This is a genomic window from Pantoea sp. X-Soil-OKNW-713 (assembly GCF_059730685.1).
Genome location: NZ_AP035995.1, coordinates 4,070,115 through 4,185,457, shown reverse-complemented (window position 1 = coordinate 4,185,457; position 115,343 = coordinate 4,070,115). Strand labels below are relative to the sequence as shown.

General features: G+C 56.0%; 102 protein-coding genes (2 of these 102 cut by a window edge). 51 read left to right on the top strand and 51 right to left on the bottom strand.

The window, feature by feature from the left end; genetic code table 11:
• Together crcB and AC6I8R_RS19555 are read left to right on the top strand one after the other, a co-directional pair.
• Window positions 1–157, top strand: the final stretch of a protein-coding gene (crcB, locus tag AC6I8R_RS19560; protein ID WP_021184944.1) for a fluoride efflux transporter CrcB. The gene continues 221 nt to the left of window position 1, outside the view; 157 of the gene's 378 nt are visible here — the last part of the coding sequence; its start codon lies off the left edge, out of view; it ends in the stop codon at window positions 155–157.
• A gap of 107 nt (window positions 158–264) precedes the next feature.
• Complete coding sequence (locus tag AC6I8R_RS19555) at window positions 265–1,080, top strand: sugar phosphate isomerase/epimerase family protein (RefSeq protein ID WP_208724366.1); 816 nt, start codon at window positions 265–267, stop codon at window positions 1,078–1,080.
• Here AC6I8R_RS19555 and AC6I8R_RS19550 read toward each other — a convergent pair.
• The 3 genes from AC6I8R_RS19550 to AC6I8R_RS19540 form a co-directional block, all read right to left on the bottom strand.
• Window positions 1,077–1,682 carry an alpha/beta hydrolase gene (locus AC6I8R_RS19550; RefSeq protein ID WP_021184942.1) on the bottom strand — a complete coding sequence of 202 codons (606 nt, stop codon included), beginning with the start codon at window positions 1,680–1,682 and terminating at the stop codon, window positions 1,077–1,079. The two genes, AC6I8R_RS19555 and AC6I8R_RS19550, sit on opposite strands and share 4 nt — an antisense overlap.
• 11 nt (window positions 1,683–1,693) lie before the next feature.
• Window positions 1,694–2,635 (bottom strand): glutathione S-transferase family protein, encoded by a 942-nt coding sequence (locus tag AC6I8R_RS19545; protein ID WP_021184941.1) that lies wholly within the window; start codon window positions 2,633–2,635, stop codon window positions 1,694–1,696.
• Between the two features lie 99 nt (window positions 2,636–2,734).
• Window positions 2,735–3,634 carry a LysR family transcriptional regulator gene (locus AC6I8R_RS19540; protein ID WP_497832710.1) on the bottom strand — a complete coding sequence of 300 codons (900 nt, stop codon included), beginning with the start codon at window positions 3,632–3,634 and terminating at the stop codon, window positions 2,735–2,737.
• Between the two features lie 188 nt (window positions 3,635–3,822).
• Between AC6I8R_RS19540 and AC6I8R_RS19535 the strand changes: the two genes are divergently transcribed.
• On the top strand, window positions 3,823–4,938 hold the full coding sequence (locus tag AC6I8R_RS19535; RefSeq protein WP_208724364.1) for a GNAT family N-acetyltransferase: 1,116 nt from the start codon (window positions 3,823–3,825) through the stop codon (window positions 4,936–4,938).
• On the opposite strand, the gene AC6I8R_RS19530 is transcribed toward AC6I8R_RS19535, so the two are convergent.
• Complete coding sequence (locus AC6I8R_RS19530; RefSeq protein ID WP_497832709.1) at window positions 4,935–6,767, bottom strand: ABC transporter ATP-binding protein; 1,833 nt, start codon at window positions 6,765–6,767, stop codon at window positions 4,935–4,937. The genes AC6I8R_RS19535 and AC6I8R_RS19530 overlap by 4 nt on opposite strands.
• Before the next feature lie 63 nt (window positions 6,768–6,830).
• On the opposite strand from AC6I8R_RS19530, the gene AC6I8R_RS19525 reads away from it, so the two are divergent.
• The 10 genes from AC6I8R_RS19525 (at window position 6,831) to AC6I8R_RS19480 (ending at window position 19,412) form a co-directional block, all read left to right on the top strand.
• The gene (locus AC6I8R_RS19525) at window positions 6,831–7,337 is read left to right on the top strand and encodes a GNAT family N-acetyltransferase (protein ID WP_021184937.1); all 507 of its coding nucleotides are present in this window, start codon (window positions 6,831–6,833) and stop codon (window positions 7,335–7,337) included.
• A gap of 544 nt (window positions 7,338–7,881) precedes the next feature.
• A complete protein-coding gene (locus AC6I8R_RS19520) occupies window positions 7,882–9,276 on the top strand; it encodes an MFS transporter (RefSeq protein WP_415173624.1) in 1,395 nt (464 codons plus the stop codon).
• The gene (locus AC6I8R_RS19515) at window positions 9,257–10,216 is read left to right on the top strand and encodes a 2-hydroxyacid dehydrogenase (protein WP_497832708.1); all 960 of its coding nucleotides are present in this window, start codon (window positions 9,257–9,259) and stop codon (window positions 10,214–10,216) included. Before AC6I8R_RS19520 ends, AC6I8R_RS19515 begins: the two co-directional genes overlap by 20 nt.
• Before the next feature lie 195 nt (window positions 10,217–10,411).
• Complete coding sequence (locus AC6I8R_RS19510; RefSeq protein WP_497829706.1) at window positions 10,412–11,578, top strand: HD-GYP domain-containing protein; 1,167 nt, start codon at window positions 10,412–10,414, stop codon at window positions 11,576–11,578.
• A gap of 108 nt (window positions 11,579–11,686) precedes the next feature.
• Window positions 11,687–11,776 (top strand): K(+)-transporting ATPase subunit F, encoded by a 90-nt coding sequence (gene kdpF, locus AC6I8R_RS19505; protein WP_071783594.1) that lies wholly within the window; start codon window positions 11,687–11,689, stop codon window positions 11,774–11,776.
• Window positions 11,776–13,455 (top strand): potassium-transporting ATPase subunit KdpA, encoded by a 1,680-nt coding sequence (kdpA, locus tag AC6I8R_RS19500; protein ID WP_497832707.1) that lies wholly within the window; start codon window positions 11,776–11,778, stop codon window positions 13,453–13,455. The genes kdpF and kdpA overlap by 1 nt, the downstream gene beginning before the upstream one ends.
• Window positions 13,456–13,462: 7 nt before the next feature.
• Complete coding sequence (gene kdpB / locus AC6I8R_RS19495) at window positions 13,463–15,511, top strand: potassium-transporting ATPase subunit KdpB (protein ID WP_021184931.1); 2,049 nt, start codon at window positions 13,463–13,465, stop codon at window positions 15,509–15,511.
• Window positions 15,512–15,522: 11 nt separating this feature from the next.
• Entirely contained in the window at window positions 15,523–16,095 is a 573-nt protein-coding gene (kdpC, locus tag AC6I8R_RS19490; RefSeq protein WP_497832706.1) for a potassium-transporting ATPase subunit KdpC, read from the top strand.
• A gap of 89 nt (window positions 16,096–16,184) precedes the next feature.
• Window positions 16,185–18,860 (top strand): two-component system sensor histidine kinase KdpD, encoded by a 2,676-nt coding sequence (gene kdpD, locus AC6I8R_RS19485; RefSeq protein WP_021184929.1) that lies wholly within the window; start codon window positions 16,185–16,187, stop codon window positions 18,858–18,860.
• 54 nt (window positions 18,861–18,914) lie between these two features.
• Window positions 18,915–19,412, top strand: coding sequence for a TIGR00645 family protein (locus tag AC6I8R_RS19480; protein ID WP_013510903.1), 498 nt, complete (start codon window positions 18,915–18,917; stop codon window positions 19,410–19,412).
• 72 nt (window positions 19,413–19,484) lie between these two features.
• Here AC6I8R_RS19480 and AC6I8R_RS19475 read toward each other — a convergent pair whose 3' ends face one another.
• Complete coding sequence (locus AC6I8R_RS19475; protein ID WP_021184928.1) at window positions 19,485–20,426, bottom strand: LysR family transcriptional regulator; 942 nt, start codon at window positions 20,424–20,426, stop codon at window positions 19,485–19,487.
• 93 nt (window positions 20,427–20,519) lie between these two features.
• Here AC6I8R_RS19475 and AC6I8R_RS19470 point away from each other — a divergent pair, with 93 nt between their 5' ends.
• The 3 genes from AC6I8R_RS19470 to AC6I8R_RS19460 all read left to right on the top strand — a co-directional run bounded on the left by AC6I8R_RS19470 (window position 20,520) and on the right by AC6I8R_RS19460 (window position 23,217).
• A complete protein-coding gene (locus AC6I8R_RS19470) occupies window positions 20,520–21,728 on the top strand; it encodes an MFS transporter (protein WP_021184927.1) in 1,209 nt (402 codons plus the stop codon).
• Window positions 21,729–21,820: 92 nt separating this feature from the next.
• Window positions 21,821–22,147 (top strand): hypothetical protein, encoded by a 327-nt coding sequence (locus AC6I8R_RS19465; protein WP_021184926.1) that lies wholly within the window; start codon window positions 21,821–21,823, stop codon window positions 22,145–22,147.
• A 173-nt stretch (window positions 22,148–22,320) separates the two neighbouring features.
• Window positions 22,321–23,217, top strand: a complete 897-nt coding sequence (locus tag AC6I8R_RS19460; RefSeq protein WP_497832777.1) for an alpha/beta hydrolase — start codon at window positions 22,321–22,323, stop codon at window positions 23,215–23,217.
• Window positions 23,218–23,225: 8 nt separating this feature from the next.
• On the opposite strand, the gene AC6I8R_RS19455 is transcribed toward AC6I8R_RS19460, so the two are convergent.
• The gene (locus tag AC6I8R_RS19455; protein ID WP_208724354.1) at window positions 23,226–24,140 is read right to left on the bottom strand and encodes a bestrophin family protein; all 915 of its coding nucleotides are present in this window, start codon (window positions 24,138–24,140) and stop codon (window positions 23,226–23,228) included.
• 238 nt (window positions 24,141–24,378) lie between these two features.
• Between AC6I8R_RS19455 and AC6I8R_RS19450 the strand changes: the two genes are divergently transcribed.
• From AC6I8R_RS19450 to AC6I8R_RS19440, 3 genes are all read left to right on the top strand, one after another.
• Window positions 24,379–25,020: a hydrolase gene (locus AC6I8R_RS19450; protein WP_415173628.1), complete on the top strand. Its 642-nt coding sequence runs from the start codon at window positions 24,379–24,381 to the stop codon at window positions 25,018–25,020.
• Between the two features lie 162 nt (window positions 25,021–25,182).
• The gene (locus tag AC6I8R_RS19445) at window positions 25,183–26,319 is read left to right on the top strand and encodes an epoxide hydrolase family protein (RefSeq protein WP_415173629.1); all 1,137 of its coding nucleotides are present in this window, start codon (window positions 25,183–25,185) and stop codon (window positions 26,317–26,319) included.
• Window positions 26,320–26,463: 144 nt separating this feature from the next.
• On the top strand, window positions 26,464–27,480 hold the full coding sequence (locus AC6I8R_RS19440) for a zinc-dependent alcohol dehydrogenase family protein (RefSeq protein WP_021184919.1): 1,017 nt from the start codon (window positions 26,464–26,466) through the stop codon (window positions 27,478–27,480).
• 172 nt (window positions 27,481–27,652) lie between these two features.
• Here AC6I8R_RS19440 and AC6I8R_RS19435 read toward each other — a convergent pair whose 3' ends face one another.
• The 3 genes from AC6I8R_RS19435 to gorA all read right to left on the bottom strand — a co-directional run bounded on the left by AC6I8R_RS19435 (window position 27,653) and on the right by gorA (window position 31,270).
• On the bottom strand, window positions 27,653–28,432 hold the full coding sequence (locus tag AC6I8R_RS19435) for an L-threonylcarbamoyladenylate synthase (RefSeq protein ID WP_497832705.1): 780 nt from the start codon (window positions 28,430–28,432) through the stop codon (window positions 27,653–27,655).
• Window positions 28,433–28,752: 320 nt separating this feature from the next.
• Window positions 28,753–29,685 carry a nucleoside recognition domain-containing protein gene (locus tag AC6I8R_RS19430; protein WP_208724350.1) on the bottom strand — a complete coding sequence of 311 codons (933 nt, stop codon included), beginning with the start codon at window positions 29,683–29,685 and terminating at the stop codon, window positions 28,753–28,755.
• 232 nt (window positions 29,686–29,917) lie between these two features.
• Window positions 29,918–31,270, bottom strand: a complete 1,353-nt coding sequence (gorA, locus tag AC6I8R_RS19425; RefSeq protein ID WP_415173631.1) for a glutathione-disulfide reductase — start codon at window positions 31,268–31,270, stop codon at window positions 29,918–29,920.
• Between the two features lie 125 nt (window positions 31,271–31,395).
• Here gorA and rnz point away from each other — a divergent pair, with 125 nt between their 5' ends.
• Window positions 31,396–32,307, top strand: a complete 912-nt coding sequence (gene rnz, locus AC6I8R_RS19420) for a ribonuclease Z (protein ID WP_497832704.1) — start codon at window positions 31,396–31,398, stop codon at window positions 32,305–32,307.
• A gap of 6 nt (window positions 32,308–32,313) precedes the next feature.
• Here rnz and AC6I8R_RS19415 read toward each other — a convergent pair whose 3' ends face one another.
• Window positions 32,314–33,156 (bottom strand): 23S rRNA (adenine(2030)-N(6))-methyltransferase RlmJ, encoded by an 843-nt coding sequence (locus tag AC6I8R_RS19415; RefSeq protein WP_021184914.1) that lies wholly within the window; start codon window positions 33,154–33,156, stop codon window positions 32,314–32,316.
• Window positions 33,157–33,342: 186 nt separating this feature from the next.
• Between AC6I8R_RS19415 and prlC the strand changes: the two genes are divergently transcribed.
• Both prlC and rsmJ read left to right on the top strand, forming a co-directional pair.
• Entirely contained in the window at window positions 33,343–35,385 is a 2,043-nt protein-coding gene (prlC, locus tag AC6I8R_RS19410) for an oligopeptidase A (protein ID WP_021184913.1), read from the top strand.
• Window positions 35,386–35,393: 8 nt separating this feature from the next.
• The gene (gene rsmJ / locus AC6I8R_RS19405; RefSeq protein WP_208724347.1) at window positions 35,394–36,143 is read left to right on the top strand and encodes a 16S rRNA (guanine(1516)-N(2))-methyltransferase RsmJ; all 750 of its coding nucleotides are present in this window, start codon (window positions 35,394–35,396) and stop codon (window positions 36,141–36,143) included.
• 52 nt (window positions 36,144–36,195) lie between these two features.
• On the opposite strand, the gene uspA is transcribed toward rsmJ, so the two are convergent.
• On the bottom strand, window positions 36,196–36,630 hold the full coding sequence (gene uspA / locus AC6I8R_RS19400) for a universal stress protein UspA (RefSeq protein ID WP_013510885.1): 435 nt from the start codon (window positions 36,628–36,630) through the stop codon (window positions 36,196–36,198).
• Between the two features lie 410 nt (window positions 36,631–37,040).
• Here uspA and uspB point away from each other — a divergent pair, with 410 nt between their 5' ends.
• Complete coding sequence (gene uspB / locus AC6I8R_RS19395) at window positions 37,041–37,376, top strand: universal stress protein UspB (protein WP_036626735.1); 336 nt, start codon at window positions 37,041–37,043, stop codon at window positions 37,374–37,376.
• 45 nt (window positions 37,377–37,421) lie between these two features.
• Here the strand turns inward: uspB and pitA are convergent, their stop codons facing one another.
• On the bottom strand, window positions 37,422–38,921 hold the full coding sequence (pitA, locus tag AC6I8R_RS19390) for an inorganic phosphate transporter PitA (RefSeq protein WP_021184910.1): 1,500 nt from the start codon (window positions 38,919–38,921) through the stop codon (window positions 37,422–37,424).
• A 241-nt stretch (window positions 38,922–39,162) separates the two neighbouring features.
• Between pitA and AC6I8R_RS19385 the strand changes: the two genes are divergently transcribed.
• Entirely contained in the window at window positions 39,163–40,353 is a 1,191-nt protein-coding gene (locus AC6I8R_RS19385; RefSeq protein WP_497832703.1) for a BaiN/RdsA family NAD(P)/FAD-dependent oxidoreductase, read from the top strand.
• Here AC6I8R_RS19385 and AC6I8R_RS19380 read toward each other — a convergent pair whose 3' ends face one another.
• The 7 genes from AC6I8R_RS19380 to AC6I8R_RS19350 all read right to left on the bottom strand — a co-directional run bounded on the left by AC6I8R_RS19380 (window position 40,354) and on the right by AC6I8R_RS19350 (window position 47,548).
• A complete protein-coding gene (locus tag AC6I8R_RS19380; protein ID WP_021184908.1) occupies window positions 40,354–41,184 on the bottom strand; it encodes a hypothetical protein in 831 nt (276 codons plus the stop codon). It lies immediately after the preceding gene.
• Between the two features lie 17 nt (window positions 41,185–41,201).
• A complete protein-coding gene (locus AC6I8R_RS19375; protein WP_021184907.1) occupies window positions 41,202–41,684 on the bottom strand; it encodes an Hcp family type VI secretion system effector in 483 nt (160 codons plus the stop codon).
• A gap of 45 nt (window positions 41,685–41,729) precedes the next feature.
• Window positions 41,730–42,212: an Hcp family type VI secretion system effector gene (locus AC6I8R_RS19370; protein WP_021184906.1), complete on the bottom strand. Its 483-nt coding sequence runs from the start codon at window positions 42,210–42,212 to the stop codon at window positions 41,730–41,732.
• Between the two features lie 398 nt (window positions 42,213–42,610).
• Entirely contained in the window at window positions 42,611–44,083 is a 1,473-nt protein-coding gene (locus AC6I8R_RS19365; protein WP_415173635.1) for a TrkH family potassium uptake protein, read from the bottom strand.
• 97 nt (window positions 44,084–44,180) lie between these two features.
• Window positions 44,181–45,077, bottom strand: coding sequence for a DMT family transporter (locus AC6I8R_RS19360; RefSeq protein WP_415173636.1), 897 nt, complete (start codon window positions 45,075–45,077; stop codon window positions 44,181–44,183).
• A gap of 90 nt (window positions 45,078–45,167) precedes the next feature.
• Window positions 45,168–46,565: an APC family permease gene (locus tag AC6I8R_RS19355; protein ID WP_036626733.1), complete on the bottom strand. Its 1,398-nt coding sequence runs from the start codon at window positions 46,563–46,565 to the stop codon at window positions 45,168–45,170.
• A gap of 149 nt (window positions 46,566–46,714) precedes the next feature.
• Entirely contained in the window at window positions 46,715–47,548 is an 834-nt protein-coding gene (locus AC6I8R_RS19350; protein ID WP_415173638.1) for a helix-turn-helix domain-containing protein, read from the bottom strand.
• A 178-nt stretch (window positions 47,549–47,726) separates the two neighbouring features.
• On the opposite strand from AC6I8R_RS19350, the gene AC6I8R_RS19345 reads away from it, so the two are divergent.
• From AC6I8R_RS19345 to AC6I8R_RS19335, 3 genes are read left to right on the top strand one after another with little or no spacing between them, the layout of a single operon-like run.
• Window positions 47,727–48,866 (top strand): ornithine cyclodeaminase family protein, encoded by a 1,140-nt coding sequence (locus AC6I8R_RS19345; protein WP_415173639.1) that lies wholly within the window; start codon window positions 47,727–47,729, stop codon window positions 48,864–48,866.
• A 14-nt stretch (window positions 48,867–48,880) separates the two neighbouring features.
• Entirely contained in the window at window positions 48,881–49,303 is a 423-nt protein-coding gene (locus AC6I8R_RS19340; protein ID WP_021184902.1) for a RidA family protein, read from the top strand.
• 20 nt (window positions 49,304–49,323) lie between these two features.
• On the top strand, window positions 49,324–50,616 hold the full coding sequence (locus AC6I8R_RS19335) for an NAD(P)/FAD-dependent oxidoreductase (RefSeq protein WP_497832702.1): 1,293 nt from the start codon (window positions 49,324–49,326) through the stop codon (window positions 50,614–50,616).
• Window positions 50,617–50,677: 61 nt separating this feature from the next.
• On the opposite strand, the gene AC6I8R_RS19330 is transcribed toward AC6I8R_RS19335, so the two are convergent.
• The gene (locus tag AC6I8R_RS19330) at window positions 50,678–50,953 is read right to left on the bottom strand and encodes a metal/formaldehyde-sensitive transcriptional repressor (RefSeq protein ID WP_208724341.1); all 276 of its coding nucleotides are present in this window, start codon (window positions 50,951–50,953) and stop codon (window positions 50,678–50,680) included.
• A gap of 94 nt (window positions 50,954–51,047) precedes the next feature.
• On the opposite strand from AC6I8R_RS19330, the gene AC6I8R_RS19325 reads away from it, so the two are divergent.
• The 3 genes from AC6I8R_RS19325 to AC6I8R_RS19315 all read left to right on the top strand — a co-directional run bounded on the left by AC6I8R_RS19325 (window position 51,048) and on the right by AC6I8R_RS19315 (window position 52,931).
• Window positions 51,048–52,124: a nickel/cobalt efflux transporter gene (locus AC6I8R_RS19325; protein WP_497832701.1), complete on the top strand. Its 1,077-nt coding sequence runs from the start codon at window positions 51,048–51,050 to the stop codon at window positions 52,122–52,124.
• Between the two features lie 60 nt (window positions 52,125–52,184).
• Window positions 52,185–52,535, top strand: a complete 351-nt coding sequence (locus tag AC6I8R_RS19320; RefSeq protein ID WP_021184898.1) for a hypothetical protein — start codon at window positions 52,185–52,187, stop codon at window positions 52,533–52,535.
• A gap of 123 nt (window positions 52,536–52,658) precedes the next feature.
• Window positions 52,659–52,931 carry a YdgH/BhsA/McbA family protein gene (locus tag AC6I8R_RS19315; protein WP_021184897.1) on the top strand — a complete coding sequence of 91 codons (273 nt, stop codon included), beginning with the start codon at window positions 52,659–52,661 and terminating at the stop codon, window positions 52,929–52,931.
• A 74-nt stretch (window positions 52,932–53,005) separates the two neighbouring features.
• On the opposite strand, the gene AC6I8R_RS19310 is transcribed toward AC6I8R_RS19315, so the two are convergent.
• Entirely contained in the window at window positions 53,006–53,500 is a 495-nt protein-coding gene (locus AC6I8R_RS19310) for a helix-turn-helix domain-containing protein (protein WP_497832700.1), read from the bottom strand.
• A gap of 328 nt (window positions 53,501–53,828) precedes the next feature.
• On the opposite strand from AC6I8R_RS19310, the gene AC6I8R_RS19305 reads away from it, so the two are divergent.
• A complete protein-coding gene (locus AC6I8R_RS19305) occupies window positions 53,829–54,836 on the top strand; it encodes an alpha/beta fold hydrolase (protein WP_208724338.1) in 1,008 nt (335 codons plus the stop codon).
• A gap of 67 nt (window positions 54,837–54,903) precedes the next feature.
• Here AC6I8R_RS19305 and AC6I8R_RS19300 read toward each other — a convergent pair whose 3' ends face one another.
• The 6 genes from AC6I8R_RS19300 to AC6I8R_RS19275 all read right to left on the bottom strand — a co-directional run bounded on the left by AC6I8R_RS19300 (window position 54,904) and on the right by AC6I8R_RS19275 (window position 62,588).
• On the bottom strand, window positions 54,904–55,887 hold the full coding sequence (locus AC6I8R_RS19300) for an IS110 family RNA-guided transposase (protein WP_497831835.1): 984 nt from the start codon (window positions 55,885–55,887) through the stop codon (window positions 54,904–54,906).
• A gap of 219 nt (window positions 55,888–56,106) precedes the next feature.
• Window positions 56,107–57,075 (bottom strand): GGDEF domain-containing protein, encoded by a 969-nt coding sequence (locus AC6I8R_RS19295; protein ID WP_415173644.1) that lies wholly within the window; start codon window positions 57,073–57,075, stop codon window positions 56,107–56,109.
• A gap of 114 nt (window positions 57,076–57,189) precedes the next feature.
• Window positions 57,190–58,167, bottom strand: a complete 978-nt coding sequence (gene hemB / locus AC6I8R_RS19290) for a porphobilinogen synthase (protein WP_299448246.1) — start codon at window positions 58,165–58,167, stop codon at window positions 57,190–57,192.
• Window positions 58,168–58,286: 119 nt separating this feature from the next.
• Entirely contained in the window at window positions 58,287–59,792 is a 1,506-nt protein-coding gene (gene proP / locus AC6I8R_RS19285; protein WP_415173645.1) for a glycine betaine/L-proline transporter ProP, read from the bottom strand.
• Window positions 59,793–60,049: 257 nt separating this feature from the next.
• Complete coding sequence (locus AC6I8R_RS19280; protein ID WP_415173646.1) at window positions 60,050–61,009, bottom strand: D-2-hydroxyacid dehydrogenase family protein; 960 nt, start codon at window positions 61,007–61,009, stop codon at window positions 60,050–60,052.
• Window positions 60,984–62,588, bottom strand: coding sequence for an EAL domain-containing protein (locus AC6I8R_RS19275; protein WP_415173647.1), 1,605 nt, complete (start codon window positions 62,586–62,588; stop codon window positions 60,984–60,986). The genes AC6I8R_RS19280 and AC6I8R_RS19275 overlap by 26 nt, the downstream gene beginning before the upstream one ends.
• Window positions 62,589–62,827: 239 nt before the next feature.
• Between AC6I8R_RS19275 and AC6I8R_RS19270 the strand changes: the two genes are divergently transcribed.
• Window positions 62,828–63,592, top strand: a complete 765-nt coding sequence (locus AC6I8R_RS19270; RefSeq protein ID WP_021184889.1) for a class II aldolase/adducin family protein — start codon at window positions 62,828–62,830, stop codon at window positions 63,590–63,592.
• Window positions 63,593–63,603: 11 nt separating this feature from the next.
• On the top strand, window positions 63,604–64,563 hold the full coding sequence (locus tag AC6I8R_RS19265; protein ID WP_497832699.1) for an ABC transporter substrate-binding protein: 960 nt from the start codon (window positions 63,604–63,606) through the stop codon (window positions 64,561–64,563).
• A gap of 63 nt (window positions 64,564–64,626) precedes the next feature.
• On the opposite strand, the gene AC6I8R_RS19260 is transcribed toward AC6I8R_RS19265, so the two are convergent.
• Genes AC6I8R_RS19260 through AC6I8R_RS19250 form a run of 3 tightly spaced genes read right to left on the bottom strand, consistent with a single transcriptional unit; the run spans window position 64,627 to window position 67,945 of the window.
• Window positions 64,627–66,279, bottom strand: a complete 1,653-nt coding sequence (locus AC6I8R_RS19260; protein ID WP_497832698.1) for an ABC transporter permease — start codon at window positions 66,277–66,279, stop codon at window positions 64,627–64,629.
• Window positions 66,280–66,282: 3 nt separating this feature from the next.
• Window positions 66,283–67,254, bottom strand: coding sequence for an ABC transporter substrate-binding protein (locus tag AC6I8R_RS19255; protein ID WP_208724331.1), 972 nt, complete (start codon window positions 67,252–67,254; stop codon window positions 66,283–66,285).
• A complete protein-coding gene (locus AC6I8R_RS19250; RefSeq protein ID WP_497832697.1) occupies window positions 67,232–67,945 on the bottom strand; it encodes an ABC transporter ATP-binding protein in 714 nt (237 codons plus the stop codon). The genes AC6I8R_RS19255 and AC6I8R_RS19250 overlap by 23 nt, the downstream gene beginning before the upstream one ends.
• 234 nt (window positions 67,946–68,179) lie before the next feature.
• Here AC6I8R_RS19250 and AC6I8R_RS19245 point away from each other — a divergent pair, with 234 nt between their 5' ends.
• Window positions 68,180–69,400, top strand: a complete 1,221-nt coding sequence (locus AC6I8R_RS19245; protein WP_497832696.1) for an MFS transporter — start codon at window positions 68,180–68,182, stop codon at window positions 69,398–69,400.
• Between the two features lie 69 nt (window positions 69,401–69,469).
• Here the strand turns inward: AC6I8R_RS19245 and AC6I8R_RS19240 are convergent, their stop codons facing one another.
• Window positions 69,470–70,285: a TIM barrel protein gene (locus AC6I8R_RS19240; protein ID WP_497832695.1), complete on the bottom strand. Its 816-nt coding sequence runs from the start codon at window positions 70,283–70,285 to the stop codon at window positions 69,470–69,472.
• 293 nt (window positions 70,286–70,578) lie between these two features.
• Here AC6I8R_RS19240 and AC6I8R_RS19235 point away from each other — a divergent pair, with 293 nt between their 5' ends.
• Complete coding sequence (locus AC6I8R_RS19235) at window positions 70,579–72,084, top strand: CoA-acylating methylmalonate-semialdehyde dehydrogenase (protein WP_021184882.1); 1,506 nt, start codon at window positions 70,579–70,581, stop codon at window positions 72,082–72,084.
• 23 nt (window positions 72,085–72,107) lie between these two features.
• Window positions 72,108–72,923 carry a 5-deoxy-glucuronate isomerase gene (gene iolB, locus AC6I8R_RS19230; protein ID WP_021184881.1) on the top strand — a complete coding sequence of 272 codons (816 nt, stop codon included), beginning with the start codon at window positions 72,108–72,110 and terminating at the stop codon, window positions 72,921–72,923.
• Window positions 72,924–72,992: 69 nt separating this feature from the next.
• On the opposite strand, the gene AC6I8R_RS19225 is transcribed toward iolB, so the two are convergent.
• From AC6I8R_RS19225 to AC6I8R_RS19205, 5 genes are read right to left on the bottom strand one after another with little or no spacing between them, the layout of a single operon-like run.
• Window positions 72,993–75,014: a CocE/NonD family hydrolase gene (locus AC6I8R_RS19225; RefSeq protein ID WP_497832694.1), complete on the bottom strand. Its 2,022-nt coding sequence runs from the start codon at window positions 75,012–75,014 to the stop codon at window positions 72,993–72,995.
• Window positions 75,011–76,633, bottom strand: a complete 1,623-nt coding sequence (locus tag AC6I8R_RS19220; protein WP_415173653.1) for an ABC transporter ATP-binding protein — start codon at window positions 76,631–76,633, stop codon at window positions 75,011–75,013. The genes AC6I8R_RS19225 and AC6I8R_RS19220 overlap by 4 nt, the downstream gene beginning before the upstream one ends.
• Window positions 76,630–77,460: an ABC transporter permease gene (locus tag AC6I8R_RS19215; RefSeq protein ID WP_021184878.1), complete on the bottom strand. Its 831-nt coding sequence runs from the start codon at window positions 77,458–77,460 to the stop codon at window positions 76,630–76,632. Before AC6I8R_RS19215 ends, AC6I8R_RS19220 begins: the two co-directional genes overlap by 4 nt.
• Window positions 77,461–77,463: 3 nt before the next feature.
• Complete coding sequence (locus AC6I8R_RS19210) at window positions 77,464–78,411, bottom strand: ABC transporter permease (protein WP_021184877.1); 948 nt, start codon at window positions 78,409–78,411, stop codon at window positions 77,464–77,466.
• A complete protein-coding gene (locus AC6I8R_RS19205) occupies window positions 78,411–80,000 on the bottom strand; it encodes an ABC transporter substrate-binding protein (RefSeq protein ID WP_021184876.1) in 1,590 nt (529 codons plus the stop codon). The genes AC6I8R_RS19210 and AC6I8R_RS19205 overlap by 1 nt, the downstream gene beginning before the upstream one ends.
• Window positions 80,001–80,194: 194 nt before the next feature.
• Between AC6I8R_RS19205 and AC6I8R_RS19200 the strand changes: the two genes are divergently transcribed.
• Window positions 80,195–80,476 carry a CBU_0592 family membrane protein gene (locus AC6I8R_RS19200; protein WP_021184874.1) on the top strand — a complete coding sequence of 94 codons (282 nt, stop codon included), beginning with the start codon at window positions 80,195–80,197 and terminating at the stop codon, window positions 80,474–80,476.
• A gap of 124 nt (window positions 80,477–80,600) precedes the next feature.
• On the opposite strand, the gene AC6I8R_RS19195 is transcribed toward AC6I8R_RS19200, so the two are convergent.
• From AC6I8R_RS19195 to AC6I8R_RS19185, 3 genes are all read right to left on the bottom strand, one after another.
• Window positions 80,601–81,515 (bottom strand): LysR substrate-binding domain-containing protein, encoded by a 915-nt coding sequence (locus tag AC6I8R_RS19195; RefSeq protein WP_021184873.1) that lies wholly within the window; start codon window positions 81,513–81,515, stop codon window positions 80,601–80,603.
• Between the two features lie 107 nt (window positions 81,516–81,622).
• Entirely contained in the window at window positions 81,623–82,465 is an 843-nt protein-coding gene (locus AC6I8R_RS19190) for a MurR/RpiR family transcriptional regulator (protein ID WP_013510847.1), read from the bottom strand.
• Between the two features lie 259 nt (window positions 82,466–82,724).
• Entirely contained in the window at window positions 82,725–84,638 is a 1,914-nt protein-coding gene (locus AC6I8R_RS19185) for a bifunctional 5-dehydro-2-deoxygluconokinase/5-dehydro-2-deoxyphosphogluconate aldolase (RefSeq protein WP_415173655.1), read from the bottom strand.
• 528 nt (window positions 84,639–85,166) lie between these two features.
• Between AC6I8R_RS19185 and iolD the strand changes: the two genes are divergently transcribed.
• Genes iolD through iolE form a run of 3 tightly spaced genes read left to right on the top strand, consistent with a single transcriptional unit; the run spans window position 85,167 to window position 89,083 of the window.
• Window positions 85,167–87,101 carry a 3D-(3,5/4)-trihydroxycyclohexane-1,2-dione acylhydrolase (decyclizing) gene (gene iolD, locus AC6I8R_RS19180; protein WP_021184871.1) on the top strand — a complete coding sequence of 645 codons (1,935 nt, stop codon included), beginning with the start codon at window positions 85,167–85,169 and terminating at the stop codon, window positions 87,099–87,101.
• Window positions 87,102–87,160: 59 nt separating this feature from the next.
• On the top strand, window positions 87,161–88,174 hold the full coding sequence (gene iolG, locus AC6I8R_RS19175; protein ID WP_021184870.1) for a bifunctional inositol 2-dehydrogenase/D-chiro-inositol 1-dehydrogenase: 1,014 nt from the start codon (window positions 87,161–87,163) through the stop codon (window positions 88,172–88,174).
• A 12-nt stretch (window positions 88,175–88,186) separates the two neighbouring features.
• Entirely contained in the window at window positions 88,187–89,083 is an 897-nt protein-coding gene (iolE, locus tag AC6I8R_RS19170; protein ID WP_415173657.1) for a myo-inosose-2 dehydratase, read from the top strand.
• A 112-nt stretch (window positions 89,084–89,195) separates the two neighbouring features.
• Here iolE and glpD read toward each other — a convergent pair whose 3' ends face one another.
• Window positions 89,196–90,704: a glycerol-3-phosphate dehydrogenase gene (glpD, locus tag AC6I8R_RS19165; protein ID WP_021184867.1), complete on the bottom strand. Its 1,509-nt coding sequence runs from the start codon at window positions 90,702–90,704 to the stop codon at window positions 89,196–89,198.
• A gap of 228 nt (window positions 90,705–90,932) precedes the next feature.
• On the opposite strand from glpD, the gene glpE reads away from it, so the two are divergent.
• The 5 genes from glpE to malQ all read left to right on the top strand — a co-directional run bounded on the left by glpE (window position 90,933) and on the right by malQ (window position 97,641).
• Window positions 90,933–91,259 (top strand): thiosulfate sulfurtransferase GlpE, encoded by a 327-nt coding sequence (gene glpE, locus AC6I8R_RS19160; protein ID WP_021184866.1) that lies wholly within the window; start codon window positions 90,933–90,935, stop codon window positions 91,257–91,259.
• Between the two features lie 33 nt (window positions 91,260–91,292).
• A complete protein-coding gene (glpG, locus tag AC6I8R_RS19155; protein ID WP_415173684.1) occupies window positions 91,293–92,120 on the top strand; it encodes a rhomboid family intramembrane serine protease GlpG in 828 nt (275 codons plus the stop codon).
• Between the two features lie 48 nt (window positions 92,121–92,168).
• A complete protein-coding gene (locus AC6I8R_RS19150) occupies window positions 92,169–92,927 on the top strand; it encodes a DeoR/GlpR family transcriptional regulator (RefSeq protein ID WP_013510838.1) in 759 nt (252 codons plus the stop codon).
• Window positions 92,928–93,075: 148 nt separating this feature from the next.
• Window positions 93,076–95,481 (top strand): maltodextrin phosphorylase, encoded by a 2,406-nt coding sequence (malP, locus tag AC6I8R_RS19145; RefSeq protein WP_497832693.1) that lies wholly within the window; start codon window positions 93,076–93,078, stop codon window positions 95,479–95,481.
• Window positions 95,482–95,580: 99 nt separating this feature from the next.
• Window positions 95,581–97,641, top strand: coding sequence for a 4-alpha-glucanotransferase (malQ, locus tag AC6I8R_RS19140; RefSeq protein ID WP_497832692.1), 2,061 nt, complete (start codon window positions 95,581–95,583; stop codon window positions 97,639–97,641).
• A gap of 37 nt (window positions 97,642–97,678) precedes the next feature.
• On the opposite strand, the gene nfuA is transcribed toward malQ, so the two are convergent.
• Both nfuA and gntX read right to left on the bottom strand, forming a co-directional pair.
• A complete protein-coding gene (gene nfuA, locus AC6I8R_RS19135; RefSeq protein ID WP_013510835.1) occupies window positions 97,679–98,254 on the bottom strand; it encodes a Fe-S biogenesis protein NfuA in 576 nt (191 codons plus the stop codon).
• Between the two features lie 58 nt (window positions 98,255–98,312).
• Window positions 98,313–98,990, bottom strand: coding sequence for a DNA utilization protein GntX (gntX, locus tag AC6I8R_RS19130; RefSeq protein WP_415173660.1), 678 nt, complete (start codon window positions 98,988–98,990; stop codon window positions 98,313–98,315).
• Window positions 98,991–99,024: 34 nt separating this feature from the next.
• On the opposite strand from gntX, the gene bioH reads away from it, so the two are divergent.
• Window positions 99,025–99,801 (top strand): pimeloyl-ACP methyl ester esterase BioH, encoded by a 777-nt coding sequence (bioH, locus tag AC6I8R_RS19125; protein WP_497832691.1) that lies wholly within the window; start codon window positions 99,025–99,027, stop codon window positions 99,799–99,801.
• Window positions 99,802–99,915: 114 nt separating this feature from the next.
• On the top strand, window positions 99,916–100,185 hold the full coding sequence (locus AC6I8R_RS19120) for a YdgH/BhsA/McbA family protein (protein WP_415173662.1): 270 nt from the start codon (window positions 99,916–99,918) through the stop codon (window positions 100,183–100,185).
• Here the strand turns inward: AC6I8R_RS19120 and AC6I8R_RS19115 are convergent, their stop codons facing one another.
• Window positions 100,186–101,874, bottom strand: a complete 1,689-nt coding sequence (locus AC6I8R_RS19115; protein WP_497832690.1) for a sugar phosphorylase — start codon at window positions 101,872–101,874, stop codon at window positions 100,186–100,188.
• 125 nt (window positions 101,875–101,999) lie between these two features.
• A complete protein-coding gene (locus tag AC6I8R_RS19110; RefSeq protein ID WP_497832776.1) occupies window positions 102,000–104,330 on the bottom strand; it encodes a Tex family protein in 2,331 nt (776 codons plus the stop codon).
• Between the two features lie 207 nt (window positions 104,331–104,537).
• Between AC6I8R_RS19110 and greB the strand changes: the two genes are divergently transcribed.
• A complete protein-coding gene (gene greB, locus AC6I8R_RS19105) occupies window positions 104,538–105,041 on the top strand; it encodes a transcription elongation factor GreB (protein ID WP_021184856.1) in 504 nt (167 codons plus the stop codon).
• Window positions 105,042–105,141: 100 nt separating this feature from the next.
• Here greB and yjbE read toward each other — a convergent pair whose 3' ends face one another.
• Window positions 105,142–105,387 carry an exopolysaccharide production protein YjbE gene (gene yjbE / locus AC6I8R_RS19100; RefSeq protein ID WP_021184855.1) on the bottom strand — a complete coding sequence of 82 codons (246 nt, stop codon included), beginning with the start codon at window positions 105,385–105,387 and terminating at the stop codon, window positions 105,142–105,144.
• 491 nt (window positions 105,388–105,878) lie between these two features.
• On the opposite strand from yjbE, the gene ompR reads away from it, so the two are divergent.
• Both ompR and envZ read left to right on the top strand, forming a co-directional pair.
• Window positions 105,879–106,598, top strand: a complete 720-nt coding sequence (gene ompR / locus AC6I8R_RS19095; protein ID WP_001157751.1) for an osmolarity response regulator transcription factor OmpR — start codon at window positions 105,879–105,881, stop codon at window positions 106,596–106,598.
• Window positions 106,595–107,953, top strand: coding sequence for a two-component system sensor histidine kinase EnvZ (envZ, locus tag AC6I8R_RS19090; RefSeq protein ID WP_036626728.1), 1,359 nt, complete (start codon window positions 106,595–106,597; stop codon window positions 107,951–107,953). Before ompR ends, envZ begins: the two co-directional genes overlap by 4 nt.
• 78 nt (window positions 107,954–108,031) lie before the next feature.
• Here the strand turns inward: envZ and pckA are convergent, their stop codons facing one another.
• The 5 genes from pckA to AC6I8R_RS19065 form a co-directional block, all read right to left on the bottom strand.
• The gene (gene pckA / locus AC6I8R_RS19085; RefSeq protein WP_497832689.1) at window positions 108,032–109,654 is read right to left on the bottom strand and encodes a phosphoenolpyruvate carboxykinase (ATP); all 1,623 of its coding nucleotides are present in this window, start codon (window positions 109,652–109,654) and stop codon (window positions 108,032–108,034) included.
• A 259-nt stretch (window positions 109,655–109,913) separates the two neighbouring features.
• On the bottom strand, window positions 109,914–110,780 hold the full coding sequence (gene hslO, locus AC6I8R_RS19080; RefSeq protein ID WP_021184852.1) for an Hsp33 family molecular chaperone HslO: 867 nt from the start codon (window positions 110,778–110,780) through the stop codon (window positions 109,914–109,916).
• 25 nt (window positions 110,781–110,805) lie between these two features.
• Window positions 110,806–111,207 (bottom strand): ribosome-associated heat shock protein Hsp15, encoded by a 402-nt coding sequence (hslR, locus tag AC6I8R_RS19075; RefSeq protein ID WP_021184851.1) that lies wholly within the window; start codon window positions 111,205–111,207, stop codon window positions 110,806–110,808.
• 13 nt (window positions 111,208–111,220) lie between these two features.
• A complete protein-coding gene (gene yrfG, locus AC6I8R_RS19070) occupies window positions 111,221–111,889 on the bottom strand; it encodes a GMP/IMP nucleotidase (RefSeq protein WP_415173665.1) in 669 nt (222 codons plus the stop codon).
• A 53-nt stretch (window positions 111,890–111,942) separates the two neighbouring features.
• Window positions 111,943–114,084, bottom strand: a complete 2,142-nt coding sequence (locus AC6I8R_RS19065; RefSeq protein WP_036626725.1) for an intracellular growth attenuator family protein — start codon at window positions 114,082–114,084, stop codon at window positions 111,943–111,945.
• Window positions 114,085–114,489: 405 nt separating this feature from the next.
• Between AC6I8R_RS19065 and nudE the strand changes: the two genes are divergently transcribed.
• Complete coding sequence (nudE, locus tag AC6I8R_RS19060; protein ID WP_021184848.1) at window positions 114,490–115,056, top strand: ADP compounds hydrolase NudE; 567 nt, start codon at window positions 114,490–114,492, stop codon at window positions 115,054–115,056.
• Window positions 115,057–115,144: 88 nt separating this feature from the next.
• Here the strand turns inward: nudE and mrcA are convergent, their stop codons facing one another.
• Window positions 115,145–115,343: the 3' end of a peptidoglycan glycosyltransferase/peptidoglycan DD-transpeptidase MrcA gene (mrcA, locus tag AC6I8R_RS19055; protein WP_208724312.1), read on the bottom strand. 2,351 nt of this gene lie beyond the right edge of the window; 199 of the gene's 2,550 nt are visible here — the last part of the coding sequence; its start codon lies off the right edge, out of view; its stop codon occupies window positions 115,145–115,147.

Here is a 115,343-nt window from a genome sequence, read left to right as displayed (position 1 = left end):
TGGCGGTTTGACCACCTTCTCCACCTTCTCGGCAGAAATTGTCGTGCTGATCCAGGCAGGCAAATATTTCTGGGCGATGTCGAGCGTGATGGTGCATGTGATCGGTTCTTTATTGATGACCTTTGCCGGTTTCGCCGTGGTCAATCTGCTGGGCTAAACGGAGCGCTTGAAATAACCTTTAAGAGGTAGATACTGGTCAGAGTTCTGTACGTGTGACGCACAGAACGTGTCACCGATTTATCCGGACGATTAAGGAGCACGTTGATGAGTAGTCACCCCAAATTCCTTAACCTGGTGTTGTTAAACGGTGAGCCCGAAGAGAAATTGCGAGCAGCGCATGCCGCGGGCTTTGATCAGGTTGAAATCTGGCGTGAAGATGTTCAGGCCAGCGCGCAGGGCACCCTGGCGCTGGCGCAATTGGCCGCTCAGCAGCAGCTTACGTTTACCAACTTGCAGGTATTACGCGATTTTACCGGTGCGCCGGATCGTGAACGTCAGCAGAAACGCGAAGAACTGCGTCAGTTTATTCAGGTCGCTCAGGCGCTGGGCTGCGACACCATTCAGGCACCGGCCACTACGCGTGAAGATTGCCTCGCGGAACGTATCGATGAGGATTTGCAGTGGATGGCGTCGGAAGCCGCGCGCTACAAAATGCGTATCATGTACGAGCCAATGGCGTGGTGCAGCGTCGATAACACCCTGCCGCTGGCGTGGGAGCGCCTGCAACGGCTGGATCAACCCAACATTGGTTTGGTGGTCGATCTGTTCCACATCTGTGCGCGGGGCGGCGATGCTTCGCAGCTGGATGGTATCCCCGCCGATCGCATCTATGAAGTGCAGCTGTGCGATATGGCGGCACTGCCGCCGCAGAACAATGACGCCATTATCGATATTGCGCGTCATCAGCGTTTATTACCGGGTGACGGCATCATCGAAGTGGAACGTTTTGTCGATAAGCTGAAAAGCGCCGGTTACAACGGCCCGGTTGGCATCGAGGTGTTTAACGATGCGTTAAAAGCGCAGCCACCGGCAGTGGCGGCGCAACAGGCGTGGACTGCGCTGAATCGCTACTGGCCTTAATCCTGCAAACATTGCGCGATAAAGGCAGCCGCCTGCATCGCGCCCTGCGAAGAAATGGTGTGGCCGGTGGCCGGTTCAAAACGTGTTTCCAGCGTCACACCCGCGGTTTTCAGGCGCAGCGCGGCGGATTCGCTCTCGGTCCAGGGGATCACGCCGTCAGCATGGCCGTGGATCAACAGCGCAGGCGTCAGCGGTTGCGGCGTCAGGGCACCGTCAAAGGCCAGACGGCCAGAGAATGCCACCACACCCGCCAGCGGATGACGACCCGACGCCAGCGCATCCAGCGCCATAATCGACCCCTGCGAAAAGCCCACCAGAATCACTTTATCCCAGGCATCGGTAAAGCCATGCTGTGCCATTAATTGCTGTAGCGTGGCATCGAACGCAGCGCGCGCTTCACGCACCCGTGCCGGACGGTTTTCCACGGTGACGCCGTTCAGGCTAAACCACTGATAACCCATGCCGTGTTCAAACGGATAAGGCGCATTCGGGGAAGCGAACGCCACATCCGGCAGCAGGCTGGCCCAATGCTGGCCGAGTACCGCCAAATCGTCACCATTGCTGCCGACGCCGTGCAGAAAAATCACTAACGCTTTTGCCATCTTACCGCTCCTTAAAAACCGTATTCCGCCATATCCGGGCCAACCGGCACGATACCATTCGGGTTCAGTGCTTTGATGGAATAGTAGCCCTGTTTGATATGGTCAATATTCACTGTCTGACGCACGCCGGACACCGACAGCATACTCTTCAGGTAGCGATCGAGCAGCGGATAGTCGCGCAGGCGGCGCAGGTTGCATTTGAACAGGCCGTGGTAAGCCGCGTCAAAGCGGATCAGCGTCACAAACAGGCGGATATCGGCTTCGGTCAGGCGCTCACCCAGCAGGAAAGTACGGCCATCGCTCAGGCGTTCCTCCAGCTCATCCAGTTGGCTGAAAACATCCTGAAACGCCTGCTGGTAGCTGATTTGCGTGGTGGCGAAACCAGTGCGATACACGCCATTATTCAGACGCGGATAGATCGATTCGTTGATCGCATCGATCTCGCTGCGCAGATCCTGCGGATACAGATCGAGGCTGTTATCGGCCAGATCGCCGAATCCGCTGTTCAGCATCCGCAGGATGTCGGCGGATTCGTTATTCACGATGGTTCCGGTTTTTTTGTCCCACAACACCGGCACGGTGGCACGACCGGTGAAATCAGACGCGGCGCGGGTATACAGCTCGTGCAGATATTCGGCGTTATTCAGCGTATCGCGATCGGCGCCGGGATAATCGCCGAAATGCCAACCCTGGTCACCCAGTTGTGGCTCCACCACCGACACGCTGATCACCTGCTCCAATCCTTTGAGGTTGCGGGCAATCAGGGTACGTGAAGCCCACGGGCAAATCAGCGCCACATAGAGGTGATAGCGATCCGGCTCGGCGGCAAACTCGCTGGAACCATCGGCGGTGATCCAATGGCGAAAACTGGATGTCTGACGGACAAAGCCGCCCTGTTTATCGGTGGCCTGAACCGGATGCCACTCTGCGCTCCACTTACCGTTTACCAACATCGCTCTGCTCCTCTGTGGTGATGTTGGTTAGCTTAACCCGCTGCCGGATGGGTGATAATCCGGGCAAAATGGCTTTCATTGCTTCCAAATTGGAAGGAATCAGCCTGGTGGATAATGACGGAAATGCTCGGCGAGAAAGTCGATCAGCAGACGGGTTTTCTGTGCCAGATGGCGGGCCGGAGGATAAAGCGCAAACAGGCCAAGCGGCGGGGTGGCAAAGGCATCCAGCAGCGAGACGATCTCACCGCGTTGCAGGGCCGGCGCGGCGATAAAACCCGGTAAGCGCGCGATGCCCAGTCCGGCCAGTGCCGCCTGTAAACAGGCTTCGGTATTGGAAAAACACAGACGACCGCGAATTGGCATATTAACGCTATCGCCGCATGGGGTGACGAACGGCCAGTGCCAGGGATCGCGGAAATTGGTGTCGCTGATACATTGGTGTGCCGCCAAATCGCGCCAGTGCTGCGGCGTGCCGTGTTGCTGGAGATACCCCGGCGAAGCCGCCACGCGCACCGGCACATCACCGAGGCGGCGGGCAATCAGGCTGCTGTCATCCAGCTTGCCAATCCGAATCGCCATATCAAACCCTTCATCGACGATATTCACCGCCCGATCGGAGAAGTTCACGTCCAGTTCGATTTGCGGATAGGTGCGGGCAAACTCCACCAGCACGCTGGCGAGCACGGCGGTGCCAAAGGTGCCGGGGGCGCTGATCTTCAGGCGTCCGGTGGGAGTCGTTGCGCTTTCACGCACCGTGGCATCGAGGGTATCGAAGGCTTCCAGCAGGCTTTTTACCCGTTTGTAATAAGCGCGCCCCACTTCAGTGGGAGAGAGGGCGCGTGTGCTGCGTTTAAACAACTGCACACCCAGCTCCTGCTCCAGTTTGGATACCAGCTTTGACGCCTGGCCGCTGCTGGTGCCAAGCCGTGCGGCGGCACCGGCAAAGCTGCCGACTTCCAGCACGGCAACAAACATACGGTCACAATCAAGACGATCCATGGCGCTTCCTGATGGTAAACAAAAGCGGAGTATATAACGTCTGATGGATCCGTAGCGGCGCGATTTATCGCGCGCTTTTTTCCGGCACAGCGCTCTGGTTTAAGTTCGCATTCGGTGCGCTGCACCTTTCCCCCGGCGGCAAAACCTGTTTGACTACAGGTTTGCTGTTATCTGGCCGGGAGCCGTGGATGTCCTTGCTTCACCTGTCATCGCTGGCGGAGATTAGCGCCGCCGCGTGGGATGCATTGTTACCTGACGATCAACCCTTTTTACGCCACGCTTTTCTGCTGACGCTGGAAGAGAGCGGCAGCGTGCGGCCGGAAAGTGGCTGGCAGCCGGATCACCTTATCTGGCGCGAACAGGGTGAAGTGCGTGCCGCGCTGCCGGGCTATCGCAAACGCAATTCGTGGGGCGAATATGTGTTCGATCACGCCTGGGCCGATGCCTGCCAGCGGGCGGGCATTCCTTATTATCCCAAATGGCTGGGGGCGATTCCGTTCAGCCCGGTGACCGGTGCGCGCCTGCTGGGCGATGCCGCCCCATTAATCGCACAGTTACCGGATTACCTGCATCAGCACGGTCTGAGCAGCGCCCATATCAACTTCACCACGCCGCACGCCAATGCCTTGCTCGAACAGGCCCCGGACTGGCTGGCACGTCTTGGCATTCAGTATCACTGGCACAATCGGGGCTACCGGGATTTCCAGGATTTTCTCGATACCCTGATGTCGCGTAAACGTAAACAGCTACGCAAAGAACGCGAGCAGGTGGCGAGTAACGGCTTTGCTTTTGACTGGTATCGTGGCGATCAACTGCGTGAAGATCAGTGGGATTTTATTTATACCTGCTACGCCAATACCTATGCGGTACGCGGTCAGCGTCCCTACCTGACGCGGGATTTTTTCAGCCTGCTGGCCGAACGGATGCCGCACAGCATCCGGGTGTGCATCGCTTCGCTGCAACGGCAGCAGGCAGCGATGGCGTTCTGCCTGGTGGATGGTGAGACGTTGTATGGCCGCTACTGGGGCTGCCTGGCGGAGTTTGACCGGCTGCACTTCGAAACCTGTTTTTACCAGGGAATGGACTACGCGATGGCCGAGGGGTTAGCGCGCTTTGATGCGGGTGCGCAGGGCGAACACAAACTGGTGCGAGGCTTCGAGCCGCAGATCACCCACTCGTGGCATTATCTCAGCCATGCGGGGTTACGGGCGGCGGTGGACGATTTTCTGCAACAGGAGCGGGCAGGGATACGCGCCTGGGAGGTTGAGGCGCGCGACGCCCTGCCGTATCGACGCGGCGATTAATCCACGCCGACAAAACCACCGGTCTGATGCTGCCACAGGCGCGCGTACAAACCGTTGTGCGCCAGCAGCTCGCGGTGATTACCCATCTCGACAATTTGCCCCTGCTCCAGCACCACCAGACGATCCATTTTGGCAATGGTGGAGAGACGATGGGCGATGGCAATCACCGTTTTGCCCTGCATCAGCGTTTCCAGGCTCTCCTGAATGGCCGCTTCGACTTCCGAATCCAGCGCCGAGGTGGCCTCATCCATGATCAGAATCGGCGCATCTTTCAGCAGCACGCGAGCGATGGCGATACGCTGGCGTTGCCCTCCCGACAGCTTCACGCCACGTTCGCCGACATGCGCATCCAGCCCGGTGCGGCCCTGCGGGTCAGACAGCAGTGGAATAAACTCGTCGGCACGCGCACGGCGAATCGCCTGCATCAGCTCCGCTTCGGTGGCATCAGGGCGACCATATAACAGGTTTTCACGAATCGAACGGTGCAGCAGTGAAGTGTCCTGGGTGATCATGCCAATCTGACCACGCAGGCTTTCCTGAGTGACGTTGGCGATGTTCTGGTCGTCAATCAGGATGCGGCCACCGTTCAGGTCATACAGCCGCAGCAGCAAATTCACCATCGTCGATTTACCGGCACCGGACGGACCGATCAGACCAATTTTCTCCCCCGGCTTGATGTTAAGGTTGAGGCGATTGATCACCTGGCGACCGCCGCCGTAATCGAAGCGCACATCCTCAAAACGGATCTGGCCGCGCGTCACCTGCATCTGCTGTGCGGCGGGCGCGTCCTGCACGCTGAGCGGCTGGGAAATGGTGTTCAACCCATCCTGCACCATGCCGATATTTTCGAAGATGCCGTTCACCACCCACATAATCCAGCCGGACATGTTTACCAGGCGAATCACCAGGCCGGTTGCCAGCGCAATCGCACCGACGCTAATCAGTGACTGGCTCCATAACCACAGCGCCAGACCGGACGTGCTGACGATCAGCATGCCGTTCAGGGTCGATAGCGTGATATCCATGCTGGTGACCATGCGGCTGGCGTGCTGGGTTTTGTCGGTTTGCTCCTGAATCGCTTCGCGCGCATAACGTTTTTCCAGATTGTTATGGGCGAACAGCTTGATGGTGGCGATATTGGTGTAGCCATCGACAATGGTGCCCATCAGCTTCGAGCGCGCCTCGGAAGACACCACCGAACGCTGTTTCACGCGCGGCACAAAGAAACGCAGCGACAGGCTATAGGCGACCAGCCAGATAATCAGCGGGATCATCAGCCGCCAGTCGGCCTCGGCAAACAGCACCAGCGAGGTGATGGCGTAGATCAAAACGTGCCAGATGGCATCCACCAGTTGCACCGCCGAATCACGCAGCGAGTTACCGGTCTGCATAATGCGTTGCGCGATACGTCCGGCAAAATCGTTCTGGAAAAAGTTCAGGCTCTGACGCAGCACGTAGTTATGATTTTGCCAGCGGATCAGGCTGGTCATGCTGGGGCTGATGCTTTGATGCACCAGCAGATCGTGCAAGGCAATCACGATGGGGCGGAAAATTAGCGCCACCGCCGCCATCCACAGCAAAATCGGCCAGTTATCAGTAAACAATGTCGCCGGAGTCGAGTGGTTAACCAGATCGATAATGCGGCTGAGGTAGCTGAACAGCGCCACTTCAATCAGCGCCTGCACCAGCCCGACAATCAGCAGGGCGAGAAAACTCGGCCAGACCTGACGCAGATAGTAGAGATAAAACGGCCAAACAGTGGAAGGGGGAGAATCCGTTGGTGCATCCTGGAAAATATTGATAAAACGTTCAAAACGGCGATACAGCATAGCGTCACTCTTTCCGTCTCATTGAATCATTCAGCTTAGTGTAATTTCCAGGAGAATAGCGATATGGATTTGATTATCCGTGGCCGTGAACCGCGTGATGCGGCGGCATACCAAAGGTTGTTTAGCCAACCGGCGGTTTATGAATGGACCACGCAGCTACCCTTTCCCAGCGTTGCTACCTGGGAGAAAAAATTTGAGAAAATGGATGCGGAAGGCTTCATTGCGTTTGTGGCGGAAATCGACGGCAACCTGGTGGGGGAGCTGACGTTGTTTGTTGAACATCGGCCCCGCACCCGCCACAGCATCAGCTTTGGTATCAGCGTTGACCCGGCATTCAGTGGGCGCGGTATCGGTGAAAAACTGATCCGTACCGGCATGGATTACGCCTTTAACTGGCTGGGCGTGCAGCGTATGGAGTTGGAGGCGTTTCACGATAATCACCGTGCGCTGCGCTTGTACCAGCGTCTCGGTTTTCAGCACGAAGGGGTGCGGCGCAAAGCCTGCCTGCGCAATGGCGAGTACCACGATATCGTGGTGATGTCGGTATTGCGGGAAGAGTGGGCGCAATGAATTGCGCCGCTACCGCTCACACCGATCCGTAGCGGCGCGATTTATCGCGCGGATTTTCCCTACAGCGCACACGAAATTGCGCAATGAATTGCGCCGCTACCGCTCACACCGGTCCGTAGCGGCGCGATTTATCGCGCGGATTTTTCCCACAGCGCGCACGAAATTGCGCAGTGAATTGCGCCGCTACCGCTCACACCGATCCGTAGCGGCGCGATTTATCGCGCGGATTTTCCCCACAGCGCGCACGAAATTGCGCCGCTACGTAATGTGTTAGCCTGCTCATAGTTGCATCACGAATGATTTTCTTCGACCTGGCGCACACTCCCGGCTTTTGCTGCCGGAAGATTTAGGGTTCTGTGCAGCACCGCACCCTCCTTTGTGGCATCCGCCAAAACGCGTGCGAAATTCCCCGTGCAATTCCCCCATCCGCACAATGACCGCGCCATGTCCGGCTCTCTATATTTTCTCAACAGGGAAATTTAAGCGGTATTCCTGAACACATCATCCGGGGCAGGAGGCTCCCCCTGATTAAGGAATTCACCCCATGTCACAACAAAAAAACGCTGGCCGTACCAGCCATGTCCGTATCTGGGTCCTGATGTTGATCCTGTTTCTTTCCGTCGTGGCCTACGCCGACCGCTCGATCCTGTCGATCTCTGGTTCAGCGATCAAAGAGGAGTTTGGGCTATCGGCGATCCAACTGGGGCTGATCCTCTCCGCCTTTAGCTGGGCCTACGTGATCGGCCAGATTCCCGGAGGATTGTTCCTCGATCGCTTCGGCACCAAAAAGGTTTATGGCGTGACGCTGGCGCTCTGGTCGCTTGCCACCATTGCGATGGGTTTTGTTGGTGAGTTTTCCAGCGGCATGACGGCGGCGCTGGCGCTGATGTTTGCGTTGCGCTTTGTCCTCGGTCTGATCGAGGCACCCAGCTTTCCGGCCAACGCTCGCGTGGTGATCATGTGGTTCCCCAGCGCGGAACGTGGGCGCGCCTCGTCGCTCTTCAGCTCGGCGCAATATTTTGCCGTGGCGATCTTCTCACCGCTCTCCGGCTGGCTGGTTTCGCGCTATGGCTGGGAGTGGCCGTTCTTTGTGCTGGGCGGCATCGGCGTGCTGGCGGTGTTTGTCTGGGCGGCGTATATGCGCAGCCCGAAACAGCACCCGCAGGTGTCAGAAAACGAACTGCGCCATATCGTGGACGGTGGCGCGCTGGTAGATATCGATGCGGCGCAAACGCTCAAAGCCCGCCCGGCACTGAGCAAAGCGATGTTCAAAAAACTGCTCAGCAACCGGATGCTGTGGTGCGCCTACATCGGTCAGTACTGCATCATCGCGCTGAGTTACTTTTTTATCACCTGGTTCCCGATCTACCTGGTGCAGGCGCGCGGCATGAACATTCTTGATGCCGGGTTTGCCACCATTGCTCCGGCGTTGTTTGGTTTTGCCGGTGGTATCAGCGGGGGCTTCATCTCGGATAAGCTGCTGGCGCGTGGCTGGAGCATCTCCTGGGCGCGTAAAACGCCCTATATCGTCGGCATGCTGATGGCGGCGACGCTGATTCTCGCGGCGGTGATCCCGAGCAACGTCGGCATCATCGCCATCATGTCCTTCGCCTTCTTTGGCAAAGGGGTCGCCGCCGGGGCGGGTACCTGGACGATAGTCAGCGATACCGCACCGAAAGAAGCGGTGGGCCTGGCCGGTTCGATCTTCAATGGCATCGGCAATATCGCGGGTTTTCTCACGCCGCTGCTGTTCGGCATCATCGTTGGCGTGACCGGTAGCTACAGCATCGGCCTGGTGTTTGTCGGCGCGCATTGCGTGGTCGCTGCCTTGCTGTTCTGGCTGGTGATGGGACCGATCGAACGTGTCGGCGAGGAGCAGGAATCTGGCGTTACATCGTATGAAAAACAGGGGAAAGAAGATGGCATCAACGCAGTTTAAGGTATTGATGAAAGGTCCGTTACTGCCGGTACGCTTGCAGGACAACCTGGATGCGCAGTTTACCACTTACCGCCTGTGGCAGCAGGATGATCAGGCCGCCTGGTTGGCACAGCACGGCGCGGAAATTGACGCGCTGGTTACCAGCGGCAACGCGTTGATGGGCGCCAGCGCCGAGTTGATGGACCAACTGCCCAACCTGAAAGTGATTTGCAGCAACGGTGTGGGCTATGACGCCATCGATATCGCAGCAGCCGAGGCGCGCGGCATTGTGGTGACCAATACCCCCGGTGTGCTCAACGCCTGCGTCGCCGACACCGGCATGGCGCTACTGCTCGATGTGGCACGCCGCATCAGCGCGGCGGATCGTTACACGCGCGCAGGACAATGGCAGAGCCAGGGGCGTTATCCGCTCACCACCAAAGTGGGGGGCAAAGTGTGCGGCATTGTCGGATTGGGGGGCATTGGCAAAGCGCTGGCGAAGCGCGCCCAGGCCTTTGATATGGATATTCATTACTACAACCCACGTTCACGCCCGGATGTCCCTTATACCCGCCATGATTCGTTGTTGTCGCTGGCACAGCGCGCCGACTTTTTGGTGCTGACGCTGCCGGGTGGCGCGGCGACCCATCATCTGGTGGATGCCGGGGTACTGCGTGCGCTCGGACCCAAAGGCTTTCTTATCAACATCGCACGGGGCAGCGTGGTGGATGAACAGGCGCTGATCGCCGCGCTGGAAGCCGGTGAAATCGCCGGGGCCGGGCTGGACGTGTTTGAACAGGAACCCGCCGTTCCCGCGGCGCTGCGCCAGCGTGAGGATGTGGTCATCACCCCGCATCTCGCCAGCAGCACCGAGGAGACGATGGCGGCGATGGCAGATTTGGTATTTGAAAACCTGCTGGCCTTTGCACAAGGCGAAGCAGTGCTGACCAGGGTGGTTTGACCGAAGTAGCGGCGCGATTTATCGCGCAACATGCACGGATTTGCGCAATAAATTGTGCCGCTACGGTATGTGCCAAAACCTCCCGGCATCACTGACTTTATCGCGCCATTCCGCAGATCGCACAAAACCGCCTGAAGATATTTTGTTCAGCTGCCGATATCTCTCTACCATCCACTGATATTAAGGAGAGATATCGTGATAAAGCTGATAACCGTTGACGAACTGCGGCCGGGGATGTTTGTCCACAAACTGGAGGTGTGGTGGATCAAAGACAAACGCATTCGCAACCAGATGCTGATCACTGATAAACGCCAGATCGCCTGGATCCGTAATGAAGGGATCCTTGAAGTCTGGATCGATCTTGATAAATCGGTGCAGGCACCACAGAAGCCACCTGAACCGAAAAAAGAAATTCCGCAAACGCCGTTTTTTCACGAAATTGACCAGGCGCAGGCGATCTTTACCCAGGGTAAACCCCAGGTGCTGGCAATGTTCAACGAAGCGCGCCTTGGGCAGGGCCTCGACCTCAACTATACCCTGAACCTGGTGGACGAAATCGCCGGATCGCTGACGCGTGAACCCACCGCGTTACTCAGCATGGCGCGCTTGAAAAACCATGACGACTACACCTATCTGCACTCGATGGCGGTATGTGGTTTGATGATTTCGCTCGGTAAAAAACTCGGGCTGGATGAACAACAGCAGCGGCGCGTAGGCATGGGCGGATTGCTGCATGATGTCGGCAAGGCGGCGGTGCCGCTGGAGATTCTCAACAAACCTGGCAGGCTCACCCCGGAAGAGATGGCGATCATGCGTCAACATCCGATTGTCGGCGCGCAGATGCTGATGGAAGCCGACGCGGATGAGGATTTACTGGATATTACGCTCCATCATCATGAAAAAATGGATGGCAGCGGCTATCCGCACGGCCTGAAAGGGGAAGAGATCAGCCTTTTTTCACGTATGGCAGCGGTGTGCGACGTGTACGATGCCGTGACCTCCGATCGCCCCTACCGTAAAGGCTGGACCCCGGCTGAAGCGATGCACAACATGCTGAGCTGGCGTGGCCACTTCGATATCAAATTGCTGCAAACCTTTGTGCGTTCCATTGGTATCTATCCGGTGGGATCGCTGGTGCGGCTGGCCTCCGGGCGGGTAGCGCTGGTGGTACAAGCCGGTGAGCAATCGCTGTTGAAGCCGAAAGTGCATGTCTTCTGGTCGCTGCATGCGCAGCGGGAAATCAAACCAGAAGAGCTTGATCTCGGCGACAGCTTTTGTACCGACAGCATCACCGGTGCCGAAGACAGCAGCATGTGGCATAACATCGATCTCAATCGTATCTGGGCGCTGGAAAGCGCCTGATTTTCGACCATTTTTATACTTTTTTTACGCCCGCCAATCGCCTTTTTACCTCTTCTTTATATCGCCGCGCGCATGCTTGCAGCACAACCAAATCCTCTGGAGGTCGCTGTGAGTGTGGGCGTGATAACCGGCATCGTGCTGGTGTTTTTATTACTGGGCTATCTGTTTTATGCCCTGCTTAACGCGGAGGCATTCTGATGGCTGCCAATGCATTTCTGCTGATCGCGGTGTTTCTGCTGGTGCTGATGGTGCTGGCGCAGCCGCTTGGACGCTTTCTGGCGCTGATGATTGCCGATAAACCGCTGCTGCCGCGCACCGAGCGCGCGCTGTGGCGGCTGGCGGGTGCTGACGGCGAGGCGATGCGCTGGCCGCATTATCTGCTGGCGATTCTGCTGTTTAACGCGCTGGGCTTTATCTTGTTGCTGGTGATGCTGATGATGCAGGGCGCATTGCCGCTCAATCCGCAGCACTTGCCGGGGCTGAGCTGGGATCTGGCGCTGAACACCGCCATCAGCTTTGTCACCAACACCAACTGGCAGGCTTACAGCGGTGAAAGCACCATGAGCTACTTCAGCCAGATGGCGGGATTAACGGTGCAAAACTTCCTGTCGGCAGCTACCGGTATCGCCGTAGCGTTTGCGTTGATTCGTGGTTTTGCCAATCGCTCGCTGGCGACCCTGGGTAACGCCTGGCGCGATCTGACCCGTATCACGGTTTATGTGCTGCTCCCCATCAGCCTGCTGATGGCGCTGTTCTTCGTCAGTCAGGGCAGCATTCAGACCTTTGAACCCTATCATGCGATCTCCACGCTGGAAGGGGCGCAGCAAACCTTGTCGCTCGGTCCGGTAGCGTCGCAGGAAGCGATCAAAATGCTCGGCACCAACGGCGGAGGGTTCTTCAATGCTAACTCGGCGCACCCGTTTGAAAACCCCAATGCGCTAACCAACTTCGTGCAGATGCTAAGTATCTTCCTGATCCCGGCGGCGCTGTGCTTCGCGTTTGGTCAGCAGGTGGGCGATCGTCGTCAGGGGCATATGTTGCTGTGGGCGATGACGTTGATGTTTGTGCTGGCGGTGGTCACGGTGATGTGGGCTGAGCTGCGCGGTAATCCGCACTTCCTGACGCTGGGAGCTGACAGTGCCATCAACATGGAAGGCAAGGAGACGCGCTTCGGTATCCTCAATTCCAGCCTGTTTGCGGTGATCACGACGGCGGCCTCCTGTGGTGCGGTGAATGCGATGCACGACTCCTTCACCGCGCTGGGCGGCATGGTGCCGATGTGGTTGATTCAACTGGGGGAAGTGGTGTTCGGCGGCGTGGGGGCCGGGTTGTACGGCATGTTGTTGTTCGTGCTGCTGGCGGTGTTTATCGCGGGCCTGATGATTGGCCGTACCCCGGAATTCCTCGGTAAAAAAATCGACGTCTGGGAGATGAAGATGACCGCGCTGGCGATTCTGGTGACGCCGACGCTGGTGTTGATCGGCACGGCGCTGGCGATGATGACCGAAGCGGGACGGGCCGGTATGGCTAACCCCGGCACCCACGGTTTCAGCGAGGTGCTGTACGCCGTCTCTTCGGCTGCCAACAACAACGGCAGCGCCTTTGCCGGTTTGAGCGCCAACACGCCATTCTGGAACCTGCTGCTGGCGGTCTGCATGTTCGTTGGTCGCTTCGGCATCATCATTCCGGTGATGGCGATTGCCGGTTCGCTGGCGGTGAAAAAAGTGCAACCGGTGGGTAACGGGACACTGCCGACGCACGGCCCGCTGTTTGTCGCCCTGCTGATTGGCACCGTGCTGCTGGTGGGTGCTCTGACTTTCATCCCCGCACTGGCGCTTGGTCCGGTGGCGGAACATCTGCAATTAATTCAGGGATAACGGAATCATGAGTCGTCAACAACTGGCCCTGTTTGATGCGCGACTGACGCGCGTCGCTATGCTGGATGCGGTGAAAAAACTCGATCCACGCGTGCAGTTTCGCAACCCGGTGATGTTTCTGGTGTGGCTCGGTAGCGTGCTGACCAGCGTACTGGCGATCGGCATGGCCGCAGGGCAATTAAACGGTAGCGCCGGTTTTACCGCCGGGGTGGCGGTCTGGCTGTGGTTTACCGTGCTGTTCGCCAACTTTGCGGAAGCGCTGGCGGAAGGGCGCAGCAAAGCCCAGGCCAACAGCCTGAAAGGGGTGAAAAAAAGCGTCGATGCGAAAAAACTGGCGGAGCCACACTACGGAGCCGCCTGGAAAGCCGCGTCGGCGGATAGCCTGCGCAAAGGCGATGTGGTGCTGGTGGAAGCGGGTGACATCATTCCGTGCGATGGCGAAGTGCTGGAAGGGGGGGCGTCGGTGGACGAAAGCGCCATTACCGGCGAATCGGCCCCGGTGATCCGTGAATCCGGCGGTGATTTTGCCTCGGTGACCGGCGGCACGCGCATACTTTCCGACTGGCTGGTGATCCAGTGCAGCGTTAATCCGGGGGAAACCTTCCTCGACCGCATGATTGCTATGGTGGAAGGTGCCAAACGCCGTAAAACCCCGAATGAAATTGCGCTGACCATTCTACTGGTGTCGCTCACCATCGTGTTCCTGCTGGCGACCGTCACGTTGTGGCCATTCTCTGCCTGGGGCGGTACGCCGGTCAGCATCACCGTGCTGGTCGCGTTGCTGGTGTGCCTGATCCCCACCACCATCGGTGGCTTATTGTCGGCAATCGGCGTGGCGGGGATGAGCCGTATGCTCGGTGCGAATGTTATCGCCACCAGTGGCCGTGCGGTGGAAGCGGCGGGTGACGTTGATGTGTTGATGCTGGACAAAACCGGCACCATCACCCTCGGCAACCGTCAGGCGACGCAGTTCCTGCCAGCGCCTGGCGTCAGCGAACAGCAACTGGCCGATGCAGCGCAACTGGCCTCGCTGGCAGATGAAACGCCGGAAGGGCGCAGCATTGTGGTACTGGCAAAGCAGAAGTTTAACCTGCGTGAGCGTGACCTCAGCAGCATGGGGGCCAGCTTTATCCCGTTCTCGGCACAAACGCGTATGAGCGGCGTGAACGTGCAGGATCGCCTGATTCGTAAAGGGGCGGTGGATGCGGTGCGCCGTCATATCGAAGCCAGCAATGGCCGCTTCCCGGCGGAGGTGAATGCCGCGGTGGAAGAGGTGGCGCGTGCCGGTGGGACACCGCTGGTGGTGGCGGAAGGCGCTCAGGTGCTGGGCGTGGTGGCGCTGAAAGATATCGTAAAAGGTGGCATCAAAGAGCGTTTTGCCGAACTGCGCAAAATGGGCATCAAGACCGTGATGATCACCGGTGATAACCCGTTAACCGCTGCCGCGATTGCGGCTGAAGCGGGCGTGGACGATTTTCTCTCGGAAGCGACCCCGGAAGCCAAGCTGGCGCTGATTCGCCAGTATCAGGCGGAAGGGCGGTTGGTGGCGATGACTGGCGATGGCACCAACGATGCCCCGGCACTGGCGCAGGCTGACGTCGCGGTGGCGATGAACTCCGGCACCCAGGCGGCAAAAGAAGCGGGCAATATGGTCGATCTCGACTCCAACCCGACCAAGTTGCTGGAGGTGGTGCACATCGGGAAACAGATGCTGATGACTCGCGGTTCACTGACCACCTTCAGTATCGCCAACGACGTGGCGAAATATTTCGCCATCATCCCGGCAGCGTTTGCCGCCACCTATCCGCAGCTCAACATGCTGAATGTGATGCAGCTGCACTCCCCCAATTCCGCCATTTTGTCGGCGGTAATTTTTAACGCGCTGGTGATTGTGTTCCTGATCCCGCTGGCCCTGAAAGGGGTGAGCTACCGCCCGCTGAGTGCCGCTGCGTTGCTGCGCCGCAACCTGTGGATTTACGGGGTGGGTGGGCTGGTGGTGCCGTTTATCGGCATCAAAGCGATTGATGTGCTGCTGACCCTGTTGGGCTTGGCGTAAGGAGAAGAGAAATGAGTCAGTTACGTCCTGCTATTGTATTGTTAGTGCTGCTGGCGGTCATCACGGGTGGCGTATATCCGCTACTCACCACCGGCCTGGCGCAATGGTGGTTCCCGACGCAGGCCAATGGTTCGCTGCTGGAGCAGAATGGCGAGGTGCGAGGTTCTGCCATGATTGGTCAGGCATTCAGCCAGCCCGGTCATTTCTGGGGCCGCCCGTCGGCCACTGGCGACAGCGGCTATAATCCGCTGGCTTCCAGTGGCAGCAATCTGGCAGGCAACAACCCGGCGCTGGATAAAGCGGTGGCGGAGCGCGTCGCGGCGCTGCGTGCCGCCAATCCACAGGCCCCGACGGCGGTGCCGGTGGATCTGGTGACCGCTTCGGCCAGCGGCCTCGACCCGGATATCTCCCCGAAAGCTGCGTTGTGGCAGGCACCGCGCATTGCAGCAGCGCGCCAGATGCCGTTGCAGGAGGTTGAAGCCTTGATTGCACGCCATACTGAACGTCCGTTGCTGCCGTTTACTGGCGAAGAGACGGTGAACGTGCTGCGGTTAAATATGGCACTGGATGCATTAAATAACTAACACCGTAGCGGCGCGATTTTGTGCACGCTGTGGGAAAAATCTGCGCGATAAATCGCGCCGCTACGGATCGGAGAGATAACGGACTGAACATGAACGACGAACTGCCGCGCCCGGACCCCGATGCGCTGCTGCTGAACCACAGCGATAGCCATCGCGGCAAACTCAAAATCTACTTTGGTGCCTGTGCTGGGGTGGGGAAAACCTATGCCATGCTCCAGGAGGCGCAACGCCTGCGTGCCCAGGGACTGGATGTGCTGGCGGGTGTGGTCGAAACCCACGGCCGTGATGAAACCGCCGCCCTGTTGCAGGGGCTGGCGGTTTTGCCACGTCGCGCCACCGGCCGTTCACGGCACGCGGAGTTCGATCTGGATGCCGCGCTGGCGCGCCATCCAGCGGTGATCCTGATGGATGAACTGGCGCACACCAACGTGCAGGGTTCACGCCATCCGAAGCGCTGGCAGGACATTGAAGAGTTGCTCGATGCCGGTATCGATGTGATCACCACCGTCAACGTGCAGCATCTGGAAAGCCTGAACGATGTGGTCGGTGGCGTTACCGGTATTCAGGTGCGCGAAACCGTGCCCGATCCCTTCTTCGACGCCGCAGATGAAGTGGTGCTGGTGGATCTGCCTCCCGATGATCTGCGTCAGCGGCTGAAGGAGGGCAAAGTCTACGTTGGCGACCGCGCCGAACGTGCTATCGAAAACTTCTTCCGTAAAGGCAATCTGTTTGCCCTGCGTGAACTGGCGCTGCGCCGTACCGCCGACCGGGTCGATGACCAGATGCGTGCCTGGCGCGATCAACAGGGACGCGACAAGGTGTGGCACACGCGTGATGCCATTCTGTTGTGCATAGGCGATGACACTGGCAGTGAAAAGCTGGTGCGTACCGCGGCACGGCTGGCGGCACGGCTTGGCAGCGAGTGGCACGCAGTGTACGTGGAAACGCCACGCCTGAATCGCCTGCCGGAAGCGCGTCGCCGCGCCATTCTGCGCACGCTGCAACTGGCGCAGGAGCTGGGGGCGGAAACCGCCACTTTGTCCGATCCCGACGAGGCGCGCGCGGTACTGCGCTACGCCCGTGAACACAACCTCGGCAAGATCGTCACCGGCCGCCAGCCACAGCGGCGTTGGCGGCGTGACAGTTTTGCCCAGCGGCTCGGTGAACTGGGGCCGGACCTCGATTTGCTGGTGGTGGCGCTGGATGAACCGGTACGCGATGCCCCTTCGCAGCTAAATGGTCAGCGCGCCAGCGCGGAAAAATGGCGTATGCAGCTACGCGGCTGCCTGATGGCGCTGGTGCTGTGCATCCTGGTTACCGCCGCAGGTCGCTGGTTGCTGGTTGAGTTTGCCCCGGCCAATGGCGTGATGATCTATCTGCTGGCGGTGGTGATTGTCGCGCTGCGCTTTGGTCGCTGGCCGTCGGTCTTCGCCACGGTGATCAACATCCTCGCCTTTGACCTGTTCTTTGTGGCACCGACCGGCACCGTGGCGGTGTCGGATCTGCAATATCTGGTGACTTTCGGGGTAATGCTGGCGGTGGGGGTGATTGTCGGTAATCTGACGGCAGGTGTACGTTACCAGGCGAGGGTGGCGCGTTATCGCGAGCAGCGGGCACGCCATCTGTATGAGATGGCGAAGTCGCTTGGCAGCGCGTTGACGCCACAGGATATCGCCAGCACCAGCCAGCGGGTGATTGAGGTGACGCTTCAGGCACGCAGTCTGCTGCTGCTGCCGGATGAGCAGGGCGAGTTGCAGGCGGTGGGGGAAAGCAGCATGGGCACGCCACCGGACCTGGGCATTGCTAAGTGGAGCTACAGCAAAGGGCAACCCGCCGGGGCCGGCACCGATACCTTACCGGCGGTGCCGTACCAGATTCTGCCGCTGAAAAGCGGCAACCACTGCCGTGGCTTGCTGGTGGTGGAGCCAGAGAATTTACGTCAGCTGATGATCCCGGAACAGCAGCGGCTGGTGGAAACCTTCACCGTATTGATCGCCAACGCACTGGAACGGATGGCGCTGTCGCAAAGCGAAGCCGCTTCGCGCCTGGCGGCGGAGCGCGAGCAACTGCGTAACGCGTTGCTGTCGGCGCTGTCGCATGACCTGCGCACGCCGCTGACGGTGTTATTCGGTCAGGCGGAAATGCTGATGCTCGACCTTGCCAGCGAACAGCCGAAATATGTCGCACAGGCAAATCAGATCCGCGAGCAGACGCTAAGTACCATCCGGCTGGTCAGCAACATGCTGGATATGGCGCGCATCCAGTCTGGCGGGTTGAATCTGCGTGAAGAGTGGGTGGCGCTGGATGAGGTGATCGGTGGGGCGCTGAGCAGCATGGGCCCCTCGCTGAAAGGCCATGATTTCACCCTCGATCTGCCTGCTGAGCTGGTGTTGATTAAAGGCGACAGCAGCATGCTGGAGCGGGTGTTTACCAATATCATCGAAAATAGCCTGAAATATGCCGGGAACGCGGCACAGCATGGCATTCGCGCCTGGCGTGAAAATACCCGGCTGGAAATCGCCATTTGGGATAGCGGTCCGGGGATTGCGCCGGATGCCCTGACACGCATCTTTGATAAGTTTGCCCGTGGCGATAAAGAATCGGCCGTGCCGGGCGTGGGTCTCGGACTGGCGATTTGCAAAACCATTGTCGAATCTCACGGTGGACGCATCTGGGCGGAGAACCGTCCCGAAGGCGGCGCTTCGTTCCGGCTCTCGCTACCGCTGCCGCCGCCTCCTGAAATTTCTGAAGACGGGCTGAAATAACTTCACATTTGTTCGGTTATAATCGCCGACTTGTCGGTTGATTAATGGGAAATTATGGAACGTTTTACCGAGAACCTGATGTATGCATCGCGCTGGTTGCTGGCACCGGTTTACATCGGACTTTCACTGGGATTGCTGGCGCTAACGATTAAGTTTTTCCAGGAGATTTTTCACCTGTTGCCTGACATCCTCAGCATCGGTGAAAACGATCTGATTCTGCTGCTGCTGTCGCTGGTGGATATGACGCTGGTTGGTGGCCTGCTGGTGATGGTGATGCTGTCCGGTTATGAGAACTTTGTTTCTAAGCTGGATATCGCCGAACACAAAGAGAAGCTGAGCTGGCTCGGCAAGATGGATTCCGGTTCGCTGAAGAATAAAGTGGCGGCGTCGATTGTGGCGATTTCCTCAATTCACCTGCTGCGGGTGTTTATGGAAGCGCGCAACGTCGCCAATGATAAACTGATGTGGTTTGTGATTATCCACCTGACGTTTGTGCTGTCGGCGTTTGTCATGGGGTATCTGGACAATATGTCCAAAGCAGAGAAAAAATAATTCCGTAGCGGCGCGATTTATCGCGCAATTTCGTGCGCGATGCGGGAAAAAGACGCGCGATAAATCGCGCCGCTACGACGGCACTCTGCCTGCGGGTTGTGTCCCCGCTAACTGCGGCATCACTTCGCGAATCATGGCAAAAAACTTCTGCAACCTTGCCGGGTAGTAACTGGCCCACGGATAGGTTAGCCATACCGGTAATGGCGGTGCCTGCCACTCTGGCACCAGTTGAATCAAATCGCCGCGCGCCAAATCCTCCTGCACTACCCATGACGACACCACGGCCGCGCCCATGCCCGCCAGTGCGGCTTTGCGTACCGCGTACAGGCTGTCGCTGGCCAGGCGTGGGCTGATCGCCAGATTCACCGGATGTCCGTCGCTCAGGCGTTGGAGCGCAATCTCGCCGTGATAAAAACTGGTGAGCGCCAGCCACGGCAGATGCGGTAACTGTTCAACCTTTTCCACCGGCGGATGCGCGGCCAGTAACGACGGGGCAGCCACGACAAAACGCGGCACCTCCGCAAGCAGAATGGCCACCACTGAAGGGTCGGTCGGCGCACCGACCTGAATGGCACAGTCGACGTTTTCGGCGACAAAATCGGGCGTGCGGTCGTTCAGCATCCACTCCACATTCAGGCGCGGATAGCGTTGCAGATAATCCACCAGCGGGGCGACCAACTGATCCTGGCCAAACGCATGTGGCGCCCGCACCCGCAACGTACCCACCGGGTCATCGCTGGCACCGGTCAGCTCATCTTCCAGCGCGTACCAGGTGGCGAGCAGTTGGCGCGCCTGTTGATAGCAGCGCTCGCCGTCATCGGTAAGTTTCAGCGCATGGGTGGTGCGCAGAATCAGCTTCAGCCCCAACCGCTGCTCCAGCGCCTGCAAACGGCGGCTGATGGTCGGCTGGGTGGTGCCGAGCTGCGCGGCAGCAGCCGACAAGGAGCCGCTCTCCACGATGCGAATAAAGGTTTGCATCAGCTCGATGCGATCAACACTGGAAAGATTGCTCATACGTACCACGTATAACGGTTTTGCTTTTCATCAGTCTACCGCGTATGGCTGTGACGCGCTTTAATAAACGCACTTTCACGGGGGAACCGAATTATGTCTGCCATGACGCAATCATCTGAACAGGTCACTGAGTCACTACCCACACCGCTGGTCTTTACGCTGGCGGCGGGTGCCGGTCTGAGTGTCGCATCGATTTACTACAGCCAGCCGATGCTGGATATCATCAGCAAACAATTTAACGCCAGCATTGGCAGCGTCGGCATGGTGCCGATGCTGACGCAGGCAGGCTATGCGCTGGGCATCCTGCTGCTGGCCCCGCTTGGCGATCGCCACGATCGTCGTACCATCATCCTGATAAAAGGTTTGCTGCTGATGGCGGCGCTGCTGCTGTGTGGTTTCTCCGGTGGCCTGAACGCGTTGCTGATCGCCAGCTTTGTTACTGGTTTAACCGCCACCGTGGCGCAGGATATTGTTCCGGCGTCGGCAGCGCTGGCCCCGGAACGTAGCCGGGGGAAAACCGTGGGTACGGTGATGACCGGGCTGTTGGTCGGCATCCTGCTCTCCAGGGTGGTGAGCGGCGTGGTGGCGGAGTACTTCGGCTGGCGCACCATGTACCTGGTGGCTGCCGCAGCGGTACTGATGATCAGCCTCGCCCTGTGGCGCGTGCTGCCACGCTTTACACCGGGCACCTCGGTGAGTTATCCGCGTCTGCTGCTGTCGCTGGCGCATCTGTGGCAGCATCACCAGACGCTGCGCCGTGCCGCACTGGCGCAAGGCTTGCTGTCCGTAGGTTTTAGCGCCTTCTGGTCAACGTTGGCGCTGATGCTGAGCGATCGCTTCCATCTGGATAGCGCAGTGGCAGGTGCCTTTGGCCTGGCGGGTGCCGCCGGTGCGCTGGCCGCACCGCTGGCGGGGAGCTTTGCCGACCGCATTGGTCCGGCCCGTGTGACCCAATATGGTGCCACGCTGGTCATGGTGTCCTTTGCGCTGATGTTCCTGTTGCCGGTGTTGCCGGTATCCGCCCAGCTTGGGTTAATCATCATCAGTACCGTCGGTTTTGACCTCGGCGTACAGGCGACGCTGGTGGCGCATCAGACGCTGGTCTACAGCCTCGCACCGGAAGCGCGTAGCCGTCTTAACGCCCTGATGTTCACCGTGGTGTTTATCGGTATGGCAACCGGTGCCGCGTTGGGTAGTCTGGCGTTGGCGCACTGGGGCTGGACCGGTGTGGTAGCGCTCTCGACCCTGGCGGCGGCGATAAGCCTGATGATTCGTCTGGCGAGCCGTCACCTGAAAAACTGATGTGTCAGGCTGCCTGATGAATTTAGTTGCATGGATGGCAACAGGTGCGCAACATGGGGCATCGCAATTTCTGGCAACTACAGGAGCCTGTTATGAAAGTTTGGTTGCTCGCCCTCATTGGGCTGTCACTGTCGACCAGTGCGCTGGCGGAAGATCCCAACGCAGACGCGGAACAAAACGTCTATGCCAGCCAGTTGTGCCATCTGGTAAGCAGCGAAAAAAGCACCGGAACGATGGACAGTTATGTGACAAAAATGAAGGCGCAAATCGCCAGCGGCCAGTCGGAATTCGATGAAGAGATGGCGCAGGAAGTGATCAGCGGTTGGTTACAGTTGGGCGAGGATGAACGCAGCCAGTTGCGTCATAACCAGCAGCAATGCGAACAGACGGTGATGACGCAATTTCAGCAGGAAGATTAAATCTTTTTATCGACCGGGGTAGCCCTAAAATTCGCGCCATTTTTGGCGCGTTTTTTATAGCTTTTTTGTACAGATTGCGTACATAATCGCCAGCGTTTGGCATTGGACTTGCATCACCATAACGAGACACAGCCTCAAGGCTGTCCCTTTCCTGACAGTGGCTTCACAGCATGATGATAACGCGTCGCCGCCTTTTGCTGGCAACCGGGGCAACAGTACTTTCGATGACCACAGGCAAACTGTTTGCCCGTGATGACATTATCCCTCTCTGGCCGGAAGATCCGCCCGGCGGCGGTGGCCCATCGGGTTTGCTGCGTGTCAGTGCCAACGGTTCCTGGTCCAACATTGTCTCCCCGGCTATCCAGCGTTTTCGCCCGGAAAATCCCAATGGCGAAGCGGTGCTGATTGCGGCGGGTGGCGGTTATAAATGGATCGGTATGGGGCGCGAGGCCTGGCCCGTAGCGCGCTGGCTCAATGCCAACGGCTACACCGCCTATGTGCTGAGTTACCGCTTACCGGGCGAGAAGTGGCAGGCGGGCCATCTGGCCCCGTTGCAGGATGCGCAGCGCGCGATTCGTCTGGTCCGTTCCTTTGAACGCAAAGTCCATGTGCTGGGTTTCTCGGCGGGCGGTCATCTGCTGGGAATGGCGGCGGCTCGCCCTGATTTCGACAGCTATCCGGCGCAGGACCCGCTTGATGAGGTGGTGCCGAAAGTGGACAGCGTCGGCCTGATCTATCCGGTGATCACCCTTGAAGCTCCGTATCAGCACACCAACACCCATTTGATGATGGTGGGGAAAAACGCCACCCCGGCGGAAGAGGCCAACTGGTCGGTACAGAACTTTGTTACCCACAACTATCCGCCCACCTTTCTGGCGCAGGCGGAAGATGACCACACCTCTAATCCGTATAACACCGAATTAATGCGTGATACCTGCCGCCGTATGCGCGTGCCAGTGGAGCTGATCGAGCTGAGCAGTGGCGGGCACGGTTTTGGCCTGGGTAAAGCGGGAACGCCAGCGGCACTGTGGGATCAGGCTTATACGCGCTGGCTGGACCATCTGATCTAAACTTTTGATTAAGTGAGGTTAAAATATTTATCCGGCTGCAACGGTTCCGGCAACGGATCACCGTTCATCGCCTTCAGGTTACGCTCAATCGCCACACAAATGGCGTCCAACGGCAGGTCATTCGGCGCGGTACCAAACGGGTCTTCCAGTTCCTCCGCCAACGATTCCAGTGACAAAAAGGTGTAGGAGATAAACACCGACACCAGTGGCGTCATGGCGTGCAGATCTGACACCAGCGCAAAAGGCAGCAGGGTGCAGAACAGATACACGGTACGGTGCAGAATCAAGCTGTAGGCAAAAGGAATCGGCGTGCTGGCGATACGATCGCATCCGCCCAGTATCGTGGAAAGATGATTCAGGTTCTCATCGATGCTTTGCCAGACAATATCCGACACATGCCCTTCATGCCGTTGTTGCGCCAGCCACTCCCCCATACACATCAAAATCTGCGTGGTCGCCAGCGGCTGATGTAGCACCGCATTGTGCCAGCGCGGCGGCAGGGTGCGCTGCAAATCCGTCAGCGGGTCCGTGCGGCGAAGTTGATGCTTCAGGCTCAGATTGAAGGCAATTTGCAGATCGGCAAATTCACGCGCCTGATCCAGGCTGAGCGTGCGAATACTTTTTACCTGGCGCAACAGGGAGCGCTGGGTAATCAGCAATGTCCCCCACAGGGTGCGGGCTTCGGTAAAGCGTGCGTAGCTGGCGTTGTTACGAAAGCCAAGGAAGATGGCGATCGACACACCAATCAGGCTAAACGGCGCGGTAGTCAGATGGATACCGAGCGTTTCATACCAGGGAAAACCGAGGATGGCGACAAGCGACATCAGCAGGTTGAGTGACAGGCGGAACAGGATGCTGGTGAGCACTGAACCATGCCAGTCAAACAGCCGCAGGAACCAATGCTGGTGGGGACGAACAATCATTTTTGCGATGGTGAATTTTTGATTTTGTGATCACAGGTTACGCCTGTCTTCACCGACTGATCAACGTTGTTTCGTAGGCTTTTGGCGAGGGAATGGTTGTTTTTTCCAGTTAAATCAATCTTCTAAAATCGTTTTGAACAACTTATAAAATTCTTTCCGTTATCTCTTCAGCACGGTTTTTTTTAAAGTTCATCTCAACGACACAACACACAAAACCTATACCGCTGAGGAATTTACCATGTCTAAACTTGACCTGCTCGACCCGCAAAACTCTACCCTGATCTTCATCGACCACCAGCCGCAGATGGCATTTGGCGTGGCCAATATCGATCGCCAGCAGCTCAAAAATAACACCGTTGCCCTGGCAAAAGCGGGCAAGATTTTCGACGTGCCGGTGATTTACACTTCGGTGGAAACCGAAAGTTTTAGCGGCTACATCTGGCCGGAACTGCTGGCGGTACACCCGGAAGCGAAGCCGATTGAGCGTACCTCAATGAACTCATGGGAAGATGCCAAATTTGTTGCCGCGGTAGAAAAAACCGGACGTAAAAAGCTGATTATCTCCGCGTTGTGGACCGAAGTGTGCCTGACCTTCCCGGCACTGATGGCGTTGAAAGCGGGTTATGAAGTCTATGTGGTGACCGACACCTCCGGCGGCACCAGCGTGGATGCCCACGAACGTTCGGTACAACGGATGGTGCAGGCCGGTGCGGTGCCGGTGACCTGGCAGCAGGTGTTGCTGGAGTACCAGCGCGACTGGTCACGCAAAGAGACCTATGACGCGGTGATGGACCTGGTGCGTGAGCACAGCGGTGCCTACGGTATGGGCGTTGATTATGCTTACACCATGGTGCATAAAGCGCCGCAACGTCAGGCATAATTATTTAGGGAACATTCTGTAGCGGCACGATTTATCGCGCCGCTACGAATTTGTGCTGGCAAACAACACACAAGAGCTTCTGAACCCGCGGATTCACAGATGCCTGAAGGCAGGAACAGGACTACAGTAAAATCTGAGCCTGCTTAACCTGAAGGAATCATTATGTCTGTGCAATCTTTTCAGATTGATATCGCGCAAGCGCAGCTGGATGACCTCGAATGGCGTCTGCGCCAGACGCGCTGGGCGGCGACCTTGCCCGGCGATGCGTGGCAGAAAGGCTCCGCCCCCGACGAGTTAAAAGCGTTGGTGGATTACTGGCTGCATCAGTATGACTGGCGTCAGCAGGAGCGCGAACTTAACCAGCTTGGGCATTATTACTGGCGGCAGGATGAGATGCAGATCCATTTTGTCCATCAACGCGGCAACGGGCCTGACCCGTTGCCGCTGTTGTTGACTCACGGTTGGCCCGATTCGTTTTTGCGCTACCAGAAAATTATCCCGCTGTTGACCGATCCGGCACGTTTTGGTGGCAAGGCGGAGGATGCGTTCGATGTTATCGTGCCATCGCTACCGGGCTTTGCCTTTTCGGCTTGTCCACCGGGCGGGGTTAACAACGCGCAAATCGCCGATCTCTGGGCGCAGTTGATGACCGAGTTGGGCTACCCGCGTTTCGCCGCCAGCGGGGGCGATATTGGTTCTGGCGTCACCCGCTACCTTGCGGTGCAGCACCCCGACAGGTTGGTGGGTATTCACCTCACCGATATCGGGTTGGTACGCCCGTTGATGCAGGCGACCGGTGCAGATCTAACCGATGAAGCGCGTGACTATCAGGCGGCAGCGATGAAATGGATTACGCAGGAAGGGGCGTATATGACGCTGCAATCCACCAAACCGCAAACCCTGGCATTCGCGCTCAATGATTCCCCGGTCGGACTGGCAAGCTGGATTCTGGAGAAATTCCACAGTTGGGGTGATTGCCAGGGCAATGTGTTTGGCCGCTTCAGCAAAGATGAGTTGCTCAATAACATCATGTTGTACTGGCTTACCGCTAGCTTCGGTACTTCAGCCAACCTCTATTACGAAAACAGCCACTCGCTTCCGCCGATGGCGAAAATCACCGTACCTACCGGGTTGACGCGTTTTCCGTATGACCTGATGCCGCCGCCGCGCCACTGGGCAGAGCAGAATCTGGCTATTCGGCACTGGCATGAACTGCCACGCGGTGGGCATTTTACCGCGATGGAGGAACCAGAGTTGTTGGCGCAGGAGATTCGGGCGTTTTATCAGCCATTGCGCTGAAAGGTATCATTTATGGCGATATCTAAAATCAAAAATCACGATTTCCGTGATGTCTTCTCCTTTGTCATGCTGAGCACCATCGGAAAAGGCAGGGATTCGCTATCGCTGCCACACTTACCTTTTTGCTGACGAGGATGACTGACAATGCAAGCGATGATCTTAAAAAGCCCCGGTGGACTGGAGAATTTGCAATTGGTGGACCTGCCGGACCCCGGCAAACCTGGGCCGGGTGAGATCCGGGTGGCAATTCATGCCACTTCACTGAATTTCCACGATTTACTGGTCGCCCAGGGGGCCATTCCGACCGCTGATGGCCGCATTATGATGGCAGACGGCGCGGGGGTGGTGGAAGAGATTGGCGCTGGCGTCAGCGAATTTAAGGTGGGCGATCATGTGGTATCCGGCTTCTTCCCGCAGTGGCAAGACGGATTATCCTCGGCTCAGGTCGGAAACTTTGCCCAAACACCGGGCGATGGTGCGCACGGTTTTGCCGCAGAAGTGGTGGTGCGTCCGGCCAGCCACTTCACCCTGGCACCAAAAGGCTGGCGACATGCGGAAGCGGCGACCATCACTACCTCCGGTCTGACGGCCTGGCGCGCCTTGGTGGGTGATGCGCAGATCAAAGCGGGTGATACCATTCTGACGCTGGGTACCGGTGGCGTGTCCATCACCGCGCTGCAAATTGCCAAAAGCATGGGCGCACGGGTGATCGTCACCTCCTCGTCCGATGAAAAGCTGGCGCGTGCGCGCGAGCTGGGCGCGGATGAGGTGATTAACTATCGCAGCACGCCGGAGTGGGGCAAAGCGGTGCAGCAATTGACGCAGGGTCAGGGTGCGGATGTGGTGATTGAGCTGGGCGGTCCCGGCACGATGGCGCAATCGATCGAAGCGGTGCGTGTCGGTGGTCATATTGCGTTGATCGGCGTGCTGACCGGGCGTGAAGGCGTGATCCCTACCTCGCTGTTAATGGCAAAGCAGGCGCGCATTCAGGGATTGATTGTCGGCCATCGCCGCCAGCAGCAGGACTTTGTGCGCGCACTGGATCAGACCGGCATTCGTCCGGTGATCAGCGACAGTTACGGCACCCTGGGAGATCTACCGGCCGCGTTTCAGCATCAACAAAACGCCGGTCACTTCGGCAAGATTACGGTGGAGTGGTAAATTTCATTGCGCGATAAATCGCGCCGCTACCGTATCTGCAAAGCTTCATAACGACGCGAATCATCGCGCTGTTATGAACAATATGTGCAAAGTTTCGTAGCGGCGCGATTCATCGCGCTGTTATGAACAATATCTGCAAGGTTTCGTAGCGGCGCGATTCATCGCGCTACAATTAATAATAATCGCCGTGACGATAATCCCACGAAGGGAAAATATCCGACAGCAGCGACATAATCTTATCAACATCAAGACCTTTGCGGATCAGCACCGGACAGGGTGTGATTTTGCGCTCGCCTTTTTGCTCCGGGATTAAACGACCTTCATTATCCACCATCGACACCATCACTCCCTGCTCATAACGCACTTTGTTGTCGTCATTGGGTTGAATGGATTTCACGTAATCGTTGGCAGCAATAATTAAATCGGCGCGGGATTCAATGCGTTCGCCAATACCTTCAACCAGACCGCGGTTACCCTGACCGGATGGGTTAGCGGAGCTGGCAAAGGAGAATTTACCGTGTTTTTCCCACAATTCTTTTGCCAGTATTTCACCCGGCTTGCCGAATTTAATCACGAAACAGCTGGTCTGGCGGCCATCCATCATTAATGCTTTGGAACCGTCAGCCGGAATACGCGACAACGCATCGTCACGCCACGGTAAGATGCAGCCCAGCAGAATGTCCTGATCCCAGTGGCGTTGATACAGTTCGTCGATTTCCGGGTTGAGCTGTGCCAGGGAACGCAGTTGCTCCAGCGAGCCGCACAGCACCACGCCTGGCTTGTTGCGATTACGGTTTTTCGCCTCGAACTTGCGATCCAGACCGGCTTTATCGGAGGTCATAATGATGTAGCCGACCTTGGTGGGGCTGACGATCATGCCGCCCTCTTTGGCCAGAATGTCGATGGCTTCGTGCTGTAACCCGCCATTCCAGGTTATTTTTTTACCGCTCATGGAAAGACCCTATCTGCATACAAAATATGACGCACAGGAATATTACCTGCGATGAATATAAGGGATTACGTTATTAACCCGATATTTCTTCAGGATATGTGCTGCCGATATTTATTAGCAGGCAAACCATTAGAGTTATAGGGTTTATTGCAGCGTTCAGCAATAATCGTCTCGGGATAATAATACTAACAATAACCGTCATGCAACTGATGAAAATAACGATAAAATAGATAGGGTTAATTTTAAATAACGCTTAAGAACTGTGGTGTTATTTAGGAAATTGAAGCGCTAAACAGGTGGTTACCTGTTTAGCGTTGCGTTTAAAAAAGGAGAGAATGCGCCGTGGCGCGCAGCGCGATACCTAACAGAATACCCGGTACGGCGAAACGGAACAGTCGTGGAAAGCGACTGGACAGCCCGAGGAAAATGCCAATGCCGGGCAGGTCGAAGGTCTGGATTAGCAAACCTGCCGACGCGTTAATATTGTGGGCGCTGTACAACCCTTTTTCCACCAGACCCGCAATGACGCCATAGTAGGCCGTGCCGCCTGCCAGGCATTTGGTGAGCGCGGGCAGAATGTAGACCTCGGAAATATTCAGCCGATCCAGCAACGGAGACAACCACCGGGTCAGCAATTCTACGCCACCGGCCTCTTTCAGAATGCCGACTACCGATAAGGAGAGGATCAACATCGGTAGCGAGCCAAGCGCCAGACGAATCGCATCGGAACCGGCATTATTGATAATGGCAATCAGGCCGGGCTTCGCTTCGTTATGACTGATCCCTTCGTCTTCATCACGCAGCGCGACGGCAGGGAGCTTACGACCAAAAAAGTGGTAAGTGGTGGAAGCCGCCACGATGCCCCCACAAATCGAGATCAGTATGGCCGCCCCCCAATGCAAACCGGCGGGAATCAAAGGATAAAAGGCATTTGCCTGGCCCATGGCAAATAACATGCTGAGCGTAGCAGCCATATGGCGATCGGAGGTGCCACGTTTTTCCATAATCGCCAGGGCGGCGAGCGGAGCGGCGAAACTGACAAAATTTAACTGGATGAGGGCAAATAACGCCAGCCCGGTAATACCCAAAGGTTTTAATAACGGCGTGGTATGACGCACAATAAAATCGAGTACGCCTTTTGCCTCCAGATATTTCATCACAAATAACATAACAACCATGATGGGAATCAGCGTATACAGCGCCACATCCACCGAGGCTTTGCCCGCCGACATAATAATACTGATGATATTCATGCCTGATTCTGTTCCTTGCTACTTAATCCCCGCTGCGCAAAATAAATATTCACGCCAGCCTCCCTCTGCCAAATAATTCACCAAAAAAACAGCCACGCGATAAATGCGTTAGCGTCTGCAAAGGGAGAAATGTTATCCCGGCGAGCGAGGATTGAGTAGTAAAGAAACAGAGTTTTTGTCTGGAAGGGAAAGGGAGGAAAGCCAGCATGCAGTAACATGCTGGCCGGGTTAGTTAGCGCATCGTCACAAACTCTTCCGCTGCGGTCGGGTGGATCGCCACGGTGTTGTCGAAGTCTTTTTTGGTGGCACCCATTTTCAGCGCCACTGCAAAGCCTTGCAGCATCTCATCCATGCCAAAACCGATACCGTGGATACCGACGATTTTCTCTTCCGGTCCTACGCAGACCAGCTTCATCCGGCATGGCTGACGGTGTTGGGTGACGGCGGTGTACATGGCGGTGAAGGCCGATTTGTACACTTTCACCTGATCATCGCCGTACTGCTCACGCGCCTGGGGTTCGGTCAGACCGACAGTGCCAATCGGCGGGTGGCTGAACACCACGGTGGGGATATTGTTGTAATCCAGATGTTCGTCCGGCTTGTTGTTGAACAGACGCTCAGACAAGCGACGGCCTGCTGCTACCGCTACCGGCGTCAGCTCCACCGCACCAGTGTTGTCGCCCACTGCGTAAATGCCCGGCACGCTGGTGTTCTGGAACTTATCCACCTTGATATAACCTTTCTCATCCAGCGCCACGCCAGTGACGGCCAGATTGAAGTTATCGTTGGCTGGCTCACGGCCAATCGCCCATACCAGGCAATCTACGGTTTGCTCCTGACCGTTTTCCAGTTGCAGCGTCAGGCTGCCGTCAGCGTTTTTGATCACCGCTTGCGGGATGGAATCGGTATGCAATGACGGGCCTTCAGCCTGCATCACTTCAACCAGCGTATCGGTGATCAGCGGATCAAAGCTGCGCAGCGGCGCGTGCTTACGCACAAACAGGTGGGTTTCCGCGCCCAGCGCGTTGACCACCCCTGCCAGCTCCACGGCGATATAACCGGCTCCGACGACCGCCACACGTTTTGGCAGCGCATCCAGCTCAAAGAAGCCGTCGGAGTCGATGCCGTATTCTGCTCCCGGCACGTTGGGATGGCCTGGACGGCCACCAGTGGCGATCAGGATATGATCAGCGGTAATGGTTTCGCCGTTCACCTCCACGGTGTGCGCATCAACAAAACGGGCGAAGCCTTTGATTACTTCCACCTTATTCTTGCCCAGCACGTTGTCGTATGAGGTGTGGATACGATCGATATAGGCGCTGCGATTTTTCACCAGGGTTGACCAGTCGAAGCGGTTAACCGTGGTGTCGAAGCCGTAATCCGGGCCATACAGGTGAATAGCTTCGGCAATCTGCGCCGCGTGCCACATCACTTTTTTTGGTACGCAACCTACGTTGACACAGGTGCCGCCCAGCTCTTTGGCTTCAATCAGGGCGCATTTCTGGCCGTACATCGCTGCACGGTTAATGGAGGCGATTCCGCCGCTGCCGCCGCCAATGGCAAGGTAGTCAAAATGTCTGGTCATCAGATGTGTCCATTTGCAGGAAGAAAAATTGGGTTAGAGTGTAACGCTGACAGGGGAAAGGGCGCAAAGATTGCACCTATGATTGTGATAGGGTTGGATCAAAACCCATTACAGGGAAGCACCGTATGCAACTGACATTTCTTGGCACCGGCGCAGGCGCGCCAAGCCTGCAACGTAACGTCACCGCCATTGCGTTGACCTTATCCAAACGGGGTGACACCTGGTTGTTCGATTGTGGTGAGGCGACGCAGCATCAATACATGCGTTCGGCGCTGAAACCGAGCAAGCTGGAAAAAATCTTTATTACCCATCTGCACGGCGACCATATTTTTGGTCTGCCCGGATTGCTCACCAGTCGCTCGATGGCGGGCTTAAAAGAACCACTGACCATCTATGGTCCGTCAGGTATCCGTCAATTCATCGAGACGGCGCTGAGCCTGAGCGGCTCCTATACCAGCTTTCCGCTGGAAATCGTGGAAATCGCCGCCGGGCTGGTGTTTGACGACGGTGATTTCCGTGTCACCGCCTGGCCGATGAACCATATTGTGGAGTGCTACGGCTACCGCATCGAACAGCATGATACCCCCGGTTTTCTTGATGCACCGCGCCTGAAAGCGGAAGGGGTGCCGCGTGGGCCGTGGTATCAGCAACTGAAGCAGGGCGAGCGTGTCCGGTTGGAGGATGGGCGCGAAATTAATGGCGCTGAATATCTGGGGCCGTCCACCAAAGGCAAGGTGGTGGCGATTTTTGGCGATACCGGGCCGACTGAGGTGGCGTTGCAACTGGCGGCTGATGCCGATGTGATGGTGCACGAAACCACGCTGGAGGCGGCGCTGGCGGAGAAGGCCAACAGTCGCGGCCATTCCACCACGGTACAAACGGCAGAAGTGGCAAAACAGGCCGGGGCTAAGCGGTTAATCGCCACCCATTTCAGCTCGCGTTATTTGTCACAGGACCGGGAGAGATTGCTGGCGGAGTGCCAGTCCATCTTTGCGGCGACGGAGCTGGCACATGATTTTGCGGTGTTCGAGATTTAGGGCGCCTTACTCCGGCACAATCCACTCAATACGGGTATGACCGGTGCCTGCTGGCACCAGTTTCTGATGCAGCCACGGCAGCAGTTCTTTCATCTGCTGCTCCAGCTTCCACGGTGGGTTAATCACAATCATCCCCGAAGCGGTCATGCCACGCTGGTCGCTGTCCGGGCGGACGGCCAGCTCAATCTGCAAAATGTTGCGAATGCCGGTGGCTTGCAGATCTTTGGTCATATGTTTGATCTGCTGACGTAGCACCACCGGATACCACAACGCGTAGATACCGGTACTGAAACGCTTATAACCTTCCTGAATGCCTTTCACCACGTCCTGATAATCGCTTTTCAGCTCATACGGCGGGTCGATCAGGATCAGGCCACGGCGCGTTGGCGGTGGCAGCTTGGCTTTCAACTGCTGATAACCATCGGCACGCTCGACACGCGCACGGCTGTCTTTGCTGAATTCATTGCGCAGCAGCGGATAATCACTGGAATGCAGCTCGGTGAGTTGCAGTTTATCGTCCTGGCGCAGCAGATGGCGGGCAATCAGCGGTGAACCCGGATAGTAGCGCAGGGTGCCGTTAGGGTTCAGGTTACGGATCGCTGAGAAGTAAGGCTTCAGCAGTTCCGGCGCATCCGGCTGCTGCCAGATACGCGCGATGCCTTCCAGATATTCACCGGTACGCTCGGCGTGCTCACCGCTCAGCTGGTAACGTCCGGCACCGGCGTGGGTATCCAGATAGAGGAAAGGCTTCTCCTTCTCCATCAGGGCGGTCAGGATCAGGCTCTCAACGGTGTGTTTGAGCACGTCGGCATGGTTGCCGGCATGAAAACTGTGGCGATAACTCAGCATAAAAAAGAGGGGTCCGCGGTTGGATCAAAGAATTCACTACATCGTATGTGGCGGGATTATAGCCGCGCTGGATAAAAATTGCTGACGTTTCGGGGCAGCATTGATTTTCCGCTAATCAGGCCGCATGTTAGTAAGATTGCGTTGCGCGACCGATCGCGCCCCATACTCCATAAAAGGACTGCGCTTATGACCAATCCGTTACTTACGCCTTTTACCCTTCCGCCTTTTTCTGCCATCAAACCTGAGCACGTTGTTCCTGCGGTAACCGCCGCACTGGACGACTGCCGTGCGGCGGTGGAGCGCGTAGTGGCACAGGGCGCGCCTTATAGCTGGGATAACCTGGTACAACCGCTGGCAGAAGTGGATGATCGCCTCGGGCGTATTTTTTCGCCGGTCAGCCATCTGAACTCGGTAAAAAACAGCCCGGAACTGCGTGAGGCTTATGAGCAGACGCTGCCGCTGCTGTCCGAATACAGCACCTGGGTTGGTCAGCATGAAGGACTGTACCAGGCGTATCGTGACCTGAAGCAGGGTGACAACTATGCGGCGCTGGATATCGCCCAGAAGAAAGCGGTGGATAACAGCCTGCGTGATTTCGAGTTATCGGGTATCGGACTCGATAAAGAAAAACAGAAACGCTATGGCGAGATTGCCGCGCGTCTGTCTGAGCTGGGTTCGACCTACAGCAACAACGTCCTCGATGCCACTCAGGGCTGGAACAAACTGATCACCGATGAAGCGGAGCTGTCCGGTATGCCGGAAAGCGCGCTGGCGGCAGCCAAAGCGATGGCGGAAGCCAAAGAGCAGGAAGGCTGGTTGCTGACGCTGGATATCCCGAGCTATCTGCCGGTGATGACCTACTGCGACAACGCGGCGTTGCGTGAAGAGATGTATCGCGCCTACTCAACCCGTGCGTCTGATCAAGGCCCGAACGCCGGTAAATGGGATAACGGCCCGGTGATGGCGGAAGAACTGGCGCTGCGCCACGAACTGGCCCAGTTGCTCGGCTTTGATTCCTTCGCGGATAAATCGCTGGCGACCAAAATGGCGGAAAGCCCGTCTCAGGTGATCGATTTCCTCACTGACCTTGCTAAACGCGCCCGCCCCCAGGGTGAGAAGGAGCTGGCCCAACTGCGCGCCTTCGCCAAAAAAGAGTTCGGCGTTGACGAGATGAATCCGTGGGATCTGACTTACTACGGTGAAAAGCAGAAGCAGCATCTCTACACCATCAGCGATGAGCAACTGCGTCCCTATTTCCCGGAAGCGCGTGCGGTGAATGGCCTGTTTGAAGTGGTGAAACGTATCTACGGCATCAGCGCGCAAGAGCGTAAAGATGTCGACGTTTACCACCCGGATGTGCGTTTCTTCGACCTGTTTGATGAAACCGGCGAACTGCGCGGTAGCTTCTACCTCGACCTCTACGCCCGTGAGCATAAACGCGGCGGAGCCTGGATGGACGACTGTGTCGGCCAGATGCGCAAAGCCGATGGCAGCCTGCAAAAGCCGGTGGCTTACCTCACCTGTAACTTCAACCGTCCGGTGCAGGGCAAGCCTGCGTTGTTCACCCATGATGAAGTGACCACGCTGTTCCACGAGTTTGGTCATGGTCTGCATCATATGCTGACACGTATCGAAACCCCTGGCGTGTCCGGTATCAGCGGTGTGCCGTGGGATGCGGTTGAACTGCCGAGCCAGTTTATGGAGAACTGGTGCTGGGAACCGGACGCGCTGGCGTTTATCTCCGGTCACTATGAAACCGGCGAACCGTTGCCGAAGGAACTGCTGGATAAAATGCTGGCAGCGAAAAACTACCAGGCGGCGCTGTTTATCCTGCGTCAGCTGGAGTTCGGCCTGTTCGATTTCCGTCTGCACACCGAGTTTAACCCGCAGCAGGGCGCGCAAATCCTCGAAACCCTGCGTGAAGTGAAGAAGCAGGTGGCGGTGGTGCCCAGCCCGGAATGGGGCCGTTTCCCGCACGCCTTCAGCCATGTGTTTGCGGGTGGCTATGCCGCAGGTTACTACAGCTACCTGTGGGCCGACGTGCTGGCTGCCGATGCCTACTCTCGCTTTGAAGAAGAGGGTATCTTTAACCGTGAAACCGGCCAGTCGTTCCTCGACAACATCCTGACGCGTGGCGGTTCTGAGGAGCCAATGGAGCTGTTTAAACGCTTCCGTGGACGTGAACCGCAGCTCGATGCGATGCTGGAACATTACGGGATTCAGGGATAAGCCTGCTTGTGAAAATCGGTTTAATTGATGAAACAGGCGCCGGAGACGGCGCCTTATTACATTTGGCCCAGCGCTGGGGACTGGAGCAGGATGAGCAGTCGCCACTGGCGCTGGTGCTGACTGCCAGCCATCTTGAGCTGCGTAAACGCGACGAGCCAAAGCTGGGCGGCATTTTTGTTGATTTCGTCTCTGGCGCGATGGCGCACCGGCGCCGTTTTGGCGGTGGGCGCGGCGAGGCGGTGGCAAAAGCGGTGGGTATCAAGGGTGATTATCTGCCAGATGTGGTCGATGCCACGGCCGGATTAGGACGCGATGCCTTTGTGCTGGCCGCGCTGGGCTGCCGGGTGCGCATGCTGGAACGTCATCCGGTGGTGGCGGCGTTGCTGGAGGATGGTTTACGCCGGGGTTATGACGATGCGGAAATCGGCGGCTGGCTGCGCGAGCGATTAACGCTGCTGCATGTTGTCAGCCAGCAGGCGCTGAGTGAAATCACGCCCGCGCCAGATGTGGTGTATCTCGACCCGATGTATCCTCACCGGCAAAAAAGCGCGATGGTGAAAAAGGAGATGCGGGTATTCCAGTCTCTGGTGGGCGCGGATGAGGATGCTGATGCGCTGCTGGAACCGGCGCGGCGTCTGGCGAAAAAACGTATTGTGGTGAAGCGCCCGGATTACGCCCCGCCGTTAGCGGGTGTGGTGACACAGTCAGCGGTGGTGACCAAAAGCCATCGTTTTGATATCTATCCGCCGCTAAGCTGATATTTGCACCTATCCGCTACAAAAAAACAGGCCGGTTTCCCGGCCTGATTTGTTATTCGTCGTCATCGCGCAACGGCACAATCAACATATCAATATGCACCGTATTAATGAGCTGGCGCGCTGAGGACATCAGCTTGCTCCAGAAGTCCTGATGGTGGCCACATACCACCAAATCCACATCATATTTTCTAATCGCATCCACCAGCACCTGACCGAGGTCACCGCTACCGCTCAGGGTTTCACTGATGGGGTATCCGGCGTTGGTCGAAAGTTCTTTCAGTGCGGTATGCGTCTCTTCAGAGATGCGTTTCTGCATATCACCCAAATTGACGTCAATCAGCCCGGTGTAGAGGTCTGAATAATTCACATCAACGTGGATTAATGAGATTTTCGCATCATAAGGACGTGCCAGTGAGACGGCTTTTTCAACCAGTAACTGGCTTTCAGGGGAAAGGTCTACTGCAATCAGGATGTGTTTATAAGCCATGATATAACTCCTTTCACAAGATTCTGGGGGCAACCCGAATTCCTGCCACGTCACGGCTGGCGAAATCCTTTGCGCATAACGGCGATAAGCGCCACCCATCGAGATTTATGCTTTGCAGGCGGTTTGTTGTTATACCTCGAGTATAGCCAGAGTTGTTAACAAATGCTGCACGGTGCTGCGCCGCTGTGAGGAAGATCAAGGGTTATCGCTTTTTTCGCTCGCGGTGAACGAAAATCATCGCTGGAAAAATTTTTACCAAATCTCCTACACTGAAAATGACGGTCATACATCTCCTGATGACTTACCGCCGGACTCGCAAAAAAACAACGCAATTCGATTCATTCAGTGGAAGGCTTTCTCGTGGAGCGTTTACAGCGTTGCGTCTCCACGTCTCCAGCCGGGAGGGGATCATGATTAGCACTATCGCGCTTTTTTGGGCTCTTTGTGTAGTTTGTCTGGTGAATATGGCGCGCTACTTCTCTTCTCTGCGCTCGTTATTGGCGGTGCTACGTGGTTGCGATCCGCTGTTATATCAATATGTGGATGGTGCCGGCTTCTTTACGTCGCACGGTCAGCCCAGCAAACAGGTGCGCCTGGTGCGCTATATCTGGGAGAAGCGCTATCGTGACCATCACGACGAAGAGTTTATTCGTCGCTGTGAACGGGTACGCGGGCAATTTATTTTGACCAGCGGGCTGTGTGGGCTGGTGGTTGTCAGCCTGATCGCGATGGCGGTCTGGCAATAAAAAAAGGGCGACATTGCTGTCGCCCTTCGGTGTCTGAAGCGGTGATTACACCAGCTTCAGCGCAATCCAATACAAGGAACCGGACAACAGAATACACACCGGCAGGGTAAACACCCACGCCATCGCGATATTCTTGATGGTACGGCTTTGCAAACCGCCACCATCAACCAACATGGTCCCGGCGACTGACGACGACAGAATGTGCGTGGTGGAAACCGGCATCCCGGTGTAGCTGGCAATGCCAATTGACACCGCTGCCGTCACCTGCGCTGACATACCCTGCGCGTAGGTCATGCCTTTCTTACCAATCTTCTCACCGATAGTGGTCGCCACACGACGCCAGCCAATCATGGTGCCGACGCCAAGCGCCAGGGCTACGGCCATGATGATCCACACCGGCGCATACTCAACGGTTCCCAACAGATCGCTTTTAAGCTTGTTCAGGAAACGCTGGTCGTCAGCGCTGGTTTCCGGCAGCTTCGCCGCTTTATCGGCGGTATCGGAGATACACAGCAGCAGACGACGCATCTGGCTGCGCTGGTCTGGTGTCAGGTCACTGTAGCTTTGCAGATTGTTCAGTAAGCCCTGAGCTCGCTGAATCGCTGGCAGCGCACGGGCGCTATCGCAGTGGAATTCATGCGGGCCATTGATGGACTCTTCTGGCGCAGGCACCGCAGGCGGCACCATCTGCACGATGTGCGTCAGGGTTTCGCTGTGCTGCTGGTAGTACTGCTCCAGATGGTTGACGGCATCACGGGTACGGGTGATGTCATAACCGGAGGCATTCATGTTGACCACGAAACCCGCAGGCGCGACACCAATCAGCACCAACATGATCAGGCCAATGCCTTTCTGACCATCGTTCGCACCGTGTGAATAGCTTACGCCAATGGCGGAAACAATCAGGGCGATACGCGTCCAGAATGGCGGCTTTTTCTTGCCGTCGATTTTCTCGCGATCGGCTGGCGTCATATGAATACGCGAGCGTTTCTTGGTGCTGCTCCAGTAGCGGCGCAGCAGGAAAATCAGGCTACCGGCAATCACCAGACCGACAATCGGCGACAGGATCAGGGAAAGGAAGATATTCAGAACTTTTGGCAGGTTGAGCGCATCAACCACCGACGTTCCGGTCATCAGAGCATTGGTCAGACCGATACCAATAATGGCACCAATCAGGGTATGGGAGCTGGACGCCGGCAGGCCAAGATACCAGGTGCCGAGGTTCCAGATAATCGCAGCCAGCAGCATGGAGAACACCATAGCCAGGCCGTGAGCTGAACCAACATTTAATAGCAGATCGGTGGGGAGCATATGAACAATGGCATAGGCCACGCTCAAACCGCCCAGCAAAACACCGAAAAAGTTGAAAACACCTGCCATCACAACCGCCAGCTGCGCCCGCATCGCACGGGTGTAGATAACTGTCGCGACCGCGTTGGCTGTGTCGTGGAAACCGTTGATTGCTTCGTAAAACAATACAAACAGCAGGGCAAGAACCAATAACAGGCCGGTACTCAGGTCAAGACCAGCAAACAGATGTAGCATAAACGTTACGCCATTTTGGAGGACATGAACGCGGCGCATTATCCGCGACAACGTGCTGTATGGGAAAGGGAAATATAGTCTTTTTTTGTCTTAATGTTGCCAGTCACACGCCTAAACAAGGGAAAAATGCCGAAATATGAGTCATTTACAATATGACATATTTACGGCATTTTTTTGACACTGGCGTCAAAGAGGACAGATCACTACAATCAGCGCCTTTCGGGTGAAGTGAGAAAAAGCAGTGGAAAAATTTGACGTTATCATTGTTGGCGCGGGTGCTGCGGGCATGTTCTGTGCTGCACAGGCCGGACAGCGTGGCCTGCGTGTGCTGCTGCTTGATAACGGCAAAAAAGCGGGCCGCAAAATTCTGATGTCGGGCGGCGGGCGCTGCAACTTCACCAATATGTACACCGAGCCTGCGGCCTACCTCTCCCATAACCCGCACTTTTGTAAATCTGCGCTGGCGCGCTATACCCAGTGGGACTTTATCGATCTGGTCAATCGTCACGGCATCGCGTATCACGAAAAAACGCTGGGCCAGTTGTTCTGCGATGATTCGGCGCAGCAAATCGTGGATATGCTGCTGGCCGAGTGTGAAGCCGGACAGGTGACGCTCCGGTTGCGCAGCGAAGTGCTGAGCGTGCAGCGTGACGACGCAGGCTACACCCTGCAACTGAACGGCATGACGGTGCAGGCAGAGAAGTTGGTGATCGCCAGCGGTGGTTTATCGATGCCGGGGCTGGGTGCTTCACCGTTCGGTTATAAAGTGGCGGAGCAGTTTGGTTTGCAGGTGTTCCCGACGCGCGCTGCGCTGGTGCCTTTTACTCTGCATAAACCGCTGCTGGAGCAATTGAACACCTTATCCGGCGTGGCTTTACCCACTACCATCACTGCGCAGGATGGCACCTTATTTAAAGAGGCTTTGCTGTTCACCCATCGCGGTTTATCTGGCCCGGCGGTGTTGCAAATCTCCAGCTACTGGCAGCCCGGCGAGTTCGTGACGGTGGATTTATCTCCGGCAACGCCGCTGGATGGGTTTATTAATATCCAGCGCGACGCCCATCCGAACCTCAGCCTGAAAAACAGCCTGGCGAAAATTTTGCCGAAGCGCCTGGTGGAAGTGTTGCAGACGCTGAACCAGATCCCTGACGTCACCCTGAAGCAGCTTAACAGCAAGCAGCAGGGCGAACTGGTGCAAACCCTGCATCAGTGGCGGGTACAGCCAAACGGCACCGAAGGCTACCGCACGGCTGAAGTGACGCTGGGCGGCGTGGATACCACCCTGTTATCGTCAAAAACCATGGAAGCACGCGATGTGCCCGGATTGTATTTTATCGGCGAAGTAGTGGATGTGACCGGCTGGCTGGGTGGCTATAACTTCCAGTGGGCGTGGAGTTCCGCCTGGGCGTGCGCGCAGGCGTTGTCATCCTGATTACGGCAACTTGAGATTGATCAGGTAATCATACTGAATACGTGAAATATCCAGCGGGGCCCCGCCTTCAAAATAGACCTTCATAAACTCGGCAGGTCGGCCAACAATATCAACGCGCTGATAGGCTGAGCTGATAAATCGGGTCAGTATCTGCTGAATTGCCGCGGCCTGATCGCCCGGAAGTGCATTTTTACCGGTGACATTTTGTTCAAAAGTCAGGGGAGGGCTGTCTTCATCAGGTTTGTACTGTACGCGTTTGACATAGACATCATTGCGGAATTCAGAAAATGCATTGTGGGTGGTATTGAACATATCGGCGAGATTTTTGATATGTGACGCCATCTGATTCACCGCCACGACTTTCTGGGTCACAAAACGTGTTCCCCACGCGGAGGCGGCGGTGACGCCGAACTGTACGGCATTCCTGCCAATGATGCTGCCCACACTGGAACCTAATCCCGCCCATAGCCCGGCACCAAGAAATATCGCGGTTCCCCCCAACGCACTTTTGGCGGCATTATCCACATGCTGGACGCGCACACCGGCGACCCGGTTATCCAGATGGTTAATCCTCCCCAGTGGCAACTGCCCTGACTCGACATCGCCGGAAGCCAGGCGGCGGTTATTCTCGTCTTTGTAATCTTTCAGGGTATAAGCAATCTGACTGGTTTCCGATTTAGCCAGTCTGAAGACTTCATCCGTGGATAACGAACGGACGAGAATCAAAGCTTCGTCCAGAATTTCAGTGGTCAGATAGTTTGCTGACACACGATTATTTAATTCGGGTTGTGATGTCAGTGCTAATATTTCATGTGATTTCGGAAATGCCATAACGCCCCCGAGCGTGGTTAGACTTCTTTGTTTTGTTTGATATCCCAACCCATCTGCACTGACGCGCCTTTATTCCCCTGCGAAGTCTGTTCCCAATATTCCATCGCCACCTTACTGGCCTGAAATGCGTATTCCATACCCAGGGTTGACCCATGCGCTACGCCGATATAATCGGTTTGTGTTACCAACACATCTTCCAGCGTAATAAGGGTATATTCGACTTCCTGACCACCGGCTTTGCAGACTGACAGTTGAACTTTGGCAATATGTTTGCCGCTGGAGCAATATTTCAGTAACGCCGGGGTACCTTTATCAACCAGCGCCTGAACAGTAAGGTCACGATAATTCACTTTACCTGCGCCACCACCACCACCCACCGCCATATTACCGGGTTGCTTTGCACCCCAGCTAAATGAATACACATCGATCCAGTTCTTGTGATTCGCATTTTGCGATTCACCATTGATGCCATCCACTTTTAAAAAAATATCTATCGCCATTGTGTTTACCATCGCCTTGTCGTGATATCAGGGTGTCATGCGTGTTTAGCTTTCTTTGTTTTGCTTAATGTCCCAGCTCACTTTGCTTTCGGCACCTTTGGTACCACTCTCGCCCTGTTCCCAATAGCTCATGGAGACTTTGGCCGCCTGGAAGGCGTAATCCACCACGATGGTGTCGCTCTGACCCACGCCGTTGAAATCGGTTTGCGTAACCAGTACATCTTCCAGGGTGATTTTCGAATACTCCACTTGGTTGCCACCGGCTTTACAAACTGACAGCTCGACTTTGTCGACATGCTTACCGCTGGAGCAGAACTTCAAAATCGCCGGGGTGGATTTATCAATCAACGCCTTGATATTCAGATCACGGTAAGCCACTTTGCCAGCACCGCCGCCGCCGCCAACTGACATATTTCCCGGCTGTGCAGCCCCCCAGGTAAAGGAGAGTACATCGGTCCATCCTTTGTGATTGCTGTCCTGCGACTCACCTGTTGTTCCGTCAACCTTCAAGTAAATATCAATAGCCATGTTTTGTTTCCTGATTGTGTTTTAAGGGAAAGATAGAAGTACTTACCCGTATGGAGATACAAAAATACTAATGAATTAGTGGCCAGTGGTGACTATCACCACCGATGCTTATAAGCACGCAAAAAAAAAGTGATACCACGCAGCACCAGAGGGTGGCTGCGTACACTCCTGAAAATCGAGAGATAAATTCAGGCGGCAACCCGTTGCCACCGCGCAAAAGGTCAGCTTTACCTTGAAGTTTCTGGCACTAAAAAATCTCAGCGCATTGACGATTTAATGCGCTGATACATTAGTAAGTTTTAACACACATTTATGTCAATAAATTAACAAGAGCGAGGCGGTTGATTGGGATGATTCTGAATCTGCGCCCCTGTGGGTGAGAAGGTGGCAGGATGAACTCACGCCCGCCAAAAAAAACGGGAACAAAGAATTAACAGCGGATAAATCTCCAGTCGCCCCATGATCATCGCCAGACACATCAGATATTTTGCAACCGGATTGAGTGTGCCAAAGGTTGAGGCGGTTTCACCAAAGCCTAAACCCATATTATTGATGCACGCCGCAACTGTGGCGTAAGCCGTCATCAGGTCATATCCCATAAGGTTTAGCGCCCAAATGAAGAGGGCAGAGAACAAGGTATAGAGAAAGAAGAAACTCCACACGGATTGTAAAACGCGATCGTTCACCACACTATTGCCAACTTTGATACTGAGCAGCGCGCGTGGATGAGCCAGTTGATGGACTTCATGGCGGCTTTGGCGAAATAACACCAGGAAGCGTAGCGCTTTAATCCCTCCGCATGTTGATCCAACACAGCCGCCAAAAAAACTGGCGGTGAGCAACAGAATGATGGTGTGGGACGGCCACTGTGCGTAGTCCCCTGTGGCCAGCCCATTGTCTGTCATCATCGAGCTGGCAAGGAAAAAGCCATGCACCATGCTTTCTGGCAAGGAGTACATCCCTGCATGCCATAACTGACCAATGGTAATCAGGATAACGATGGCCGCAATCAACAGGAAAAAGCGTAATTCTGGGTTGTGCCTGAAGGGAGCGAGGGTACGTCGGGTGAACATTACATACCACAAAGTAAAATTGAGGGCGGAGAGCAGGGAGAAAACACCGGCGACAATCTCGACTGCATCGTTATGGTAGAAACCAATGCTTTCACTTTTCGTGGAAAATCCGCCCAGTGATACCGTCGACAGACCATGGCAAAGCGCATCGAAAAAAGACATTCCAGCTAATTTATACGCCAGAGTGCAAGAAAGTCCGAGCAGCATATAAGTCAGCCACAAACTACGTGAGGTATCTGCTAATCGGGGGGTTAACCGTTCTTCTTTAAATGGCCCCGGCATTTCCGATTGGTATAACTTCATGCCACCAATACCCAGTAATGGCAATACTGCTACCGCCACGACGATAACCCCTAAACCGCCAATAAAGTTAAGCTGGGCGCGGTAATACATCATCGATGTGGGTAAGGAACTGACATCACCAATCACGGTCGCGCCCGTTGTTGTGATTCCCGATACCCCTTCGAAAAGCGCATCGGCGAAAGGAAGATGTACTGAATCGTCCAGCCAAAACGGCAATGAACTGATAAGAGAAAATAGCAGCCAAAACAGCACAATCACTACAAAACCGTCACGCGTTCTAAGCTGGATACCGGCACGTCTTGTCACCCACCAAAGCCCCCCACCCAGGGTGAAGAAGGTTAAAAAGGTGGTGAGGAAAACAAAATAAGTGCGTTCTTTTTGGAACAGCGCGACTGTCATTGGTAGCAGCATGGAAAAGCTGTAGAGCAGCACCAGAAAACTGCAAAGGTGCAGCACCACGCGGGCATGCGAAATGGAAGGTAAAAAACGTTGCAAGACAGACTCCCGATGCAGGCCTGATCAATAAAACAGATGTCATTGCAAAATGAGGTTTTATTTTGTCAGCCTGTCAGGTTTAGCGCAAAAGCTGTGATTATTCCATTGCCAGCGTTCGACGCTGTCTGTGTTCGCACCAAAGTGAATAGAGGCCACCTAAAGCCACTAATCCAGCACCAATTAAAGTCGGTTGTGTGGGTAAAGAACCGGACAAGAGAAAACCGATCAACACTGACCAGAGCAGGGTGGTGTAATCGAAGGGGGCAAGCAGTGAAGCATCGGCAAAGCGCAGGCTGAGGGTCAATAATATCTGGGTAATGCCGCCAAATAAGCCACAGCCGATCAGCAGCAGCCAGGCGTTACCTTGCGGAATTTTCCAGCCTGTCACTAGTGTCACCAGTGACGTTAAGGCGGTCATCACCGCAAACCAGAAGGCGATAGCACCGGGCTTTTCTGTTTGATTGAGCGCCCGGATTTGCACCGATGCGCCAGCCGTACAGAGCGCGGCAAGTAAGGCCAGCATAATCCCGGCCGTGGCGCCGAAACTGAAATGCGCACCGCTAAACGTCAGTTGTCCTGCCATCATCACCAGAATGCCGGAAAATCCTGCCACCACGGCGACCCAACGATGAAAACGTACGTTTTCGCGCAACACCGCGGCTGCCAGTAACACGGTAAACAGCGGCGCGGCATAATTCAGGGCAGTGGCATCCGTTAGCGAAATATACAGCAGCGAGAGATAACTCAGATACATGGCGGTAGAACCCGCCAGTCCACGCACAAAATGGCCGCGTACATTGTGGGTCTGAATGCCCTGGAGCACGCCACCTTGCAACTTAAGCCAGCATAATAGGGGAATAAGTGCGACGACCGAGCGAAAGAAAATCACTTCTCCTACCGGGATGGTGCCATCAAGACCTTTAACGCATGCCAGCATCAGGGTTGAACTGAGTGCTGCCATAATTTTCATTGAAATCCCGGTGCCCGCGCTCATAAGGTGAGAAAACCGCCCAAAAAGTAATTTCCTCACCTTACCCTATGCTGTTAAGCATCCGGCGCTGAAATTCGCCACCAGAAAGGCAGATTATTTTTTTATCACCGCCACTTTCATTCCACGCTTCAATGACATGCCGTAACCCGCCAGCGCACAGGCGGCGATAAACCACGGGATCATCTTCACCACGCTGGAATCGCTGCCGCTCAGGGATTGCAGATTGTTCACCACCAGAATGATGGTGAGGGTCATACAAATAATCGACAGCAGCGGTGCCCAGAACACCTGAAACCGGCTGTCATCCGTTACGACGCGACGGAAAAACAGCACCACCGCCGCTGACACGCCCAATTGCAGAATCAGGATACACAGGGTAGCGACCGCCGAACCGATGGCAAAGATGTGCACCATCGGGTCCAGCCCGGCGCTGCCCATCCCCGCCAGTAACAGCAACAGAATCACGCTATGCAGATGGCTGGCGTTATGTGGCGTACCGTTGGTGGGATGGGTTTTGCACAGCTCTTTCCAGATCAGACCATCACGGCTGATGCTAAACAGATAGCGGGAGATATTGTTGTGAAACGCCAGGGTGGCGGCGAACAGGCTGGTGATCAATAACACCGACATGGTATCCACCGCCCACTGGCCGACATACTGACGGGTGATGTTGAAGACAAAATTGCCGGGATCTTTGCTGGCGATGGCCACAATTTCATCGAAGCCATAGGCCTGCACCAGCGACCAACTGGTAAAGCAGAAAAAGGCGGTGATGAGCAGCAGGGCGCAAATGGTGGCGCGTGGCACGGTTTTCTGTGGATCGCGGCACTCTTCGGCATAGATCGCCGTTGATTCAAAACCGATAAAGGCGGCGATGGTAAAGATAAAGGCGATACCGAGGTTGCCTTGCATAAACACGGACGGCTCAAACGACTGGAAGGTGTAAGGACCGGCTTTTTTCACCAGCAGCATCACATCGGTCAGCAGCACGATCGCGACCTCGGCCAGCATCAGCACGCCCAGTAACTTACCGCCCACCTCAACCCGTTTGATGCCCAGCACCCAGGCAATCACCGCAAACAACATACTCAGCGCCCACCAGGGAATATGGGTGCTGAGATGTTCTTCAAGGAACAGCTGGGTAAAGAAGCCGAGCATGGCGACAATCGCGATTTGGATGGAGAAGTAGGCCATTAACGCCAGTACCGATGCCGATGCGCCCCAGTTTTCCCCCAGACCTTTGGAGATATAGGTGTAGAAGGCTCCGGCGTTATTGACGTGGCGACTCATGGCGATAAAGCCCACCGCGAACAGCATCAAAATGACGCACGACAGGATGTAAAACACCGGAATGCCACCGCCATTGCCGGAAATAATCGCCACCGGCAGGCCACCGACCACGCCAGTCAGCGGCGACGCCGCCGCCACCACAAAAAAGACCAGAGAAAACAAGCCCAACGTATTTTTGCGTAAACCGGTATCGTTGTTCATCGCCAGCGCCTCTATGGAGAGAGTGAAATTTCTCAGGCGATCTGCGTCGCCTGAAGCAGGTAACTTCGCTGCATCATTTCTCAGCGATGACGATGACGGATAGAAAAAATCGGACAGAGCAACGGTGCAGAGTTGCACCGTTTTAGTGCTCAGTGATAGCGCAGGCGATGGAACAACGCGTCGTGGGCAATCCGGCGTTGATAGTCGCAGGGCGTGGTGCTGACGAACTTCTTAAATTCACGCAGGAAGTGGGACTGGTCGCTGAACCCGAGGTTAAACGCCAGATCGCTAAAGGAAATATTACCCTGTGCATGGATGCTGGTTAGCGCCGACTGGCAGCGCAGAATGCGGCTGAAGGCTTTGGGCGACAAACCGGTATCCTGGCGGAACTGCCGCTGAATGGTGCGGCAGGTATAACCGGTCAGGGCTTCCAGTTGATCGACGCGAATATTGCCCTTTTGCTGGCGCATCGCGTGGATGATAAAGGCGGTTACCGATGAGGCTTTGCGCACCAGCCGTGGCGTGAAGTGGGCGTTAAATAACGAAATTTGCTGTGAAAAGCTGTGGCTTTGCACAATTTGTTCAAACGCCAGTCGGGCATCAGGTACCACATCAAGAAAGCTGAATTCATGGTCGGGGATCTCCTCTGCCATCACATCAAGAAAATCGGGGATAACGCCTGGCGCGAACCGCACGCCGAAATAATGATGGTTGTGCAGCATGTCGGCGCCGCGCGCTTCCAGCGTGGTGCCGCACACGCGCCCTTTCGGGTTGAGCGGATCGCAATCAAACACGATATCGACGCAGCCATCGGGAATCGCCAGCGTCATGCCTGCCGATTGCGCGACATCAAAGCTGTAAAAGTGTGAAATCGCCGGGTTTTCTGAGGCGATCACGGAGTAATGTTGCGCGGCATTCAGCACGAAAAACGGCTGTTCCGGGTGAAAGCTGCCGCCATGACGATAAAGGGAATTCTCAGACATCGCGCGCTCCGCTACAGGCTGAACAGGGATAGCGGGATCATGCAAGCGCTGTGCCACGCGGATGTCGCAAATATTCAATACAGCCCGAATCCAGTCACGTATTCCTAAAGGCATCCACCTGCACGCCAGACGCACTGCGCTGGCGGGAATACGAACGAAGACTGAAGAGGGGTTAGCCATGACAGATTCAACCCGGATTGATTTTATCTACCTGTCGGAGCAGGACATGATCCGCGCAGGCGTCACCGACATGCCCGCCTGTGTCGATACCATGGAGGAGATGTTTGGCCTGCTGTATCAAGGCGACTACCGCATGGCCGGGGCCAATAACGATTCGCACGGCGCGATGGTGACCTTCCCGGAAAACTCACCCTTTCCCACGATGCCGAAGCCCACGGCTGACCGACGTTTAATGGCGATGCCCGCCTATCTCGGCGGCAGCTTCTGTACCGCCGGGGTGAAATGGTATGGCTCGAATATCGCCAACCGCGAAAAAGGACTGCCGCGCTCGATTCTGATGTTCACCCTTAACGATGCGGATACCGGCGCACCGCTGGCACATATGTCAGCGAACCTGTTGTCGGCCTATCGTACCGGCGCAGTACCCGGCGTGGGCGCGCGCCATCTGGCACGCAAGGATTCCCGCGTAATTGGCCTGCTGGGGCCCGGCGTGATGGGTAAAACCGCCGTCGCCGCGTTTATCGCGGTGTGCCCGCTGATCGACACCATCAAAGTGAAGGGGCGTGGGCAGCGCAGCCTCGATAACTTCCTCACCTGGGTACAGGAGACGTATCCGCAAATCAAACATATTGAAATCGTCGATACCCTCGAAGCGGTGGTGCGTGACTCCGACATCGTGACTTATTGCAGCTCCGGGGAAGTGGGTGACCCGGACAGCTATCCACTGGTCAAACGCGAGTGGGTAAAGCCAGGGGCGTTTCTTGCCATGCCTGCGCTGTGCAACATCGACGCCGGGATGGAGCAACCTGACGTGCGCAAAGTGCTGGATAACACCGGCCTGTATCAGGCGTGGTTCGAGGAGGTGCCGAAACCCGCCCATAAAACCATCCCGGTTATTGGCGTGCGTTTTATGGACATGATCGCCGAGGGCAAGCTGGCGGCGGAGCAACTGGAAGATATCGGCAAAATCGTTGCCGGTGATGCACCTGGCCGCCAAAACGATGAAGAGATCATCATCATGTCCGTCGGTGGTATGCCGGTGGAAGACGTTGCCTGGGGCACGGTGGTGTATCGCAACGCGATCGCAAAAGGCATCGGCGTGAAATTAAACCTGTGGGAAACCCCGGTACTCAGCTAACCAAGGAAACCAGCATGACGCAGATTATTAAAGTAAAAACCGGTTCAAAATTTGAAGAGATGGGCAGTTATTCACGCATTGTCGCGGTGGATAACTGGATTTATGTCTCCAACACCGCAGGCCGCAACCCGGTCAGCAAGGAGATTCCGGCCGATGTCACGGAGCAAACCTTGCAGGTGTTTGCCAATATCGAAGCGGCGCTGGCGGCGATTGATGCCTCGCTCAAGGATGTGGTGTTCTCGCGGGTGTTTATTCAGGAACCGGACGATGTGCCGACGGTAATGGCCATCATCGGCGAGAAGTTTCGTGGCATCAACCCGGCCACCACCGTGACTTGCCCGCCGCTGGGTTCCACGGTTTACAAGGTGGAGCTGGAGGTTACGGCATACCGTGGGGCCGGTCAGGCCGCAGTACAGGAAATCACCGTGGCGCTGTAAGGCATCACAGGAGGCGCGTTATGTCACCGCAAATTACCCCCGTTACCACCTCTGCCGCTTTCCCCTCCGCCACCACGGTGGTGATTATTGGCGGCGGCATTGTCGGTTTAACCGCCGCGCTAACGCTGGCGGAGCGCAACATCCCGGTGGTGGTGCTGGAAAAAGGCCGCATCGCGGGCGAGCAGTCATCGCGTAATCTGGGCTGGATTCGTAAAACCAGCCGAGCTGCCGATGATATTCCACTGGCGCAGGCCGCCGATCGTCTGTGGGCGGGCATGGCGGCGCGAGTTGGCAGCGATGTGGGATATCGTCAGGCGGGCATTATGTTTATCGCCCGCAATGAAGCCCAGATGGCGCTGCATGAAAGCTGGTTTAAGGCGGTAGCGCCGCTGGCGCTGGATACGCAATTGCTGAGCAAAGCGGATATTGCACAACGGGTGCCGGGAGGGCAGGGCCATTGGGCGGGGGGGATTTTCACCGCCTCCGATGGTCGGGCAGAACCGACGCTCGCCGCCAGCGCGATTGCGAAAGCGGCTATCGCGCGCGGGGCGATCATTGTTGAGCAGTGCGCGGTGCGCACGCTGGAAACCAGCGACGGCAAGGTTAGCGGGGTGATTACCGAACGTGGCGAAATTCGCTGTGACCAGGTGCTGCTGGCGGCGGGAGCCTGGTCGCGGCGTTTCCTTGGCAACCAGGGTATTGCGCTGCCGACGCTGCCATTAATCTGTTCGGTGATGCGCACCAAACCGATGGAGGGACCAACCCATATCGCCGTGGGTGCGCCGGATTTCTCGTTCCGCAAACACCAGGATGGTGGATTTGTTATTACTCAGCGTGGCGCGTTGGATGCGCCGCTGACCCTCGACCATCTGCTGCTGGGGACGCGCTATTTACCCCAATTGCGTCATGCGCGGGACAATCTGCGTATCTCGCTTGGCCGCTATTTTGTTAAAGACCTGGCGCTGGCTCGACGCTGGCGTGGCGATCGACGTTCGCCGTTCGAACGTGTTCGTACGCTCGATCCGGCGGCTAACCCGGCGCTCAATCAGGAGGCGATGCGCAACCTGCGTGCGGCCTGGCCGGTGTTTGAGCAAGCCGAGCTGGCGCAGGCCTGGGCCGGGGTGATTGATGTGACGCCCGATTCGAACCCGGTCATCGGCCCGGTTGCCAGCCTGCCGGGCCTGACGCTGGCGACCGGGTTTTCCGGCCACGGTTTCGGTACGTCACCGGCTGCCGGGCAATTGGCGGCCGATCTGGTCTCCGGTCATACGCCGTTGATCGACCCCGCGCCGTATCGGTTTGAGCGATTTTGAGGAAAAAGGCGCGATAAATCGCGCCGCTACGTAATCCACACCTATTTATCGCGCGATGTCGTTACTTCATATAACTGCGCACCACCGCAATAATCTGTTCCATATCGGCGTTGCGCTCTTGCTCGCTGGCGTGTGGGTTCATCAGGTGCTCGCGAATATGCCCTTCCAGCAACTCACTCATTAATCCGTTAATCGCCCCCCGCACCGCTGCAACCTGCTGCAACACCTTCAGACACTCTTCCCCACCCACCAGCGCTTTTTCCAGTGATTCGGTCTGGCCTTTGATGCGGCGTACGCGCGCCAGCAATTTCTTTTGGTCTTTCAGGGTATGAGACATGGCGTGACATCCGTTGATCAATACTATAGTGGGGTATAGTATATTTGCAGTGTCAGACAATTGCATCTTCTGCACCGTGACAATGAGAGAAAATATGACTGATTTTGCCGCCCTGATCAGCCAGGGCACCTCCAGCGCCTGGCTGTTTATCCCCAGTGCAATTTTGCTGGGGGCATTACACGGCCTGGAGCCGGGACATTCAAAAACCATGATGGCGGCGTTTATCGTGGCGATTCGCGGCACGGTTAAACAGGCAGTGATGCTTGGGCTGGCAGCGACGCTGTCGCATACGCTGATAGTCTGGCTGATCGCGTTGGGTGGCATGTATGTCAGCCGCAAGCTGACAGCCGATACTGCCGAACCCTGGTTCCAACTGATCTCCGCCATTATCATTCTGGCAACCGCGCTTTGGATGATTTGGCGTACCTGGCAAAGCGAGCAGCAGCGCAAGCAACATCAGCACGAGCAGCGGGCAGATGCGCAGGTGATTGATACCGGGCACGGCCATATTGAACTGGCGCTGCATCAGGGCCACTGGCAACTGCGTACTCTGGATGGTGCGGCATGGCAGGCCAGCCAGGTTAGCATCGCGACCCGGCGCGGAATGGGGTTCTCGCAAATCTTTACCTTCGCCGCACAGGACGGTGTGCTGCAATCGACACTGGCGGTGCCACAACCGCATACCTTCAATGCGCGTCTGTCACTCGGTCATGCTGGTCATTCCCATGATTACGATGTGGCATGGCAGCAGGGGGAGGTTCAGCGCGCACCTGGCGAGCATGATGGCAGTTTTCAGGATGCGCATGAGCGTGCCCATGCCAGCGATATCAAAAAGCGTTTTGCCAGCCGTGAAGTGACCAACGGGCAGATTATCCTGTTTGGTTTAACCGGTGGCCTGATCCCCTGTCCGGCGGCCATCACGGTACTGTTGTTGTGCATTCAGGTGAAAGCCTTCAGTCTTGGCGCTGCGCTGGTGCTGTGCTTCAGCATTGGCCTGGCACTGACGCTGGTAGGGGTGGGGGCTGCTGCCGCGTTAAGCGTACAAAAAGCCACCCAGCGCTGGCAGGGGTTGGATACGCTGGCACGCCGTGCGCCCTGGTTCTCCGGCACCCTGATCGCGCTGGTGGCACTTTATATGGGTTATCACGGGCTAAGTGGCATCCTGCACTAAACCGCAACGCTGCGAATCTGTTAACATCGCGGCGTTTTTTTCCATTTGGTTATTTTCCCCATGTTAAAACTGAAATTTATCCTGCCGTTGCTGATCATCATCAGTGCTTTGGTCTGGTGGTTTACGCCGCATTACAGTGACGAGGACAAGGCGTATTACATCGCCATGTTTTGTACCTTAACCCATGATGGGCGCAGTAATTCGGTGCAGGATATGCAGCAGATTATTGAAGGCAGTAATTCAGACTATGCGCTGCAAAAAATTCACTTCCAGCGCGGTCTCGGTGAGCATCTGCAAATGGTGTGGCAAGGCTTGTCGCCTGAACTGCAACAGCAAGCCCATCAGGACCGTACCCAATGCCGCCGTTTGATGTCGGAAAAATTATTACCGGGTCAGGAATTACAGGGCTAAACAGTTTGGCGCGATAAATCGTTTAGCTACGAATAATAAGTGCTCAAAAAGATCAATGTCGGGTGGCGATTAATTGGACAATAGCCATAGAAAATTACCACGACAATTGAAGAGGACGAGCTGATGAAAAAATATATTCTGTCTGCGTTGCTGCTTGGTGCGAGCGTACCGGTTATGGCCGCCAATAATATTTCTGCGCAGGAAGCGGAACACTTTAAACTTGAGTCGCTGGGAAATATTAGCGTGTCCGATACTGGTGGTGCCATTAGTTCGCCGATGGATCTGCATCAACGTCTGTCAGAGATGGCCGATGAGAAAGGCGGGAAATATTATGTAGTCGAGGCTGCACGCCAACACGGAAATAATTTTGACGCGGTAGCCCAGGTCTACAAATAATGTGAAAAGCCCCGAAAGGGGCTTTTTTTTGGCTGAAAGACTCGATAAAAAAAGCGCGATTATCGCGCTTTGTCTCATTGCATTACACAGTCAATACGGCGCACCGGAAACTGGCTCGACCGTATCGGTGGTGGCAGAATCTCTGGCATCTTTTTGCTGTTGGCGACAGATTCCAGGCGACACAAGACGCAAGGATCTTCACATTCTGTCAGTTGCTGTTGCCGTTCGCCGCTTAATTGTTTTTTACGACATGCAAGCGGGGTACAACCCATCATTTGTTTAAATGAACGGGTAAAAGATTGCTGGCTTTCAAAATGGTATTTTACGGCCAGGCTGATAATCGTTGCTTCGCTGTTTTTCAGCTCGACAACGCTGGCGGCCAGTTTCTTTTTGCGGATAAAACGTGCCAGAGTTTCATTATGGCAACGGGCGAAAAGTTTCTGCAAATACCATTTTGAATAACCAGATTTTTGCGCAATATCATCAATGCTCAAACGCTGATCTAAGTTTTCAACAATCCATTCAGTTACGGCGAGAATGACACCTTCATTGTATTTTCTCTCTTGCATATAGCACCTCCAGGTCAGTGCGCACAGTGTAATTTAACTTATCTTTCCGTGTGCCTTGTTACGTAAAGTTTTATCAGGAAGTTGAGGTTTATTTTTCTGCTATCAGACTATTCTCGCAACTCGTGAGATTTGACCGTTATATGTTGTTTATTTGTTGAGGGAATATCCTGATTTAACCCTAATTAGTTAACGTAAATCCCATAACCTGATTTTTTGCGCCACATTGGTTGCCATACATCAGGGAAATTTACTGATGGCACAGCCCATCAATACAGCGATACGCGTAACATGCCACACTCGATCTTTTGATCTGACAGGAGATGTCCTGATGGCGTTACGTTTTCCCGTGAAGTTATTGATCTCTTCGCTGATGCTGATGAGCAGCGCATCAGCGCTTGCCGCCAACGTCTATGGAGAACAACTGGAAGGATTCCAGTACCCTTATCCGTTGCAGCACTTTAACTTCGCCTCCCAGCAGCAGACGCTCAGCATGGGGTATATGGATGTGCAGCCCGCGCAGCATGCCAATGGGCAGACGGTGGTGCTGATGCACGGCAAAAACTTCTGTGGTGCGACCTGGGAAGACACCATCAAGGCACTGAGCCAGCAGGGCTATCGCGTGGTGGCACCGGACCAGATTGGTTTCTGTAGTTCCAGCAAACCCGCGAACTATCAATACACCTTCCAGCAACTGGCGCAGAACACTCATCAGTTATTGCAGCAACTGGGCGTCGATAAGGCGGTGATTGTCGGCCACTCGACCGGCGGCATGCTGGCTACGCGCTATGCGCTGATGTATCCACAGCAGACGCAAAAACTGGTACTGGTGAACCCGATTGGTCTGGAAGACTGGAAAGCCAAAGGCGCGCCCTGGCGTTCGGTGGATCAGTGGTATCAACGCGAGTTGAAGCTCAACGCCGCCGGTATCAAAAAGTATGAGCAGCAAACCTATTACGTCGGCCAGTGGAAGCCGGAATATGACAAATGGGTGGATATGTTGGCCGGGTTAAACAGCGGTCCGGGGCATAAAAAGGTCGCCTGGAACTCAGCGCTGATCTACGACATGATTTTTACCCAGCCGGTGTACTACGAATTTAAAGATTTGAAAGTGCCGACCACCCTGATGATCGGCACCTCCGACACCACCGCCATCGGTAGCGATATCGCACCGCCCGCGGTGAAAGCGCAGTTGGGGCATTACAATGTGCTGGGTAAACAGGTGGCGAAACTGATCCCTGGCGCGCGCCTGATTGAATTCCCCGGTATGGGGCATGCGCCGCAGATGGAAGAACCACAGAAGTTTAATCAGACGTTGATTGACGACCTGGCGCGGTAAGGTCAACACCGCGCGATGAATCGCGCCGCTACCGATTTCACCTATTCCGTAGCTACCGTCTTGAACGTCAAGCGGTAGCTGCGTAATTTTCATCCCACTTCATCCGCGTTTTCAGCACCCCGAAGCACTGATGAACCAGCTTGCGCATCACCGCTCCAAGCGCAGCCTTGCTGGCTTTGCCCTTCGCGATTAGCCTCTGGTACAGCGCCTTCGCCGGGGCATTCCACCTGATCGCTACAATCGCCGCCATATACAGTTTCGCCCTTACGTCTGCCGGGCCTGTTTTTGACATCCGTGCACGCCCCCTGACTGAGCTACCGGACGTTTTTTCCACCGGTACCACACCCAGCCACGCAGCGACCTGTGAAGCACTCCGGAACGGACACGAGCGCAGCACCGACAGCATTGTCGTGCCCACCACGCTGCCTATTCCTTTTATCGATTCCAGCAGCTCACGGTCTTCCTTCAGACCCGGATGATTATCTGTGTGGTCTGAGATGAGCGCTTCAATACGCTTCAGCTCGTCCCTGTGGGCTTTCAGGGTTCTCTCCAGCGAGTCAATGATTTCAGGCGCTGTGCGGGTTGAATGGGCCTTTTCCAGTCGGTTCTCCGCCCGCTGGACATCAGCCTGAAGTGAGTCCCGCAGACGCACCAGCTCCCGAAGTTTACGGACCTCCGGGGAGGGGGGCACCCAGGCATCAGGCTGTTTCAGCTCGCCATAACGGGCCAGGATGTAAGCATCAACGGAGTCGTTTTTAGTCAGGATAGCCATTCCACGGGCGAACTCCCTGACCCGCTGAGGATTGCTGATGCAGACTGTGACGGGGGTATTTTCATGAAGACCAAAGGCGACGTTTTCGTGATAAATGCCGGTCGCTTCGAGCACCACCATCACCTGTTCAGGATGGCATTTTTGCCTGATTAACCAGTCATTTATCTCCCGGTCGGCGTCGGGATGATTTTTGAGGGTTTTGGTTTTCTTTTTCCCGTTGCCGGGCAACAGGCAGAGGTCGAGTTTGTTTTTACTGACATCAATACCGAGATAAATCATAAGACAGCTCCCTTTCACATGAACCATCACGCCATCTTGCCTTGTACATACGAAGTCAGAGCTTCTGGTTACCGTTCAGAGTAGATGCTGGCGTGAAAGGAGAAACGGAGGGCTTTAAGCTACGACACAAGATCGAGTCTTAAGCGGCGCGACAAGCTGCCTCCGTTTCGTGTAACGGGTAGCTAACCAGTTACAACTTCAAGATACAAGCGGCGCGATTTATCGCGTCTGTTTACGCAGTTTTTTCGCGGCATACATCCGTTCGTCGCTGCTTTCCAGCAGTTGCTCCAGCGACAACGGGTGGTGTGGATCAAACTCGACGATACCGGACGAAAAATGTAGCTGATAGCGCCGGTTCAGATCGCGCGTCTGTTTTTGCAGCAACCGATCAAAGCGCTCCAGCACTCCCTCGGCATCTGCTTGTTGCAGGCCGTTAAACAGCACCACAAATTCGTCACCGCCCAGACGCGCGAACAGATCCGCATGACGGAAACTCACCTTCATTGCATCGGCAAAATCCATCAACGCCCGGTCGCCTTCACGATGGCCAAGGGTGTCATTGATCTCTTTAAAGCGGTCGAGGTCGAGAAACGTCAGGCTGGCGGGCAACTGCTTCAACTGACATTCGTTCAGCGCCAGTTGCCCCAGCGTCATAAAGCCACGGCGATTGGTGATTTGTGTCAGCTCGTCGGAGGTGGCGGTCTGGAAAGCCACCAGCTCAGCTTCCGCCATCGCCGCCAGATCGCGCAGCGTGTGGCAATCATCGGCATCAAACGCACGGGCATGGTGGTCGACAATGCACAGGGTGCCGACTTTGGCACCGGCAGGGGTACGCAGCGGGCAACCCGCATAGAAGCGTACTGGGTTCTCGCCAGTGACTAAGGGATTGTCGTGGAAACGTTCGTCTTCCAGCGCATTCTCCACCACCATCACATCATCCTGTAAGATGGCATGGCCGCAAAAGGAGGTGTTGCGCGGCGCGGTTTCACCGGATTGTCCCGCGATAGATTTGAACCATTGATGGTCCTCTTCCAGCAGGCTTACCAGCGCAATCGGCACGCCAAACAGACGACGGGCGAGGCGGGTCAGACGGTCAAAACGCTCTTCTGCCGGGGTATGCAGAATGTTTAGCGCACGTAACTGAGCCAGACGATATGACTCGTCTGCGGGCAGTGCAGGTGCTTTCATCGCGTTACTCTTCTTATAGGATGCAGGTGCTACAGAACTGGTGTTGTGCCACAACAAAAGATGGCCGTAATAACTTATCAGCCGCCAAACAACGGCTGATAAGCGTAACGGTGATCAGAGCATTTTTTGCTCGGCGAGATCAAGGGCAAAATAGCTGAAAATCAAATCAGCACCGGCGCGCTTAATGGCACCGAGGCTTTCCAGTACCACATTGCGTTCATCGATGGCACCGGCTTGCGCGGCGAATTTGATCATCGCGTACTCACCGCTTACCTGATAGGCAGCCAGCGGCAGCGTGGTACGCTCGCGGATGTCACGCAGGATATCAAGGTAGGCTCCGGCCGGTTTCACCATCAGGGAATCGGCACCTTCCGCTTCATCAATCAGCGATTCGCGAATCGCTTCACGGCGGTTCATCGGATTCATCTGATAGGTTTTGCGATCGCCTTTCAGCGCCGTACCCGCCGCTTCACGGAACGGGCCGTAGAACGAAGACGCGAATTTGGTGGAGTAAGACATGATGGCGGTATCGGTAAATCCGGCGGCGTCGAGCGCCTGACGAATCGCTTTAACCTGACCATCCATCGCCGCTGACGGCGCAATAAAATCAGCACCGGCCTGCGCGGCAACCACTGCCTGCTTGCCGAGGTTAATCAGGGTAGCGTCGTTATCGACACCGTGGTCGCACAGCACGCCGCAGTGGCCGTGGCTGGTGTATTCGCAGAAACAGGTGTCAGACATGACGATCATCTCTGGCACGGTGTCTTTGCAGATGCGCGACATACGCGCCACCAGGCCGTTTTCGTTCCATGCATCGCTGCCGGTGGCATCGGTGTGGTGCGAAATACCAAAGGTCATCACCGAACGGATACCCGCTTTGGCAATACGCTCGATTTCATACGCCAGACGTTTTTCGGGAATACGCATCACGCCTGGCATGGCGGTAATGGGTTTGTAATCATCCACCCCTTCTTCAACGAAGATGGGCAGCGCCAAATCGCTGAGGTTCAGGCTGGTTTCCTGGAACATTTCACGCATCGCGGCGCTTTTACGCAGCCTTCTTGGACGCTGGATAAGAGAAAAATCAGACATGCTCATTCTTACTTACAGGTGAAAAAAGTAGCGCCAGTCTACTCCTTTTCACGGCGGTGGATGAAGGTTTGTGTGCTGCGCAGCAAATGAAAACTCCCGCCGAAGCGGGAGTGGAGGAATTACTCGTTGATATCCGGGTGCTGCTGCACCAGGTTTTTACGCTTCGCTTCCAGTTTCGCGATCTCGGCATCGATATCTTCGATTTTCTGCTCAATGTTGTCGTGATGTTCCTGGAGGATTTCACGCGCTTCTTCAATGTCAGATGCCGCAGGCGTTGCGCCAATCAACGGTTTATTCGCCGTTTCTTTCATATACAGGCCGGTGACCAAACCAATCACCGCAATCACCATCAGATAATAAGCCGGCATGTAGAGATTGTTGGTGGACTCCACCAGCCAGGCGGCGGCGGTCGGGGTCAGACCGGCAATCAGCACCGAGATGTTGAAGGCGCTGGCCAGGGCGCTGTAGCGGATATGGGTCGGGAACATTGCGGGCAGCGAGGAGGCCATCACACCGGTGAAGGCGTTCAGGATCACCGCCAGCAGCAGTAGGCCGGCAAAAATCAGCCCAATCATGCCGCTGTTGATCAGCATAAACGCCGGAATGGAGCAGATGAACAGCGCGATGCTACCAATAATGACAAACGGGCGGCGGCCAAAACGGTCACTCAGCATCCCCATCACTGGCTGCACAAACAGCATCCCGATCATAATGGCGATGATAATCAGCACGCCGTGATCTTCCGAGTAGTGCAGGTTATGCGACAGGTAGCTCGGCATATAGGTCAGCAGCATGTAATAGGTCACGTTGGTGGCAATCACCAGACCTACGCAAGCCAGCAGGCTTTTCCAGTGTTTGCTGGCGATCTCTTTAAACGAGACTTTCGGGCCGTCACGCAAACCTTCACGATCGCCCTGTTCCAGCTTGTCCACATGCTGCTGGAAGGCCGGAGTCTCTTCCAATGCATGGCGCAGATACAGCCCGATGATGCCTAATGGCAGCGCAAGGAAGAACGGCAGACGCCAGCCCCACTCCAGAAAGCGGTCTTCGCCGATAATGGTGGAGATCAGTACTACCAGACCGGCACCCAGCACGAAACCGGCGATGGAGCCGAAATCCAGCCAGCTTCCCATAAAGCCACGCTTACGGTCCGGCGAGTATTCGGCGACGAAGATCGACGCACCGGTATATTCACCGCCCACCGAGAAGCCCTGCGCCATTTTGGCGATCAGCAGTAGCACGGGCGCCCAGATGCCGATAGAAGCATACGAAGGTATCAGGCCGATACAGAAGGTACTGATCGACATAATGACTATGGTTATCGAGAGAATTTTCTGACGCCCGTATTTATCCCCCAGCATGCCGAAGAACAGGCCACCCAGCGGACGGATCAGAAAGGGGACGGAGAAGGTCGCCAGCGCGGCGATCATCTGAATTCCGGGCGTTGCATCCGGGAAAAACACCTTACCCAGCGCATACGCCACGAAGCCATACACACCAAAATCGAACCATTCCATCGCGTTACCCAGAGATGCCGCGGTGATGGCCTTACGTAAACGGCTATCGTCGATGATGGTGACATCATCCAGCCCGATCGGTTTTACACGTTTCCTACGAATTTTCATGAGGTTACCCTGTCCTGGAATCAGAAAGTCCTCAACGGCGCGGACCGGGTGACGGCAGTCAGTCCGCGGCGTTGAGAAAATTAAAGCATAGCCATAAAAAGTGCGCTTTTCCGGCTTGCTACAGCAATAATTACGCTGGCAATTATTGCGTCCCGCCACAGAGTATACCGTTTTTGTGTGATATCTGTCATGTTTCAGCCAAAAACCAGCGGGTTTTCGGCTGAAACTATGGCTATGAGTGGGCGTAAAACGCAGGTTTACAGCAGGGACCGCAGCGGTGCGCCTTTTACCCAACCATTGATATTTTCTACGGCTTCGGTGAAGTAGGTGCGGTAGTTATTATCGGCCACGTAACCCAGATGTGGCGTGGCGAGGACGTTCGGTAACTGGCGCAACGGATGGTCGGCTGGCAGCGGTTCCTGATCAAACACATCCAGCCCGGCACCCGCCAGTTGCCCGCTTTGCAAGGCGGCGATCATTGCCGCCTGATCGACCAGGCCAGCACGCGAAGTATTGATCAGCAACGCGCCCGCTTTCATCTGCGCCAGCGCGTCGGCATCCAGCAGATGGTGGGTGCGATCGCTCAGTACCAGATGAAGGGAGACGACATCACTCGCCTGCAACAAGGCGGGCAGCGTGCTCATCTTTTCTGCCCCACAGGCGGCCGCGCGCTCTGCGGTCAGATTCTGACTCCAGGCGCATACCCGCATACCAAATGCCTGTGCCACCTTCGCCATCTCGCCACCAATTTTCCCCAGCCCAATTAATCCCAGGGTTTTGCCCTGCAATCCGATGCCCAGCGTCTGCTGCCACGGGCCATTGCTGCGTAGCGCCTGATTTTCGCTGACGAGATGACGCGCCAGCCCCAGCAACAGTCCCCAGGTCAGCTCCAGCGGCGGTGCGCTGCTGCTGCCAGTGCCGCATACCGCGATATAACGTTCGCGGCAGGCATCGAGATCGATAGAGGCGTTGCGCATGCCGGACGTGACCACCAGCTTCAGTTTAGGCAGGCGGCCAATCAGCTCAGCGCTGAGCGGGGTACGTTCACGCATCACCACCAGAATATCGGCGTGCTCAATTTGGCTGACCAGCGTGTCGGGATCGTCGATGTGGGTGGTGAGGGCGGTGGTGTGGACCATCGGTTCCAGCGTCGCCCAGTCGGCAAGCGTCAGGGCGACATTCTGGTAATCATCAAGAATGATACAGTTCAGACTCATGGGATTCCTCAGCAAGTAGCGGCTGCTGCCCCTGCTCGTTGAGCCATGCGCGCAGCCGGTCATTATCCATTGGCCAGGCGTAATAATAGCCCTGAATAAATACCACACCACGCTGTTGCAGGTAGTGGAATTGTAACGAGGTTTCAACGCCTTCGCCGAGCACCTCAAGCTGCAACTTGTGCGCCAGATTGATAATCGCGTCCAGTACCGGGGTTTCGCCATCCAGCCGTTCAATCGCGTTGATAAAGCCGCGATCGATCTTCAGATAATCGAGTGGAAAAGTTTGCAGATAACTGAGCGAGCAGTGACCAGTACCGAAATCGTCGATTGCCACCTTCATCCCTTGCGCCTGTAGCAATCGCAACTTACGCGCCACATCTTCACCGTCGTGAATCAAACTGCGCTCGGTCAGCTCCAGGGTTATCTGCAATTTTTTGTTCTGCACGCGTCTGGCGAACAGCTGGATATCTGCGACAAACTCCGGGTGTTGCAAATGTTCTGCCGCCAGGTTCAGCCCGATATGGAACCCCGGTTCCACTTGCCAGCTCTGAATGTCTTCCGCCATCAGCTCCAGCAAATGACGCGTCAGCGGCACAATCATGCCTTCCTCTTCTGCTGCGCTGATAAAAATGTCAGGCCGGATGGTATCGCCGTTTGGCAAATGCCAGCGCAGCAACGCTTCGACACCGTTGCAGCGCTGCGCGGCCATGCTGTAGACCGGCTGATAATGGACCGAAAACTGGCGGTTGCGCATCGCGCGACGAATTTCATCCCGCCAGGAGATACGACGACGCAACCAATTGGCGGTGAGGATCATCAGCAGAATGGAAAAAATCGCCGCCATCGGCAGGAAAATAAACAACGCCTGCCGCCACGCCTTCAACAGTTCGCTGGGAGGGACCACCACTTCGACGCTGATGGGATAGCGGCTGGATTCTGCCCGCCAGGGTTCACTTTTAAGGTAGGTTTCCGGCAGCTGCTCCGCCGGCTCGCTGGTGATGGGGGCTCCGTCATTAAACCGCATGGTTATGCGATAGCCACGCGACTCGCCCAGCGCGCGCATAAAATCCATCAAATACTGACCATCAATTACCGCAAAAAAACCTTCACCATCAGGCAGTTGCCGCACAAAAATCACTGCCGGTCGGTCTGGCACGCCAAATGTCCCACGGATCGAGATACTCCACCAGGCTTTGCCGGTTACGGGAGGTTGACGCAGCATCATTTCGCTCAGAGAACCGGGATTCATCCCGTATGCCGAGGAGCAGGTCACGTTATCGCCCTCCAGCTTGCCGATGGAGCGAAAATAGGCGTTCAGGTTACCTTCACGTTGCAGCTTGTCTTCAATCGCCGCACAGGGTTGATAGTGGAACTGGCGCAACTCGGTGATCATGTCCCAGGCGCTGTCGCTCATTCTTTCTGCCTGAGCCAGTAGGGCGTTAGCGGTGGTGATTTGCTGCTGATGCACGGTGTGGCGTGCTTCAATGGCCGTGCAGAGGATGCCAAGCACCAGCGGCAGCAGCCCGGCACAAACAATCAACAGCCAACCAAAATCGCGGTTTCGTCTCTGCGGTGGCACCAGGCATCCCTCGTCAGGTTTAAGCAGCGGGAAGGGCGATAAGCTGCGGCTTCAGCAGCATAGCACTTCCCGGGGTCGTGCATGTTAGTGTTTTGATTTTCAACCAAACTGACCCAGGTCAATTATCGACTCCGCTTTGCGTTTATTGACATTGTTTTGCCGTTATTGGCATTTCCCAGGGTGAAAAGCGCTGTGTCAGGATGATTTGCAGGCAAACCGACCCGGCAAAGGAGCAGAAAATGAGTACGGCAATCCTGGATGTCAGCGCATTACGGCAGCGCATTAGCGAGGGAGAATGGCAGGCACGCGTCAAACTGGCGCAGGCTTATCATCTGGCGGCAAAGTTGCGTTGGACGGATCATATTTACACCCATTTCTCACTGCGCGTACCCGGCGAAAAACCGCATTTCCTGATTAATGCTTACGGGCAGACCTTCGATGAAATCCAGCCGGAGACGCTGGTGAAGATCGACATCGACGGCAACATCATTGATGATCCGACCGGACTAGGTATTAACCCGGCCGGATTTGTGATTCACAGCGCGATCCATCGCGCCCGCCCGGATGCGCATGCGGTGCTGCATACCCATACCGCCGCGGGCATTGGGGTGTCGGCACAGAAGCACGGGCTGTTGATGATTTCGCAGCACAGCACCCGCTTCCATCAGCGCCTTGGCTATCACGATTACGAAGGTATCGCGCTGGATCTGGATGAGCAGCAACGTATCGTGGCCGATCTTGGCACGCGTAACGCGTTGATTTTACGCAATCATGGCCTGCTCACCAGCGGCGGCAGCATCGAAGAGGCATTTTATAACCTCTATTATCTCGAACGCGCCTGTCAGGCACAGCTGGCGGCACAAGCGGGCGGTGCTGAACTGATTATCCTGCCGGATGCGGTGGCGGAGAAAGCCGCGCAGGCATTTGATAACAGCATCCGCAACCAAAAATATCTGCTGCACTGGGATGCCTACATCCGTCAGCTCAACCGCAACGCCCTCTGAGATTCTCACCGATGAAATGGCTGAAACCCGTTGTTGCTGCGCTGTTGCTGTGCGCGGCGTTTGGCAGTCAGGCTGCGCCTGATTTAAGTCACGTCACGCTGGTGCTGGGCGATCAGGCGCGCAACCTGCGCTCGCTGGTTGAAGCGGCCGGAGTGATGAAAGATGCGCCTTATCAGTACCGTTGGGCGAATTTTCAGGGGGCGGCTCCGTTGTTTGAAGCGCAGCGCGCCGGGGCCGTGGACACCTCCTACGCCGGTGATTTACCGGTGCTGATGGCGGCATCTGGCGGTGTTCCGCTGAAAATCATCGCCACCAACGTTGGTGACGGCGGCTCCAACGGGCTGATTGTGCCGGCGGATTCGCCAATCCACAGCGTTAAGGATTTGGTGGGTAAAGAGGTGGTGGTTTCATCTGCGCGCGGCAGCATCTCACAGCATCTGTTGTATCAGGCTTTGCAGGAAGCAGATGTGCAACGGGATGCCGTCCCGGTGCGTTTTGTGCTGCCAACCGATGCCAGCGCGGCGTTTAACTCAGGGCAGATTAGCGCCTGGGCCACCTTTGATCCCTATTTAGGTATTGCGGAGCAGCATGGCGCACGCCTGCTGCGTGATGGCAAAGGGCTGACCACGGCACTCTCCTTTGTCACCGCGACACAAAGCTCGCTCGATGATCCATTGAAGCGGGCGGCGATTGCCGATTTCACCCATCGTCTGGCACAGGCGCGTGCGTGGGCGCTGGCGCACCCGCAAGAATACAACCAGGTGTATGCGCAACTGACGCGCCTGCAACCGGCTGATGCCGGGAAAATCACCGCGCGTATCTCCCACGGTATTCGCGCGGTGACACCGGATGATATCGGCCAGGTGCAGAAGGTATCTGACCTGTTCAGCGCGCTGCATATTCTGCCGAATAAGGTAGATGTGCAGGCGATTACCGATACACAGGTGTTTGCTGACGGCGGGCAGCATTGATTGAAAGCGCAATAAATTGCGCTGCTACCTGACGTAGCGGCGTGATTTATCACGCAAAACAGGCTAGCCCGATTTTCTGCGCAGCAACGCCAGCGCGGCGAGCATCAGGCTGAGGCTGGCGAGCAGCGTCAGGGTGGCCATTGCCATGCCCTGTCCGACGGAGCCTTGCTCAAACTGCCGCCAGATAAATATCGCTACGGTTTGCGTGCCTGCCGGAGCCAGAATCAGTGAAGTCACCAGTTCGCGCGAGGCGACGGCAAACACCATCATCATGGCCGCCAGCAGGCTCGGGGCCACCAGCGGTAACACAATCAAACGCAGCGCCTGGATACGCGTCGCCCCATGCACGCGGGCGGCGGGTTCCAGCGTTGGGCCAAGCTGGCGCAGGGCGCTGCTGACATAGCGCACCGGCCACGGCAGCAGCAGGCAGCTATAGGAAAGCAGCAAAATCGCCAGCGTGTTGTAAGGTGAAACTGGCCAGAAACCGCGATTCCACAGCAGAATCAACCCCACGCCAATCACCACCCCCGGCATGGCCGCCGGTAGCAGCGCCAGACCATCCATCAGCGCCAGCAGACGGGTTTTGCCCTCGGCAACGCGCCAGGCGATGAGAAAGCCAAGAAGCCCGGTCAGCAACGCCGCCCCCAGTGCCAGCCCGATGCTGGTGGAGAAGGCTGTCAGCGCATCCCCCTGCTGGCTGAACAGCGCGGCGAAATGGCGCAGCGTCAGGTTGCTGGTATGAATGCCACCGGATAAAGTATTTAACAGGCCGCTGAGCGTCATGGCCCCCAGCGGTAACGCTACCGCCAGCAGCACGGTCCCGGTGAACAACAGCAACATTGGCCACTGCCAGCCACCAGGATCGGCGGCATCCTGTGACACCGGTTTGCCGCTCACTGCCGTGACATCGCTACTGCCGGTCAGTTTGCGCTGGCAAAACCACGCCAGCAGCGCCACCAGGCTTAACATCAGCGACAACGAGGCGGCCCCTGGCAAATCGATGGGCCAGTCGGCCAGCTTCTGTTCAATGCCCACCGTCATCAAGGTTAATCCGGCGCGTGCACCGAGCGCCGCCGGCACACCGTACTCCTCAATCGCCAGGGTAAACGCCAGCAGCACACCACCCGCCAACGCCGGTAAGGTCAGGGGCAGGGTGATTTGCCAGAAAGCACGCCATGCGGAAGCGCCATGCACCCGCGCCACCCACGCCAGACGCTGCCCACTTGTCATCAGCGCACGCGACACCGCGAAGTAAACCACCGGAAAGATATTCAGCGTCATCACCAGCATCATGCCGCTGCTGCTGAACAGCAGGCTGTCAAAATTCAGCCCGGTGAGCTGGGCAACGTAACCATTGCGTTGCAGCGCCAGCGTCCAGGCCAGCGCGACGATGTAAGGTGGCGTCAGGAAGGGGATAAGAAACAACAGATCCCACAGCGCCGCGCCGGGCAGGCGAAACAGCCCACGCAGCGCGCCAAGGGGTAGCCCGAGCAGCAGGCTGCCGAGTGCCACTCCCAGGCCAATTTTCAGCGTACCCAGCCACATCGGGACTAACTGCGGGTCCTCCAGCAGGGTCGGCAGCGCGCTGAAAGCGCCACGCCACTCTCCCTCGCTCAGATGCGGAAACAGCGCCTGGAGCACGATAAAGAGCAGCGGCAGCGCCACCAGCACCAGCAACGCCAGCAGGATCAAACCGTTAAACAGGGCACGCGCCATGACTTATTGCCCGAACAGCGTGGCAAAGCGTTTCAGCACTGCCGCGCGTTCGCTGCCCCCCTCCTGATTCACCGGCAACAGTTTAATCTCGGTGATCAGCGGGCGTTGTGCCTTGATATCGGTACGCGCTGGCATCAGCCAGGCCTTCGCCACTTGCTGCTGGCCCTCATCCGACAACACATAATCGATAAAGGCTTTAGCATCCGCAGCATGTTGGCTGGTTTTCAGGATCATCATCGGACGCGGCGCGACCACCGTGCCGTTTTCCGGGAAAATCACTTTCACCGCCTCACCTTGCGCGATGTTGTTGTAGGTCACGTAATCCACCGCACCAAATACCGCCGCCTTCGCACCCTGCAACACCGGCGTCACCGCCTGGGCGTTCGGGCCGCTGATCACCATACCGTTGGCTTTGAGTTGATCGAACAACTGCCAGGCTTTTTCACCTTCGCCGTTCTGCAAACCGATTAACAGATCGAGGGACGCCCCGGACAGCGCTGGATCGGGTGTAGTGACCTGATCTTTAAATGCCGGGCCGGTGAGGTCCTGCCAGGTTTTCGGTTCCGGGGTATGGCTATTGGTGTTCCAGACGATACCGAGCGCGGAAATGCCTTGTGCCACGTAAGCATCGGTTTTAAACGCCGCCGGGACGTTGGCCGCGTTGGGGCTTTGGTAAGGCAGCAACCAACCACGTTGTTGCAGGTCTTCGGCGGTATCCCAGGAGGCGGAGATCAGCACATCGGCCTGCGGATTTGCCTGTTCGGCTTCCAGGCGCGCCATCACTTTGCCGGTGGTGGCCTGGAATATATTCACCTTGACCCCGGTTTGTTTTTCAAACCCGGCGGCGAGGCTTTTTGCCAGCGATCCCGGCCCGGCGGTGTACACCGTCAGTGCCTCGGCATCGTTCATCATCATGGCGGAAGTCAAAATCATCGCGCTGATGGCTCCTGTTTTAACAGACTTGAGAGATGGCATGGTTTTCCCCTGAGAGGTCAGTGACTGAAACCATCTGGCCCTGCGCCAGATGGATAATGCGGTCGGCGAGGGTTTTGGCCTCCTCGCGGTCGTGGGTGACGTATACGGCGGTGATCCCGGCGGCGCGCAGCAACTGCGCCATATGTTGTGCGAGGGTTTCACGCAGTTCGCGGTCGAGATTGGATAAGGGTTCGTCGAACAGCAGAATCGCCGGTTGTGCGACCAGCGCACGCGCTAACGCGACGCGTTGCTGCTGACCGCCCGACAACATCGCGGGTTTACGATCGCCAAATCCGCTCAGTCCAACCTGCGTCAGCGCGGCTTGTGCCTGTTCCAGCGCCGTTGCTTTTTTTACCCCGCGCATACGCAACGGAAAGGCCACGTTCTGCGCCACGCTCATATGCGGCCACAGCGCGTAATCCTGAAACACCATGCCGAGGTTGCGCGCTTCCGGCGCTGCGCAGTGGGTGGCAGAGGCGACGCACTGGTCGCCCAGCCAGATTTCGCCGGACGTGGGTTGCAGCAAACCCGCCAGCAGTTTCAGCAGCGTACTTTTGCCACAGCCAGAAGGGCCGAGCAGCGCCAGCGTTTGTCCGGCCGGAATGGTCAGGGAGAGATCGTGCAGAATGGTCAGGTTACCCGCTGACCAGCTCAGGTTTTTCAGTTCGATGGGTTGCGCGACACGCGTCATTGACCACCTCCCGCTAACAACAGGAAGCGGCAACACGCCACGCGCACCCGATGGTTTATCAGGAGCGGCATCAGATTGTTATCCTCTTTGGGATTTCACTGGCGGCGAGTCTACGGTGGCGATATGACGGAATGATGACCAAATATCATCAGAGGCTATGATGCGCCAGGGCATAAAAGGCGTATAGTAAAGGTTCTGTTATAAAAACTCCGTCAAACACGAGCGCAATTACTCATGCCTGACCAGCCTGCTGCGGAACCTGCTTTAACGCCTTTCCGTCTGAATTTACTGATTCTCTCCATCGTGATGTTCAACTTTGCCAGCTATCTCACCATTGGTTTGCCATTGGCGGTGCTGCCCGGCTTTGTCCATGACGGCCTCGGCTATAGTGCCTTCTGGGCCGGACTGGTGATTAGCCTGCAATATCTCGCCACGCTGCTGAGCCGCCCCCATGCCGGACGCTATGCCGACCAGTGGGGACCGAAAAAAGTGGTGGTGATCGGCCTGTTCGGCTGTTTTATCAGCGGGTTATGCATTCTGTTTTCGGCCTTGACCGAAAGCTGGACAGTGCTCAGTCTTGGCTTGCTGTGCCTCGGCAGGGTGATTCTTGGTATCGGCCAGAGTTTCTCCGGCACCGGCACCTCGCTGTGGGGCGTGGCGCGGGTTGGCTCATTGCATATTGGTCGGGTGATCTCATGGAACGGCATTGTCACCTATGGGGCGATGGCGATTGGGGCACCGCTTGGCGTGGTGATTTTCCACAGCGGCGGGCTGTTGCTGCTCTCCGGGGTGATCATCGCCATCTGTGTGCTGGCAATTGCGCTGGCGTTACCGCGTGCGCCGGTGAAAGGCAGCAAAGCCAAACCGCTGCCGTTCCGTGATGTCCTGGGCAAGATTTACGGCTTTGGCCTGATCCTGGCGATGGGATCGGCGGGCTTCGGGGTGATCGCCACCTTTATTACCTTGTTCTATAAAGATAAAGGCTGGGATGGCGCGGCATTTGCCCTGACGCTATTCAGCGCTGCCTTTGTCGGCACCCGTTTGTTGTTCCCGAATGCCATCAACCGCCTCGGCGGCCTACGGGTTGCCAGCATCTGCTTTGCGGTGGAGGCGGTGGGCCTGTTCCTGGTTGCCGCGTCGTTTGATCCCTGGATGGCAAAGGTTGGCGCGTTCTTTACCGGCGCAGGCTTCTCGTTAGTCTTCCCGGCGATTGGCGTGGTGGCGGTCAAAGTGGTGCCGCAGCAGAATCAGGGCAGCGCGCTCGCCACCTATACCGCGTTTATGGATTTGTCGTTGGGGATCACCGGCCCGATTGCCGGTTTTATTATGAGCTTCGCGGGAGTGCCGCTGGTCTACTTCCTCACTGCGCTACTGGTGTGTCTGGCGCTGGTATGTACGCTGCGCATGAGCCGACGTCAGCCCGCCAGCCCGCCCATTGAAATCAAAGAGAATTAAAAAGAGGCCTCCGACCGAGGCCAATCACTACAAAGTTGTGTCAGAGACACAGATAAGGGTTCGTTTCGGTCAGGCTTGCAGCAATTCGATACTGGCGCGGATTTCACGTTCGATGTCTTGCGCGCTCCACTTCTCAAGCTCGGAAGAGAAGGGTTCAAAGGCATAGATACCTTTGTAGCCCAGCCTCTCCAGACGCTTCACCTGCGCCACGCTGTTCAGGACATCGTTATCACTCAGCATGATGCGCTCTTCATCGGTGAGCTGCGCCGTCGGGCGACGATCTTCCACACCCGACAGGTGCACCAGACCGATCTGATTCACATCAATCTCCTGCGGGAACTCCAGCTCAGCGTTTTCGTACAGATGATGGTGGAAGGTATCCAGCAGCAGTTTGAAAGGTACCTGCGCATCGCGGATCAGTTGCTGGGTTTTCACCGGCGAACGCAGCGAGCTGACCGGGAAGCCAAGCGGTTCCACCAGTCCCTGAATACCGTAATGTTCAAAGCGCGGCGCTAGCGTTTGCAGCGCTGCCAACGTCTGTTCCGGGGAGATGGCGATCCCTTCGTTCAGTGGACACATCACCAACGCTTTGGCCCCGATCTGCTGCGCTTCCTGCAACAGGGCTTCGGTTTTCGCCAGCAGCGCGTCATCAACGCGGTTAAACGGATAGAGCGCGTTGATGGTTTCGATTTCAATGTGGTATTTGTCGGCCAGCGCGCGCAGCGCGGCGGCGCTGAGGCCATCAGTGACGCTGCCACTCGGCATATCGTTACGCAGTTCGACTTTGTTCAGTCCCAGACGCTGCACCAGCTGGAAGAACGCTTCCAGCGACAGCGTTGGAGCAATTTTACGGTTAATACAGAAACGGGTGGGATCGATGGCCATGCTGCGGCTCCTGTAATGATGTGCGGGTAAGATGGAGCCAAAGAAAACATTTATTTCATTGTTAGTGAATTATGAAATATCAGATATTGGATCTGCCTCGCAAAAATTTCATATTTCGTTTTGTATACCCGATCTATGCGGCGGCCAGCGTGGATGGGGCGCGAGGAAAAATGCGATCCAGCCCGCTAAAAGGAAATTTTCCAAAAATAAGTATTTGAAAAATTTATTTCATTGTAATAGCTTCATATCACGCTTTTAGTCTTAGCTGGTTTACACATTAAAGAGGCAACGACATGAACATCGTAGGAAACTTTATCGGCGGCCAGATTACCCACAGCGCCAGCAACGAAACTATCCCTGTTTACGATCCGGCGACCGGCAAAGTGATACGTGAGCTGACGCAGAGCACCTCGGACGAAGTCGCTCAGGCGATTGAAGTCGCGCATGCGGCCTTCCCGGAATGGTCGAAGACCTCTCCGCTGCGTCGTGCCCGCGTGATGTTCAACTTCAAAGCTCTGATGGAACAACACCGCGAGGAGCTGGCGGCGTTGATTGTCTCTGAACACGGTAAAGTCTGGTCTGATGCGCTGGGCGAGCTGACGCGCGGTATTGAAGTGATTGAATTTGCCTGCGGTATTCCGCATCTGATCAAAGGCGAAAATTCACCCAACGTGGGCGGCGGCGTTGATAGCTACTCGCTGATGCAGCCGGTGGGCGTGGTGGCGGGTATCACGCCGTTCAACTTCCCGGCGATGGTGCCGTTGTGGATGTTCCCGATTGCGCTGGCCTGCGGTAACACCTTTGTGCTTAAGCCACCGGCGCTTGACCCGTCAGCCTCTGTGCGCATGGCGGAGCTGCTGAAAGAAGCCGGTCTGCCAGATGGCGTGTTCAACGTGGTGCACTCCTCCAACGAAGATGCTGAGCAGTTGTATAAAGATCCGCGCATTGCGGCGGTGAGCTTCGTCGGTTCATCCGGCGTGGCCGAGCATATCTACAAAACCGCCAGCGCCCACGGCAAACGTGTTCAGGCGTTTGGTGCAGCGAAAAACCACGCCATCGTGATGCCGGATGCGGATCTTGATGCCACCGTGAACGCCATTATGGGCGGCGCATTTGGTTCGGCCGGTGAGCGTTGCATGGCACTGCCGGTGGTGGTGGCCGTGGGTGAAGGCACCGCCGATAAACTGATTGCACGCCTGACGCCGCTGATCAAAGCGCTGCGCGTCGGTCCGGGTATCCAGAAGGGTGCGGAAGAGAATGAAATGGGGCCGGTGGTGTCTGCCGCGCACCAGAAAAAAGTGCTGGGTTATATCGACAAAGGTGAGCAGGAAGGCGCGAAACTGGTGGTGGATGGTCGTAACTATCAGGTGCCGGGCCATGCGGAAGGTTATTACGTGGGCGGTACGCTGTTCGACAATGTGACCTCAGAGATGACCATCTGGCGCGAAGAGATCTTCGGACCGGTGCTGAGCATCATGCGTTCCCCGGATTTCCACAGCGCGCTGCAACTGGTCAATAGCCATGAATTCGGCAACGGTAGCGCCATCTTCACCAGCAACGGCCACACCGCGCGTGAGTTTGTGCAGGATGTGGAAGCGGGCATGGTCGGCGTCAACGTTCCAGTGCCGGTACCGATGGCGTTCCACAGCTTCGGCGGCTGGAAACGTTCGGTGTTTGGCGCGCTGAACGTGCACGGTCCGGACGGCGTTCGTTTCTATACCCGTATGAAAACCGCCACTGTGCGTTGGCCGAGCGGTCAGCAGACGGTGTCTGAATTCAGCATGCCGACCCTGGGTTAATCTGCCAACAGAGGATGAGGGTGATGTCACTACTTGCGAAAGCGCAGCAGCCAGACAGCAATGGCCGTATTCAGCATGTTACGCCGGAAAGCGCGGGCTGGGGATATGTCGGTTTTGATGCTTATCTGCTGAAGAAGGGACAGACGCTGAAACTCAGCAGCGGTGATAAAGAGCTGTGTCTGGTGCTGGTGGCGGGTTTTGCTTCGGTGAAAACCCGTCATGCGGAGTTCCCCAATCTCGGTAAGCGTCTGTCACCGTTCGAGCGTATTCCGCCGTATTCGGTGTATGTGCCGCATAACGATGAGGTGGAAGTCTACGCCGATAGCGATCTGGAACTGGCGGTGTGCAACGCTCCCAGCCAGGGCAACTTACCGGCGCGCCTGATTGCGCCGGAAGATGTCGGGGTCGAACATCGTGGTAAGGGACGCAACCAGCGTCTGGTGCATAACATTCTGCCGGACACTCAGCCAGCTGATAGCCTGCTGGTGGTGGAAGTCTACACCGACGAAGGCGCGACCAGTTCTTACCCAAGCCACAAGCACGACCAGAAGGACAGCCCGGACGAAACCTACCTGGAAGAGACGTATTACCACCGTTTCGATCCGGAGCCGGGTTTTGCCATGCAGCGCGTGTATACCGACGATCGTTCACTCGACGAATGTATGGCACCGTATAACCGGGATGTGGTGACGGTGCCGCGCGGCTACCATCCGGTGGCGACGCTGGCGGGGTACGATAATTATTACCTGAACGTGATGGCGGGTCCGGTACGTCTGTGGAAATTTACCTGGGAGAAAGATCACGCCTGGGTGAATAGCGACAAGTATCCGCGCGTTTAAATCGCATAACCCGCGCAATAAATTGCGCCGCTACGATATTTTGTAGCGGCGCGATTTATCGCGCTTTTTTTAACGTTTAATCCGTCGATCCCAGCGGCGATTAAACACCGCTTCACCGTTATGCTGCACCTTCATCTCGCCGCTGATGATGAAATGCGTCAAATCGCTGCGCATTTCCAGCTCAATATCGGTTTCCGTCCACCAACCTTCCCGGCCAATCTTCATGCTCTGCGTCAGCAGATAATGGGCTGACAGCGGATCATCGTTATGACAGGTCAACTGGCGGCGCAGGCTGTGATCAACGGTGGTATCGATATCGTCAAAACGATAGACGCCCTCACCGAACACCCCGCCGATACCGTGGGTGACACTTTCCCAGCTATCGTTGACCACGTCATAACGCAACTCACGTTCGACACGTCCCGGCGACAGTAACGTCAGTGGCGTATTGGCTGCGGTGGTCGGTTGCGGGTTGGGGCCGTCAATCGCTGTCACCTGCCGACATACCGGCAGGTCGAGCGCGGCGCTCGCCAGATTCACCTTCAGGGTGGCGACTTCCGCCATCGGCCAGATCATTGGCCAGAAGGTGGTCGCCAGCGAAATGCGCAGACGATGTCCGGCGGCAAAGCGCCAGGCGATACCGTCCAGTTGCACCTGCACATCCACCACTTCACCCGGCGTCAGCGGCACGTTTTTATCCTGCCCCTGCAAATGGCTCAGGTTAACCCAGCCGTGTGTCACGCGGGTTGATGCGCCATCCGGTGCGATATCGGAGAGACGGACATACAGCATCGCCGCCGGTTTGTCGCTGCTCAGTTTGACGCTGAACTGCGGGAAACCGTAGATGCTCAGGCTTTCGCTTAACGGCGCGCTGTCAAAACTCTCTGCCAACCCGTCGTCCATACGTTGGTCGCTCGGGCTTTCGCCCAACACGCCCGCCCCCATCCACTCACCGGCAAACAGGCCGTGGTTCTGCTGGGTACAGATGGCTTGCCAGCTCTCCTGCGCCAGCGGCGTGGTGGTCAGGCTGCCTGGTTGCACATGCCAGCGTTGCGGCTGCGTCACCGCGTCGGTATCGCCGTCGATAGCAATCCACTCGCCAAACGCCTGGGGACGCTGCGATCCCGGACGCTGGCTGTCGTTCAGCCAGGCCTGCACACGCGGGCCAGCCAGTGCGTCATTATCCACCTGCTTCAGCCAGCGATCCCACCAGGTCACCGCTTCCTGGAGGAAACCAATTGCCGGTTCCGGCGTGCCATCCTGCGGATAGATATGCGCCCACGGGCCGATAATCGCCTTGCGCGGCACGTCGAGATTGTCCATCAGACGGAACACCGCGTTGCTGTAGGAATCTGCCCAGCCGCCAACCGCCATCACCGGGCACTGAATTGCCGACCAGTCTTCACCGACCGAACCGTGTTTCCAGTAAGCATCTTTCAGCGGATGATCCATCCACAGCGCCGGGAAGAATGGCATGTTTTCCAGCCGATTCAGCCAGTCCTGATACCAACTTTCCCCCACCAGGGCCGGGTCCTGCGGGCGACTCTGGTAAGCCAGCATGATGCCGCCCCACCACAGGTTGTCATTCAGCAGGCAGCCGCCTTTGTAGTGGATATCATCGTTGTAACGATCGTCGGTAGAACATACGGTAATGATGGCTTTCAGCGCAGGTGGGCGGCGCGCCGCCAGTTGCAGACAGTTAAAACCACCCCAGGATTTGCCCATCATGCCAACCGCACCGCTACACCAGGATTGCTGGCTAATCCAGTCAATCACCTCCAGCGCATCTTCCTGCTCCTGCAACAGATATTCATCTTCCAGTAAGCCGTCTGATTCGCCGCTACCGCGCATATCGACGCGCAGCACCGCATAACCCTGACCGGCGAAATAACCGTGCATCGGCTCATCGCGGGTACGTGTCCCGTCGCGCTTGCGGTAGGGGATGTATTCGAGAATGGCGGGCACCGGCTGCTGGCTGGCGGAGAGCGGCAGCCACATGCGCGCGGCAAGGCGCGTGCCGTCTTTCAGGGTAATCCAGAGATGTTCCGTCACGCTGACGCTGTGGGGGAATTGCGTTACGAAGGTTTTCATGAGGCTCCTGCCATTGCGTTGTTCTGACGCTGACCCAGCACCTCATCCAGCCAGGTGGTACGCATTTCCGGCACTGAGGTCAGTAGTTTTTCGGTGTAGCTGTGCATCGGGGCGCTGAACACTTGCTCGGTCGGCCCCTGCGCCACCACGTTGCCCTGGTACATCACCGCCACCTGCTGCGCGATGCGCTTCACGGTGCTGAGATCGTGGGTGATAAACAGGTACGACAGCCCCAGTTGCTCCTGCAAACGACGCAGCAGATTCAGCACCTCTTCCGCCACCAGCGGATCAAGTGCCGAGGTGGCTTCATCACAGATGATCAAGTCCGGCTCGGCGGCCAGTGCGCGGGCGATACAAACACGCTGCTTTTGACCACCCGACAGCGCGGCGGGGTAGCGATCGATCAGGGTGAGCGGCAGCTCGGTCAGGCGCAGCAATTCTTCCACGCGTGCCCGTACCTGGCGTTTATCCAGTCCGAAATAGAAGGCAATCGGGCGGCCAATCGCTTCAAGGATGGTCTGGCGTGGGTTGAGCGCCACATCCGGCAACTGATAAATCATCTGGATGCGGCGCAGCGTCTCTTTGTCGCGCTGCTGGTAGCGATTCGCCAGCACCTGACCGGCAAAGCTGACGTTGCCCGCGGTATCGCCCAGCAAGCCACACAGCGCGCGTGCCAGGGTGCTTTTGCCACTGCCGGATTCACCGATAATCGCCAGGGTTTCCCCTTTGGCAATGCTCATCGAGACGCCGTGAACCACGGTTTTGCCGTTGTAACCGGTGGAGAGATTTTGCAGGCTCAGCAGTTGACCCTGCGCGGTGTTCTCGGCGTGTACCGACGTCAGCGCATGGGCGCGCTCCGATACCAACCGTTGGGTATAAGTTTCCAGCGGATTTTGCAGAATGTCAGCGGTGCTGCCGCATTCCACTTCGCTGCCCTGACGCAGCACCATGATGCGGTCCGCGATTTGCGCCACCACCGCCAGATCGTGGGTGATATACAGCGCGGCGGTGTTGAACTCGCGTACCAGCTTGCGCAGCATCACCAGCACTTCAATCTGGGTGGTGACATCCAGCGCGGTGGTGGGTTCATCCATCACCAGCAGGTCAGGTTTACAGGACATCGCCATCGCTGCCATCGCGCGCTGCAACTGGCCGCCCGACAACTGATGCGGATAGCGCTGGCCGATGGTTTCCGGCTGCGGCAGGTCCAGCGCCCGGAACAGCGTCACTGCCCAGGCCTGCGCTTCTTCAGCGTTCATCAGGCCGTGACGGATCGGGCCTTCACACACCTGTTTACCGATGGTCAGCGCCGGGTTAAACGCGGCGGCGGCGCTTTGCGCCACATAGGCCACGCGTCTGCCGCGAATTTCACGTTTCTCTTTGCTGGAGAGCGGCACGATATCCTGTCCGGCGATACGCACTTCGCCACCGGCAATACGGCAGCCGGAACGGGCATAGCCCAATGCGGCGAGGCCGATGGTGGATTTACCGGCACCGGATTCGCCAATCAGTCCCAGCACCTCGCCGGGTTTCAGGCTGAGTGAAATGTTCTGTACCAGTGGAATGCCCTGGTCGGTTTCAATGCGCAGATTGCGCATTTCCAGAATCGGTTGAATCATCCTTCTTCCCCCAGCGAGAGGTTGTTGCGCACCAGCAGCCAGTCAACCACCAGGTTGACGCCAATGGTCAACAGGGCGATAGCGGCAGCCGGGTAAAGCGGGGCCAGTTGGCCGAAGTTAATTGCCTGGGCGTTGTCACGCACCATGCTGCCCCAGTCGGCCCACGGCGGCTGGATACCCAGACCGAGAAAGCTCAAACCGGCGATAAACAGGAAGGTGAAGCAGAAACGCATGCCAAATTCCGCCAGCAGTGGCGGGATGGCATTCGGCAAAATCTCCTTACGCACGATCCAGCCGAGGCCCTCACCGCGCAGACGCGCCGCTTCGACATATTCCTGGCAGACAATGCCCTGCGCCACCAGACGCGCCAGACGATAAACGCGGGTGGCGTCCAGCAAGGCAATGGTGCCGACCAGCACCGGAATCGAGGTGCCGAGTACCGACAACACGATCAGCGCCAGAATCAGTACCGGGATCGACATCAGGGTATCGACGATGCGCGTCAGCACCACATCGACCCAGCGGCCATAAATGGCGGCGGTGAAGCCGGTGAGAATACCGATGACAAACGAGATGGCGGTGATGGCCAGCGCGATGGCGATGGTGGTACGTGCGCCAAACAAAATACGCGACAACATATCGCGGCCAAGGCTGTCAGTGCCGAGCGGCAGCGCGCCGGAGGGCAGCATCCAGATATCGCCCACCTGTGCGGTTTCGCTGTGCGGTGCCAGCCACGGCGCAAACAATGCGGCAATCAGGTTAATGGCGATGATCGCCAGGCCGAGCATGGCGGAAAACGGCACCGCGCGGCTTTTCAGTTTTTTCATTGCTTACCTCGCGTGGCGCAGTCGTGGGTTACACCAAATCGCCAGCAAATCGGCGGCGGTATTGAGCAGAATGTAGGTGCCGCCAAACAGCAGCCCGCAAGCCTGCACCACCGGCAGGTCGCGCTTGGTCACCGCATCCACCATCAGTTGCCCAATGCCCGGATATACAAACACCACTTCGACCAGAATCACTCCCACCACCAGATAGGCGAGGTTGAAGGCGATGACGTTGATGATCGGTGCCAGCGCATTCGGCAGCGCATGGCCCAGCACAATGCGCCAGCGCGACAGGCCTTTCAGCAGCGCGGTTTCGATATAGCTGCTCGACATCACCGCGCCCACGGAGGCGCGAGTCATCCGCAACATATGCGCCAGCACCACCAGCACCAGCGTCAACATTGGCAGGGTGCAGGCGTACAGGCGTGAAAGGAAACCGGCATCCGGGTCGACCAGCGCCAGGCTGGGAAACCACGCCAGGCGGATGGCGAAGAAAATCACCAGCACATAACCGACAAAGAATTCCGGCACGGAAATACTCAGCAAGGTCAGCGAGTTAGCCAGACGATCAAACCAGGAACCACGCCACACCGCCGAGGCGATACCCAGCAGCACCGCCAGCGGAATGGCGATGATGGCGGCATAACCGGCGAGGAACAGCGTATTTGCCAGGCGCGGTAACAGCTCCGCGCTAATCGGCTGGTTGTTCGCCAGCGAGTTACCGAGATCGCCGTGCAAAACGCCACCCAGCCAGTGCAGGTAGCGCCAGATGGCGGGCTGATCCAGTCCGAGCTGCGTGCGCAGCGCGGCGATGGTTTCCGGCGTACCGTTTTGTCCGAGAATTGCGCTGGCGACATCGCCAGGCAGCAATTCCGTACCGACAAAAATCAGTAGCGACACCAGCCAGAGCGTGAGCAAGCCCAGCAGCAGGCGATGTAAAATCTGCTTTTTCATTACGACTCCAGCCAGACGCGTTCAGCCAGGCGACCACCCATAAAGTTGAACATCGGATGTGGTTTTACGCCGCCCAGTTTTTTGCTGGTGGCATCAAGGTAGTCACCGAACAGCGGGATCATCGCACCACCATCATCGCTGGCGATTTGCTGCAATTCGCCATAGATCTCGGCACGTTTCTGCTCATCCAGCAGCGAACGTGCCTGAATCAGCAGGCTGTCGAATTTCTCGTTCTTCCAGTGGGTATCGTTCCACTTGGCGGTGGATTGCCATGCGGTGGAGAACATCTGGTCAGCGGTTGGGCGACCACCCCAGTACCCCATGCTGAACGGGGCTTTCATCCACACGTCGTCCCAGTAGCTGTCGGCAGGCTGACGTTTGATGCTGACCTGAATCCCCGCCGGTGCGGCCTGACCCTGGAACAGCGCAGCAGCATCGAGCGCACCGGCAAAGGCGGCATCGGAGGAGGAGAGTTCGACCGGCAGGCTGGTCAGTCCGGCTTTCTTCAAATAGAACTTCGCTTTGTCGGCATCATAAGCACGCTGGGGCAGCGCTTTGTTGAAGAAGCGGTCAGTTTTCGGGATCGGATGGTCATTACCCAGTGAGCCGTAGCCACGCAGTACGGTCGCCAACAGTTTTTCACGGTCGATACCGTATTTAATCGCCATACGTACGTCGTTGTTATTAAACGGCGCAACGCGGCAATCCATCAGGAAGGTAAAGTGCTGGCCGCCAGACGAACGGATGATGTTCAGCGCCGGGCTGCGTTTCAGGAAATCAACGGTTTTGAAATCCACGCGGTTAATGGCATGGACCTGACCGGAGATCAGGGCGTTGGTACGTGCGGTGGCATCGTTGATCACCAGCACTTCGACCGCATCAACAAAGGCGCGATTCGGTTTCCAGTAATTCGGGTTACGTTTGAAGTAAGAACGCACGCCAGGCTGGTACTGATCAAAGACAAAGCCGCCGGTGCCGATCGGGTGTTTCCAGTCGGTGAAGCCGTCCGGCACCACCACCAGATGGTAATCCGCCAGCAGATAAGGTAAGTCGGCGTTGCCGCTGTCCAGCGTCAGGGTGATTTCGTTATCACCGCTTTTCTTCAGCTCGGTGATGCTCGCCAGTTGGGTTTTGATGGCGCTGCGCGACTGGTCGCCGCGATGCAGGTTAATGGAGTAGAGAATATCTTCTACCGTCAGGGTCTTACCGTTATGGAAGGTCACGCCCTGGCGTACTTTAAAGGTCCACTCCTGCGCGCCGGGTTTTGCCGACCAGCTTTCCAGCAGCTCTGGCGTCGCCTGATTGTTCTCATCAATCTCGATCAGGCCGTTCATCAGCATGTAAGCCTGGTTGAGCGGCACCCAGTCACTGAACAGCGTTGGGTCCAGTGAATCGCTGGTATTGCCGCCGGACATACCGAGTTTCAGCACGCCGCCTTTTTTCGGGGTGGCCTCAGCCGCAAAACCGGCGAAAGGAGAAAGTGATAATGCCGTACCCGCACCAATCAGCGCGGCAGTATTGATAAATGAACGGCGGCTTAAATTCGCGCCCTGAAGATATTTGTTAAATTTGTCCTGCTCGTCTTTCATTTATTTTTCTCCGTTGTTATTCGCCCTGTTTTACTAATCACCCTGAGCCTTAGCGCAGTTATTTCTGATTTATATCAAAACCAATAAAACCTGATGTATGAGATTTTCGTATCAGACTATGCGAAAAACGCGCAGCAGAACACCCACAAAAAAGATAATTTCCTGATCACAAGGCTTCACCAGGGAAAATGCATGTGGAACTGCATACGATAGTTGGGCTAATTGGCGTTTTTTGTTACTTACTGGCTTACGCACTGGTTCAGTTGCGTAAATTAGTCATTGATTCAGATATTTATGCTTGTCTGAATATCGCGGGAGGGGTTTGTGGCCTCTATTCATTGAGTCATGATTTTAATTTGGCGATGGTGATTTCCCAGTCGATGTGGTTAATTTTTACGCTGGTTGGTATGCATTCTTCACATCGCCGACGCGGCGCGCTAAAAAATAAACTTCCGCCGATGGATACCCAGCAATAAAGAAAGGGAAATAGCGGCATAGGCTTTTATTTTATGTATAAGAAAAACCTATGACGTGATATTAATTTACTTATGTTTTGTATAAACGGTGATGTGGCAAATAATCTGCTGCATCACCGTTTTTTTATAATGGCAACATTTCAGTCTGATGTTGGTGCTGGAGCCAGCTCATAACATGGCGCACAATCGGCTTGAGATAGCGGTCCTGCGGGATCAGCAGAAAACATTTGCCGTTGGCAGCCAGCTTGCCGCTATGGGCGGGGACCAGCTCACCCCGGTTGAGATGATCCTGCACTAAGCCTTCCCAGCCGAGTAATATCCCGTCACCCCGCACCGCCGCCTGCACCAGAAACGGATAGTTATTCGCCCGCCAGGTCTGGCGTGGCACAAAACTCAACACATTTTGCGAGGCGAACCAGTCACTCCAGCCGGTCCATTCACGCTGCGGGTCGTCCTGAATCAGCAACATATGGTGGAGTAATGATTCGGCGGAGGCATTATCCTCCAGCCTGGTCAGGAACTCAGGGGCGCACATCGGATAACAGATTTCGTCAAACAGCGGGGTGGCCTGAAAGCCTGGCGGGGCTTCGCGTAGATAGAAAATTGCCAGGTCAAACTCCGACGAGCGCATATCGCCGAAACTGTCGGAGATTTTCATGCGGATTTGCAAATCGGGTAATTCGCGGTGCAGCGCGGAGAGTCGTGGGGCTAACCATAGCGATCCCATCGCGCTGGTGCAGGCAATCGTCACCTGCGGCAGACCGTTCCAGCCCATCACTTCAGCGGTGGCATGGGACAGGGCGGAGAGCTGCTGACGTACCTGGGTGGCATAAGCCTCGCCGCGTGGCGTCAGTAACACCCGGCGTTGCGTGCGGGTGAAGAGTTTGCAACCGAGCATCTCTTCCAGCTGCAAAATCTGGCGGCTGGTGGCGCTTTGCGTCAGGTTAAGTTCTTCAGCCGCGCGCGAAATATTGCCGTAGCGCGCCACACACTCGAAGGCAATGAGCGTGTTGAGGGGCGGTAAAGGTTCGATCTGCATCAATCCTGCCTCGGTACGGGGGAGAATGCGCCGCCGCAGCGGTCGCGATCCTCACACACTAACCATCGCGGGGGAGGCTGGCAAGCGTCTCGCTGCCAGCCGCAGGGTCAGGCTTTTTCGACGTTATTCAGGGCGAGGGAAACCGCGAGGGTTTGTGCCAGGCACAGAGACGCCACCTGTGAGCGGAAGCCATCAACCTGCGCTTCGCGTACCACAAAGCAGACATCGCTGAAGGCCGCCAGCGGGCTAACCTGGCTGTCGGTGATGGCGATTTGGTGCGCGCCACGTTTGGCACCCAGTTCCACCAGTTCCACCGCTTCACGCGCGTACGGTGAATAGCTGATGGCAATCACCACGTCTTTCGGGTTCACCATGCTTAGCTGCTCGGTGAACATGCCGCCGAGGCCATCGATCAGGAACGCGCGACGCTCCAGATGGCGCAGCGCGTACACCAGATACGACGCCACGCTGAACGAACGGCGCAGACCAATGATGTAAATATTTTCCGCTTCATTCAGCATCTTCACCGCTTTGTTGAGCTGGTCAGGGTTAACCTGCATCGCCAGCTGTTGCAGCGCCTGGCTGTTGACCATAGTGAAGACGTTGAGGATTTCGACCGGGCTTTCCGGCGAAGAGGCGCTGTCGTCGGTGGCGGTCTGACGGAACAGGCGGGCGCGTTCGGTGTAGTTCACCGTCTCTTCCATCAGGTGCTGACGGAAAACCTGCTTCATCTCGTTAAAACCACTGAAACCAAAGGCGTTGGCAAAGCGGATCAGCGTAGAAGGGGGGACATCCGCTTGCTGCGCGATTGAGGCCACGGTGTCGAAAGCGATGCTGTTGCTGTTATCAAGAATATAACGCGCCACCTGTTTCAGGCGTTTACTCAGCGTCTCATAACGACGACGAATGTCGTCCTGTAACAAAGTCAGTTGGGTGGGGTTATTGGTCATTACTTCGGCCTGCTAATAAACATTGTGGCTGGATAATGAGCGCTATAGTACCAGATGGATGGAAAATTTCATTTGTTTGGCAGCATCGTGACGGTTATTTCATCGGTTTATGAAACGCCTCACAAAATGCAGGGATGTGGTGCGTGCTGTTGCCCTCACCCCGGCCCTCTCCCGCAAGACGGGAGAGGGGGAGTGCAATATGCAAGTTCTCTCGATCTGTCCCCTCTCCCGCTTGCGGGAGAGGGTTAGGGTAGCCCACTCAACCGCGTGCCGCGCGCCAGTACTCAATCAGGCGCAGATAATTGCCTTTCACCGTTTCAATCAGCGCCTGGTCATCCAGCTCGCCCTGCAACCACTGGCGTGATGGCTGGCCGAAGATGGTGCGGCCGACCGCAAAACCTTTCACCCACGGTGCCTGAGCCGCCGCCGCGAAACCGGCTTTCAGCTTCTCTTCCGGTGCATCAAGGCCGAGCAGCAGAATGCCACGGCAGTGAGGATCCTGCTGCTCGATCAGGCTGCTTACCGCCTGCCAGGTTTCTGCCGACAACGGCGGTAACTTCCACCAGTCTGGCTGGATGCCGAGGCTATAGAAGTGGCTCAGCATATCGACATAGTAAGACTCTTTTTTATCCGGGTTACTCTCCGGCAAAATCACTTCCAGCAGCAGCTCGTGCCCGCTTTTGTTACAACCCTTCCACACATCCAGCAGCAGATCGTCCTGCTCTTTACGCAGTTCCGCGCTGTCATGTGGGTGGTAAAACACCAGGCATTTCACCACATGTTCCTGCGGCCAGTCGATCAACTGGGAGCCGATATTGCCGTGCTCCAGACGCAACGGGCGCGAACTGGGTAACTCAATCGGGCGACCAATCCACCAGCCTTTACCGGTGATGGCGTTCAACGCTTTCTGGCCGTAGGTGGTATCCGCGAGGATGCCGCTTTTGCTGTCCAGACCGGCCTGTTGCGACGCCTCTTGTGCTGCCTGCAACAGCAGCAGCTTGAGTTGCGGGATGCGGCTTTCATCGACACCGGCCTCACGCGCCATATCGGCCAACTGCTTACGATGGTCGAAAGCGAACACGTTCAGTTCCGGCCACTCGCGGGTGCGCGAGGTAACGCGGTGCAGATGATTGAGACGGGTATCGAGGTCCGGGCGTTTTACCTCTTGATCGCGGCTGAGGAAATCATCCAGTTCCTCTTTGGTCGGCATCGCTGGCGCGCAGCCGTGGCGAGATACCACCAGTGCGCCGCAGGCATTGGCATAGCGACACGCCTGTTCCCAGCCTTCATCGTTCAGCCAACCACGCAGCAGGCCAGACATAAAGGCATCACCCGCGCCCAGTACGTTCAGCACTTCTACGCGCACGCCGCTGTGCAGTTTGGTCTGCTCCCAGCTATCCGGGATCGCGCCTTCAAATACCACGCAACCCAGCGGGCCGCGTTTGCACACCAGCGTCGCCTGGCTGGCCTGACGCACGTTTTTCAGCGCGGTCAGGGTATCGGTGCTACCACCGGCGATATGAAACTCTTCTTCTGTTCCGACAATCAGATCGAAATAGTGCACCACTTCCTGAAGCTGTTTTGTGACCTGACTGGACTCGATGAAACGCGTTTCACCGTCGCCGAGTGAGGTCAGCCCCCACAGCACCGGGCGATAGTCGATGTCCAGCGCAGTGCGCAGGCCGTTTCGCCTGGCGATATCCAGCGCTTTCAATACCGCGGCACGGGTATGAGGATGCGACAGGTGAGTACCGGTTACCGCGACAGCGCGTGAGGAAGTAATGAAATTTTCCTGAATATCTTCGGGTACCAGCCCCATATCCGCGCAGTTGTCACGGTAGAAAATCAGCGGGAAAGTCTCTTCATCTTTAATACCGAGGATCACCAGCCCGGTCAGGCGATGTTTATCGGTAATCAACCCCTCAGTGCTGCAACCCACGCGTTGCAGGGTTTCACGCAGAAAGCGGCCATTATGCTCGTCCCCGACGCGTGCCAGCATGGCGGATTTCAACCCCTGGATGGCCGTGCCATAGGCAACGTTGCCGGAAGATCCGCCGAGGTATTTAGCGAAGGTGCTCATATCTTCCAGTCGCGCGCCAATTTGCTGACCGTAGAGGTCGACGGCGATGCGTCCGATACAAATCACATCAAGCCGCTTCTGTTGTGTACTCATACTTGTGGTTTCCTTCTGTGATAAGCAGACACTTCGGGCGCTGTGCTTCCGGGTTCTCAAGGTGCCTGATTGGCTATGGTCGCAGTATGGGGAATAAAAATTCCAAATTCAATATGAAATGAAATATCTGTCACGATTTTGTGAACCAGGTAAAACTCTGAACAACGTAGCGTGCAGGGGAGAGTGGCAAGACAAGTTTCACGGATGCTCTGGCTTGTGAGCCAGCTCTCAGGAAAACCCTGAGAAATAATGGAAGCTGCTGAAGTGAAATGAAATTTCTTTATGAGGCTTCTTTGCTTTATTGTTGTTCCACTTTCCCCCCTTTTTGGCCTGCATCTGGGTCCGTTCCATCCCTGAATTTGATCTCCATCGCAAAATGAAATGTTTCTTCTGTAATCGTATTTTATGGAAAAAATATTTGTTTATAATCGCCTCACGTTTCACTTATCCGCGGTCGCCATTTCCGGTGCGTTGACGTCAACCGCGTTGTACCTGGTTCACAGGTACCAGCATGTAAAGGATGAGCATATGGGCACAATCAGATTAACCACGGCACAGGCGCTGGTGAAATTTCTTGATAACCAGTACCTGAACGTTGATGGCGTTGAAACCAAGTTTGTGAAAGGCATTTTCGCTATTTTCGGTCACGGCAACGTGCTGGGACTGGGGCAAGCGCTGGAACAGGACAGCGGCGATCTGGTGGTGCATCAGGGCCGTAACGAGCAAGGTATGGCGCATGCCGCCATCGGTTTTGCCAAGCAGTCGCTGCGCCGCCAGATTATTGCCTGTACCTCGTCGGTCGGACCGGGTGCAGCCAACATGATCACCGCCGCCGCGACCGCAACCGCCAACCGTATTCCTTTATTACTGCTGCCGGGCGATGTGTTCGCCACGCGCCAGCCGGACCCGGTGTTGCAACAAATCGAGCAAAGCCACGATCTCAGCATCAGCACCAACGATGCCTTCCGTGCCGTCAGCAAATACTGGGACCGCGTCAGTCGCCCGGAGCAGCTGATGACCGCCTGTATAAACGCATTGCGCGTGTTGACCGATCCGGCTGAAACCGGTGCGGTGACCATTGCGCTGCCGCAGGATGTGCAGGGCGAAGCCTGGGATTTCCCGGAATATTTCTTCCAGAAGCGCGTACATCGTCTGGATCGCCGTCTACCCACGGTGGCCCAGTTGGAAGAGGCACTGGCACTGATTGCGCGTAAACATAAGCCACTGATTGTATGCGGTGGCGGCGTGAAATATTCCGAAGCGGGTGAAGCGCTGCGCCAGTTTGCTGAGCGTTTCAACATTCCGTTTGCCGAAACGCAGGCGGGTAAAGGCACCATCGTCTCTGACCATCCGCTAAATGTCGGCGGCGTCGGTGAAACCGGCTGTCTGGCGGCTAACCTGCTGGCGAAAGAGGCGGATTTAGTGATTGGCGTGGGGACGCGCTACACCGATTTTACCACCGCTTCGAAATGGATTTTCCAGAACCCGGACGTCAGCTATCTCAATATCAACGTCAACAACTTCGACAGCTACAAGCTGGATGCGGTGCAACTGCTGGCCGATGCCCGCGAAGCGCTGACCGCGCTGGATAAGGGTTTGCAGGGCTTTGAAAGTCACTGGGGCGGCCAGATCGATCAGGCGCAAAGTAAGCTGCTGAAAGAGACGCAGCGCGTGTATGCCGCGACCTATAACACCGACGATTTCATCCCGGAAATCGCCGACCATATCGACCGTGAAGCGTTGTTTGCCGAATTCCAGCGCCTGACGCAGTCGGTACTGACGCAGAGCAGCGTGCTGGGCACCTTAAACGAGCAACTCCCAAAGGATGCGGTGATTGTCGCGGCCGCGGGCAGTCTGCCGGGCGACCTGCAACGCGTGTGGCGCACCAAAGATTACAACTCGTACCACGTTGAATATGGCTACTCCTGCATGGGCTACGAGGTGAATGCCGCACTGGGGGTGAAGCTGGCTGAGCCGCAGCGTGAAGTCTACGCCATGGTCGGTGACGGATCTTTCATGATGCTGCACTCCGAGCTGGTCACCTCAGTTCAGGAAGGGGCGAAAATCAACGTCATCCTGCTGGATAACATGACCAACGGGTGTATCAACAACCTGCAAATGGAACACGGTATGGACAGCTTCACCACCGAGTTCCGCTTCCGTAACCCGGAAGGCGGCAAGCTGGACGGTGGCTTTGTTCCGGTGGATTTTGCGGCGATTGCCGCAGGTTACGGCTGCAAAACCTATCGCGTCACCAGCCTGGAGCAGCTGAAGGCCGCACTGGCCGATGCGCAGAAGCAGACGGTCTCAACGCTTATCGATATTAAAGTGCTGCCGAAAACTATGGTGCACAAATACTTCAGTTGGTGGCACGTCGGGGTCGCGCAAGCGTCCACTTCCGAACGCACGCAACAGGTGGCTGACAACCTTAACGCGCATATCGAACAGGCGCGTAAGTACTGATCTTCAGGCCGGACTTCTCCGGCCTTTATTTACCCTTATCCGACTCTACAGGTGTAATTATGACGCTCAAACTCGGTGTTATCGGTACCGGTGCAATTGGCCAGGAACATATCCGCCGCTGCAACAATGTGCTACAGGGTGCGAAGGTGGTGGCGGTTTCAGATATTAATGTGGAAGGCGCGCGTGCTGCGCTGCAACGTCTGAATATTGATGCCGAGGTTTATCAGGATGGTCATCAGGTGATCAACTCGCCGGAAGTTGATGCGGTGCTGGTCACTTCATGGGATCCGACACATGAAGAATTTACCCTCGCGGCGATTGCCGCGGGCAAACCGGTGTTTTGTGAAAAGCCGCTGGCACTGAGCGCCGAGGGTTGTCGCCGCATTGTCGATGCAGAAATCAAACACGGCAAACGTCTGGTCCAGGTCGGGTTTATGCGCCCTTATGATGCCGGTTACCGCGCACTGAAAAAGGTCATCACCGACGGTGAAATCGGCGAGCCGCTGATGCTGCACTGCGCGCATCGCAACCAGAGCGTTGGCGAGAACTACACCACCGACATGGCCATCACCAATACCCTGATTCATGAGCTGGACGTGCTGCGCTGGTTGACGGAAGACGACTACAAAACGGTGCAGGTGGTGTTCCCGCGCGTGACCTCGAAAACGCATGCGAAGCTGAAAGATCCGCAAATCGTGTTGTTTGAAACACAGAAAGGGATCCGCATCGACGTGGAAATCTTTGTGAACTGTGCGTACGGCTACGACATCCAGTGTGAGGTGGTGGGGGAAGAGGGCATTGCGAAACTGCCGGAACCTTCAGCGATTCAGATGCGTAAAAACGCCCGTCTTGGCAACGCCATTCTGACTGACTGGAAAGATCGTTTTATCGAGGCTTACGACGTGGAGTTGCAGGCGTTTATCAATGATGTGAAAGCCGGCCAACTGACCGGGCCTTCTGCCTGGGATGGTTTTGCGGCCTCAGTGGCGGCGGATGCCTGCCTGAAAGCGCAGAACAGCGGGGCTATCGAAGCGGTTGAAATGCCACCGCGTCCGACTTTCTACAACAAATAATCAGGGCTTCCCATGAACAAAGACAATGTAAAATTGGCGATTGCGCCGATTGGCTGGACCAACGATGACATGCCGGAACTGGGCAGCGAAAACACCTTCCAGCAGACGGTCAGCGAAATGGCGCTGGCGGGCTTTACCGGTAGCGAAGTGGGTAGCAAATACCCGCGCGATCCGGCGGTGCTGAAACCCATGCTGGATATTCGCGGCATTCAGATCTGTAACGCCTGGTTTAGTACCTTCTTCGCTAATGGCGATAAAGCGAAAACTATCGACGAATTCACCAACCATATGAACTTCCTGCATGCTATGGGGGCGCGCGTGATTGGTTGCTCTGAGCAGAGCAAAAGTATTCAGGGCACCAGCTTGCCGGTTCTGGAGCAGAAGCCAATTTTTAGCGATGAAGAGTGGCGTCTGACAGCCGAAGGCTATAACGAGCTGGCGGAGATTGCGGCAAAGAAAGGGATGCGTGTGTGTCTGCATCACCATATGGGCACGGCGATTCAGACCCCGGCGGAAATCGACCGCTTTATGGCGTCGACCAATGAGAATGTTGGCTTGCTGTACGACACCGGCCACATCTACTACTCAGAAGGTTCGCAACAGGCGATGCTGGATGTGCTGACCACATACCTGCCACGCATTTTCCATGTGCATCTGAAGGACGTGCGCGACAGCGTGGTGGCGGAAGTGCGTGCGCATTCGTTGTCGTTCCTCGATGGCGTGAAGAAAGGCACCTTTACTGTGCCGGGCGATGGCGTCATCGATTTCCAACCGGTGTTCAAAATCCTCGATGATTTCGGCTATAAAGGCTGGATGGTGGTGGAAGCGGAACAGGACCCGGCGCTGGCTAACCCGTTTGAATATGCGGTGAAAGCGCGGAAATATATTCGCGAGAATACTGGTCTTTAAGGTAAAAACGCGCGATTCATCGCGCCGCTACAGACTGCACCAGCGCGATTTATCGCGCAAAAAAAGGCCGTAACCCTGAAGAGGGTTACGGCCTGTTATCTGACTTTACAACTTAGGATGCCAGCGACAGCGTCGGTTTCTGGCGGTGAGTTGCCAACCATTCGCGAATGCGCGCCTGCTCGGCATCGCTCAGCCACATCCCCTGTTTGGTACGACGCCAGATGGCATCATCCAGTTCATACACCCATTCGTGTTTCACCAGATAACGCAGTTCGGCCTCATAAAACTCATGACCGAAGTTCTCGCCGAGATCTTCCAGGCTCTGTGCACCTTCCAGCAATACTTCGGTGTTGCTGCCAAAGGTACGGGCATAATGACGCGCCATACCTTCGCTGATAAATGGATAGCGGCGACGCAGGCTGGCGGCGTAATCTTCGCGCGAACCGGCGATATTGCCTCCCGGCAGCACCGCATTTTTGGTCCAGGCCGGGCCAGCGTTCGGATAATACTTCGCCAGTTTTTCCAGCGCGTGTTCCGCCAGCTTACGGTAGGTGGTCAGCTTGCCGCCAAATACCGACAGCAGTGGAGCCTGACCATTATCGTCATGGACATCCAGCGTGTAATCGCGGGTGATGGCCTGTGGTGAATCGGATTCGTCGTCACACAACGGACGTACACCGGAATAGGTCCAGACGATATCTTCCTGCGTCAGCTGTTTTTTGAAGTGCGCGTTATACACCTTCAGCAAATAGTTGATTTCGTTATCGTCGATCTTCACGTCTTTCGGGTCGCCTTTGTATTCGACGTCTGTGGTACCGATGATTGAGAACTCATCCATCCACGGAATGACAAACACGATACGATGATCTTCGTTTTGCAGGATGTAGGCCTGTTTTTCACGATGTACGCGCGGCACCACAATATGGCTGCCTTTGATCAGACGGATGCCATAAGGCGATTTCAGTTTCAGGCCATCGTCAAAGAACTGTTTAACCCACGGACCAGCAGCATTCACCAGCCCTTTGGCGCGCCAGGTGTAGGTTTTGCCGGTATCAATGTCTTCGGCTTCCACCATCCACAGGCCAGCCTCACGCCAGGCGCGGGTTACACGGGTACGGGTGCGTACTTCGCCACCTTGTTTCACCACTTCCTGAGCATTGAGCACCACCATGCGCGCATCATCCACCCAGCAGTCGGAATATTCGAATCCGCGCGTGATTTCAGACTTAAGTGCCGAATCCGCGCCAAAACGCAGACTTTTGCTACCCGGCAGGCTGGTGCGTTTGCCGAGATGGTCATACATAAACAAGCCCATGCGGATCATCCACGCCGGGCGTAAATGCGGGCGGTGTGGCAGACGAAAGCGCATCGGGAAAGCAATATGCGGTGCCATTTTCAGCAGCACTTCACGCTCCGCCAACGCTTCGCCCACCAGGCGAAATTCGTAGTGTTCAAGGTAGCGCAGGCCACCGTGAATCAGTTTGGAACTGGCAGAGGAGGTTGCACAGGCCAAATCCCGCGCCTCCAGCATTAGCACCGACAGTCCGCGTCCTGCAGCGTCCACTGCAATGCCGGCACCGTTGATGCCGCCGCCGATAACGATCAGGTCTTTGGTTTCCACGTCATCTCCTCCGATGTTCGGAATCGTTCTTAAATGTTCGTTTTCGAGCATAATAATAATCGGAAACCAACATTGATGCCAGCGGTTAACCTAATAAAAACATCTTTGCGTGATACAGCTAACATTCCGGCAGGAAAAAAAACACAAAGCCACATGCTTTATCAGGTTATGGCGCTCACAACTCAGGGTAAACTAGGCGTTAATTGTGACGATGTGATGAGAGAAACCATGGAAACCTTCGAATGTATTAACGTCCTACAGGCTCAGGAGCATCTGACACAAGGTGCGCAGCTGGTGGACATCCGCGATCCGCAAAGCTTCTCTCTGGGCCATGCCGCAGGTGCGTTACACCTGTCGAATGACAACCTCGCCGATTTTATCAGCCAGGCCAATCATGACCTGCCAGTGCTGGTGATGTGCTACCACGGCAATAGCAGCAAAGGTGCCGCGCAGTTCCTGCTGGGACAAGGGTTTAGCGCGGCCTACAGTATTGATGGGGGATTTGACGCCTGGCGTGCGGCGTTTCCGGCTCAGGTGACAACTGGTACGATGTGAGCCTTTAGATAAAGGTACGGAGAGCACCGCATGATGCGCATTACCCAGTTCAATAATCCGCGCATGGCCCAGGCGTTTGTGGACTATATGGCGACGCGTGGCGTCAGGTTAACGATTGAACGTGAAAGCCATTTTGTCATTCTGTTGGAAGACGAAAGCAAGCTGGATATGGTCGAAAACGAACTCGCGCAGTTCGTGCGTGATCCCAACCATCCACGTTATCAGGCCGCCAGCTGGCATACCGGCAGCACGGAAAGTGGGCTGCGTTATGAGCGAAGCCATATTTGGGCGAACATTCGTGAACGCGCAGGCCCGCTCACCATGACCATGATGATGGCCTGTGTCGCGGTGTTTATCCTGATGCAGATTGTCGGTGATGAAACCATGCTTGGCTGGTTGGGCTGGCCTGATGGGCCGCAGCAATATTTCCAGGTGTGGCGCTGGTTCAGTCATGCGCTGCTGCATTTTTCCCTGCTGCATATTTTGTTCAACTTGATGTGGTGGTGGTATCTCGGCGGGGCAGTCGAAAAGCGTCTCGGGAGCGGCAAGTTATTTGTCATCATGCTCATTTCCGCGCTACTTACCGGCTGGATGCAGGCTAAATTTAGCGGCGTGCTGTTTGGCGGTTTATCTGGCGTGGTGTATGCGTTGATGGGTTATTGCTGGTTGCGAGGCGAGCGCGATCCCGAAAGTGGTATTTATCTCGAGCGCGGTTTGATGGGGTTCGCTATTGTGTGGTTGATTATTGGCTGGTACGGCGCATTTGGTCTGTCGATTGCCAATGCGGCACACGTTACCGGCCTGCTGGTTGGGTTAGCGATGGCGTTTGTTGATACGCGTAAGAAAGTGGTGCGCCGTTAATACCAGAAGAAGAAAAACGCGGCATCAAGCCGTGAACAGGAGAGAGATGTGAAGCAGACGCAACGTCATGACGCCATTATCGATCTGGTCCGGCGTCAGGGATATGTCAGCACGGAAGAGCTGGTGGATCACTTTGAAGTCAGCCCACAGACCATCAGGCGCGATTTGAACGATCTGGCCGATCAAAACAAAATTCAGCGTCATCACGGCGGTGCAGCGCTACCCTCCAGCTCGGAAAATACCGCCTGGCAGGACCGAAAAATGATGTGGTCGGCTGAAAAAGCGCGTATTGCCGAGCGCGTTGCCAGCCAGATCCCCGATGGGGCGACATTATTTATCGATATTGGCACCACGCCTGAAGCAGTGGCGCATGCGTTGCTCAATCATAGCAATCTGCGTGTCGTCACCAACAACCTCAACGTCGCGATGCTGCTGATGGCGAAACCGGATTTCCGCGTCATCATTGCCGGTGGCGAAGTGCGTACCCGCGATGGCGGCATTATGGGGGAAGCCACCCTCGACTTTATCTCCCAGTTCCGCCTGGATTACGGCATTCTTGGTATCAGCGGTATTGATATGGATGGCTCGTTGCTGGAGTTCGACTACCACGAAGTTCGCACCAAGCGCGCGATCATTGAAAACTCACGTTGCGTGATGCTGGTGGTGGATCACTCAAAATTTGGTCGCAACGCGATGGTGAACCTGGGCAACATGAGCCTGATCGACTATCTGTATACCGACCTCACGCCACCTGCCAGCGTGATGAAGGTGATTGAGCAACACGAAGTACAACTCGAACTCTGCTAAATCTGCACGAGGCGGGTTTTTTTCTCTCCCGCCTTGTTTTTCTGTCGCTTTTTTCTCCTGACCCGTCTTTACTTATCCATTCAGGCCAGCATCCGGCCATGCGCTCCCCAATTTCGCTTCACCGTTACCGGACTCGGAAGGGATTGATATGTCGCAACAAAAATTCAATAAAGCGCGTTTTGACGCCGCACTTACCCGCCAGTGGCAATATCTTGGACTTTCTTCAGCACAACAAATGACGCCGCATCAATGGTGGCAGGCGCTAAGCGCTGCGCTGGCGGAGCTGCTGGCGACGCAACCCCCACTGACGCCACGCAAAGGCCAGCGCCATGTTAATTATCTGTCGATGGAATTTCTGATTGGCCGTCTGACCGGCAACAACCTGATGAATCTCGGCTGGTATCAGGAAGTGCAGGAAGCGCTGGCGACTTATCAGGTTTCGTTAAGCGAGTTACTGGAAGAAGAGGTCGATCCGGCGCTCGGTAACGGTGGGCTGGGACGTTTAGCCGCTTGCTATATGGATTCAATGGCCACCGTGGGTCAGGCAGCGATGGGGCATGGCCTGAATTATCAATATGGCCTGTTTCGTCAGTCGTTTGATGATGGCCAGCAAAAAGAAGCGCCGGATGACTGGCAGCGCGATCGCTACCCGTGGTTTCGCCATAACGCAGCGCATGATGTGCAGGTCGGTATCGGCGGCAAAGTTGAGAAAACGGAAAGCGGCGGTTGGTACTGGCAGCCCGCTTTCTGGCTAAAAGGGGAAGCCTGGGATCTGCCGGTGGTAGGCTATCGTAATGGCGTAACCTTACCGCTGCGGTTATGGAAAGCGACCAGCGATCACCCGTTTGATCTGACGCTGTTCAATGGCGGAAAGTTTCTCCAGTCGGAGCAGTCGGGCATTGAGGCGGCCAAACTCACCAAGGTGCTCTATCCCAATGACAACCATCAGGAAGGTAAACGCCTGCGCCTGATGCAGCAATATTTCCAGTGTGCCTGCGCGGTGGGCGATATTCTGCGGCGGCATCATCTGGCCGGGCGTTCGGTGCATGACCTGCCAGACTACGAAGTGATCCAACTGAATGACACCCACCCGACCATTGCGATTCCAGAGATGTTGCGCCTGCTGCTGGACGAACATCAGCTGAGCTGGGATGACGCCTGGCACATCACCAGCCGCGTGTTTGCCTATACCAACCATACGCTGATGCCGGAGGCGCTGGAGCGCTGGGACGAGCGTCTGGTGCGCAGTTTGTTGCCACGCCACATGCAGATCATCCGTGAGATTAACCGACGTCTGAAGAAACTGGTGCAACGTCAGTGGCCGGATGATGAGGCGGTGTGGCAGAAGCTGGCGGTGGTTGCGGAGGGTCAGGTACGGATGGCCAATTTGTGTGTGGTGAGTGGCTTCGCCGTCAACGGCGTGGCGGCGCTGCATTCCGAGTTGGTGGTGAAAGATCTGTTCCCGGAATATCACCAGCTTTGGCCGAAGAAATTCCATAATGTCACCAACGGCATCACCCCGCGCCGCTGGCTCCAGCAATGTAACCCACGGTTGTCGGCGTTGCTTGACGAGACATTGCAGGTGGAATGGGCCAACAATCTGGAGGCGTTAAAAGCGCTGGAGCCTTTTGCCGCTAAAAAAGCGTTCCGCCAGAAGTACCGCAAAATCAAGCAGGCCAATAAGCAGCAACTGACCGAGTACATCCGTCAGGTCACCGGTATTCAGGTGAATCCCGAGGCGCTGTTTGACGTACAGATCAAACGCCTGCACGAATACAAACGTCAGCATCTCAGCCTGCTGCATATCCTCCATTGCTACCGTCAACTGCGCGATGACCCAAAAAATCCTGACTTTGTCCCGAGGGTGTTCTTGTTTGGCGCGAAAGCCGCGCCGGGTTATTACCTGGCAAAAAATATTATCTATGCCATCAACAAGGTCGCTGAGGTGGTCAATAACGACCCGAAGGTGGGCGATAAGTTGAAGGTGGTGTTTATTCCTGACTATCGCATTACCGCCGCTGAACTGATGATCCCGGCGGCTGATCTCTCCGAACAGATTTCGACCGCCGGATATGAAGCCTCCGGCACCGGCAATATGAAACTGGCGCTGAATGGTGCGCTCACCATCGGTACGCTGGATGGTGCCAACGTTGAGATTGCGGCGGAAGTTGGCGAGGAGAATATCTTTATCTTTGGTCATACCGTGGATGAGGTTAAAGCGTTGAAGGCCGAGGGTTACCATCCGAAAAAACTGCGTAAGGCCAATAAACATCTCGACGGGCTGTTGAAAGAACTGGAAAAGGGCAAATTCAGCGATGGCGACAAACACGCCTTTGATTTGTTGCTCAACAGCCTGACGAAAAACGGCGATCCCTGGCTGGTGTTGGCCGATTTCGATGCTTACGTCGAGGCGCAACAGCGCGTTGAGGCACTGTGGAAGGATCAGGAAGCCTGGACCAAAGCGGCCATCCTCAATACCGCCCGCAATGGGATGTTCAGCTCCGATCGCTCTATCCGTGATTACCAGAAACGCATCTGGCAGGCGAAACGGTAAACCTGCACGTCTCGTAGCGGCGCGATTTATCGCGCTGATTGATTTTGCGCGATAAATCGCGCCGCTACCGAATGTGCCTTACGCGATTCAGGAGCAGCAATGACGTTGAACAAGTTGGATCAAGCCGCACAGGCCGCGGGCATCGCGCTGCGTTTTATCAATGCCAACGGCGAGCCTGCAACCATCAGTGATGACACCAAGCGGGCGCTGCTGGCGGTGATGGATGCGCCAACGGGCAAAGCACCGCCGTTACCGCCGGTCCAGGTATTCAGGGGACGGATGCAGCGCCAACTGACGCCGCAAGGCAGTGGCGAATTCCACTGGCAGTTGATTTCCGAACAAGGTAAGCAATTTCACGGCAGCGTGCAGGGGGGTGAACCGTTGACGCTGCCTCCCCGGTTACCACAGGGCTACCATCAGCTTATCTTGCGTAAAGGCCGCCAGCAGTGGCAAACCCGTATCATCCTCGCCCCGCGCCGTTGTTACCTGCCTGCGCCATTGGAGCAAGGTGAAAAACGTTGGGGGGCGCTGGTTCAGCTCTATACCCTGCGTTCCGAACACAACTGGGGCATGGGGGATTTTGGCGATCTGGAGCGCATGCTGGAACAGGTGGCGGCGCAGGGGGGCGATTTCGTTGGGCTCAATCCGCTGCACGCGCTTTACCCGGCACAGCCAGAGATGGCCAGCCCCTACAGTCCCACCTCACGCCGCTGGTTGAACGTGCTGTATATCGATGTCAGCCAACTGACGGATTTCCAGCAAAGCCACGCGGCGCAGCGCTGGTGGAACAGCGCCAAAACGCGACGGATGCTGGAGAAAGCTCGCGTCAGCGAATGGGTGGACTACAGCACGGTGGCAGAGCTGAAAATCCACGCACTACGTCTCGCATGGCAGGCATTTCGTCAGCATGGCGTCCAGCAGGAGGCGTTTCAGCAGTTTGTGGTGGAGGGGGGCGAGCAGCTGCGCTACCAGGCAGCGTTTGACGGCATTCAGGCAGAACGGCAGACCGACGATCAACAGGCGTGGGGCTGGACGGGTTGGCCAGAAGGCTGGCGCAATGCGCAGCAGGCCGAGGTCCAGCAATGGTGTACGCAGCATGAGGACGAGATTCAGTTCTGGAGCTGGTTGCAGTGGCTGGCGCAGCAGCAATTTGCGCAGTGCTGGCAGCGTAGCCAGCAGTTGGGGATGGCGGTAGGGTTGTATCGCGATCTGGCGGTCGGTGTGGCCCAGGGCAGTGCAGAAACCTGGCAGGACCCTCAGCTCTACAAGTTAGGTGCGTCGGTTGGGGCACCGCCAGACCGCCTCGGTCCACTCGGGCAAAACTGGTCGCTGCCGCCGCTCGATCCTCATGTGATGCGTGCACGCGGCTATCAACCGTTCATCGATCTGCTGCGAGCCAACATGCGCGATTGCGGCGCGTTGCGTATCGATCATGTGATGGGGTTGCTGCGCCTGTGGTGGATTCCCTGGGGTGAGACGGCGGATAAAGGGGCCTATGTCGCTTATCCGGTGCAGGACCTGCTGGCGATCCTTGCGCTGGAAAGTCAGCGCCATCGTTGCATGGTCATTGGTGAAGATCTCGGTACGGTACCTGCTGAGATTGTCAGCCTGCTGCGCAACAGCGGCATCTTTTCATGGAAGGTGTTGTGGTTTGAGCAGCATCGTGATGGGCGTTATCGTCAGCCAGAGGAGTATCCGCGCCAGTCAATTGCCAGTGCCAGCACCCACGATCTGCCAACCCTGACCGGATTCTGGGAGGCGGGTGACTTGTTGCTGGGAAATAAGCTCGGTTTGTATCCTGGTGAAAGCGTGTTGCAGTCATTGCAGCAACTGCGGGAAAAACAGAAGCAGGCGCTGCTGGATGCATTGCATCAGGCCGGGGCGTTAGCCAAATCCAGCGGTAAACAGGCGGCCAAACGGGGGATGTCACCCGCGCTCAATCTGGCGATGCACCGTTTTCTGGCGGCTACCGACAGCGTGTTGCTGGGCCTGCAACCGGAAGATTGGTTGGGTATGGACTCACCGGTTAATGTGCCGGGCACAGTTGAACAGTATCCTAACTGGCGTCGTAAGCTCAGTACCACGCTGGAGGCGATGTTTGCAGAGGGGGAAGTGCAACGATTGCTGAAGGCTGTGAGTATCGGCAGGAAGCGGGTTTAACGCGCGACAGCGTCGGGTCGCTGTCGCACGTTGGGAATCAGTAGTAGGAGTGCTCGCCGCGCTGGTGCTCGGTCAGATCGCGCACGCCTTTCAGTTCCGGGAAGGCTGCCAGCAGCTCTTTCTCGATACCGTCTTTCAGCGTTACGTCAATCATCGAACAACCGTTGCAGCCGCCGCCAAATTGCAGAATGGCGTAACCGTCATCGGTGATTTCCATCAGTGAAACGCGACCACCGTGGCCTGCCAGCTGCGGGTTGATCTGCGCCTGCAACAGGTATTCCACGCGTTCGACCATTGGCGCATCGTCAGAGACTTTACGCATTTTGGCGTTTGGCGCTTTCAACGTCAGCTGGGAACCGAGGTTGTCAGTGACGAAGTCAATTTCCGCGTCTTCCAGGTAAGGGGCGCTCAGCTCGTCAACATAGGCTGACAGCTTTTCAAACTTCAGCTCGGTATCCGTCGCTTCAACGGCATCGGGCGGGCAGTAAGATACGCCACACTCGGCGGTTGGTGTACCCGGGTTAATCACGAATACGCGGATCTGGGTGCCATCTTCCTGTTTTGACAGAAGTTTTGAGAAGTGCTCTTGGGCAGCATCAGTAATACGGATCATGGCGATTGCTCAATAGTTGACTAATTTAGTTGGTTATAATACGCCCAACGCCGACGCTCTACAAGGTACGGCACAGGCATCCAATCTGTACGCTGGCCGCGCCTGCGGCCTGCAACATGCGGCTGATTTCTGCCACCGTACTGCCGGTGGTCACCACATCGTCGATAAGCAGGATATGGCGTCCCTCTACCGGGATTTCAAGCTGAAACGCGCCGCGCAGGTTCTTTTTACGCGCCGATGCGCTCAGCTCATGCTGCACCGCAGCCTGACGTACGCGACTTATGCCTTCCCTGTAGTCACAACTTAGCCAGCGCGCCAGCGGTTGCGCCAACAGCGACGCCTGATTGTAGCCACGTCGCCAGTGGCGACGCTGATGCAGGGGCACGCTGAAGATGATATCTGGTCGGGGAAGCGCATAACATCGCCGCATGGCTAACCACTTTAGCAAAAGTAGCCGCGCCAGCATCACCCTGAGTGCGGTGGCGCGGCAAAACTTCAACTGATGAACCCAGTGGCTGAGCGGGGGTTGATAACCGCTGACGCAGATCAGTTGTTGCCACGGTGGCGGTTGTTGCAGGCAGCGCCCACAAACCTGATCGGCACGGGCGGGCAGGCCACAGCGTGGGCAAAGTTCGGGTAACACCGGCAACTGACGCAAACACCCGTTGCACAGACCGTGTTGCGCCATGCGTAGCGGCAAACGGCATAGCCAACACAGGGCAGGGATTGATAGCATAGCGACCTCCTTTTCACTTTCAGGATAATAACCGATGAGTTCGATCTGGTGGCACACCACCGGCACGGGGGATTGCGATCTTGTGCTGCTGCACGGCTGGGGATTGAATGCCGAAGTGTGGCAAAACATCATTCCGCGACTCAGCCCGCATTTTCGCTTGCACCTGGTCGATCTGCCGGGTTTTGGTCGCAGCCAGGGATTTGGTGCCATGACGCTGCCCGCTATGGCACAGCAACTGGTGGAGCATTTGCCGGAACGCAGCCTGCTGCTGGGTTGGTCGCTGGGTGGTCTGGTCGCCAGTCAACTGGCGCTTACGGTGCCGGAATCCATTCGGGGGCTGATCAGTGTGGCTTCGTCGCCATGCTTTACCGCCAGCGAAGAATGGCCCGGTATTAAGCCGGAAACGCTGCATGGCTTTCAGCAGCAATTAAGTAATGATTTTCAACGCACCGTGGAACGTTTTCTGGCTTTGCAGACGCTGGGTACGGAAAGCGCGCGCCAGGATGCTCGCCAACTGAAAGAAGTGGTGTTATCGCAGCCAATGCCGTCAGTGGCGGTACTGGAAGGCGGTCTGGAGATTCTGCGTCACTGTGATTTGCGTGCGTCGCTGGATGCTCTCAGGCTGCCATTCCTGCGCCTGTATGGCTATCTGGACGGACTGGTACCTCGTCGTATCGCGGCAGAACTGGATGTGCGCTGGCCACAATCGCCATCGGTGGTGATGGAGAAAGCGGCCCATGCGCCATTCATCTCGCACCCGGAAGCATTTTGTCAGCATATTCTTAGCTTTAGCGACCGTCTGCCGCGCTAGCTGGCAATTCTCCCGGAAAGGTCAATACTTTCCGGGTGGGCGGGAATGCTTTACCTCTGCAATCAACTTCCTGCCGACATCTCTGCAAATCAAATAATAACTGAGGATGATTACATGAAAGTTATCAACACGGTTGTGGCGGCGATGGTGATGGGCGCGATTTCCTTTTCGGCACTGGCAGCCAAAGAAGTGACTAAAGAAGAAGTGCAGAAAATGAATCTGGAGAAAATCGGTACGGTGACCACCACGGCAGAAACCACCTCGCCGATGGATGCCAAAAAAGAGTTGTCAAAACTGGCGGATGATAAGGGCGGAAAATATTTTCTGGTGATTGCGGGCCGCGAACATGGCAAGTTCAGTGCCGTCGCGGATGTGTATAAATAATCAACCCTTCAGCCACATAAATTGCCAGGCAGCCAGTCGCACCGGCTGGTTGCCATCAATATTCCCACCACTGATTAAATCGTGAAATTGCCGAGCCTGCGGCAACATCGTCTCAATCTCGCGACCGCTAAGATTAAATACGCAAAGAACCGCTTCCTGGTTATCAGGCTGGTGACGACGCAGGACCAGCAACGCGTTATCGCTGTCGAATAATGTCATCGGATTATCGGGATGGAACGCAGGTTGACGTGTGCGCAGTTGAATCAGCGCGCTCAGGCGTGCAAACACCTGCTGACGAAGCGCATTGCCGCCGCTCAGCAACTGTTCCATATCCCGCAAACTGAACTTCTCGCGATTGATGGCACGGTTGTGCCCGGCGACATGCACGCCTTCGTTGTCGTTACGTGAACCGAGGATGCTTTGAATATAGATGGCAGGCACGCCGGGAAAGGCCAACAGGATGGCATGTGCCAGCAGGAAACGGCGTAGTCGCGTGTTGTCATCGTCGTCCTGACGATTTAGCGCATCCAGATAGGTAACGTTGATTTCATACGGGCTGGTGGTGCCATCCGGATTGTTTTTGTAGGAAACCAGCGCCCCTTCCAGCGCGAGGTCACGCACCAACGCCACAATTTCCACTTCCGATAAAATGCCGCGCGCGGGATTGAGGCCAATGCCATCATGTGAGGCGAGAAAGTTAAAAAAGGTGGTATCACCGCTACCGGTGTCCAGCGTGCTGGCCCACTGACGCAGGGCGCGACCGGAGCTGGAATGAATGGCGTGCAGCACCAACGGCGGCAGGGAAAATTGATACACCATCTGCGCTTCGTCGTGGCCGTTGCCAAAGTAACTGATGTTGTCTTTGTGCGGCACATTGGTTTCAGTGACGATCACCGTACCCGGCGCGACCACGTTGGCAATCGCGCGAAATAATTTCACCAGCTGATGAGTCTTGGGCAGGTGGATACAGTTGGTGCCAGGCGTTTTCCACATATAGCCCACCGCATCCAGGCGCACGTAGTCGGCCCCTTTCTTCAGATAATCGAGCAACACGTTGACCATACGGATGAGGACTTCCGGGTTGGCGAAGTTGAGGTCAATCTGGTCAGCGCTGAAGGTGGTCCAGATATAGCGCGTTGCGCCATCCGCCATTTCGAATGGCGTCAGCAGCGGCGAGGTGCGAGGTCGGGTCACGGCACTGAGATCGGTGGCGGGTGGCATGCTGATAAAAAAGTCATCCCAGCCGGGATCCTGCGCCAGAAAATGGCGAAACCAACAGCTGTGCGCTGACATATGGTTGCAAACAAAATCGAACATCAGCCGGGTATGGGTGTGTAGCGCCGCGACATGCTGCCAGTCGCCGCAAATCGGGTTGACCTGGTGATAGTCGATAACCGAAAAACCATCATCCGATGAATAAGGAAAGAACGGCAGCAGATGGACCAGAGAAAATGTGTCTTGCAAATGTTGCTGATAAAAACGCGAGAAGGTGGCAAGGGTAGGGACATCTGGTTCACGCAATTGGTCGGCGTAGGTAATCAGCACCACATCTTTCTCATCCCAGCGCGGTTTCCGTGGGATTTTGACCGTATCCCGTGCCGCACGTATGTGGGAAAGCAGACGCTCACGAGCCGCCACAGGGAAAGTGCCTGCATAAATCTCATCAAGTAAGGCGTTGATAATATCCATCAGATCGCTGTGCCACGCGGAGGGTCATTTTTTCACACGGATTTTTTCAGCGTAGCTGGATGGGACGATTTATCAACCTGATGTGCGCGATGGCCTGGCGGCCACCGCGCGTTTTAAGGCAGGGGTTAGCGTTTTTTGCCGAAGGCGGCAGCCAGTGCATCACCCATTGCGCTGTTACCGGCAGGCTGACTGGCCGGTTTGGCCCGGCCCTTATTCGCCTGTGCCGGGCGTGCCGACTCTTTACCGGCACTGCGGTTGCCACCACCGCGCGCATTGTTCTCGCCCGGCTGCTCGTCCAGACGCATGGTAAGGGCAATACGCTTACGTTGCAGGTCAACTTCCATCACTTTAACTTTGACGATATCACCGGCTTTGACGACCTGGTGCGGATCTTCGACAAACTTATCCGACAGCGATGAAATATGAACCAGGCCATCCTGATGCACGCCAATATCGACAAAAGCGCCAAAGTTGGTGACGTTGGTGACAGCACCTTCCAGCACCATGCCGGGTAACAGGTCATTGAGTGTCTCCACGCCTTCTGCAAACTGCGCGGTTTTGAACTCAGGACGTGGGTCGCGGCCTGGTTTTTCCAGTTCTTTGATAATGTCGGTGACGGTAGGCAGACCGAAGCGATCATCGGTGAAATCACGCGCGCTGAGATTCCGCAAGCTACCCGGATTACCCATCAGTTCACTGAGCGCCTGCTCGGTGGCTGCCAGAATGCGCTCAACCACCGGATAAGCTTCCGGGTGGACGGTGGAGGCATCCAGCGGGTTGTCACCGTGATTGATACGCAGGAAGCCTGCGCATTGTTCAAAGGCTTTCGGGCCGAGACGGCTGACTTTCAACAACTGCTGACGGTTCTGGAAGCGGCCATTCTCGTCACGCCAGCTGACAATGTTCTGCGCCATCATGCGGGTTAAACCGGCCACACGGGTCAGTAGCGCCACCGAGGCGGTGTTGAGATCAACCCCCACGGCGTTCACGCAGTCTTCCACCACCGCATCCAGTTTCTTCGCCAGTTGGCTCTGGCTGACGTCATGTTGGTACTGGCCGACACCGATAGATTTGGGATCGATCTTCACCAGCTCAGCCAGCGGGTCCTGCAAACGGCGAGCGATGGAAACCGCACCACGCAGCGAGACGTCGAGGTCCGGGAATTCCAGCGCGGCCAGTTCTGAGGCGGAATAGACCGAAGCACCGGCTTCGCTGACAATCACTTTCTGCGCTTTGATCTGCGGATATTGTTTCTGCACATCAAGGAAGAAACGTTCAGTCTCACGCGATGCGGTGCCGTTGCCAATCGCCACCAGCTCAACCTGATGTTTGGCGCACAGCGCTGCGACAGCGGTCGCCGCTTTGGCGGTCTGTCCCGTATGCGGATAGATGGTATCGGTCGCGACCAGTTTGCCGGTGGCATCGACCACCGCCACTTTCACACCGGTACGCAGGCCGGGATCGAGGCCCATCGTGGAACGCATGCCTGCCGGTGCCGCCATCAGCAGGTCGTGCAGGTTACGGGCAAACACGTTGATGGCTTCATCTTCGGCGCGTTCGCGCACGGTGCCCATCAGTTCAGTTTCCAGATGCAGCAATACCTTGATACGCCACGTCCAGCTCACTACCGCTTTACGCCAACTGTCTGCCGGAGCGTTATTCAGACGCAGATTCAGGTGGCTGGCAATCAGCGTTTCACCGTGGCTTTCGCGCGGTGCTTCGTCAAATTGCGGGTCGGCATTCAGCGACAGTTGCAGCACACCTTCATTACGGCCACGGAACATCGCCAGCGCACGGTGCGAAGGAACGGTGCTGAGTGCTTCGTGATGATCGAAGTAGTCGCGGAACTTCGCACCTTCTTCCTCTTTGCCTTCAACCACGCGGGAAACCAGGTGGGCGTTTTTCCACAGATAATCACGCACTTTTGCCAGCAACGTGGCGTCTTCGGCGAAACGTTCCATCAGGATATAGCGTGCGCCATCCAGCGCGGCGCGCACATCGGCGACACCTTTGTCGGCATCGACATAGCCGGCAGCCAGTTGCTCAGGATCGTGCGACGGGTCTTGCCACAGCGTGTCGGCCAGCGGTTCCAGACCGGCCTCAATGGCTGCCTGTCCACGGGTGCGACGCTTCGGTTTATACGGCAGGTAAAGGTCTTCCAGCTCAGTTTTGCTGAGGGTGCCATTAATGGCGCTGGCGAGGTCGGCGGTGAGTTTGCCCTGTTCGTCGATAGATTTCAGAATCGACTGGCGGCGCTCTTCCAGCTCACGCAGATAGCCAAGACGGCTCTCCAGCTGACGCAACTGGGTATCATCCAGTCCGCCGGTGACTTCCTTACGATAGCGCGCGATAAACGGCACGGTATTCCCTTCGTCAAGCAAGCGGATGGCGGCGTCAACCTGTTCGTCACGCGCCTTCAGCTCACTTGCGATAATCTGGCTCAGCGAATCTTTCATCATCAGTTACTGTCTTGCTTACACGGGGTTAAGAAACAGGGGACAGTTATACGGGCTGAGGCTGAAAATTGCCAGACGGCGGCAGGTGAATCCGTCATTTTCTGAATGCGGCGCGCAGAACATCGCGCTTACCTTGCTGATGTTCGGCTGGTCGCATATTGTTAGCCTCCACTATGCTAAATCAGACCTGTATCACGAGTTGACGCTATGAAAACCCAACTGATTACCCGCGAGGGCTATAACAAACTGCGCGCTGAGCACGATCATTTGTGGAATGAAAAGCGTCCGGAAATCACCAAAATTGTCTCCTGGGCCGCCAGCCTGGGCGATCGCTCGGAAAATGCCGATTACACCTATAACAAGCGTCTGCTGCGGCAAATCGACCGCCGCGTGCGCTATCTGCGCAAATGTTTGGCAGAACTGAAGATCGTCGATTACGCCCCGCAGCAGGAGGGAAAGGTATTTTTTGGCGCCTGGGTCGAGGTGGAGAATGAGCAGGGCGAAATAAAACGCTTTCGTATTGTCGGCCCGGATGAAATTTATGGTGAGGTAAAGGATTACATCTCGATTGATTCGCCAATGGCGCGCGCCTTGATCAAGAAAGAAGTCGATGACGAAGTGACGGTGAATACGCCGGAAGGTCAAAAGTTGTGGTTTGTGAACCGTATCGAGTATCTGCGAGACGCGGAAGAAAAAAGAGGCGGAGAATAATAGCTTTTGTAAGAAAGCCGGGGGTGACACTTATTCTCCGGTGGCGAAAGGGCTGGTAAACAACAGGGAAGGCGCCGCGTTCCTGCCGCGCCTGATTTCATTACTTAGCGGGCATCGTGGTTGTGGTAGTCGAAGTCGAGGTGTTGGTGCCATGACCTCCGCCGCCTGCGGAGGCTAAGGCAACACCCAGTAATGCGGCAAGGGCACCAACCCCGATCGCTTCTGAGGTGCCTTTTGCGTTTGTGGATGCCTGCGTACCGGCGGCTTCACCGATGGCAGTTGCGGCCTTAGCTTGGGTGAAGCCCGTCAGGATCAATATGCCCAGCAGAACGGCGATTTTTTTCATCTTCTTTCTCTCCACATGAACGCAATTTCACCCGCCATGAGGGCAGTGTCGGAGATTGCGTCGGGAGAAGAAAGTGGTTGTTAATGGTTGATTTTTATTGCTTTATTTAATGATGGTCTTTATTTCATATTCGGGGTGGGATTCATCCGAGAGCGTAAGGGCGGCGTAATAAACAAACGCCACATTTTATCCCCCCGGCAGGGTTCGATGGCCTATTCTCAACAGGAATGTGTACAAAAAAGGCCGTCAGGAAGGCAGAGCCAGCAACAATCATAAAATGCGCTGATTTTTCAGAGATCCCTTAAACATATTGATCAGCCGAGCAAAAAGCGCGAAATGCGCCACAATTATGCGGTGAAATTAAAGATAAGCTGCTGTTTAATATGCTTTGTAACAATTTCGGCTAGAATATAAACCATTAATGACTGTCACTGTAAGGCATCTTTTTTTAACAATATTGGCTCAGGCAATGGCGCCTTTGGGAGTTGAACATGCAAGAGAACTACAAAATTCTGGTCGTCGATGATGATATGCGTTTGCGCGCGTTGCTCGAACGCTATCTCACCGAACAGGGCTTTCAGGTGCGCAGCGTTGCCAACGCCGAGCAAATGGATCGTCTGTTAACCCGCGAATCTTTCCATCTGATGGTCCTTGACCTGATGCTGCCGGGCGAAGATGGCCTGTCAATTTGCCGCCGCCTGCGTAGCCAAAGCAACCCGATGCCGATCATTATGGTTACGGCGAAAGGGGAAGAAGTGGACCGTATCGTTGGGCTGGAAATCGGCGCTGACGACTATATTCCGAAACCTTTCAACCCGCGTGAGCTGCTGGCGCGTATCCGTGCCGTGCTGCGTCGTCAGGCCAATGAACTGCCGGGCGCGCCGTCTCAGGAAGAAGCGGTGATTGCGTTTGGTAAATTCAAACTGAACCTTGGTACGCGTGAAATGTTCCGTGAAGATGAGCCGATGCCGCTCACCAGTGGGGAATTCGCTGTGCTGAAAGCGTTGGTTAGCCATCCGCGTGAACCGCTGTCCCGCGATAAGCTGATGAACCTGGCGCGTGGTCGTGAATACAGCGCGATGGAACGTTCTATCGACGTGCAGATTTCCCGTCTGCGCCGCATGGTAGAAGAAGATCCGGCGCATCCGCGTTACATTCAGACCGTTTGGGGTCTTGGCTACGTCTTCGTTCCGGACGGCAGTAAAGCATGAGGCGATTGCGCTTCTCACCTCGCAGTTCGTTTGCCCGCACCCTGTTATTGATCGTTACCTTGCTGTTCGTCAGCCTGGTAACGACCTATCTGGTGGTGCTCAATTTCGCCATTCTTCCCAGTTTGCAGCAGTTCAACAAAGTCCTCGCTTATGAAGTTCGTATGCTGATGACGGACCGCCTGCAACTGGAGGATGGTACCCAGCTGGAGGTGCCACCGGCCTTCCGGCGTGAAATCTATCGTGAACTGGGCATTTCGCTGTATACCAATGCGGCCGCGGAAGAGAGTGGGTTGCGCTGGGCACAGCATTACGAGTTTCTCAGTGAGCAGATGGCGCAGCAGCTTGGCGGGCCAACTGATGTGCGGGTTGAGGTAAATAAAAACTCCCCGGTGGTGTGGCTGAAAACCTGGTTGTCTCCCGATATCTGGGTTCGCGTGCCGTTGACCGAAATTCACCAGGGCGATTTTTCACCGCTGTTCCGCTACACGCTGGCGATTATGCTCTTGGCGATAGGTGGAGCCTGGCTGTTTATCCGGATTCAGAACCGACCGCTGGTTGACCTCGAACATGCTGCCTTGCAGGTGGGTAAAGGAATTATTCCCCCTCCATTGCGCGAGTATGGCGCATCCGAAGTGCGTTCGGTGACACGGGCCTTTAACCAGATGGCCGCGGGTGTGAAGCAATTAGCCGATGACCGCACCTTGCTGATGGCAGGTGTCAGTCACGATCTGCGCACCCCGTTGACGCGTATTCGTCTCGCCACCGAGATGATGAGCGAGGAAGATGGCTATCTGGCGGAGTCGATCAACAAAGATATCGAGGAGTGCAATGCGATTATCGAGCAGTTTATCGACTATCTGCGTACCGGCCAGGAAATGCAGACTGAGCGCGCCGATCTGAATAGCGTGCTGGGTGAAGTGGTTGCAGCGGAAAGTGGCTACGAGCGTGAGATTGAGAACGCGGTGATGCCAGAGGAGTTGATACTGGATATCAATCCGCTGTCGATTAAACGGGCGGTGGCGAATCTGGTAGTGAATGCGGCACGCTACGGCAATGGTTGGATTAAAGTCAGCAGTGGTCAGGAGCTGAATCGCGCCTGGTTCCAGGTCGAAGATGACGGTCCGGGGATTAAGCCGGAACAGTTGCAGCATCTGTTCCAGCCTTTTGTTCGCGGCGACAGTGCCCGAAGCACCAGCGGCACCGGTCTTGGGTTGGCGATTGTGCAACGTATTATTGATGCGCATGACGGCTCGCTGGAGATTGGTGTCAGCGAGCGCGGGGGCCTGCGTATCCGCGCCTGGCTGCCCGTACCGGGAACCGGAACCGCGCTGGTCAACAGCAACCATAACGTCTGACATAGCGGCGCGATTCATCGCGCGCCTTTGACCTTTACTGTCAACGTGCGCGATAAATCGCGTCGCTACGAGTACGTTTTACGGCAGTTGTGGACCCGCCTGCACCAACGCGGCCCCGGCAGCGTTGTCAGTGTATTTTTCGAAGTTGTTGATAAAACGCTGTGCCAGATCCTGTGCCGCTTCCTGCCATGCGTTCGGGCTGGACCAGCTGGCGCGAGGATCCAGAATCTCGTCGCTCACCTGGGCCAGGGTGGTGGGGATTTGCAGATTAAAGATCGGCAGCGTCTGCGTCTCCATATCATCCAGTTCACCCGCCAGAATCGCATTGATGATGGCGCGCGTCTCCTTCAGCGAAATACGTTTGCCACTGCCGTTCCAGCCCGTATTCACCAGATACGCTTGTGCGCCTGCTGCTTCCATACGCTTTACCAGCACCTCGGCGTACTGCGTTGGATGCAGGGTGAGAAATGCGGCACCAAAACAGGCAGAAAAGGTGGGGGTCGGCTGAGTGACGCCGCGTTCCGTACCGGCCAGTTTGGCGGTAAAGCCTGACAGGAAATGGTACTGCGTCTGTTCTGGTGTTAAACGCGAGACTGGCGGCAGCACCCCGAAGGCATCGGCGGTGAGGAAAATCACCCGCTTCGCATGGCCCGCTTTGGAAACCGGACGCACGATGTTTTCAATATGCTCAATCGGATAGGAGACACGGGTGTTTTCGGTTTTGCTGGCGTCGGCATAATCGACACTGCCATCACCGTGTACCACCACGTTTTCCAGCAACGCATCACGGCGAATCGCGTTATAGATCTCCGGCTCGGCCTGGGCCGACAGATTGATGGTTTTCGCGTAGCAGCCCCCTTCAAAGTTGAAGACGCCGTCATCATCCCAGCCGTGCTCATCATCACCGATCAACTGACGATCCGGATCGGTCGACAGCGTGGTTTTTCCTGTGCCAGAAAGGCCGAAGAATACCGCCACATCGCCGGATTTCCCCACGTTGGCTGAGCAGTGCATCGAGGCAACGCCTTTCAGCGGCAGCAGATAGTTCATGATGGCAAACAGGCCCTTCTTCATCTCACCGCCGTACCAGGTACCGCCAATCAACTGCATGCGTTCGGTCAGGTTAAAGGCGACAAAGTTTTCTGAATGCAACCCCTGAGCCTGCCAGTTCGGGTTAGTGCATTGGGCGGCGTTCATCACCACGAAGTCGGGCGTGAACTGTGCCAGCTCTGCGTCGCTCGGGCGGATAAACATGTTTTTGACAAAGTGCGCCTGCCACGCCACTTCCATCACGAAGCGCACGCTGAGGCGCGTATCCGGATTGGCACCACAGAATGCATCGACCACAAACAGACGCTTGCCCGATAACTGTTCAGTGACGCACTGCTTCAGCGCCTGCCAGGTTTCTGTTGAGAGTGGCTGGTTGTCATTCTTGCCTTCGCCGCTGTCGTTCCACCACAACGTGTCGCGCGTGGTGTCATCACGCACGATGTATTTATCTTTGGGGGATCGACCGGTGAAAATACCGGTATCGACAGCGATAGCCCCGCTTTGCGTCAGGATGCCCCGCGCAAAACCTTCCAGTTCGGGGCGCGTTTCCTCCTGAAACAGAGTATCGAAATCAGGGTTGTACACCACTTCCGTAGTGCCATTGATGCCCAAAGCGGCAAGATCGTGCGATGTCAGGCCGTTAACGCGCATGTGAATGCTCCTCATCGGGGTCTGTTCTATTTGTAATTATGAAAGATGATCCTGCAGGTCGGCCCGGTCAGGGGTCGAGGATGATCGCGCGCAGTGTACCCGAGTTGGCGGGCCGGAAAAGGCTTGTCAGTCAGAAATGCGACTCAGGGCGTGTTAAGCGGATAAATATGCCGCTTATGAAACTAAAGTTAGGGAAAAGAAGGTAATTTCTTTGAAAATGAAGGTGATGTAAAAGGGCGGCTGGCCGCCCGGATAACCCTTAATGCAGTTGATCGCTGCTGCCCGTCGGCGTATTGCGGATGGCTGCGATATCGACCGCATCGTAAACGTAATGTGCGCCGCAGTAGTCGCAGTGCATGTCGATCTCACCGTCTTCTTCGAGGATCTCATCGACCTCTTCAATCGGTAGCGTTTTCAATACTTCGCCGCAGCGTTCGCGTGAGCAGGTGCATTTGAAACTGACCGTGGTCGGATCGAACACCGTCGCTTCTTCCTGGTGGTAGAGACGCCACAGAACGTCAGTCGCAGACATCTCAATCAACTCTTCACTTTTCACGGTTTCGGTCAGGGTTGCCAGATGGTTGAAGTCGTCGAGGTGCGGTTCCTGGGCTGGCAGTACCTGCAACAGGATACCGGCGGCACCTTTTTCATTGGTACGAATAAACAGGCGAGTCGGCAACTGCTCAGAACGCATAAAGTAATCTTCCAGGCAACCGGACAGCGTATCGGCTTCCAGACCGACGACGCCCTGATAACGCTCACCTTTCTCCGGGGAGATGGTGATCACCAGATAACCATTGCCAACCATCTGCTTCAGGCTGCTGCCAGGGGCGATCTCTTCCTTCACGCGAGCCACGCCGCGCAGCTCCTGACGGTTGTTGCCGTTGATCACTGCCAGCGACAACGGGCCATCGCCCTGCAACTGCACGGTAATATCACCCTCGAATTTCAGCGTTGCGGTCAGCAGGCTGGTGGCCACCAGCAGTTCGCCCATCAGGTTTTTCACCGGCTCAGCGTAGTCGTGGTTTTCCACGATGTCGCGCCAGGTTTGGGAGACATTCACCAGCTCGCCGCGCACGGCCACATTTTCAAACAGATAACGATGCAGTTGATCTTGAACAGACATAGGTTTTCTCTCGTTGGGGCGCGAGTTATTCATCGCCCGACAATTTAAATTTCATCAGATCGCGGCGCTCCTTCTTATCCGGGCGGCGATCCGGGTGCGGCATACTGAGCGCGTTCATCTTGCGTGCCAGCGCCAGCTTTTCCCGTTTCTCAATGCTGACAGCCGTTTCAGCATACAGCGCCTGGGCTTCAGTGGCCGGGCGGCGCTGATCGCTGATGGCGGTGATAATGACGGTGCGCTCATCATTGCCCTGACGTAGCGTCAGCTCTGCATCCAGCTCCACCAGCTTACTGGGTTTACTGCGCTGGCCGTTGTAATGCACCTTACCGCCTTCAATCATCTCGCGTGCGATGGCACGGGTTTTGTAAAAGCGCGCCGCCCACAGCCATTTGTCGAGGCGCACGCCTTCGCTGATTTTTTCTTTCATTGCGGCTCCTGATTTAACGCAGCGTCTCCAGTAGCTCCCGATAATCTCGCACTGCCGGATGACGGCTGAAAGATTGATCCGGCCGGCCTGAATCCGGATTGCTGACGCCTAAACACCAACCGATGCCCCAACGCGTTGCGGCATCCAGAATCGGTTCGCTGTCGTCAATAAACAACGTGCGGGCATTATTGAAGCCGGTTTGCTGCTGTACCGCTTGCCAGAGACGCTGGTCCTCTTTCGGATACCCAAAGGTATGGGTAGAAAGTAATAAATCAAGGTGGGCAGCCAATCCGGTCTGCGCCAGTTTGATGTCCAGATTGTAAGGATGGGCATTGGTCAGCAGGATGGTACGTTTTCCTGCCGCACGCAGAGCCTGCAAAAACGGCAGCGTATCCTCGCGCAAAGCGGCGCGATCGCGCTGTGCGAAGGTCATGGCGCGGATATCCAATGCCAGTTCCTGCGACCAATAATCCAGACAGTACCAGTTTAGCGTATGCGCAACGGCGTGATATTTTTCCCGAATCAGTTGATGCGCTTCGGTCAGCGTGATGGCGCGCTGGCGGCTCAGGGTTTCCGGGACATGTTCCAGCCAGAAGTGGCGATCAAAAGCGAGATCGAGCAAGGTGCCGTCCATATCCAGCAGCACGGTATCGATACCGGTCCAGTTAAGCGTAACTTGCATGTTTTTTCCCCGCCCTGAAAACAGGGCGACAGGGTAGCACAGAAGGGAAAGGCTCAGAACAGTGAGCGCACGCTCTGCATAGTACTGAGATTGTGGTTAAAACATTTGTCGTAGTATTGCTGAATCTCGGCCATCCGCAGGCGATTACGATGGACGCGACGCATCGCCAGCAGCCCATTAATCAATGCGCAACCAGCCAGGACCACCATCAACAAGGCGGTGCCGAGATAGCGCCACTGTGCCAGGGCATCTGGTTCATTATGCAGCGCGATATGACGGGTGCCATTGGCATCGGTGGTGATGCTGGTAATGATACCGCTGGCGGTGAAGGGGGTGTGCAGCAGCATGCCGGACATATGTTGCAGCTCGCGCCATTGCGAGGGGGCATCCAGATCAAACAAGGGAACGGATGGCTGTGGCTGATTGACCAACTGACGACCTTCATCGCTGATGATCAGAAAACCACCCGGTGGCGGGCTGTTAAGGTTTTCCGCTGCGCGGCGTGTTTCACGCGAGAAGAAGGTGGAGGTAGCGGTGTTAACCAGGTTTTCCAACGCTTCAGCGCTAACCGGGCGCAGCAACACGTTCATGCCATTCAGGCGACCGGAATCCGCACGATGAATCAATGTATCCCAATCTTTCGCATTACCCAGATTGACCAGCGCGTTTTTCAGGCGCACGCAATCCTGCTGCTGGCTGCACAGGTCCTGGGTTTTTAACACCAGGTCGGAGAAATCATCCAGCAAAATCATCCCCGATTTCTGAATGGCTGAGGCGAGCTGTGGATTGAGTTTCGGATCGGTATTGGTTTCGGGATGCAGCTGACGTGTGGTGGTGTCGAGCAGTGCGGCTGCTTTATCGATAATATCGGACTGCGGTTGTGGCAGCGGTGTGGCGTTGTTCCAGTAGATAGCGGAGCAGTCGAACGGCATAAACGCGTAGCTGCGATTGCTTTGATAGTTGCCGGGCACAGAACACATGCCGGTGCCGCTGACCTTCAGGCTGTCACCAATGTGCAGTGGCATCGCATTGAGTTTATCGACGCTATTCACTTCCAGACTTTCGGTGCCTTTGACCCAGGCAAGGCTGAGTTTGATCGGCATGCTGAGAGGTATCCAGCTTACCAACATCACCAGCACCAGCAGCGAACCACAGGCCAGTACCAGATTCTTGCGCCAGCGCTGTACCGGGAAGTTACGAACTTCATCCTGTAACGACAGAAAGCGTCCCTGGCGCACCACCTGACGATTCAGGTAAATATCGACATCCGTGACCTGGCCTAAATCATGCGCCACATAGGGCTGCCAGTGTGACGGGTAGATCAAATCGATAATGCCCAGCGAGATGTTGCTCTGTTCCTGATTTGACTCACCAAACAAACCCCAGCGTTTCGGTGCGCCGCGCAGGCAGTGCACCTCGCGCAGGCCATTTTCGCCAGGGAAACGGTACAGGAACCACAGGCTGACGGCGATTAAGGCGCTACCCAGCAGAACCATCCAGATCATCATGCTGCCGGGCAATATCAGACTGAGGAAGAACAACAAAAAGGCGAAACAGATGGTGGCGGCTTCGCGGGTGCCATCGGGGCGTGACAGTTGGTACTCTTCCGATGTCTCTTTACGTACGCGAAGTAACTCGACGTTTTCGCTTTCTTCTTTGCGAATCGAAGCGTTGGTCGACATGGTTCGCACCAGCGGAGGCAGGGCGGGTTGCTCGACCACGTAATTCACCAGGGAATGGCCATTGAGTGAAATGACCAGCGGCATGGTCTGGGTGCGGATCAGTTCAACATAGTTTTCATCGGCAATGTACTGTTCCCACAGCGGTGGCAGATGAACTTCGACGGCATCCAGATAGTAGCGCCACTTTTGTGGATCATCGGTGGATAAACCATAACGGGTGATGGCGCGGGTGACGGGGTAGACGTTATTACTTTGCGCGGTCAGCGTCAGGCCTTCCGGTTCCTGCTGCTTTTTACCTGGCCGGGATACGGGCTGCTGACGTTGTTTTGTCAGGGCGGCAATATACTTTTCAACGGCAGCGCGTTCTTCATCGGTGAGTTTTCGGTAGGGCGGATTAATGAACGGCAGAGGTTTCGCCAACGGCGGACGATGCCGCATAGCGTACCAATAACCTATGCCCGCGAGCATGGAGCAAGCCATCACAATGGCTAAAATAATGATAATTGTGCTCATGCTCTGCTCAGTTCAGCCAAAAAACTGCCTTCACGTTAACGATCTGCTCCCGATGAATGATCAATACAGGTCAATTTTGGCGAGCTGATGTCATTCTGACAAGTGAAATGTCAGATAAAATAACGCGCAAAATCATTGAATTATAAATTATTAGATTATTCCTTACAGGAATGTTATCGAGACTCCACTCAATTAAATATCGGTATTTTCTGAATTTCCCCTCCTGTCATTGACTTATTGTGAGAATTTTAATGCAGAAATAACAATATGTTGTTAGTACCCGTTAGCAAATATATGACAGCATAGTTTACCTGCGCTGTTTGTCGCACAATTGTTTGGGCTTCGGTATGCTGTGGCGATGCTGGCATTATCGCATCACAAGGTTGTGTAAAGTTTGAGGTTGATATGAAAACTCCACAGAAAAAACCTGACATCCTCAACGTCGAGACGGTGGCTCGCTCCCGGTTATTTACCATTGAAGCTGTCGATCTCGCTTTCAGTAATGGCGCGCGACGGGTGTATGAACGGATGAAACCGTCCGAACGCGAGGCGGTGATGATTGTGCCGATCCTTGGCGATGACGTAATCCTGATTCAGGAATATGCCGTTGGACTGGAAAGCTATGAGCTGGGATTCCCCAAAGGGTTGATTGATCCCGGTGAAAGCGCGTTTGAAGCGGCGGATCGCGAGTTAAAAGAAGAAGCGGGGTTCGGTGCCGCTAAACTGGAAACGCTTGGCAAACTGACCATGGCACCCTCTTATTTCTCCAGCAAAATGAACATTGTGGTGGCGGAAGGCTTGTATGAAGAGAAGCTGGAAGGGGATGAACCTGAGCCGTTGATTGTGCGTCGCTGGCCGCTGAATAATCTATTGGCGTTGCTTGATGAGCCTGATTTTCGCGAAGCCCGTAATGTCAGCGCGCTGTTTATGGTGCGCGAGTGGCTGGTAAAGCAGGGGCGTCTGACTTATTGATGAAGGTGTCATCTGTAGCGGCGCGATTTATCGCGCCAGTTTTATTCGATGACCATAAAAAAGCCGGCAATTATGCCGGCTTTTTCGATCAGAACAATTCGTGACTTTGTCCGTTGTCCATGATGGTGGTGCCCACGTCATGCACCGAGTATTCCGTCGGCTGGGTGCCGTTAATGAAATACTCCTGACGCGAATTACCGCCGCCATTGGCTAACTTGCCGGTGCTGCGATCAATGGTCACTGTCACCACGCCATCAGGTGGTGTCAGCGGTTGATCCGGCACACCA

What these genes read in the sequence shown, in the direction of transcription:
- AC6I8R_RS19265 (WP_497832699.1), top strand. Translation starts at nt 63,604, where the DNA reads ATGAAATGGCTGAAACCCGTTGTTGCTGCGCTGTTGCTGTGCGCGGCG.
- AC6I8R_RS19235 (WP_021184882.1), top strand. Translation starts at nt 70,579, where the DNA reads ATGAACATCGTAGGAAACTTTATCGGCGGCCAGATTACCCACAGCGCC.
- prlC (WP_021184913.1), top strand. Translation starts at nt 33,343, where the DNA reads ATGACCAATCCGTTACTTACGCCTTTTACCCTTCCGCCTTTTTCTGCC.
- AC6I8R_RS19340 (WP_021184902.1), top strand. Translation starts at nt 48,881, where the DNA reads ATGACGCAGATTATTAAAGTAAAAACCGGTTCAAAATTTGAAGAGATG.
- nudE (WP_021184848.1), top strand. Translation starts at nt 114,490, where the DNA reads ATGAAAACTCCACAGAAAAAACCTGACATCCTCAACGTCGAGACGGTG.
- AC6I8R_RS19120 (WP_415173662.1), top strand. Translation starts at nt 99,916, where the DNA reads ATGAAAGTTATCAACACGGTTGTGGCGGCGATGGTGATGGGCGCGATT.
- AC6I8R_RS19110 (WP_497832776.1), bottom strand. Translation starts at nt 104,330, where the DNA reads ATGAAAGATTCGCTGAGCCAGATTATCGCAAGTGAGCTGAAGGCGCGT.
- greB (WP_021184856.1), top strand. Translation starts at nt 104,538, where the DNA reads ATGAAAACCCAACTGATTACCCGCGAGGGCTATAACAAACTGCGCGCT.
- AC6I8R_RS19225 (WP_497832694.1), bottom strand. Translation starts at nt 75,014, where the DNA reads ATGAAAACCTTCGTAACGCAATTCCCCCACAGCGTCAGCGTGACGGAA.
- glpE (WP_021184866.1), top strand. Translation starts at nt 90,933, where the DNA reads ATGGAAACCTTCGAATGTATTAACGTCCTACAGGCTCAGGAGCATCTG.
- AC6I8R_RS19535 (WP_208724364.1), top strand. Translation starts at nt 3,823, where the DNA reads ATGTCCTTGCTTCACCTGTCATCGCTGGCGGAGATTAGCGCCGCCGCG.
- AC6I8R_RS19185 (WP_415173655.1), bottom strand. Translation starts at nt 84,638, where the DNA reads ATGAGTACACAACAGAAGCGGCTTGATGTGATTTGTATCGGACGCATC.
- uspB (WP_036626735.1), top strand. Translation starts at nt 37,041, where the DNA reads ATGATTAGCACTATCGCGCTTTTTTGGGCTCTTTGTGTAGTTTGTCTG.
- AC6I8R_RS19415 (WP_021184914.1), bottom strand. Translation starts at nt 33,156, where the DNA reads ATGCTGAGTTATCGCCACAGTTTTCATGCCGGCAACCATGCCGACGTG.
- AC6I8R_RS19370 (WP_021184906.1), bottom strand. Translation starts at nt 42,212, where the DNA reads ATGGCTATTGATATTTACTTGAAGGTTGACGGAACAACAGGTGAGTCG.
- hslO (WP_021184852.1), bottom strand. Translation starts at nt 110,780, where the DNA reads ATGTCTGTTCAAGATCAACTGCATCGTTATCTGTTTGAAAATGTGGCC.
- proP (WP_415173645.1), bottom strand. Translation starts at nt 59,792, where the DNA reads ATGAAAATTCGTAGGAAACGTGTAAAACCGATCGGGCTGGATGATGTC.
- AC6I8R_RS19550 (WP_021184942.1), bottom strand. Translation starts at nt 1,682, where the DNA reads ATGGCAAAAGCGTTAGTGATTTTTCTGCACGGCGTCGGCAGCAATGGT.
- AC6I8R_RS19245 (WP_497832696.1), top strand. Translation starts at nt 68,180, where the DNA reads ATGCCTGACCAGCCTGCTGCGGAACCTGCTTTAACGCCTTTCCGTCTG.
- hslR (WP_021184851.1), bottom strand. Translation starts at nt 111,207, where the DNA reads ATGAAAGAAAAAATCAGCGAAGGCGTGCGCCTCGACAAATGGCTGTGG.
- pitA (WP_021184910.1), bottom strand. Translation starts at nt 38,921, where the DNA reads ATGCTACATCTGTTTGCTGGTCTTGACCTGAGTACCGGCCTGTTATTG.
- ompR (WP_001157751.1), top strand. Translation starts at nt 105,879, where the DNA reads ATGCAAGAGAACTACAAAATTCTGGTCGTCGATGATGATATGCGTTTG.
- gorA (WP_415173631.1), bottom strand. Translation starts at nt 31,270, where the DNA reads ATGACCAGACATTTTGACTACCTTGCCATTGGCGGCGGCAGCGGCGGA.
- AC6I8R_RS19305 (WP_208724338.1), top strand. Translation starts at nt 53,829, where the DNA reads ATGGCGTTACGTTTTCCCGTGAAGTTATTGATCTCTTCGCTGATGCTG.
- AC6I8R_RS19435 (WP_497832705.1), bottom strand. Translation starts at nt 28,432, where the DNA reads ATGAGCGGTAAAAAAATAACCTGGAATGGCGGGTTACAGCACGAAGCC.
- yjbE (WP_021184855.1), bottom strand. Translation starts at nt 105,387, where the DNA reads ATGAAAAAAATCGCCGTTCTGCTGGGCATATTGATCCTGACGGGCTTC.
- yrfG (WP_415173665.1), bottom strand. Translation starts at nt 111,889, where the DNA reads ATGCAAGTTACGCTTAACTGGACCGGTATCGATACCGTGCTGCTGGAT.
- AC6I8R_RS19450 (WP_415173628.1), top strand. Translation starts at nt 24,379, where the DNA reads ATGTCTAAACTTGACCTGCTCGACCCGCAAAACTCTACCCTGATCTTC.
- iolD (WP_021184871.1), top strand. Translation starts at nt 85,167, where the DNA reads ATGGGCACAATCAGATTAACCACGGCACAGGCGCTGGTGAAATTTCTT.
- AC6I8R_RS19465 (WP_021184926.1), top strand. Translation starts at nt 21,821, where the DNA reads ATGAAAGTTTGGTTGCTCGCCCTCATTGGGCTGTCACTGTCGACCAGT.
- AC6I8R_RS19540 (WP_497832710.1), bottom strand. Translation starts at nt 3,634, where the DNA reads ATGGATCGTCTTGATTGTGACCGTATGTTTGTTGCCGTGCTGGAAGTC.
- AC6I8R_RS19210 (WP_021184877.1), bottom strand. Translation starts at nt 78,411, where the DNA reads ATGAAAAAGCAGATTTTACATCGCCTGCTGCTGGGCTTGCTCACGCTC.
- AC6I8R_RS19205 (WP_021184876.1), bottom strand. Translation starts at nt 80,000, where the DNA reads ATGAAAGACGAGCAGGACAAATTTAACAAATATCTTCAGGGCGCGAAT.
- AC6I8R_RS19480 (WP_013510903.1), top strand. Translation starts at nt 18,915, where the DNA reads ATGGAACGTTTTACCGAGAACCTGATGTATGCATCGCGCTGGTTGCTG.
- AC6I8R_RS19195 (WP_021184873.1), bottom strand. Translation starts at nt 81,515, where the DNA reads ATGCAGATCGAACCTTTACCGCCCCTCAACACGCTCATTGCCTTCGAG.
- iolB (WP_021184881.1), top strand. Translation starts at nt 72,108, where the DNA reads ATGTCACTACTTGCGAAAGCGCAGCAGCCAGACAGCAATGGCCGTATT.
- AC6I8R_RS19350 (WP_415173638.1), bottom strand. Translation starts at nt 47,548, where the DNA reads ATGTCTGAGAATTCCCTTTATCGTCATGGCGGCAGCTTTCACCCGGAA.
- AC6I8R_RS19470 (WP_021184927.1), top strand. Translation starts at nt 20,520, where the DNA reads ATGTCTGCCATGACGCAATCATCTGAACAGGTCACTGAGTCACTACCC.
- AC6I8R_RS19360 (WP_415173636.1), bottom strand. Translation starts at nt 45,077, where the DNA reads ATGAGCGCGGGCACCGGGATTTCAATGAAAATTATGGCAGCACTCAGT.
- AC6I8R_RS19335 (WP_497832702.1), top strand. Translation starts at nt 49,324, where the DNA reads ATGTCACCGCAAATTACCCCCGTTACCACCTCTGCCGCTTTCCCCTCC.
- AC6I8R_RS19315 (WP_021184897.1), top strand. Translation starts at nt 52,659, where the DNA reads ATGAAAAAATATATTCTGTCTGCGTTGCTGCTTGGTGCGAGCGTACCG.
- kdpB (WP_021184931.1), top strand. Translation starts at nt 13,463, where the DNA reads ATGAGTCGTCAACAACTGGCCCTGTTTGATGCGCGACTGACGCGCGTC.
- AC6I8R_RS19515 (WP_497832708.1), top strand. Translation starts at nt 9,257, where the DNA reads ATGGCATCAACGCAGTTTAAGGTATTGATGAAAGGTCCGTTACTGCCG.
- AC6I8R_RS19530 (WP_497832709.1), bottom strand. Translation starts at nt 6,767, where the DNA reads ATGCTGTATCGCCGTTTTGAACGTTTTATCAATATTTTCCAGGATGCA.
- AC6I8R_RS19445 (WP_415173629.1), top strand. Translation starts at nt 25,183, where the DNA reads ATGTCTGTGCAATCTTTTCAGATTGATATCGCGCAAGCGCAGCTGGAT.
- AC6I8R_RS19325 (WP_497832701.1), top strand. Translation starts at nt 51,048, where the DNA reads ATGACTGATTTTGCCGCCCTGATCAGCCAGGGCACCTCCAGCGCCTGG.
- glpG (WP_415173684.1), top strand. Translation starts at nt 91,293, where the DNA reads ATGCGCATTACCCAGTTCAATAATCCGCGCATGGCCCAGGCGTTTGTG.
- AC6I8R_RS19355 (WP_036626733.1), bottom strand. Translation starts at nt 46,565, where the DNA reads ATGAACAACGATACCGGTTTACGCAAAAATACGTTGGGCTTGTTTTCT.
- envZ (WP_036626728.1), top strand. Translation starts at nt 106,595, where the DNA reads ATGAGGCGATTGCGCTTCTCACCTCGCAGTTCGTTTGCCCGCACCCTG.
- kdpD (WP_021184929.1), top strand. Translation starts at nt 16,185, where the DNA reads ATGAACGACGAACTGCCGCGCCCGGACCCCGATGCGCTGCTGCTGAAC.
- AC6I8R_RS19460 (WP_497832777.1), top strand. Translation starts at nt 22,321, where the DNA reads ATGATAACGCGTCGCCGCCTTTTGCTGGCAACCGGGGCAACAGTACTT.
- AC6I8R_RS19255 (WP_208724331.1), bottom strand. Translation starts at nt 67,254, where the DNA reads ATGCCATCTCTCAAGTCTGTTAAAACAGGAGCCATCAGCGCGATGATT.
- iolE (WP_415173657.1), top strand. Translation starts at nt 88,187, where the DNA reads ATGAACAAAGACAATGTAAAATTGGCGATTGCGCCGATTGGCTGGACC.
- AC6I8R_RS19115 (WP_497832690.1), bottom strand. Translation starts at nt 101,874, where the DNA reads ATGGATATTATCAACGCCTTACTTGATGAGATTTATGCAGGCACTTTC.
- pckA (WP_497832689.1), bottom strand. Translation starts at nt 109,654, where the DNA reads ATGCGCGTTAACGGCCTGACATCGCACGATCTTGCCGCTTTGGGCATC.
- iolG (WP_021184870.1), top strand. Translation starts at nt 87,161, where the DNA reads ATGACGCTCAAACTCGGTGTTATCGGTACCGGTGCAATTGGCCAGGAA.
- AC6I8R_RS19310 (WP_497832700.1), bottom strand. Translation starts at nt 53,500, where the DNA reads ATGCAAGAGAGAAAATACAATGAAGGTGTCATTCTCGCCGTAACTGAA.
- AC6I8R_RS19455 (WP_208724354.1), bottom strand. Translation starts at nt 24,140, where the DNA reads ATGATTGTTCGTCCCCACCAGCATTGGTTCCTGCGGCTGTTTGACTGG.
- AC6I8R_RS19430 (WP_208724350.1), bottom strand. Translation starts at nt 29,685, where the DNA reads ATGAATATCATCAGTATTATTATGTCGGCGGGCAAAGCCTCGGTGGAT.
- AC6I8R_RS19330 (WP_208724341.1), bottom strand. Translation starts at nt 50,953, where the DNA reads ATGTCTCATACCCTGAAAGACCAAAAGAAATTGCTGGCGCGCGTACGC.
- gntX (WP_415173660.1), bottom strand. Translation starts at nt 98,990, where the DNA reads ATGCTATCAATCCCTGCCCTGTGTTGGCTATGCCGTTTGCCGCTACGC.
- AC6I8R_RS19525 (WP_021184937.1), top strand. Translation starts at nt 6,831, where the DNA reads ATGGATTTGATTATCCGTGGCCGTGAACCGCGTGATGCGGCGGCATAC.
- kdpC (WP_497832706.1), top strand. Translation starts at nt 15,523, where the DNA reads ATGAGTCAGTTACGTCCTGCTATTGTATTGTTAGTGCTGCTGGCGGTC.
- AC6I8R_RS19345 (WP_415173639.1), top strand. Translation starts at nt 47,727, where the DNA reads ATGACAGATTCAACCCGGATTGATTTTATCTACCTGTCGGAGCAGGAC.
- malP (WP_497832693.1), top strand. Translation starts at nt 93,076, where the DNA reads ATGTCGCAACAAAAATTCAATAAAGCGCGTTTTGACGCCGCACTTACC.
- rnz (WP_497832704.1), top strand. Translation starts at nt 31,396, where the DNA reads ATGCAACTGACATTTCTTGGCACCGGCGCAGGCGCGCCAAGCCTGCAA.
- AC6I8R_RS19190 (WP_013510847.1), bottom strand. Translation starts at nt 82,465, where the DNA reads ATGACCAATAACCCCACCCAACTGACTTTGTTACAGGACGACATTCGT.
- AC6I8R_RS19380 (WP_021184908.1), bottom strand. Translation starts at nt 41,184, where the DNA reads ATGGCATTTCCGAAATCACATGAAATATTAGCACTGACATCACAACCC.
- AC6I8R_RS19520 (WP_415173624.1), top strand. Translation starts at nt 7,882, where the DNA reads ATGTCACAACAAAAAAACGCTGGCCGTACCAGCCATGTCCGTATCTGG.
- AC6I8R_RS19260 (WP_497832698.1), bottom strand. Translation starts at nt 66,279, where the DNA reads ATGGCGCGTGCCCTGTTTAACGGTTTGATCCTGCTGGCGTTGCTGGTG.
- malQ (WP_497832692.1), top strand. Translation starts at nt 95,581, where the DNA reads ATGACGTTGAACAAGTTGGATCAAGCCGCACAGGCCGCGGGCATCGCG.
- hemB (WP_299448246.1), bottom strand. Translation starts at nt 58,167, where the DNA reads ATGTCTGATTTTTCTCTTATCCAGCGTCCAAGAAGGCTGCGTAAAAGC.
- AC6I8R_RS19065 (WP_036626725.1), bottom strand. Translation starts at nt 114,084, where the DNA reads ATGAGCACAATTATCATTATTTTAGCCATTGTGATGGCTTGCTCCATG.
- AC6I8R_RS19280 (WP_415173646.1), bottom strand. Translation starts at nt 61,009, where the DNA reads ATGAGTCTGAACTGTATCATTCTTGATGATTACCAGAATGTCGCCCTG.
- AC6I8R_RS19375 (WP_021184907.1), bottom strand. Translation starts at nt 41,684, where the DNA reads ATGGCGATAGATATTTTTTTAAAAGTGGATGGCATCAATGGTGAATCG.
- AC6I8R_RS19270 (WP_021184889.1), top strand. Translation starts at nt 62,828, where the DNA reads ATGAGTACGGCAATCCTGGATGTCAGCGCATTACGGCAGCGCATTAGC.
- AC6I8R_RS19295 (WP_415173644.1), bottom strand. Translation starts at nt 57,075, where the DNA reads ATGAAAGCACCTGCACTGCCCGCAGACGAGTCATATCGTCTGGCTCAG.
- uspA (WP_013510885.1), bottom strand. Translation starts at nt 36,630, where the DNA reads ATGGCTTATAAACACATCCTGATTGCAGTAGACCTTTCCCCTGAAAGC.
- AC6I8R_RS19320 (WP_021184898.1), top strand. Translation starts at nt 52,185, where the DNA reads ATGTTAAAACTGAAATTTATCCTGCCGTTGCTGATCATCATCAGTGCT.
- AC6I8R_RS19475 (WP_021184928.1), bottom strand. Translation starts at nt 20,426, where the DNA reads ATGAGCAATCTTTCCAGTGTTGATCGCATCGAGCTGATGCAAACCTTT.
- AC6I8R_RS19215 (WP_021184878.1), bottom strand. Translation starts at nt 77,460, where the DNA reads ATGAAAAAACTGAAAAGCCGCGCGGTGCCGTTTTCCGCCATGCTCGGC.
- AC6I8R_RS19250 (WP_497832697.1), bottom strand. Translation starts at nt 67,945, where the DNA reads ATGACGCGTGTCGCGCAACCCATCGAACTGAAAAACCTGAGCTGGTCA.
- AC6I8R_RS19300 (WP_497831835.1), bottom strand. Translation starts at nt 55,887, where the DNA reads ATGATTTATCTCGGTATTGATGTCAGTAAAAACAAACTCGACCTCTGC.
- bioH (WP_497832691.1), top strand. Translation starts at nt 99,025, where the DNA reads ATGAGTTCGATCTGGTGGCACACCACCGGCACGGGGGATTGCGATCTT.
- nfuA (WP_013510835.1), bottom strand. Translation starts at nt 98,254, where the DNA reads ATGATCCGTATTACTGATGCTGCCCAAGAGCACTTCTCAAAACTTCTG.
- AC6I8R_RS19555 (WP_208724366.1), top strand. Translation starts at nt 265, where the DNA reads ATGAGTAGTCACCCCAAATTCCTTAACCTGGTGTTGTTAAACGGTGAG.
- kdpA (WP_497832707.1), top strand. Translation starts at nt 11,776, where the DNA reads ATGGCTGCCAATGCATTTCTGCTGATCGCGGTGTTTCTGCTGGTGCTG.
- AC6I8R_RS19440 (WP_021184919.1), top strand. Translation starts at nt 26,464, where the DNA reads ATGCAAGCGATGATCTTAAAAAGCCCCGGTGGACTGGAGAATTTGCAA.
- AC6I8R_RS19240 (WP_497832695.1), bottom strand. Translation starts at nt 70,285, where the DNA reads ATGGCCATCGATCCCACCCGTTTCTGTATTAACCGTAAAATTGCTCCA.
- AC6I8R_RS19220 (WP_415173653.1), bottom strand. Translation starts at nt 76,633, where the DNA reads ATGATTCAACCGATTCTGGAAATGCGCAATCTGCGCATTGAAACCGAC.
- AC6I8R_RS19545 (WP_021184941.1), bottom strand. Translation starts at nt 2,635, where the DNA reads ATGTTGGTAAACGGTAAGTGGAGCGCAGAGTGGCATCCGGTTCAGGCC.